66 protein-coding genes and 1 pseudogene (1 of these 67 only partly in view) are annotated in these 81496 nt (G+C 41.1%); 26 read left to right on the forward strand and 41 right to left on the reverse strand.

Annotation, left to right across the window (positions count from 1 at the left end):
• Window positions 1-699, forward strand: partial view of a nucleoside hydrolase gene (locus tag AC6UDE_RS06560; RefSeq protein WP_500696972.1) — the 3' portion only. It extends 261 nt beyond the left edge of the window; only the last 699 of its 960 coding nucleotides appear in the window; the start codon falls outside the window, past its left edge; the stop codon is at window positions 697-699.
• Between the two features lie 64 nt (window positions 700-763).
• On the opposite strand, the gene AC6UDE_RS06565 is transcribed toward AC6UDE_RS06560, so the two are convergent.
• Window positions 764-1573, reverse strand: a complete 810-nt coding sequence (locus AC6UDE_RS06565; RefSeq protein WP_500695828.1) for a Cof-type HAD-IIB family hydrolase — start codon at window positions 1571-1573, stop codon at window positions 764-766.
• Between the two features lie 61 nt (window positions 1574-1634).
• Entirely contained in the window at window positions 1635-2033 is a 399-nt protein-coding gene (gene spx, locus AC6UDE_RS06570; RefSeq protein WP_010022968.1) for a transcriptional regulator Spx, read from the reverse strand.
• 202 nt (window positions 2034-2235) lie between these two features.
• On the opposite strand from spx, the gene AC6UDE_RS06575 reads away from it, so the two are divergent.
• Window positions 2236-3780: a bifunctional metallophosphatase/5'-nucleotidase gene (locus AC6UDE_RS06575; RefSeq protein ID WP_500696973.1), complete on the forward strand. Its 1545-nt coding sequence runs from the start codon at window positions 2236-2238 to the stop codon at window positions 3778-3780.
• Between the two features lie 43 nt (window positions 3781-3823).
• Here the strand turns inward: AC6UDE_RS06575 and rny are convergent, their stop codons facing one another.
• Window positions 3824-5416 (reverse strand): ribonuclease Y, encoded by a 1593-nt coding sequence (rny, locus tag AC6UDE_RS06580; protein WP_500696974.1) that lies wholly within the window; start codon window positions 5414-5416, stop codon window positions 3824-3826.
• Window positions 5417-5546: 130 nt separating this feature from the next.
• Here rny and AC6UDE_RS06585 point away from each other — a divergent pair, with 130 nt between their 5' ends.
• Window positions 5547-5954, forward strand: a complete 408-nt coding sequence (locus AC6UDE_RS06585; protein ID WP_500694080.1) for a helix-turn-helix domain-containing protein — start codon at window positions 5547-5549, stop codon at window positions 5952-5954.
• A gap of 9 nt (window positions 5955-5963) precedes the next feature.
• Window positions 5964-6809, forward strand: coding sequence for an SAM-dependent methyltransferase (locus tag AC6UDE_RS06590; RefSeq protein WP_500696975.1), 846 nt, complete (start codon window positions 5964-5966; stop codon window positions 6807-6809).
• A 190-nt stretch (window positions 6810-6999) separates the two neighbouring features.
• Here AC6UDE_RS06590 and AC6UDE_RS06595 read toward each other — a convergent pair whose 3' ends face one another.
• Both AC6UDE_RS06595 and AC6UDE_RS06600 read right to left on the reverse strand, forming a co-directional pair.
• Complete coding sequence (locus AC6UDE_RS06595) at window positions 7000-7473, reverse strand: hypothetical protein (RefSeq protein ID WP_500696976.1); 474 nt, start codon at window positions 7471-7473, stop codon at window positions 7000-7002.
• A gap of 15 nt (window positions 7474-7488) precedes the next feature.
• Complete coding sequence (locus tag AC6UDE_RS06600; protein WP_500696977.1) at window positions 7489-7908, reverse strand: hypothetical protein; 420 nt, start codon at window positions 7906-7908, stop codon at window positions 7489-7491.
• A gap of 136 nt (window positions 7909-8044) precedes the next feature.
• Here AC6UDE_RS06600 and AC6UDE_RS06605 point away from each other — a divergent pair, with 136 nt between their 5' ends.
• Window positions 8045-8485, forward strand: coding sequence for a universal stress protein (locus tag AC6UDE_RS06605; protein WP_500694084.1), 441 nt, complete (start codon window positions 8045-8047; stop codon window positions 8483-8485).
• A 52-nt stretch (window positions 8486-8537) separates the two neighbouring features.
• Window positions 8538-9422: an RluA family pseudouridine synthase gene (locus tag AC6UDE_RS06610; RefSeq protein ID WP_500694085.1), complete on the forward strand. Its 885-nt coding sequence runs from the start codon at window positions 8538-8540 to the stop codon at window positions 9420-9422.
• A 56-nt stretch (window positions 9423-9478) separates the two neighbouring features.
• On the opposite strand, the gene AC6UDE_RS06615 is transcribed toward AC6UDE_RS06610, so the two are convergent.
• From AC6UDE_RS06615 to AC6UDE_RS06630, 4 genes are all read right to left on the reverse strand, one after another.
• Window positions 9479-11887 (reverse strand): phosphoketolase family protein, encoded by a 2409-nt coding sequence (locus AC6UDE_RS06615; RefSeq protein ID WP_500695833.1) that lies wholly within the window; start codon window positions 11885-11887, stop codon window positions 9479-9481.
• A 235-nt stretch (window positions 11888-12122) separates the two neighbouring features.
• Window positions 12123-13628 (reverse strand): glutamate--tRNA ligase, encoded by a 1506-nt coding sequence (gltX, locus tag AC6UDE_RS06620; protein ID WP_500696978.1) that lies wholly within the window; start codon window positions 13626-13628, stop codon window positions 12123-12125.
• A gap of 150 nt (window positions 13629-13778) precedes the next feature.
• A complete protein-coding gene (locus tag AC6UDE_RS06625) occupies window positions 13779-14504 on the reverse strand; it encodes a GntR family transcriptional regulator (RefSeq protein ID WP_500696979.1) in 726 nt (241 codons plus the stop codon).
• A 113-nt stretch (window positions 14505-14617) separates the two neighbouring features.
• A complete protein-coding gene (locus AC6UDE_RS06630) occupies window positions 14618-16222 on the reverse strand; it encodes an Nramp family divalent metal transporter (protein WP_500696980.1) in 1605 nt (534 codons plus the stop codon).
• Between the two features lie 112 nt (window positions 16223-16334).
• Here AC6UDE_RS06630 and AC6UDE_RS06635 point away from each other — a divergent pair, with 112 nt between their 5' ends.
• Complete coding sequence (locus AC6UDE_RS06635) at window positions 16335-16835, forward strand: aminoacyl-tRNA deacylase (RefSeq protein WP_500696981.1); 501 nt, start codon at window positions 16335-16337, stop codon at window positions 16833-16835.
• 34 nt (window positions 16836-16869) lie between these two features.
• Here the strand turns inward: AC6UDE_RS06635 and AC6UDE_RS06640 are convergent, their stop codons facing one another.
• From AC6UDE_RS06640 to AC6UDE_RS06655, 4 genes are all read right to left on the reverse strand, one after another.
• Entirely contained in the window at window positions 16870-17511 is a 642-nt protein-coding gene (locus tag AC6UDE_RS06640; RefSeq protein ID WP_500696982.1) for an HD domain-containing protein, read from the reverse strand.
• Window positions 17512-17590: 79 nt separating this feature from the next.
• On the reverse strand, window positions 17591-18562 hold the full coding sequence (locus AC6UDE_RS06645) for an AEC family transporter (RefSeq protein WP_500694092.1): 972 nt from the start codon (window positions 18560-18562) through the stop codon (window positions 17591-17593).
• 133 nt (window positions 18563-18695) lie between these two features.
• Window positions 18696-19667, reverse strand: a complete 972-nt coding sequence (locus AC6UDE_RS06650; protein WP_500696983.1) for an AEC family transporter — start codon at window positions 19665-19667, stop codon at window positions 18696-18698.
• A gap of 16 nt (window positions 19668-19683) precedes the next feature.
• Window positions 19684-21339 (reverse strand): malolactic enzyme, encoded by a 1656-nt coding sequence (locus AC6UDE_RS06655; protein ID WP_500696984.1) that lies wholly within the window; start codon window positions 21337-21339, stop codon window positions 19684-19686.
• A 119-nt stretch (window positions 21340-21458) separates the two neighbouring features.
• On the opposite strand from AC6UDE_RS06655, the gene AC6UDE_RS06660 reads away from it, so the two are divergent.
• Window positions 21459-22349: a LysR family transcriptional regulator gene (locus AC6UDE_RS06660; protein WP_500696985.1), complete on the forward strand. Its 891-nt coding sequence runs from the start codon at window positions 21459-21461 to the stop codon at window positions 22347-22349.
• A gap of 47 nt (window positions 22350-22396) precedes the next feature.
• On the opposite strand, the gene adhE is transcribed toward AC6UDE_RS06660, so the two are convergent.
• The 3 genes from adhE to AC6UDE_RS06675 form a co-directional block, all read right to left on the reverse strand.
• Window positions 22397-25015 carry a bifunctional acetaldehyde-CoA/alcohol dehydrogenase gene (adhE, locus tag AC6UDE_RS06665; protein ID WP_500694096.1) on the reverse strand — a complete coding sequence of 873 codons (2619 nt, stop codon included), beginning with the start codon at window positions 25013-25015 and terminating at the stop codon, window positions 22397-22399.
• A 227-nt stretch (window positions 25016-25242) separates the two neighbouring features.
• Entirely contained in the window at window positions 25243-27594 is a 2352-nt protein-coding gene (locus AC6UDE_RS06670; protein WP_500696986.1) for an HAD-IC family P-type ATPase, read from the reverse strand.
• A 159-nt stretch (window positions 27595-27753) separates the two neighbouring features.
• A complete protein-coding gene (locus tag AC6UDE_RS06675) occupies window positions 27754-28176 on the reverse strand; it encodes an Hsp20/alpha crystallin family protein (RefSeq protein WP_500694098.1) in 423 nt (140 codons plus the stop codon).
• Between the two features lie 335 nt (window positions 28177-28511).
• Between AC6UDE_RS06675 and AC6UDE_RS06680 the strand changes: the two genes are divergently transcribed.
• The 4 genes from AC6UDE_RS06680 (at window position 28512) to AC6UDE_RS06695 (ending at window position 35059) form a co-directional block, all read left to right on the forward strand.
• Entirely contained in the window at window positions 28512-29891 is a 1380-nt protein-coding gene (locus tag AC6UDE_RS06680; protein ID WP_500694099.1) for a hemolysin family protein, read from the forward strand.
• Between the two features lie 62 nt (window positions 29892-29953).
• Entirely contained in the window at window positions 29954-32989 is a 3036-nt protein-coding gene (locus AC6UDE_RS06685) for a YfhO family protein (protein ID WP_500696987.1), read from the forward strand.
• Between the two features lie 129 nt (window positions 32990-33118).
• Window positions 33119-33604, forward strand: a complete 486-nt coding sequence (gene nrdI, locus AC6UDE_RS06690) for a class Ib ribonucleoside-diphosphate reductase assembly flavoprotein NrdI (RefSeq protein ID WP_500697023.1) — start codon at window positions 33119-33121, stop codon at window positions 33602-33604.
• Between the two features lie 108 nt (window positions 33605-33712).
• Entirely contained in the window at window positions 33713-35059 is a 1347-nt protein-coding gene (locus AC6UDE_RS06695; RefSeq protein WP_500696988.1) for an FAD-dependent oxidoreductase, read from the forward strand.
• A gap of 108 nt (window positions 35060-35167) precedes the next feature.
• On the opposite strand, the gene AC6UDE_RS06700 is transcribed toward AC6UDE_RS06695, so the two are convergent.
• From AC6UDE_RS06700 to AC6UDE_RS06710, 3 genes are read right to left on the reverse strand one after another with little or no spacing between them, the layout of a single operon-like run.
• Window positions 35168-36400, reverse strand: a complete 1233-nt coding sequence (locus tag AC6UDE_RS06700; protein ID WP_500696989.1) for an ATP-grasp domain-containing protein — start codon at window positions 36398-36400, stop codon at window positions 35168-35170.
• Window positions 36393-37598: an MFS transporter gene (locus AC6UDE_RS06705; RefSeq protein ID WP_500696990.1), complete on the reverse strand. Its 1206-nt coding sequence runs from the start codon at window positions 37596-37598 to the stop codon at window positions 36393-36395. The genes AC6UDE_RS06700 and AC6UDE_RS06705 overlap by 8 nt, the downstream gene beginning before the upstream one ends.
• Before the next feature lie 3 nt (window positions 37599-37601).
• Window positions 37602-38159: a flavodoxin family protein gene (locus tag AC6UDE_RS06710; protein ID WP_500696991.1), complete on the reverse strand. Its 558-nt coding sequence runs from the start codon at window positions 38157-38159 to the stop codon at window positions 37602-37604.
• A 120-nt stretch (window positions 38160-38279) separates the two neighbouring features.
• Here AC6UDE_RS06710 and AC6UDE_RS06715 point away from each other — a divergent pair, with 120 nt between their 5' ends.
• Window positions 38280-39152 carry a helix-turn-helix domain-containing protein gene (locus AC6UDE_RS06715; RefSeq protein WP_500696992.1) on the forward strand — a complete coding sequence of 291 codons (873 nt, stop codon included), beginning with the start codon at window positions 38280-38282 and terminating at the stop codon, window positions 39150-39152.
• Between the two features lie 51 nt (window positions 39153-39203).
• On the opposite strand, the pseudogene AC6UDE_RS06720 reads toward AC6UDE_RS06715, so the two are convergent.
• From AC6UDE_RS06720 to AC6UDE_RS06730, 3 genes and pseudogenes are all read right to left on the reverse strand, one after another.
• Window positions 39204-39341 (reverse strand): annotated as a pseudogene (locus AC6UDE_RS06720) (IS3 family transposase); the annotation flags it as partial.
• Window positions 39342-39544: 203 nt separating this feature from the next.
• The gene (locus AC6UDE_RS06725) at window positions 39545-40741 is read right to left on the reverse strand and encodes an aminotransferase class I/II-fold pyridoxal phosphate-dependent enzyme (RefSeq protein WP_500696993.1); all 1197 of its coding nucleotides are present in this window, start codon (window positions 40739-40741) and stop codon (window positions 39545-39547) included.
• Window positions 40742-41101: 360 nt separating this feature from the next.
• On the reverse strand, window positions 41102-41518 hold the full coding sequence (locus AC6UDE_RS06730) for a hypothetical protein (RefSeq protein ID WP_500696994.1): 417 nt from the start codon (window positions 41516-41518) through the stop codon (window positions 41102-41104).
• A gap of 194 nt (window positions 41519-41712) precedes the next feature.
• On the opposite strand from AC6UDE_RS06730, the gene AC6UDE_RS06735 reads away from it, so the two are divergent.
• The gene (locus tag AC6UDE_RS06735; protein ID WP_500696995.1) at window positions 41713-42474 is read left to right on the forward strand and encodes a hypothetical protein; all 762 of its coding nucleotides are present in this window, start codon (window positions 41713-41715) and stop codon (window positions 42472-42474) included.
• 45 nt (window positions 42475-42519) lie between these two features.
• On the opposite strand, the gene AC6UDE_RS06740 is transcribed toward AC6UDE_RS06735, so the two are convergent.
• The 3 genes from AC6UDE_RS06740 to AC6UDE_RS06750 all read right to left on the reverse strand — a co-directional run bounded on the left by AC6UDE_RS06740 (window position 42520) and on the right by AC6UDE_RS06750 (window position 46241).
• Window positions 42520-44793: an ATP-binding cassette domain-containing protein gene (locus AC6UDE_RS06740; RefSeq protein ID WP_500696996.1), complete on the reverse strand. Its 2274-nt coding sequence runs from the start codon at window positions 44791-44793 to the stop codon at window positions 42520-42522.
• 11 nt (window positions 44794-44804) lie between these two features.
• Window positions 44805-45998 (reverse strand): MDR family MFS transporter, encoded by a 1194-nt coding sequence (locus AC6UDE_RS06745; protein ID WP_500696997.1) that lies wholly within the window; start codon window positions 45996-45998, stop codon window positions 44805-44807.
• 120 nt (window positions 45999-46118) lie between these two features.
• On the reverse strand, window positions 46119-46241 hold the full coding sequence (locus tag AC6UDE_RS06750; RefSeq protein WP_500694107.1) for a hypothetical protein: 123 nt from the start codon (window positions 46239-46241) through the stop codon (window positions 46119-46121).
• Between the two features lie 279 nt (window positions 46242-46520).
• Between AC6UDE_RS06750 and AC6UDE_RS06755 the strand changes: the two genes are divergently transcribed.
• The 4 genes from AC6UDE_RS06755 (at window position 46521) to AC6UDE_RS06770 (ending at window position 48724) form a co-directional block, all read left to right on the forward strand.
• Window positions 46521-47357: a DegV family protein gene (locus tag AC6UDE_RS06755; protein ID WP_500696998.1), complete on the forward strand. Its 837-nt coding sequence runs from the start codon at window positions 46521-46523 to the stop codon at window positions 47355-47357.
• A gap of 63 nt (window positions 47358-47420) precedes the next feature.
• Window positions 47421-47807: a fluoride efflux transporter FluC gene (locus AC6UDE_RS06760; protein WP_500696999.1), complete on the forward strand. Its 387-nt coding sequence runs from the start codon at window positions 47421-47423 to the stop codon at window positions 47805-47807.
• Entirely contained in the window at window positions 47800-48153 is a 354-nt protein-coding gene (locus tag AC6UDE_RS06765) for a fluoride efflux transporter FluC (protein WP_500697000.1), read from the forward strand. The genes AC6UDE_RS06760 and AC6UDE_RS06765 overlap by 8 nt, the downstream gene beginning before the upstream one ends.
• Window positions 48154-48220: 67 nt before the next feature.
• The gene (locus tag AC6UDE_RS06770; protein WP_500697001.1) at window positions 48221-48724 is read left to right on the forward strand and encodes a TetR/AcrR family transcriptional regulator; all 504 of its coding nucleotides are present in this window, start codon (window positions 48221-48223) and stop codon (window positions 48722-48724) included.
• Window positions 48725-48792: 68 nt separating this feature from the next.
• Here AC6UDE_RS06770 and AC6UDE_RS06775 read toward each other — a convergent pair whose 3' ends face one another.
• Complete coding sequence (locus AC6UDE_RS06775) at window positions 48793-49629, reverse strand: aldo/keto reductase (protein ID WP_500695847.1); 837 nt, start codon at window positions 49627-49629, stop codon at window positions 48793-48795.
• A 111-nt stretch (window positions 49630-49740) separates the two neighbouring features.
• Here AC6UDE_RS06775 and AC6UDE_RS06780 point away from each other — a divergent pair, with 111 nt between their 5' ends.
• The 3 genes from AC6UDE_RS06780 (at window position 49741) to AC6UDE_RS06790 (ending at window position 54791) form a co-directional block, all read left to right on the forward strand.
• On the forward strand, window positions 49741-51486 hold the full coding sequence (locus AC6UDE_RS06780) for an ABC transporter ATP-binding protein (RefSeq protein ID WP_500697002.1): 1746 nt from the start codon (window positions 49741-49743) through the stop codon (window positions 51484-51486).
• 92 nt (window positions 51487-51578) lie between these two features.
• Window positions 51579-53063 (forward strand): glutamate/gamma-aminobutyrate family transporter YjeM, encoded by a 1485-nt coding sequence (gene yjeM / locus AC6UDE_RS06785; protein WP_500697003.1) that lies wholly within the window; start codon window positions 51579-51581, stop codon window positions 53061-53063.
• Between the two features lie 141 nt (window positions 53064-53204).
• The gene (locus AC6UDE_RS06790; RefSeq protein WP_500697004.1) at window positions 53205-54791 is read left to right on the forward strand and encodes an L-lactate permease; all 1587 of its coding nucleotides are present in this window, start codon (window positions 53205-53207) and stop codon (window positions 54789-54791) included.
• Between the two features lie 71 nt (window positions 54792-54862).
• On the opposite strand, the gene AC6UDE_RS06795 is transcribed toward AC6UDE_RS06790, so the two are convergent.
• The 8 genes from AC6UDE_RS06795 to apf form a co-directional block, all read right to left on the reverse strand.
• Complete coding sequence (locus AC6UDE_RS06795; protein ID WP_500697005.1) at window positions 54863-55243, reverse strand: hypothetical protein; 381 nt, start codon at window positions 55241-55243, stop codon at window positions 54863-54865.
• Between the two features lie 133 nt (window positions 55244-55376).
• Window positions 55377-56162 (reverse strand): TMEM175 family protein, encoded by a 786-nt coding sequence (locus AC6UDE_RS06800; RefSeq protein ID WP_500697006.1) that lies wholly within the window; start codon window positions 56160-56162, stop codon window positions 55377-55379.
• Window positions 56163-56354: 192 nt separating this feature from the next.
• The gene (locus tag AC6UDE_RS06805) at window positions 56355-58739 is read right to left on the reverse strand and encodes a hypothetical protein (RefSeq protein WP_500697007.1); all 2385 of its coding nucleotides are present in this window, start codon (window positions 58737-58739) and stop codon (window positions 56355-56357) included.
• A 69-nt stretch (window positions 58740-58808) separates the two neighbouring features.
• Window positions 58809-59777, reverse strand: a complete 969-nt coding sequence (locus AC6UDE_RS06810; protein ID WP_500697008.1) for a WxL protein host-binding domain-containing protein — start codon at window positions 59775-59777, stop codon at window positions 58809-58811.
• 7 nt (window positions 59778-59784) lie between these two features.
• On the reverse strand, window positions 59785-60186 hold the full coding sequence (locus AC6UDE_RS06815; RefSeq protein ID WP_500697009.1) for an LPXTG cell wall anchor domain-containing protein: 402 nt from the start codon (window positions 60184-60186) through the stop codon (window positions 59785-59787).
• 20 nt (window positions 60187-60206) lie between these two features.
• The gene (locus AC6UDE_RS06820) at window positions 60207-61295 is read right to left on the reverse strand and encodes a DUF916 domain-containing protein (RefSeq protein ID WP_500697010.1); all 1089 of its coding nucleotides are present in this window, start codon (window positions 61293-61295) and stop codon (window positions 60207-60209) included.
• Window positions 61296-61391: 96 nt separating this feature from the next.
• Complete coding sequence (locus tag AC6UDE_RS06825) at window positions 61392-62072, reverse strand: WxL domain-containing protein (protein WP_500694122.1); 681 nt, start codon at window positions 62070-62072, stop codon at window positions 61392-61394.
• A 327-nt stretch (window positions 62073-62399) separates the two neighbouring features.
• On the reverse strand, window positions 62400-63230 hold the full coding sequence (gene apf, locus AC6UDE_RS06830; RefSeq protein WP_500697011.1) for an aggregation-promoting factor: 831 nt from the start codon (window positions 63228-63230) through the stop codon (window positions 62400-62402).
• A gap of 709 nt (window positions 63231-63939) precedes the next feature.
• Here apf and zwf point away from each other — a divergent pair.
• The 5 genes from zwf to AC6UDE_RS06855 all read left to right on the forward strand — a co-directional run bounded on the left by zwf (window position 63940) and on the right by AC6UDE_RS06855 (window position 71749).
• Window positions 63940-65415 carry a glucose-6-phosphate dehydrogenase gene (gene zwf / locus AC6UDE_RS06835; RefSeq protein ID WP_500697012.1) on the forward strand — a complete coding sequence of 492 codons (1476 nt, stop codon included), beginning with the start codon at window positions 63940-63942 and terminating at the stop codon, window positions 65413-65415.
• A 106-nt stretch (window positions 65416-65521) separates the two neighbouring features.
• A complete protein-coding gene (gene gnd / locus AC6UDE_RS06840) occupies window positions 65522-66952 on the forward strand; it encodes an NADP-dependent phosphogluconate dehydrogenase (RefSeq protein ID WP_500694125.1) in 1431 nt (476 codons plus the stop codon).
• A 136-nt stretch (window positions 66953-67088) separates the two neighbouring features.
• Window positions 67089-68636, forward strand: coding sequence for a multicopper oxidase family protein (locus AC6UDE_RS06845; RefSeq protein ID WP_500697013.1), 1548 nt, complete (start codon window positions 67089-67091; stop codon window positions 68634-68636).
• A gap of 310 nt (window positions 68637-68946) precedes the next feature.
• Window positions 68947-70194 carry an MFS transporter gene (locus AC6UDE_RS06850; RefSeq protein WP_500697014.1) on the forward strand — a complete coding sequence of 416 codons (1248 nt, stop codon included), beginning with the start codon at window positions 68947-68949 and terminating at the stop codon, window positions 70192-70194.
• Window positions 70195-70198: 4 nt separating this feature from the next.
• Window positions 70199-71749 (forward strand): bifunctional metallophosphatase/5'-nucleotidase, encoded by a 1551-nt coding sequence (locus AC6UDE_RS06855; RefSeq protein WP_500697015.1) that lies wholly within the window; start codon window positions 70199-70201, stop codon window positions 71747-71749.
• A gap of 30 nt (window positions 71750-71779) precedes the next feature.
• Here AC6UDE_RS06855 and AC6UDE_RS06860 read toward each other — a convergent pair whose 3' ends face one another.
• The 7 genes from AC6UDE_RS06860 to AC6UDE_RS06890 form a co-directional block, all read right to left on the reverse strand.
• Window positions 71780-72541, reverse strand: a complete 762-nt coding sequence (locus AC6UDE_RS06860; protein ID WP_500695869.1) for an amino acid ABC transporter ATP-binding protein — start codon at window positions 72539-72541, stop codon at window positions 71780-71782.
• Complete coding sequence (locus AC6UDE_RS06865; protein ID WP_500697016.1) at window positions 72534-74003, reverse strand: ABC transporter substrate-binding protein/permease; 1470 nt, start codon at window positions 74001-74003, stop codon at window positions 72534-72536. Before AC6UDE_RS06865 ends, AC6UDE_RS06860 begins: the two co-directional genes overlap by 8 nt.
• Before the next feature lie 145 nt (window positions 74004-74148).
• Complete coding sequence (gene argH, locus AC6UDE_RS06870; protein ID WP_500697017.1) at window positions 74149-75525, reverse strand: argininosuccinate lyase; 1377 nt, start codon at window positions 75523-75525, stop codon at window positions 74149-74151.
• Window positions 75522-76748, reverse strand: coding sequence for an argininosuccinate synthase (locus AC6UDE_RS06875; RefSeq protein ID WP_500697018.1), 1227 nt, complete (start codon window positions 76746-76748; stop codon window positions 75522-75524). Before AC6UDE_RS06875 ends, argH begins: the two co-directional genes overlap by 4 nt.
• A 96-nt stretch (window positions 76749-76844) precedes the next feature.
• Window positions 76845-78308 (reverse strand): APC family permease, encoded by a 1464-nt coding sequence (locus tag AC6UDE_RS06880; protein ID WP_500697019.1) that lies wholly within the window; start codon window positions 78306-78308, stop codon window positions 76845-76847.
• A gap of 18 nt (window positions 78309-78326) precedes the next feature.
• Window positions 78327-79658 carry an aspartate aminotransferase family protein gene (locus tag AC6UDE_RS06885; RefSeq protein ID WP_500697020.1) on the reverse strand — a complete coding sequence of 444 codons (1332 nt, stop codon included), beginning with the start codon at window positions 79656-79658 and terminating at the stop codon, window positions 78327-78329.
• Between the two features lie 377 nt (window positions 79659-80035).
• Window positions 80036-81322: a cation:dicarboxylate symporter family transporter gene (locus AC6UDE_RS06890; protein ID WP_500697021.1), complete on the reverse strand. Its 1287-nt coding sequence runs from the start codon at window positions 81320-81322 to the stop codon at window positions 80036-80038.
• Between the last annotated feature and the right edge of the window lie 174 nt (window positions 81323-81496).

The raw sequence follows: 81496 nt of genomic DNA on the forward strand, positions 1-81496 counted from the left end.
GAAAATGGGATTGGCGACGTTGACCTTCCCGAACCAAGCGGTGCGGTCCAAAGTAAAAACGGGGTCGATTTCATGATTGAATCCGCTAAAAAGTACGGCAATGATCTAACGATTGTGCCAACTGGTCCTCTTACTAACTTAGCCCAAGCAATCAAACAAGCTCCAAAAGCTATGGAGAAGGTTGGCAATGTGACTTTAATGGGTGGTGCTTTAACAGTTCCGGGTAATGTCACCCCCGTCGCCGAGGCCAACATCAACCAAGATGCCATTTCAGCAAACGAAGTTTTTACCAGTAACCTTCACATCAACATGGTCGGCCTTGACGTTACGTTACGAACGCTTTTGACCAAGCAAGAAACCCAAAAGTGGCGCGATTCTGGGACAATGGCTGGAAAGAAAATGGCTGACATCGTGGATTTCTACATCAACATCTATGCTGATATGTATCCTGAACTTGGCGGCTGTTCACTTCATGACCCACTCGCCGTTGGTGTAGCGGTCAACCCTAGTTTCGTAAAATTCATTGATATGAATATGATCGTTACCACCAAACCCGACGCATACTATGCTAGAACGATTGGTGATAAGAATCGATTAGATGATCCTAACACCAACGTTAAGGTGGCTGTAGCGGTTGACTCCAAACGCTACTTAAAAGAATTTATGAAAAATATGAATAATGCGTTTGAGACCATGTAAAAAACCAAATAAAAATGAGCTAAACATAATTGTTTAGCTCATTTTTATTTGGTTGTGTTTATATTTATTGATCAGCTTTAAAATATTGCTTTAAAAAAACTGCCACACCATCATCGTCATTCGATTTAGTCACATCCGTCGCAATTTTCTTGATTGGTTCCTGCGCATTCGCCATCGCAACTCCAACCTTGGCCTTCTTAATCATTCCGGCATCGTTTTCAGCATCACCAAATGCCATTAGATTAGAAAAATCATCACCATAGTGACTAAGCAATGCTCCTAATCCATAGGCTTTATCAACACTGGGTGCCAAGAATTCTAGGATTTGGGGTTGTGAACGAACAATGTGATACTGCTTTTTCACATCTTCGGGCATGTCACTAACAGCTTTATCAAGAACGTCTGGTTCGGCTGCGATAACCGCCTTAGAGTAGCTTTCGTCTGGCATCTCAGAAAACTTAGTTGGTACAAACTGCATGTCAGCATTCAACATTTGTTGATAAATCGATGGTTTTAAATCGGAGATTGGATAAACCTGGGTAAAATCAAGAATATCTAACGGGAGGCCGTTTCTTTGAGCGTATTCATAAAGTAATTTGAACGCATCTCGATTCATCCCACGCTTAAATAATTCATACTTATCGGCATTTCGAACCACGAGCCCACCATTAAATGTGATGGTATAATCATCTGGCTCATCAAGGTCTAGTTGCTTAATGTACTTCCAAATGGCATTGATTGGTCGTCCAGTACAGAGCACCACTTTGATACCCTGTCGGTGTAACTTTTTTAACTCGTCTTCGTTTACTTTACTGATCTTCTTATCACCTGTAAGCAGTGTGTTGTCAAGATCGAGTGCGATCATTTTAATCATATTAATTCCTCATCATTTAAATTATTCATAAAAAAACGCCCATACCGGGCGTTTTCATATCTTAAGAAGTTAACTTCGACTCTAATTGTCTCAATTCTGCTTCACGAACATCTCGCGGTAAGAACCGTCTAATTTCTTCTTCGTTGTAGCCAACTTCAAGACGTTTGTCATCAAAAATGATCGGACGCTTGATTAGGTCAGGGTACTTTACTAATAGGTCAACTAACTCGGTTAAAGATAAGTCATCTAAGTTCAAGTGCAGTTTCTTAAAAACATTTGATCTTGTTGAAATAATATCCTCACTGCCATTTTCGGTTAAACGAAGAATTTGTTTTACTTCGTCAGCGTTAAGTGGGTTTGAATTGATGTTTCGTTCCTTAAATGGAATATTATGGTCTTTCAACCAAGCACGGGCTTTACGACTTGATGCGCTGCTTGGTGCAACATATAAATTCAACATGTAATAACCTCCTCATGTCTAACATTTAACATGACTTGTTTAAATTAGTACGAATGTACTTATTAAACAACTAAATTGTATCATATATTATTACTTCGTCAACGTTATTTTAAACTTAAATAAAGCCTGATTTCTAGCTTTTATTTACACTTTCCTTAATAAATATTATAATTTGTACTATATAAGAGGGAGAGGCCAAACTATGAAACTCAAAATACTATGTACGAGCGATATTCACGGTTATTTAGCGCCAACAAATTACGTTAAACCAAATGAAAACATGCCCTTTGGTTTAGAAAAGGCAGCAACCACAATTAAGCACGAACAGGAAGGCTTCGACCACACCTTAATTTTAGATAATGGTGATTTTTTAGAGGGGTCTCCTCTCGCCTACTACACGGCCGAAGTTTTAAAACTTCCGAGTGCTCAGGCGATTAATAAAGCATATGATACGATTGACTATGACTTTGGCTCGCTTGGTAATCACGAATTTAACTACGGGCAAAGCTACTTAAAAAATACCATCAAAAACACCAAGCGCCAGTTTATCTGCGCCAACATCCTAAACGAAAAAGATGAGCCAGCCTTTGGGTCGGCCTATGCCATTAAAGACTTTGGGGATCTAAAGGTGGGAGTATTAGGTCTTACCACTCAGGCCATTAACCAGTGGGAGAATAAGGCCAACGTTAAGGGGCTTAAGTTTAAATCTGGCTTAGAAACGGCCAAAAAATATGTCCCAATTCTTCGCCAAAAAGCTGACGTGGTGGTTATTTTGTATCACGGGGGGTTTGAAAGAGACAAAGTAGGTAAACTTAGTGAAAAATTCACTGGTGAAAACGAAAGTTATCAAATTTTAAAAGAAGTTCCCGGAATTGACGCTTTAGTGACGGGTCACCAGCACCGAAAGCTCGCTAACCATCTCTTTGGCGTTCCGTACGTTCAACCCGGACATCGTGGTGATTACGTAGGCCAAATTACCCTTGATATTAATGATAACGATAAAACGGTGGTCAACAGTAACGCCAAACTAATCTCAACGGCTCAAAATAAGCCATTTCAACCGACCAAAAACATCGTTGATCCAGTCGACCAAGACGTTGAAAAATGGCTCTCAAAACCACTCTCAAAGATTAAAGGTAATCTCAAATATAAAGATCCCTTCGAAGTTCGAACCCATGGATCGGCCTTTATCAATTTTATTCAAAGGGTCCAAATGGAAACAATGGGGGTTGATATTTCGGCAACCGCGCTCTTTACCGACGAAGCCCATGGATTCGAAAATCCAATTACCATGAGAAATATCATCACCAACTACGTCTATCCAAATACGTTAGCAGTCTTAAACATTACTGGAGCGGACTTAAAAGCTGCTCTTGAAAAAACGGCTGATTATTTTGCCTTAAAGGATAATAAAATCATTGTCAACCCCGTATATACTTATCCGAAACACCGGGACTATAACTATGACATGTACGCGGGCATTGATTACACTATTGACGTCTCCCGGCCGATTGGTTCCAGAATCGTTAACTTAACCTATCACGGTCGCCCAGTTCTGGACCATCAGCCCTTGAAGATCGTCTTAAACGCATACCGCGCCGTTGGTGGCGGCCACTACCCCATGTACGATGAAAGTAAAATTATTTCCTATAACACCATTACCATGAGTAATTTGATTGCGAAGTACCTTCAAGATCATCCCGTAGTCGACGCTAACAACCAGCAAAACTTCAAAGTCATTAAATAAAAAAGTTCCTCACCACGTAAATACCAATGGTGAAGAACTTTTTTTATCCAGCTTTTTTCTTTTTATTGTTTTTCGGTTTACCGCCCACGTACTGAACGGCTTGCAACTGTCGAATTGTAGTAACCTTAATTTTACCAGGATAGGTCAATTCGTTTTCAATTTGGTCCTTTACTTCATTGGTTAACTCACTACTTTGCGTATCGTTAACCTTCTTTGGATCAACCATGATTCGAATCTCACGACCTGCCTGAATGGCGTAACTATCCTTAACACCGGGATGTTCATTCGCAATTTTTTCCAAACTCTTTAATCGATTGATGTACTCTTCGACCGATTCGCTTCTGGCACCTGGTCGAGCTCCTGACATTCCGTCTGCCACTGCGACCAAAATAGCGTATGGGTTATCTGGTTCAACGTCCCCATGATGAGACGCAATCGAGTTTATGACAATTGGATCTTCACCATAAGCCTCAGCTAACTTCACTCCCAGTTCAACGTGTGTTCCGGAAACTTCTCTGTCAATCGCCTTCCCGATATCATGGAATAATCCAGTCCGTTTAGCCATCCGAACATCTAAACCAAGTTCAGCAGCCATCACAGCTGATAGTTCGGCAACTTCAATGGAATGCTCTAAGACGTTTTGACCATACGACGTTCGAAACTTTAAGCGTCCCACCGTCTTCATTAGGTCCGGATGAACCCAACCAAGGTGCAAGTGACTAACGGTCATCTCACCAGTCTTTCTTAATTCATCCAAAACTTCCTGTTGGGTTTGATTGATTTCATTTTCAATTACACCATTATTAACCTGCTTAACGGCCAACAGATCGTTAATGGAATTGCGCGCAATCTCTCTTCTAACCGGATCACTGGTACTAATGATTAACGTTTCCGGGTGTTCTGGATCAAAAATTAAATCAACCCCGGTAAGGGTCTCAATCAATCGTAATCGTTGGTCATCTTTGCCAGCAATCTTGGCGCGCATTCCAGCATCCGGAATAATCACTGAGCGCTCAATGTGGTCACGAGGAACGTCAACTGGCCCCTCTTGAACTGCCTCAATCATAAGATTACGGGCCTGTTTGGCAGCATTAAATGCCATTAAGTCATTATTTTCCTTAACGGTAGTATCAAAGTCACGCTTTAAATCAGCTTCAAGAGTGGCCAAAACGAGCTGTTTGGCTTGACCTTCAGTTAATTCACCCCGATCGTGGATGATTTGTTTTCTTTGCTTCTCAAGTTCTAAGACGTCATTACGAGCCTTTTTGAGGTTTTCAACTAGAAGGTGATTACTGTTCCTTTTAATTGTCAGAGCGGCCTCTGACTTGTCCAAGCGGGCAACGGAAGTCTCTAAGCTTTTTTCTCTATGATCAATTCGCAGTTTGCGGCTCTCATTTTCTTGAACTTGGGCATCGAGTTCAGTTTCTTCTTCTTTACGATAATTTTCAGCTGCTGTTTTACTTTTATCTTCAAGTTTTCTTTTAGTATCATTAATCTTAACTTGATTATTATCTTTAATCTTACTAGCAGCAGTTCTGGCAGCTGTCAGTCCCTTGTAGACGTGTTTTTTTCGTGCGTAGTAGCCACATGCTGCTCCAAGTAAGAGTGCAATAATAATTGCAATGGAAGTTATCAATTTGACACTTCCTTTCTTTTCAATTCATTTTAATCTATTTAAATAATAACATTTAAATCTTTATTTTAAAATAAGTCACTCGTGCTTTTTGATGATATCATGAAGTATAATGGTATTAAGGAGTGATTCTATGTTTCCTGAAAGACTCAGAGCTTTACGAACCGGTCAGAAAATCACATTGACTGACCTTGCAAACGGATTAAACACAATGTTTCCCACTGACAAAGAGCATGAGAATACCGCCTCACAGATCGGCAATTGGGAACGTGGAATCCGTAATCCTTCTTACATTGAAGTCAAAAAATTAGCTGAATTTTTTGGGGTGTCAATGGACTATTTGAGTGGCCGAGTTGACCATGAAGAATCCGATCTTTCCAAGTTATTTATCTCTGGAAAGCAACTCTTCTTCAACGGCGAAGCCATTAATAACAACGATCGGTACGAGATTTTTCAACTTATCAACGGCTACCTTCACGGTAAACAAAACAGAGACGATGACCACAAAAATCACCAAGAATCGCTTGACTTACACTACTAAGGACATCAAATGGATAAACGTAAACTCAGAAAAAAACTCAAAAAACGTCATCAGTTGAAACAGGCGACTCCACCTTACATTCATCAAATGGAACAGTATCGTGACGAGTATCGGGAGTATCCTGAGATTAAATACTTAATTAACAACGTCTTAGCAGCCAATCAATTACTTACAGCTGGTAGACTTCCGCAGGATTTGCCCAAGCTGATTCTTCCTGATGACATTCAGGACCAGATTTATCAAAAAATCAATTCCAAGTACGCCATGAATGATCGTAGCGGTGATTCCGAATGGAACCGGCTTTCAGGCGATCTTTCTGACCTTGACAAGCATTTGCGTGACTTTCGTGATTATCTCGAAAATCAATACGGGATGTGGGCCTACATCTCCTCATCGTTTACCTACCATCTTGCAAAATACTTAGATGGTCATGCTGCCCTTGAAGTGATGGCAGGTAACGGCTACATCTCAAAAGGACTCCGTGATAACCACGCAAACGTCATCGCAACTGACAGTTTAGATTGGCAAAACGAGAACGAAACTGGCAGACATCCTGTCATTAACGTGGAAAAGTTATCAGCTCTCGACGCATTTCACAAGTATCAGGACCAGATTGACTATGTAATTATGTCGTGGTCTCCAGATGGCATTCCAATCGATAATGAACTTCTTGAAGCAATCAGAAAGTCAAATCGTGATATCAAATTAATCGTCATTGGTGAGAAAGACGGGGCCACCGACTCCAAAGAGTTCTGGCAAAACGCACAACTTTACGATGACGAGGGCATTAAGAACCTGAATCAACACTATTCAAACTTCGATTTAATCCAAGATCACGTTTATTTAGCAAAATAAAAAAGCTTCCAACAAAAGTTGGAAGCTCTTTTTGGCATCTGAACAAGTCAGACGGACTAACTAGGTGTTCACATCACCTGCTAATCAAACCATCTGCAATCCGGCAGATAAACATGGTTCCCACAATCAGACTAAAAAGTCTGCTCGGCTCTTCGCATGCTTGTATTGTATCATAATTTGCAATTAAAAGCTATTTGGAACTTGCATCATCCTGTTCATTAGCCGCAATCTGATCTAATTTATCCTGAGTCCAGTCAACGAACTGCGCCAAATAAGTCCCATCGGGCTCCTTTTCAAAACTAGTTGAATCCGCCAACTCATCAATTCGCATTTTAGAACGGTTGACGTTGGGAGAAGCAATGATCATGTACACATTGACTGATTTTATCCCGTCTCCCACCGTTATTTTAGCAATGTTTTTAGCGTAGTCTAGCGGTAAATTAATGACTGAGGTCTGCAGTTTCAGCTGAATGTCATGATCAGAAACGGTGATTTCCGCGCTGGCAATCTTGTCTTCTTTCAGATTACTTGCGATAAAATCAGTCATCTTCTTCAAGTTTCCCTTTAAGTCAGATTGCAACTTTTTAAGGGACATTTCCGACACCTGTTTCTGAAAATCATCATTTCCAGCCACTTCAACAAACTCTTTTTCATCAATTTTCATTTCAGTCACCTAACTTTATTTTCTAAACTTCATATAATGAGCCACACGTTCTTTCGTCGTTGCCTTTCGGACCTGATAAGCAATCATGAACCAGTAAATATTTACACCAATGGAACCAATTACCAGCACAATGACGGCAATTCGAAGTGGCCATGTTGCATGACTAATGGTAATCATCGCAATAATCGCTGCGATTAACCCAATCGTGTAAATAACCTGAACGGCTGCCAACAAATAATATCCTAAACGACTTTTAAACGCAACCATAATCATCGGAATCAAATACATAATGGCTGCAATGGCTGACGTGCGAACTAGGCCACTGACACTCGACTTGACCGTTAATTTCATGATTGGCATCGTCATAACAATGTTTACAATCCAGAACAATATCAGTGAAATAAACGCCCACGTTAACGTCTGTTTTCTTTTCATTTTACTCATCCTTTTAGCTTCAGTATAACGAACTTCTCAATTTGATACCAACAATTTTTGTTTTAGCTAAATTCGTTACGTAAATTCTTAAAACATGGTATAGTTAGTGTATAAGAAAACAAATGAGGTGAGCTAAATGGCCAAGAATTACAAGAGGATTTTAGCACCGGTGGATGGTGCTGAAGATACAATGCCTGTTATGAGTCGTGCAATCACAATGGCTAAACAAAATGACAGTCACTTAGATATTTTAAATGTAATTGAAGTTAACCAATTCAACCGTAGTTACGGGGATGCAATTACCGCCGACGCTGTTTACCAGTTAACTGACAAGACAAAGAAGATTCTTGAAACTTTGAAACAACAAGCAATTGACGCTGGGGTAACCGACGTATCAATTCATATGCGTTTTGGTAATCCCAAGAAAGTCATTGCCAAGGAATTTCCAAGCGATCACCATGATGACCTGATCATCATCGGTGCTACTGGTCTTTCAGCCGTTGAACGTTTGATGGTTGGCTCGGTCACTAGCTACGTCACACGTGCTGCTACTCAAGACGTCTTAGTAGTCAAATAGTCACAAAATCTCTACCCACTTATTGAGTGGGTTTTTTATTTTGAGGAATTTTATGAAGAAATGGAAATATGAATTAACCGTCCCAAAATCATTTGATCAACAAACCGTTCGGGAGTATCTGCACGAATATCTTTTAATTCCCAAGCATTTGATTTTCTCACTAAGAAAAAATCATCGCGTGTTAATTAACGGTCAGTACCTGCCCATGAACTTTCTGGTTAAGCAAAATGATCGAGTCACACTCGAGTTTATTGCTGCCGATTTTAAAGTCCCGTTCCCACACGTTCCATCAGATTCATCGAAACCACTAAACGTTGTCTACGAAAACTCTGACTTTTTAATTGTTAACAAGAATCGCGGCGACAAGACTCATGCCAATCAACCTCACGAAATGGGATCCACCCTTAATTTTGCTGCCAACTACCTTCAACCCCAAAACGACGCTTACATGGTTCATCGCTTAGATCAACAAACCAGTGGTGCACTTATCATCGGCAAGAATCCATCCGTGGTCCCCATCTTAGTCAAAATGATTGAAATTAAAGCAGTCAAGCGAACTTACTTGGCCTGGGTTCATGGTCATTTTAAAAATCAATTGGGAGTAATCAATCAGCCAATTGGTTTTGATCCTTACGATCAGCGTAAACGCAAAATTAACGGACCAAATTCTAAATCAGCGATCACAAATTACAAGGTCATAAAAACGGATCCAGACAAAACCCTCGTGGCCCTTCAACTTCAGACCGGTCGAACCCATCAAATCAGGGTGCACTTGGCTTCCACTGGTCATCCGATTATTGACGATCCCTTGTACGACCCGAACGGTTATCCTAATCATCCCATGCTGCTTCATTCTTGGCGGGTCCAAATGATGACACCGTTCTACCATCAACCACTTGAAGTTATTGCCCCACTACCGCCTGAATTCAATATGTAAACAAAAAGAGTGAACTCATATGAGTTCACTCTTTTCTAATTAATTAGTTACATTAATTATTTCTTAGCTGGTTTTTTAAGTGGTTCCCATTTCCAGTTTTCAACTTCTGGCAAGTCAGTACCGTACTCTCTAATGTAGTGGTCGTGCTTGTCGAGCATGTTGTTCATTTCTTGGATAAATCCAGTACCCTTAAGGGCGTATTCTGGAATATCAGAAACAACTTCCTTAGACAAATTGAATCGGTCTAATTGGTTCAAGACACGCATGTCAAATGGTGTAGTAATGTCACCATTTTCACGGTATCCATGAACGTGAACGTTCTTATTGTGACGATCAAAGAAGATGGTTCTGATAATATCTTCGAAACCGTGGAATGCGAATACAACCGGTTTGTCCTTAGTAAAGAGTTGATCGAATTCCTTGTCACTAATACCACGAGGGTCTAGTTCTGGGTTACGTAACTTAAGCAAATCAACAACGTTGATGTATCTAATCTTCATTTCAGGGAAACGCTTGTGCAAGATTGAAATTGCAGCAAGGGTTTCAAGAGTTGATTCAACACCAGCAGATGCCATAACAACGTCAGGTTCTTCACCATTGTCAGTTGAAGCCCAGTCAATGTAGCCAAGACCGTTCTTAACAAGGTTTGAAGCTTCGTCAATGTTAAACCATTGTGGACGTGGGTGCTTTGAAGTAGTAATCAAGTTAATTCTTTCGTAACTATCAAATGCTTCGTTACCTACAGCCAATAATGTGTTTGCATCAGCTGGGAAGTATTCACGGATAAACTCAGGTTTCTTTTCAGACAAGTGGGTAATCATACCTGGATCTTGGTGAGTGTAACCATTGTGATCTTGTTGGAATACAGTTGATGAATCGATGAAGTTCAATGCAGGATACTTGTTTCTCCATTCGAGTTCAGAAGCTTTTCTCAACCACTTGAAGTATTGAGTAAGCATTGAATCTACAACTCGACCGAAGGCTTCGTAAGTAGCGAAGAATCCATGACGACCAGTAAGGGTGTATCCTTCAAGCCAACCTTCGTCTTGGTGTTCTGATAGTTGTGAATCAATCAAACGACCATAGTGAGCCATGTACTCATCATATGGTGGGTTGATATTTGGCAACCATTGACGACGAGTAACATCGAATAGGTGCCATAATCTGTTAGACCATGTTTCATCAGGGCCGAATCCACGGAAGTTATTAGGATTTCTCTTAGTAACGTCACGTAGCCATTCGGACCAAACAACCATGTCTTCGTTTTCAGTAGCACCTGGAGTCTTGATATCAAGAGCGTAATCACGGTAGTCAGGTAAGTCTAATGGCTTAGGGTCGATACCACCGTTAGTGATTGGGTTCGTTGACATCCGTTTGTCACCCTTAGGAGCTAATTCTCTAAGGTATGGCTTTAAAGTACCATTTTCATCAAATGATTCTTCAGGTTTGTAACTCTTCATCCATTCTACGAATTCATCAGCAGTACCCATGTCATCTGCTGATAGTGGAATTGGAACTTGGTGAGCTCTAAATGATCCTTCAATTGGAAGACCTTCAGCGTTCTTCTTAGGGCCAGTCCAACCCTTAGGTGAACGGAAGATGATCATTGGCCATTTTGGTTCTGTAGCAGTTTCTGCAGTTTGGTTCTCACGAGCGTTCTTTTGAATGGCTTTAATTTCTTCAATTGAAGCATCCATAACTTTAGCAAGCTTTTCGTGAGTTTCCATTTGGTCGGTACCGTAAGGCATGTTAGTTTCAACGAAACGAGGCTTCCAGCCCATACCTTCAAAGTACTTAGTAATGTCTTCGTCAGTCATACGAGCTAAGACAGTTGGGTTAGCAATTTTGTATCCGTTTAAGTTAATGATTGGTAAAACAGCACCATCAGTAACAGGGTTGATGAACTTACTTGACATCCATGAACCAGCCAAAGGACCAGTTTCTGATTCACCGTCACCGATTTCAACGGCAGCGATAACATCAGGATTATCAAAGATTGCACCAACACCATGTGAAAGTGAATAACCTAATTCTCCACCTTCATGAATTGAACCTGGAGTTTCAGGTGCAGCATGTGATGCAATTCCACCAGGGAATGAAAATTGCTTGAACAGGCGAGCCATTCCGGCTTCATCTTGAGAAATCTTAGGATAGATTTCTGAGTAGCTTCCATCCATGTAAGAATTTGAAACCATAACTTGGCCACCGTGACCTGAACCTTCAATATAGAACATATTAAGGTCATACTTGTTGATGACACGGTTCAAATGGGTGTAAACAAAGTTTTGTGAGGCAATTGTTCCCCAATGTCCAATTGGCTTAACCTTTACATCTTCAGAAGTCAAAGGCTTCTTAAGCAAAGGATTAGCACGTAAAAATAGCTGACCTACTGACAAGTAATTCGCAGTATTCCAGTATTGTTGCATTTTTTCAAAATATGATTTGGAATCATAATCTACTGCCATGCTATAACACTCCTTTTAAATAATCGGCAGCTCGTTTTCGAGCTGGATCTAATCTGTTTTTGAAAGCGCCAAACTTATTGGCTTACCTACAACAACTATGATAAAGACTTTTGGTGAAATGTCAACCATTTCGACAATTGATACGAACCAATTTTAAGCCCTTAAAAACCCTAATTTCAAGCAATTTTAAGCACTAAAAAAGTCTCCAATTTTTCAATTGGAGACTTAAAATATTTTATTCAATTCCACGAAGTGCTTTATTAATTAATGCACTGATAACTGACGGTGAAAATAGTCCCATAATCTGCGCAACTTGGGGAGCAGATGTGTCACCAGTAAAGATGACGTTTAGTGGGAAGTAAAGCTGTTTACCCTTCATCCCCGTTTCTTTGCCAACCTCATTAACAATTGGACCATAATCAAGTCCCTTATTTTGACCGTTTTCACTGGCCTCATGAATCTTGTCTTCTAAAGCATTGAATAACTTTTCCAAATCATCGTGTGAAAAGTCGCTGAGTTTTGAGTAATCAATGTTTTGACCCAAAATATTGTAATAGAAATCCATGTATTCCATGATTTCAGTCAACTTAAACACACTGTGTTTGTAAATATCAATCACCTGTTCAGCGTAATCGTGCAGGTTGGGAATGTCATCTTCTTGAATCTTCTTGGCAATGTCAGTCTGCCCTTCGTCAACGAGTTCGACCACCCGATCGGCAAGTTCACTTGATGGCATGCTCTTTACGTATTGCGAGTTAATCCAGTCTAATTTGTGTTGGTCAAAGAAAGCTGGCGATTTTGACATTCGCTTTGGATCATACGCCTTAATCAGTTCGTCCTTTGAAAAGATTTCCTTTTCACCAACCGGTGACCACCCAAGAAAGGCAATGAAGTTAAAGATTGCTTCACGTAAGTATCCCTCACGCTTGTACTCACTGATGAACTGCAAAGTATCCTTGTCACGCTTACTTAATTTCTTACCGGTCTTCGGATTATAAATCAATGAGATGTGACCAAAGTTAGGGTGCTGCCACCCTAGTGCATCATAAACGGCCATTTGCTTAGGGGTGTTAGCGATGTGATCGTCACCCCTTAAAACATCAGTAATGTCCATTAAATGGTCATCGACCACCACAGCAAAGTTATAGGTTGGTAATCCATCACTCTTTTGAATGATAAAATCGCCACCTAAATTGTCAGAATTAAATTCAACCTTACCTCTCACAATGTCGTCCCATTCATAGGTATGATCCTTTGGTAAATGTAAACGAATTGTGTACGGTAATCCCTTATCTTCAGCGGCTTGAATATCAGCTTCAGAAGCACCATACCAACGTCCATCGTAATGTGGAGCCTCTTTATTTGCCCGTTGCTTTTCCCGCATCTCTTTTAGTTCGTCTTCAGTGGCAAAGTCCTTGTATGCCAGACCCTTGTTCATTAATTCACTGATGTATTTATCATACAAAGCTCTTCGCTCCGTTTGATGATAGGGAGCATACTTCGGATTAGGCTTATCAGGGCCTTCATCCCAGTCAATCCCTAACCAGCGTAAGTTGTCCATCTGGCTTTTTTCACCACTGTCAACGTTACGCTTTAAATCAGTATCTTCGATTCGAAGAACCATCGTTCCGCCGAAATGTTTTGCAAACAGATAATTAAATAAAGCAGACTGTGCATTTCCGATGTGTAAAAAACCAGTTGGGCTTGGTGCATATCTAACTCTAACGTTCTTTTTCGCCATCTTAATACTTCCTTCTTTGCCAGCATTGGCACTCTTTTAAATCTCTTCGTACATTCTTACATTACGTTAATTCCGAACCAATGTACGTGCTTACAACAATTCCATTATATCACTTTTAAACTAACTCAAAAAATTGAGTAAAAGTCGATTCTAGTTATTCAAATCAACAAAAGTGTTGTAATTAAAGTACTTATAATTAATGCGCATGTTGGAAATTTCAAACGGGGTTCCATCGTCTAAAAAGAAAATCCCACCCATGACCACGACTGGTTCATCAGGTTTTAAGTTCAATAGTCTTTGATCATCAATCGTGGACGGTTGGGCTTCAATCGACATGTAGGATTTGGTTCCCGTCTTGTTTAGCTTTTCCTCTAAGTAGTTAAAAATCGACCCCTTAACCACTCGCTTACTCATCTTGGGCGCCACTTTAACCGGAATATAACCAGACTCGATAATAATAGGTGTCGAATCAACCGAGCGGAGCCGTTTAATCTCATACACTTCATCACCTTGATTTAGAAACAGATCTTCTAAAATCTCAGGGGTGGGGGCAACAACTTTAAATTCCAATAAATCAATCTTTGGATCGTACCCCTCAACCTTCAGATTATTGGTAATTCCAAGGTTAGATCCCTCGTAACTAAAAATGGATTTATTCTTCAAATAAAGTGGATTAATAAAGGTCCCAGAGCCACGTTTCTTAAAAATAATTCCTTGTTCCGCTAGGATACCTAAAGCTTGCTTAACCGAGCTCCGACTGACGTGGTACTTTGAACTTAAAGTCCGTTCATCCGGTAAACGATTATTATTGAAATAGTTGGAATCAATCTTCTTTTTTAAATCATCCATTACCCGTTTATAAACTAGATCAGCCATTCAATACTCCTTATTAGACGTTTCTTACCCATTATTTTAACATATTAAAAATAATAAATTTTGGCTAAAAAAATAGAGCTCCGATCAAATCGAAGTTCTATTTTTCTAATTAATTATTCGTACTGATCGACTTCTTTTTTCGCGTTCTTATGTTCCTCCATGAACCGTTTATTACTCTTGTACAAGTCCCAAACGACCCAAGTCAAGAGGGCCAGAACTAAAACAATCAAGATGTAGGCAATCCAGTTCCCCATATCGGTTTGAGCTGGAGTTGGATTATCACCAAAGAAGCTGACAATCTGACTTGGCAAGCCATACAGATTCAAGAAAGTCAAAGCAATCACAGATGCCCAACCAGCAATTTTAACCCAGAGGGCATTAACGAACCGTTTTCCACGCATTTCAAACTTACTATCGGTAAAGATCAGAAGCGGCAACATGGAGAATGGTAAAGCAAACGCCAAGAAGACCTGTGAGTTGTTCATCAGAGTATTAAGCGCTTCATGCTCTTCAATGGCCGGTTTTCCACTACTCAAAAGTACACAAATAACAACTGGGATGATTGAAATGACACGGGTTACCAAACGACGAGCCCACAAAGGCATTCTCATATGGATGAAACCTTCCATAACAACCTGACCAGTCAAAGTACCAGTGATAGTGGAGTTTTGACCAGAAGCAAGCAAAGCCACGGCAAACAGGATTGAAAGGACTCCGGTTTTAGCAACACTTGCTAGTAATGGGTTGGTCATAAAATCAGGATTCTTTAAGGCAGCAAACAAACCAAAGAATGATGGGTCTTTAACGGCACCAGACTTGAAGACCGCAACCCCCATAATCAATAACAATGCGTTAACAAAGAACGCCATTGTCAATTGGATGTTGGAATCCCAAGCTGAAAATTTAACTGAGCGTGCCACTGAATCCTCGTCGTTATTATCAGTCTTACGGGTTTGCGAAATGGCAGAATGTAAGTATAGATTATGCGGCATAACGGTGGCTCCGATGATACCTAAGGCACCACTTAATGGAGTTTGACCACCTACAAATGGATGGGTTTGAACGGTTTTGATGTTTGGAACTAAGTTTAAGAAAACCTTTGACCACTGTGGGTTTGAAAGAGTTACTTCGTAGGCAAATACCAAGAAAATAACACAAATCAAACAAACAACAATGGCTTCAATCTTTCTAAATCCAATACTTGTAAGTAGTAACAGTACCAAAACATCAAGAACCGTAATTAAAACGGCAATCAACAATGGAATATGGAATAGCAAGTACAACGCAATCGCTGCCCCGATAACTTCCGCGATATCGGTCGCCATAATTGCTAACTCAGTTGTTATCCAAAGGATAACCCCTAATGTCTTACTACTTCTTGCACGAATCGCCTGCGCTAAATCCATTTGTGTCACGATACCAAGTTTAGCCGCCATGTATTGAAGTAACATCGCGATCAAACTTGAAATCAAGATAATTGACATCAGCAAGTATCCAAAGTTCTGACCACCGGTAATTGAAGTTGACCAATTTCCGGGATCCATGTACCCCACCGCAACTAACGCTCCTGGTCCTGAATACATGAATAATGTTTTCCAAAATCCTAATCCTTCAGGGACATCAACGCTTCCGTTAATTTCTTGGAGGGATTTACCATTCGCATACTCAATTAGGGCATGCTTTTTCTTTGGTGCTTTTTTTTCATCTTTCTCACTCATTTTCCTTTGCATCTCCTTCCACGTTGATTCTACATAAATAAGAATTAAAAGTAAATGAAATTTTTACTTATATTTTATTAATATGATAAAATACCTCCGAGAGGTGAGCCATTTGTCAAAGAAAAAAAAGAATCAAGTCCACAAAACCTTAGTCGAACAAATCCTTGAAAAACACAATATTCCTTTTCAACAGATGATTTTTGCCACCCATCAAGAGGGAGACGTTCAACAAATCACCACTAACGAAGCTGACGTTGATCAACATTTAATCTACAAAACGTTAGCACTGACTGGAAAAACAACTGGTCCCGTCATTGGAGTGGTTCCCTTAGATGAACGCTTAAGTTACAAAAAGTTAGCCAAGGCTTCTGGCAACAAAAAAGTGGGCATGGTTCCCCTAAAAGACTTAGTTAATACGACTGGATATGAGCACGGTGCAAATACCCCCATCGGAATTTATGAACAAAAGGGTTATCCCATCTATATTGATGAAGAAGCCCAAAAACAGGGTGACATCATTGTGTCATCCGGTCAGATTGGTCGTTCTGTTAAAGTAAATGCCGAAGACGTCAAACAATTAGTCAACGGAACCTTTGCTGATATTACCGAATAAACTAAAAACGTCGATCCCTTTGGATCGGCGTTTTTTATCCATCCCATTCGTTTTTAAATTCAGCAACAAATTCACGCATGTACTGAGTTCTCTTCTTTCCAATTTGTTTAGCAGCCTCGGTATTTAAATCGGAAGCAATCTTAAACAACTTTTCGTAAAAATGATTAATGGTGGTATCGTCAGTTGCGTTGCGATAATCTGCTTTAGTAGTTAAAGTCCGCGGCTTAATTTTCGGATCATAAATGGTCCGATGATGTACCCCACCATACTGAAAGGCTCGCGCAATTCCAATCGCACCAAGAGCATCTAATCGATCAGCATCTTGAACGATTTGACCCTCTTTTGATAACGGTTGTTTGTGTTCAATGTTGTCACTAAAAGACATGTGGTTGATGATGTCCATCACCTGCAAAATCTCATCAGGACTAAAGCCAAATTCAGCTAATTTATTTTTGACTTCCTCTCTTTTAGCGTCTGGATCATCCACCAATTTATCGTCAAAAACGTCATGTAAATAAGCAGCTGAAAGGACAATCTCACCGTTAGCTGGTTCGGTCCCCATCAATTGTAAGACCATGTTTGCGACCCGTTGGATGTGGTCAAATCCATGTCCACTCTTATCCTTACTCATGTTCTCTTTGGCGTACTCTTTTACCTTTGCAATTTTATCGTTCATGTCTCTCACTCCTACTAAAATAATTTCCCACATTATAAATATATAACTAAAAAAGAAGCCATCCAATAGCTTCTTTTACTTACATAATAAAATTAATAATTTCCATCAGGATCGGAACCACGATAACAAACAACACGGTGCTGGTTACCACTAAATTAGTGGCATAGTCCACGTCCCCATGGGATTGACTAACTAAAATCGGCAAAACCGCTAGTTCGGGCGTTGCCGACTGAATTACCAACGTCCCAAACTCTGGAAAGGCCATGTTCACGCCAAAATGCATAAACGCTAAGAGGGTTCCAATCATGATTGCTGGCGCAATCACAAATCTTCCTACCAGTCCGGCAATGGTATCCTTATCAAAATGAATTGAAGATAAGCCGGCATCGGCTAAAATGATTCCAATGTAGATCAATGCCAACGGTGTCACTAATCCACCAATCATGTTGCAGGTCTTATCAATCCAAGCTGGCAATTTGACGTTCACGATCAAAATCCACGCCAAACCTAAGATAAATCCAACCAGTGGCGGCGGTAAAATCTGTTTGAGGGTAACCTTCTTTTTCTTTTTTCCCCTTTGTTTCGTTGGGTCATCTCCTGAAATGAAGAAGATTCCGATCGCCCAGGTTGAGACGGTGTTCATCACATAGTAGACCAAGAAATATGTCATCCCGGCGTTTCCAAACAACGCAATGTTTAAGGGTAATCCCATAAAAATCGTGTTGGCGTTGACCGACATGTTGATAAAGGCCCCTCTTCGACCCCTTCTGATCCTTAAAACAAAAACCAATGCGATTGCGATTACATAACCCAGGGTAAAACTAATCAACGTGTATAGTAGTCCGCCAACTAGTCCAACTAATTTTCCCCGATTCAAATTATCCAAAACGGAAATAAAAATCGAAACTGGTAAGGCAATGTTCATAATTAAGAACGAAACATTTCCCTTAAAACCATCCGTCATTTTGTTGGAACGACGAAGAAAATACCCTAAAGCAATAATAATAACAATCTCAGCGACACTCTCTAGTGAGGCAATAAATGCGGTCACTGTTTAATCCCTCCAATTAATTAATAAATGAAATTATGCATACTTCTACGTTACCACTTTCAAACCGGGACCGTGGCATGGCACACAAAAAAGAAGCCAGATTGAACGTCTGACTTCTTTATTAATTACTTACTTATACAATGAAGTTGATAATGGCCATCAAGATTGGAACGACGATCACAAACAGAATCGTACTGGTTACAACCAGGTTAGTAGCGTAATCAACGTCACCATGGGACTGACTAACCAGAATTGGAAGCACAGCCAAACCAGGGGTGGCAGATTGAATTACTAAGGTGCCAAATTCGATGTTTGGAATCCCAGCACCGGTGTGCATGAAGACCAGTAAGGTTCCAATCATAATTGCCGGAGCAATCACGAAACGAGCAAGTAGTGCGGCAATGGAATCCTTATCAAAGTGAATTGATGAAAGACCGGCATCGGCCAAAATAATCCCAATGTAGATTAAGGATAATGGTGTTACAAGACCACCAATCATGTTACAAGTCTTGTCAATCCACATTGGCAACTTAACGTTAACAATCAGAATCCAAACTAACGCAACCAAGAAACCAATCAGTGGAGCTGGAAGCAACTTCTTCCAGTTAAAGTTCCCCTTGCTTTCACCCTTCTTCTTGGTGGGATCGTCTCCTGAGATGAAGAAGATTCCGATGGCCCAAGTTGAGATGGTGTTCATTACATAGTAAATCAGGAAGTAAGTCATCCCAGAAGTTCCAAATAGTGCCAAGTTCAAGGGCAGCCCAATGAAAATGGTGTTGGCGTTCACCGCCATGTTAATGAAAGTTCCCCTACGACCTTTTCTAATTTTTAGGATGTAGACTAGGGCAATTGCGACAATGTAACCTAACGCAAAACTAATTACGGTGTATAACAGTCCCCCAGCTAGCCCAACTAACTTTCCTCGGGTCAAATTATCTAATACTGATACGAAGATTGAAATAGGCAAAGCGACATTCATGATTAAGAATGAGATGTTTCCCTTGAAACTGTCGGCGAATTTTCCCGACTTTCTCAAGAAATATCCAAGTGCAATGACAATGACAATCTCAGCGACACTTTCTAGTGAAGTAATAAACGCTGCCAATGTAACATTCCTCCAATTATTTGTTTAAATTAGTTAAATCTGGGTATTTTGGATACCATTTTTCGTCATCAACGGCTGACTTAACGTCCGTAATCTTTTCTCTAGTAATGTTTTGATCAACTGCACTCTGAGCAACAGCAATCGCAACGGTCTCAGAGAATTCGGTTAACTGGTCAACTGGTGGCAAAATGGCAGCCCCAGGAACCGTTGAATCCACAATTCCACCAAGTGAGTGAGCAGCGGCACTAATCATGTCGTCGTTAAGTTTAGTGGCGGTAGCCGCAATGGCACCCAAACCAATTCCTGGGTAAACTAAGGCGTTGTTAGCCTGTCCAATCTCGTACTTAACTCCGTTATATTCAACGGGTGCACTTGGAACTCCAGTCGCAACTAAGGCACGACCATCAGTCCATTTAATCAAATGGGAAGCAGTTGCTTCAGCCAACTTAGTTGGGTTTGAGATTGGCATGATGATTGGACGATCAGTATGAGCGGCCATTTCCTTAATAACGTCTTCAGTGAAGGCGCCGTGTTGAGTAGAAGTTCCAACCATGATTGATGGATGAACAGCCTTCACAATTGAGAGTAAGTCGGTCAGGTTTTCTGAGTCAGAAAATTCAGAACGACTTCTCGCAAACTCTTTTTGTCCAGGAGTTAGGTCGGACATGTCGTCAAACAAGAGTCCTTGCTTATCAACCATGTAGAAATGTTTCTTAGCTTCTTCCTCGGATAAGCCAGCTTGCACCATCTCTTCACAAACCCGTTCGGCAATTCCGACGCCGGCAGTTCCGGCACCAAAGCACAGGTACTTTTGATCGGTCATCTTTTCACCAGAAATCTTAAGGCCACCTAAGACACCAGCAAGGACGATAATTCCAGTTCCCTGGATGTCATCATTAAAGACCAAGTAGTCATCCTTGTACTTATCAAGGATGTTTGAAGCGTTGGCACGCCCAAAGTCTTCAAAGTGCAAGTATAAATTAGGAAACAAGTCTTCTGCTTCTTTTACAAACTTGTCAACGAAGTCGTAGTACTTTTGACCGTAGTCGCGGTCCTGGTGATTACCAAGGTAGAGTGGATTGTCGAGTAAACTCTTGTTAGTAGTTCCAACGTCTAAGACCACTGGTAGGACTTCCGATGGGTCAATGCCAGCAGCGGCACTGTAAACCATCAACTTACCAACTGGGATGTCAATTCCTTGAGTTCCCCAGTCACCAATTCCGAGGATTCCCTCACCATCGGTTACAACAATTAACTTGATGTTGCGTCCACCGGCAGTGTTCTTCAAACTTTCACGGATCGTTTCAGGGTCATCGTGATTGATTGATAAAAACGCCGCATTTTGTGGGTTAACGTACAATCTGGAATAGTTTTCAATTGAGTCAGCGATCGTTGGGTCGTAAACGACCGGCATGAATTCGGTGACGTGTTTAGCGAAGGTAGCATAGAATAGAACCCGATTTTCGTTGAAAATACTCATCAGGTAGATACGTTTTTCAAGGTCACTACCCTTGTGTTGGTATTCGTCATAAACGTTTTCAACCTGTTCGCCCAAAGTTTGAACGTTCGGTGGAAGCATCCCCACCAGTCCTAATGTTTTTCGTTCATCATCAGTAAATGCAGTCCCCTTATTGATAAAGGGATTGTTCAATATTTCTTCACCTTTAGCCATATTTTAAGACTCCTTTTTGTAGTAAAATAGTCCGTAATTGATTCTTTTAAATACTAATTCACTATCAAAAAGATAGTCAAACGCGATTTATTCATAAATTTAATTTATATGAGGTCATCATGAAGCTAAAAGATTTAATGTACTTCAACAAGTTAACCGAGCTTAAAAATTACACCGACGTTTCCAAGTATTATCACGTTAAACAGCCCACGATTACCATGGCCATTAAACGCCTAGAGGATAATTTCCACGTCGAATTAATTAATCGAAACCAGTCCCACCACCAAATCAAGCTCACAAAGGCCGGAATCAAACTTGAAAAACACGTCCAAGTAATTGTGAAAGAAGTAGACAAAATTAACAACGAAATGGGCAGCATCAGTGACCATGTCATTCGCTTTGGTCTTCCACCAATCATTGGCAACTATTATTTTCCCAAGCTGGCGTCCGAGCTATTTTCACTTGGGATCCTAAATGATCTTGATAACTCAGAGAGTGGTTCCAAAAAGCTTTTAGGAGAATTAAAAGACGGTCGAATCGACTTAGCACTTTTAGGATCATCCAAACCGCTTGAAAGTAACGAGATTGACGCGACGGTTTTAACCAAAGACCACTTCATGCTGGTCGTGAATCGACAGTCACCACTGGCAGACGCTCACTCCGTTAAATTTGCTGACCTCAAAAACGAAGAGTTTGTGGGCCTCTCAAGTGACTTCGTTCACACTCAGGTCTTTTCGGATCTGTCTAAGCTTCACGCCATTCACCCCAAAATTAAGTATCAAACGTCTGACATTGAGCTAGCCAAACAATTAGTCTCTGAAGACGTGGGGATCACCTTTCTGGTTAGTAAGGCCATTAAACCTTCCGACAACCTTGTCCCCATCCCAATTGACGATGAAGATTTACCCCCGTTTTACGTTTCGGTGGCCTTTCGTAAAAGTCACGTTCTTTCACCCGAAGAGCAAGAATTAATCAACGTTTTAACCAAATCAATTGCACAAAAAAAGTAGGAATTCCAAACGGAATTCCTACTTTTAATTTTTTAATGACTTAGAAACTAAACTTCTTTGTCAGTTTGAGTCTCAACCCCAACACCTTCGTATTCGTCAAGAATCATCTTCTTGAGATCTGCGATTAGTGGTTCTTTCGGGTTAGCAGTTGTACATTGATCAGCATATGCCAGTTCGGCAAGATGATCGGCAGCTGCTTCTAACTCTTGTTTGCTTACACCTTGTGACTTCAGATCAAGTTCAACTCCAACCGAGTGAGCTAATTCGATGAAGCGGTGAACCAAGGCTTCCTTCAATTCTTCATTGGAGTTTCCAGGAAGACCAAGGTAGCGAGCGATGTTAGCGTAATCGTCGTCGGCTCTAAATGATTCGTACTTAGGCCATGTGGCAATCTTCTTTGGTTTCTTGAAGTTATATCTGATAACGTGTGGCAAAGTAATGGCGATGGCAAGCCCGTGGGTGATCCCGAATTGTCCACCAATCTTATGAGCAATTGAGTGGGTAATTCCAAGGAAAGCGTTCGCAAATGCCATTCCGGCGATCGTTGAGGCAGTATGCATCTTGTCTCGAGCTTCCATGTTACCGTTGTACGAGTCAGTCAGGTTATCAAAAATCATCTTGATGGCCTGAAGTGACATTGGACGAGTGTAATCTGAAGCCATGGTTGAGACGTATGACTCAATCGCGTGAGTTAAGGCATCAAGTCCTGAGGCAGCAATGGTGCCCTTTGGTACCGTCTTAACAAACTGTGGATCAACAATGGCAACGTCAGGTGTCAAAGCGTAGTCAGCTAATGGATACTTAACGTGAAGCTTTGAATCAGTAATAACTGAGAATGGCGTTACTTCTGAACCAGTTCCAGAAGTACTTGGAATGGCAACCATTTGTGATTTTTCTGGTTTGTTGTATCTGTAAGCACGTTTTCTGATATCCAAGAACTTCTGTTTTGCACCGAAGAAGTCAGTCTCAGGGTTTTCGTAAATTAACCACATCATCTTAGCGGCATCAAGTGGTGATCCTCCACCAAGAGCGATGATGGTGTCAGGCTTAAAGGCGTTCATTTGGGTAACCCCAGCATTCACCATGTCAGTTGTTGGTTCACCATGAATGTCATCGAAGATGTAGTACTGAACGTCATCTTCTCTTCGGTTCAATTCATCTAAGACTTTGTCAACGTAGTGATATTTAACCATAGAAGGACTAGTAACAATAAAGGCCTTCTTAATACCAGGCATGTCGTGGAGGTAGCGAACTGAGTTCTTTTCGAAGTAGATTCGAGGTAGTTTAATCCATTGCATATTATTTCTTCTCTTTGCGATAGTTTTAATGTTCAACAAGTCATAATCAGTAACGTTATGGGAGATTGAGTTTTTACCCCATGATCCAGTTCCAAGCGTAAGTGATGGGGTCATGTTGTTGTACAAGTTACCAACTCCAGCAAGACCAGATGGTGAGTTAACGATCACTCTCGAAGCCTTAACGGCCACCCCAAAGTCAACGGCCAATTGATCATCTGAGGTTTGAATTGCTGCGGTATGACCTAATCCACCGTAGTTTAGAAGTTCAGCACAAATTCTGAAAGCATCCTTGTGGTCTTTTGACTTGTAGACCGAAAGAACTGGTGATAACTTTTCCCCTGACATTGGGTACTTAGGACCAATTCCGGTCATCTCAACGGCAAGCACTTGAGTGTCTTCTGGGATCTTGATCTTAGCCATGTCAGCAATTTGTTGCGCAGTGGCACCAGCAATTGGACCCTTAACACTAAGACGCTTGCTGTCAAACATGGCGTCAGTTAATTTTTGTTTTTCTTTTTCTGGAACAAAGTAAACCCGGTTTAATTCGAGTTGTTCTTTTACATCTTTATAGATATCGGCATCGATTACCGCACTGTTTTCAGTGGCACAGATCATCCCGTTATCAAAGGTCTTTGATAAAACGATATCGTTAACGGCACGTGGGATGTTGGCGGTTTTTTCAACGTAAACGGGACCATTACCAGGACCAACTCCTAAAGCTGGTTTCCCAGCGGAGTATGCGGCCTTAACCAATCCAGGACCACCAGTTGCAAGGGTAATGTCAACGCCAGGGTTCTGAATCAAAGCGTTCGTAGCTTCTCGACTAGGCTTTTCAATCCATTGAATGGCGTCCTTAGGTGCACCAGCTTTAACCGCAGCATCACGCACGATTCGAGCAGCTTCAATTGACGATTGAAGGGCTTGTGGGTGCAAACTAAAGATGATGGCGTTTCTAGTCTTCATTGAAATAATTGCCTTGAATAAAGTAGTTGAGGTTGGGTTAGTAACTGGAGTGATTCCAGCAATAACACCGAGTGGTTCAGCAACTTTAATCAGGTCATTTTCAGAGTCTTCTGAGATGATCCCAACGGTTTTATCATTACGAATATCGTGCCAAATTTCTTCGGTGGCAAACAAGTTCTTAATGGCCTTGTCTTCTTCAACACCACGTCCGGTTTCTTCATAAGCCATTTTAGCTAATTTTTGGTGGGCGTTAACCCCAGCAAGTACCATGGCGTGGGTAATCTTATCAACCTTATCCTGGTCGAAATTACTCATCTCATCTACGGCAATGCGTGCTTTTTGAACTTTGGCATCAATATTCTTATCGATCTCTTCAACATTGGGTTGTTGCTTTGCATCTGTCATACTTCCAGCCTCCAATATTTTCTTGTTATTTTCTTCACAACTAATATCATATCATCATCTTTTTCAAAAAGCAATGGTTCATTGTTATTTTTATCACTTATTATTCTGACGGTTATTAAACTCTTAAAAAATAATTAATTAATTTGACGAATACTATTGTTAAATAATGCACTAACTGTTAATTAAAAAGACAAATAACGCCCTCATGACGCTATCTGTCTAAATCCTTATTTGTTAAAAAGTTTATGTCTAACTAATCTGACACACTTTTGCACCCCAACAAATGTGAAATCAGTTGTAAGAGCTAATAATAATCCAATTCCTCCGACTGACCACGTAAAGATCGTGACCAACGAGAAAATTTTACCAAGAAAGATGAACACCGCCAAAAAGAGTGTGATACTCAAAACGACGATGGTTAGTTTGTAGCGGTTAAATGGTCGACAAACCATTGTCAAAGCCAACCAACAGATGACCCCAGTAATCAAAACACTCAGTGATGAAGTAATTGAGGTGAATAGTCCAAAAATATCGCCAATCACACCAATCACTAAAATGTAGAAAACGACACTTAATGCGGCTGGAAGTGAAATTTCATAAATGTTAGAAGCAAAGCGGTCTTTTAAAGCTCGATAATTTGGTTCAAGCGCCAAGAGAAACGATGGGATTCCGACCATTAAGTCATTAATCGGCGTGAGTTGAATTGGTTGAAACGGATAGTTTCTGGCAAAAAACAGAAAGAGCACGCTGAGCATGACCGAGAACATGGTCTTAATCAGGTACAGGCAGGCGATGCTATCAATGTTGTTGATCACCCTCCGACCTTCGTTTAACACTTTAATGAGGGCGTCGAAGTTGGAATCAATAATCACGAAGTCGGCAATACTCTTGACACTCTCAGATCCTGATGCCATTGCGATTCCACAGTCTGACTGCTTTAAGGCCAGTAAGTCGTTGACCCCATCACCAGTCATGGCAACCGTCCGACCGTTTTCTTGTAGCGCCTTAATTAGCCGTTGTTTCTGGTCGGGTTTGACCCGTCCAAACACCACGTACTGCTTGACCAAATCACGGTAGTCGGCGTCGTCTTCAATCGTCGTCATGTCAACGTAATCATCGGAATTATGAATGCCGACCCGGTTGGCAATGCTTGAAACGGTGACCGGATCATCGCCAGAAATGACCTTTAAGTCGACCCCCTGGTTATAGAAAAACTGCAGGGTTTCAGAAGCATTTGGTCGAATGACATCCGTAATCAAGATTAAGGCAATCAGTTCACTACCCGCGATACTATCCTCGTTTAGTTGGTCCACTTTTGCGAGCGCAATGACCCGAAAACCCTGTTCGGCGTAATGCTTAACTTCTTGTTGTTGCTTGTCAGTTAGATCCAAAATGAACTGAGGTGCTCCGAAGACGTATTTTCCCTTGTCATCTAACTCGGCCCCACTCCACTTTCTCGCTGAAGAGAACGGCACGATCATACTAGCGGCGTCTGGGTGTTGCTTGAACTCATTTTTAAGCGCTGAAGCGGTCTCATTGTTGTCATCAATTTCATGGACCAAAGAGCCCATGATTTCAGCAATTTGTTGATCAGTGTAATTAGGGGCTTCTTTCACCATCTGTTTAAATTTCAATTTGCCACTGGTAATCGTCCCGGTTTTATCCAGACAGATCGTGTTCACCCGTGCCAGAGTTTCAATGGAAGAAAGGTCTCTGACTAAGACCCGTTTTTTGGCCAGGTGATAGGCAGAAATTGCGAGGGTCACTGACGTCAAAAGAACCAATCCTTCAGGAATCATCCCAATCATGGCCGCCACGGTTCCCAGAATGGCATTATTAACGCTCACCCCGTGCATCAAACGGGAAACAAAAAGTGCTACTCCAAGCGGAATGATAATAAACGTCAGAATTTTGATGATTTTTTTAATCAGTGAGATTAAGACACTGTTCTTACTCTTGTCGGTCTTAGCCTGGTTTGTAATCGTGTTAACAAAGGTCTCATCGCCAACTTTAGTTGCAAGCATGAAGGCTTTTCCACTAACCAGAAAACTACCAGACGTCAGTTCATCACCGGTGGTTTTCTCAATTGGATTGGATTCACCGGTGATTTGAGACTCATCAACCTCAATCCCCTTGGTTTGTTTTACGACTCCGTCAACCGGTACCTGGTCCCCACGATCCAGTTCAACGATGTCTCCTAAAACAATCTGGTCCGGTTGAATAAGTTCAATTTTTCTGTTCCGTCTAACTTTGATCTTGCTCTGAGACAACAACGCCATTTTGTCAACCTGGCGCTTAGAACGAATCTCCTGAAAGATTCCGATGGTAGTGTTCGCTATGGCAATCACCAAGAACAACATGTTGATATAGCTACCAGTATAGAATACTAGCGCACCAAGAACTACGTTGATTACGTTAAACAGCGTAAAGATGTTTTCCACCAAGATCTGTTTCACAGACTTCGTTAGTGGTTTAGGCGCCGTATTCTTATAACCGTCTGCCACCTGTTGTTTAACTTCCGTACTCGTTAGTCCCTCACTCGGATTCACGTTATTAATATCGATCTGGTCACTTGCCACAGTTACACCTCCTTATGTAATTAATTCATTTCTAATTAATATTGTATAAGAAGGAATTAAATTTTGCACCACTAATGAAAGAAAAGCGCAAAGCTTTAAAAATAGTTAAAAAAGAGATGGTCCAACCGGATCATCTCTTAACACTTAGTCTAAATTAAATTAGTCAATTTCAACGTGATGGTTTTGGGTTTCATCATCTTGTGATTTTGGCAAAGTAATGGTCAAAACACCGCCATCGTAATCAGCTGAAATCTTGGTCTCATCAACATCAGGGATGTAAAACGAACGGTTAACGTCACTTGATGAACGTTCTCTACTTAAGATCCGACCATTGTCACCCTTATTTTCCTTGTCAATGTCATGAACAGCATGAATTGATAGGGTATCGTTATCATAACTAATGTCAATATCATTTTTTCTAAAGCCAGGTAATTCTGCCTTTACGACGTAGTCATCGCCTTGGTCTAAAACATCAGTTTTCATTCTGTTGCTTCCAGCAACTGAGTTTAATAAACTCTTGCCAAAGTCGCCAAAAAAGTCATCCATTGGATCATAACTAGCTTTTCTTAAATCGTTTGCCATAACTAAAACCCCTTTTTATTATTTTATTTGCTAATCTCTTAGCACCCTCTATACTAGGATGGATCGTCCCTTTCACACAAGAAATTAGCTCATAATTGGGAGAAAAAGTGCTACTTACAAAATAACTTTCTTATTAACCGTTAATTTTTCCTCGAAACCGTAAAATCAAACATTTTTCGTAACATAATAAGGAATTTATTTTAATAAATTGCTTCCATTCAAACGGCTTTATGATAAAATCAATTAATTATGCCGCTCATCTTAAATACTTAAAAAAATGGATAAGTACGTTATAATATATTTATTGTTTAAAATTTTGAAATGAGGAATGAAATTTGAATACCGGTCAGATAATACTTGATCTAATAATTATTTTAATAACGTTCTTCTTTGCTGCATTCTTTGTCGCGTGTGAGTTCTCACTGGTCCAATCAAGGCCAAGTGCCCTCCAAGAAAAACTGGATGATGAAGATATCAGTGACAAAAAGAAGAAGAAAGTTAATCGTGAAATGAAAATGGTAACCAACCTTAATGAGTATCTTTCGACAACCCAAGTAGGTGTTTCACTTGCAGGAATCATTCTTGGTTGGATTGGTGAATCATTCGTGATTGAAATCCTGGTTTCCATCATGGAATTAAAGGATTTCAGTGTTAATCCTGCTACCGCTCACAGTGTTGGTGCGATTGTTGGGGTACTTTTACTTACCTATTTAGAAGTGGTATTTACCGAAATTGTACCTAAAAATATTAGTATTGACATGCCACTAAAAGTTTTAAGCGTGATTGCTGGTCCGCTTCACTTCTTTCACATTTTATTCTATCCATTTGTGTGGTTACTAAATGTGTCAGCAACTGGCGTAGTTAAGTTACTGGGAATCCCCGTGGCAAACGAAAACGACGAGGCCTTCTCACAATCAGAAATTTTGAGTCTTTCAAAGGATGCCGTTAAAAATGGTGATCTAGAGCGAAACGACTACTTGTACATGCAGCGTTCGTTTGAATTAAACGACAAAGTGGCCAGGGACATCATGATTGACCGAACCCAATTGGTAACGATTGACATCAACGATACGGTCCAAGATGCCATCAACGTCTACATTCAAAAGAAATTCAGTCGAATTCCCGTTGTCAAAGACAACGATAAGGATAACATCCTTGGCTATGTCTACAGTTACGATTTGGTCAGACAATCGCAGGTCGATTCAAACGTTAAGGTCGGAAAACTAATCCGAAAGATTAGTACGACTCCCGAAACCACTCCCATTACAATGGTGCTTCAACAAATGATTAAAATGCATCAACCAATTGTTGTCGTAATCGATGAATACGGTGGAACGTCTGGTTTAATTACCGATAAGGATATCTACGAAGAGTTGTTTGGAACCGTTCGAGACGAAATCGATCCGCAGGTTAACGAATACATCTTTAAACAGCCCAATGGCACCTTCCAGGTGAACGGAAAATTAAACACGTACGACTTTGAAAAGTACTTCGACGTTGAGATGCCTGCTTTTGACGACTCTGACATCGTTACGATTGCTGGTTTCATCATCGAACAGAACCCTCACATTAAAGTGGGTGACGTTGTTACAATTGATGGCTTTCAGTTTAAGGTTCTTGACTACAAGAACTCGTTCATTAACTGGCTAGAGGTCAATAAACTGGAACCAACTGATGATGAATCAGACGCAGATGACGATCAAAAAGACAAATAACTAATATCAATAAAGCCGAGGATCCTCCTCGGCTTTACTAATACATAGGGGTAATAGAAACAATGAAAACAGTTTTAAAAAAATGTCCGGATTGGCTTTTTTACAGTCTAATTTTTCTGATTATTATCATGGCCTACATCTGGACGTTTTACTTAACCGGTAACTCACTAATTTGGGGAATGGACGGAATTGCCCAACACTATCCCATTCTCGTAAACTTTAAACACATGCTAACTGAATTTCTTGCCCATCCCAGTCACGGCTTTACTAACTGGTCGTTTAACATTGGCCTCGGTGCTGATCAGTTAACCAGTTTTTCGTACTACGTAGTCGGTGATCTCTTCAACTACCTGATCGTTTTATTCCCAGACCACTTACTGGAACTGGGATATGGGCTCCTGGTAATCCTGCGCCTGTACGTTGCCGGATTGGCCTTTTTACTATTTATTAAACAATTTCATTTTAAAAAATACAGTATTGTACTCGGAACTTTAACTTACACGTTTGCGGGTTACGCTCTTTATTCGGGGATGCACCATCCCTTTTTTATTCTACCGATGATTTTCTTCCCACTGATTTGCTACGGCGTCGAACGCATCATTTCTAACCATTCCTTCATTCCACTGATGCTGGCCGTTTCCTTAACTTTTTTAAGTAACTTCTACTTTGCTTACATCATTGGGCTTGGCAGTATTATCTACGTCATCATTAGGTATTTCAGCCTTCGTAAAAAACCTGACTTTCATTTTGTGAGCGCACTGGTCAAAATGGTTGCGGCCATTCTAGCGGGAATCTTGATTAGTGCTGTTATTTTCGCCCCGACCCTCTTATTTGCCCTAAGTTCCACGAGGACCACTTCGACCTTTGCGAACGGCTATCTTTTCTATCCTCTCTACTATTACCTCTCTATTCCAAGTAAAATTCTCGGAAATGGTTACCTGACCATTAGCTTCTGGCTCATTGTTGGGATTAGTGGACTCGGATTTTTGGGCATTGTTTACACGATGACCCACTTCAAGAAATACCTTTACCTAAACATCGGCCTGTTGGTGGTTTTCATTGGTGCCCTGATTCCGGCTTTTGGAGCCGTCTTCAACGCCATATCGACCCCATCAAACCGGTGGATGTGTTTGGGCTTACTTCCAATTGGGATGGCTGCCACAATTCTTTCAGATCATCTCACCACGTTAACTAAACGTGACGTGGAAGTCATGATTGTCGCAATTATCACCCTCATTGTGCTTATTTGGGCTTCTCGCGGCTTCATCATGAAGCTAAGCGCGCATGACTACGGTGAAATTGTCCTCCTGCTGATTTTAATGGGAGTCATCCTATGTAGTCAGCTCTTTCATTTAAAGCCAGTGACAACCATCGGAAGTGTGACCGCCGTTTTGATAATAAACCTTATCTCACTTGGCATTGGCTACTACAGTCCCAACGTTGCCGGTTTTTCAAAGGGCATGCTTAATAAGCACGTTGCCACTAACTTTATCAATAATTTCTACGACGGAGCCGATCAGTACGTTGAACCGCGGTTGGGTGGATATCGGACCTCACTCGGTAATCGATACCACTATGCTGGTCGAAACGACGTCAACTTATCAAACTACTCTAACATCAATACCAACATTCCGATGTTATTTTCGACCCGTGACATTTCGTCATACCTGACGGTGGAAAATGGGGCAATTGGCCAACTTGAAAATTCCGTTCAAAATAACCAACGGACCTTTAACGCTCCGGTCGCTCAAAATGACTACCGCACCACCCTTGATAATCTAATGGGGGTCAAGTACCTCTTTATTCGCACGGGCCAACAAAACAAATCACAACCCTTTGGCTTCAAGATGGTCAAGGGTAAGGACAAAAAGCCGCTCCTGTTTGCGTCTGACAACCCACTCGTGAACCAAAAAGACCCCGACGGAACCTACGTTTTAAAAAACAAGAACGCACTTCCAATTGCTTACACCCAGGATCAAACGATCTCAAACCGACAGTACCAAAAATTATCCCCAACCGAGCGTGAACAAGCAATGATCAGTGGGGTCCATGTTGATTCGCCAATTAAGGGCATCAAATCAGCCAAGCTAAAACAGAACCAGAAACAACTTAGTTATGAGGTGAAACCGGACTACGAAAAGACCCTTGATAACTACGATAAATTAACGGCATTCACTAACAATTCGAAGAGCGTTGAGTACAACGAACCAACCATTAATCACACGTCTCAGAAGACCGCCTTAAAGATCCTTTCCGAAAACGTCCAACTGGAAAATGACACCAAGAAGCAAAATCAAGACGGTCTCCACGTGGTAACTAAGGATGCGCTTGGTAAATCAGTTCCATATTTCCTTAAGATTAAGCAACCTAACCGCACCAAAAACGCTGAAATTTACCTGCAACTTGAAGGCATCAAGAGTCATGACTACTCATCGGCTTCAAAGGAAAGCATGACCAAAAGACAGCACGCCATCAAAAATCAACCGTACACGAAGATGATGAAACTAAACGAGAAACGAAAGAACCTTCACACTCCGTTTGTCGGTCAGTACTCCCTTAATGCTGCAACGAAAGGAATGAAGAACGGTTACTCACAGTACGGACGCGACAATCTCTCAAACTACACGCAAAAGAAAAACGCTTTAATTAACCTAGGGTATTCCACCAAACGCCGCAATCAAATTAAATTGACGTTTGACGGTGTCCACCAGATTAATTTTAAACATGCCAAGATTATCGCCGTTCCGTTTGGCAATTCGTATGAACAACAGATTCAAAAACTTCAACGCAACCGTCTCCAAAACCTTCAGGTTAAAAAGAACGAAGTCAAAGGAATCAGTAATAACCCGAAGAAATCCGTCTTAACCACTTCCATTCCCTATTCAACAGGATGGAAATTCTTCGTCGACGGCAAACAGGTACCCACTAGTCGGGTCAACACTGGCTTTGTCGGAGCACCCATTCAGGCTGGTAAACACCAGATTAAACTGAAATACCAAACTCCCGGGCTGCTACTTGGATCAATCGCTAGCGCCTTCGGAATTTTAATCCTCGCTATCAGTGGAATCGTCATCTGGATCGTAAAGAAACGAAATTAAATTAAAAACGTACGGATAACTAATTCCGTGCGTTTTTTGGCTGCTTTGACTTCTAAGATTCTGTGCATTTAAACTTGTTAGAGGTTACACTAATAGTGACTATTTTTCATATTTAAGGAGGTAGTAATCATCAAATCCATTCGCATTTTATACATCTCAATTGCTGGCAACACTCGCAATTTCGTGCAAAATTTAGAGGACTACGCGGAAGCCCAGCATCAAAAAGATGCCAGTAACCCACTAATTGAACCAACCGAAATCTCAGATCAAAGTGACTTTGCTGACGAAACATCACCGTACTTTGTTTTCGTGCCGACCTATCTTGATGGTGGAAACGGAATCGATAACGGAGTTAAAGAACTCATGACCAACACCATGGGAGAATACGTTTCTTACGACCATAACGCTAACTACTGCATGGGAATCGTCGGCAGTGGTAATCGCAATTTTAACGTCCAATTTTGTCTCACAGCCAGAAGATATGCGGAACGTTTTAACGTCCCTGAAATTGCAGAATACGAATTAAGGGGCACCGATCGTGATGTCGTTCGCATTTATCAAACCATGTGTGAAAGAGCCAGAGAATATAGCAATGAAGTCGCTTTCAAAAAATAATAAATAAGAACCATTTTATGAGTGTATTGATTAGCATTTCACAATTTTATCTGGTAGGATAACCTATAACTCATGAATATTGTTTCACACTAGGAGGTAAGTTGCATCATGAAAATTATTGTTGTTGGTTGTACCCATGCGGGAACTTTTGCGGTTAAACAAATCTTAAAAGAGCATCCCGATTATGACTTAACTGTCTATGAAAAAAATGACAATATCTCATTTCTATCATGTGGAATCGCCCTTTATTTAGGTGGCGAAGTTAAGGATCCAAAAGGCCTGTTCTATTCCGATCCAAAGGAATTAAAGGGACTAGGCGCCGACGTGCAAATGAAGCACGAAGTCACTAACATCGACTCAAATAACAAGGAAATCACCGTTAAGGATTTAGAATCCGGTGAAAGTAAGACCGAACATTACGACAAGCTCGTAATGACCAGTGGTTCCCTTCCGGTTGTCCCTCCAATCGAGGGCGTTCATAGCGATCACGTCAAGCTTTGTAAGAACTGGACCGACGCTCAGGTGCTTTTCGATGACGCCAAGGACGCTAAACGGATCGCTGTTATTGGAGCTGGATACATTGGAGCTGAGTTAGCCGAAGCTTATTCTAAGACCGGCCACGAAGTTACCCTGATTGATGGGGTTGACCGGGTTTTAAGTAAATACTATGACCCTAAGTTTACTGACATCGTTGAAAAAGACTACAAGGACCACGGCGTTAAGTTTGAAGGAAACCAAATGGTGCAAAAGTTCACTGATAACGGTGATACAGTCTCAATTAAGACCAGCAGTGACGAATTTACGGCTGACCTAGCTATTTTGTGCATTGGTTTCAAACCCAACACGAGTCTACTCAAGGGTCAAGTTGACATGCTTGAAAACGGTGCAATCATCACCGATGATTACATGCATGCTTCTAACAAGGACATCTTCGCCGCTGGTGACAGTGCCGCCGTTCACTACAATCCAACCCACAAAAACGCCTACATTCCGCTGGCAACCAATGCGGTTCGTCAAGGAATCTTGGTTGGAAAGAACATCGAAAACGACACCGAAAAATACATGGGAACGCAATCCTCATCTGGTCTGAAGTTGTACGACAGAAACCTCGCCTCAACCGGCTTAACCATGAGTGCCGCTAAGGCTCAGGGCATTAACGCTCACCAAGTAATTGTCGAAGACAACTATCGTCCTGAATTCATGCCCACCACGACTCCTGTGCTAATGTCACTGGTTTACAGTCCTGACACCCGTAAAATCTTGGGTGGCGCATTGACCAGTCTTTACGACATTTCACAATCCGCTAACGTGCTTTCGGTTGCCATTCAAAACGAAAACACCATTGACGACCTGGCTATGGTTGACATGCTGTTTCAACCAAACTTTGACCGTCCGTTTAACTACCTCAACATCTTGGGTCAAGCGGCTCAGGAAAAAGAAGCCAAAAACAAGTAATTGTAAGTAAAATAAAATACACCACAAAAGAGCCCTTAACTATCGTAAGTAGTTAAGGGCTCTTTTAATTATTTATAACAAATAATGTAATTACCTATGATAATTACATTAAATCAATTCAACTGATATTTCATTATCGATTTTGTTTGCCATCTTCTTCAAAGAATCAGAATCATCACCCGCTAAAATATAATAACCTAGTCGATCATCTGAGTTTTGTGGGGCTTGAACTTTTGATCCTTTATCCACATTAATTTTAAACTTTTTAACATTTGGCGTGTTTTTTAAAACTTCAACATTTTTAATTCTCTTAAAAATACCACTGTGATCAGCAAAAATATATCTAATTAACGCAGCTCCATTCTTAGCCCTCTTGATATTAATATTTTCACCAAGATATAATTTCACTGTTTCTTCAAAAATATCAATCCCGTACGCGTCTTTAATCAAATCAGAGGTGATATTATCTCCCCCAGGTCGACCATTGACTTCAACAATTCTAGGACCGTTCTTAGTAAATTTAACTTCAACATGAGTAGGACCATCACTAAAACCTAAAGAAAGAGCTGCTTCAAATGCAGCATTTATAATTGAATCTTTTTTACCAACATCAACTGTAGTCGGAAATACATGCATTATTTCACTAAAATAAGGCGGTTTAGTGGTGTGTTTTTCTGTCACTTCAGCAAATGCAATTTTGTTCTTATACAAAAACAATTCAACACTAAATTCAGGACCACTTAGAAATTCTTCAATTAAAAATTCTGGTCTAACCTTAAATCCCATATAACTCTTTTTAAATTCCTGGATTTCTTTAAATCGTTGCTTTAACTCGTTAGCATTCTTAATATAAAAGACATCTAAACTGCTGGCAGCATTCGTTGGTTTTAAAATAATTGGATATCCAATTCGCTCACTTTCTCTAATAGCATTTTCCACATTATTTACAACGGCATACTTAGCCGAGGGAACCCCTTTTTGTCTAAACGCTTTTCTAGCTTTGTCTTTGTTCCTAGCATTTTTAGCTGTCTCAACACTGGTTCCAAATTTATTAAAATGCTTAGCAACTTCAGCAGTAACCGCTGTAACATAATCAGTTGCTGGAATGATAGTATCAAAATCTTTATAAGGACTGTTTTCAATAACTTTAATAATTGAATTTGCATCATGAATATCCGCTATTAATAAATCATCAAAATAATTTTCATAATCATATTTTTTAGGATCGTTTTCATCCTGAACAATACTAACAACTTTTAAGTCAAGTTTCTTAGCTGCCTTAGCGAAGCTAACCCCATAAAAACTTGGTTCAACTAATAAAACAGTTTTTCTTTTATCCATTATTAAGACCCCTATTTTTAAGTATCAAACTACAAAATAAACCAACCAGCATAATTAGAAACATACAAAAGAATCCATAGTTGGATCCGAAGCTATCATTTAATTTGCCAATGAATGTGGAAGAAAAAATTTCTATAAATTGTGCTCCACCTGTCCAAATAGAAGTGGTTCTTCCCATATATTTTTTATTAACTTTATTCATTAGGATAGTATTAATGACTACTCGCAATGCAGAATTAGAAAGTCCAATTAAGAAAGTAGCCACAAATGCTAACCCAATAAATTGGAAAATAAATAAGACAAACAATGCCACACTAGCAAGGGCAAAGAAATTTACTAACAAACTCTTTCTGCGAAATTTCTCTAATAGTTTCCCAGTAACTAGACCTGCAACTAAACCACCAATGCCATAGCACATATCAGTAAATCCATAGATGGTACTATTGGAATGCAATATCGTGCTGACATAACCTGGCATCGAAACGTTAAATAGTTGGGTAACTAATAGGGGTAAAATTGAAAGTAACCCAATTATTAAAATCATTTTATTTCTAAAAATATATTTAATGACTGAATTATCTTCTTTTTTACTATGATCATTTGAGATCTCAATGACATCATAATTATCCGCTGAAGCATTTAACATCAGTACGATCGCAATGGCAAATAAGAACACATTAATGATTAATATAGAAATAAAGCCAATATGACTAATCAGAATTCCAGAAACTCCACCCGCCATGAACATTCCTACTTGTAATGACACCTCAATAAATGAATTGGCACTTCCAAGAAGTTCTTTAGGAACAGTTGCTTGAATATATCCACGAGACGATGCCATATAAGTTACCCATCCGATTCCTGTTACGATCGCTAATAGGTACATAGATAGCAAATTAAATTTAAAAAGATATAACCAGATTGCAATAATTGCAATGGGAACCGCACGAAATAAAAATGTTGAGATGACCACGTTTCTTCGAATGAATTTATCCGTTATATATCCTGCAATGGGTGCAATCAGAAAACCAGCTAACACGTTAATAGCCAAAAATGTTCCCACGACACTATCTGATTTAGTTTGTTGTAAAACATACCAGTTAGCTCCAACGGTTGTCATTCCAACGCCAAACCCAGAAATGATGTCAGAAAGAAAAAAGTTTCTGAATTCTTTTCGCCTTAACAAAGTGAATTTCATTACTCAACCTCCATAACTATTCTTTTTGAGATTCATGTTGATTCTGTGAGCATTTTGAATGGCATTTGAATCATCAAATATTTCGCCATACTTATTCGCTTTACCAATGACAAAATCAATCAATTGCATATTTAGAAAATTACATATATATCTAAATTGCTGAATAATGATCTTTGCTTTTCGACGAGGTTTATCTCCACCAACCAAAACTAATATTATTTTTTTGTTTCTCATATTTTCTTTAAACAATGAATCAATTTCCAACATTTCCGACCATCGATCAATAAAAAGCTTTAATTGAGAAGAAATTGAGTACCAATAAATTGGTGAGGAAAAGATAACTAAATCACTAGTTTCAACTTGATCAATAACATCATAGAAATCATCACCAGAGTTTGGCCAATTACCTTTAAATCGATAGTCTTTAATTGGTTGAATGTTTTTATCTCTCAACCTTATACCTTGATATCCAATGTTCTTTAGTGCTAATTTGGCTAACATTTTCGAATTTGATGGATTCCTACTAGAAGAATCGATTAAAACTATTTTTTCCACGTTCATCACACTTCCCCTTAAATGAGTTGAACATAGTTTACAGCATGACCACATGGAGAGTACCATTATGTAAAGTGTTTCGTCATAATTCATTCTATGTACTGATATGAAAGGAAAGTGTTACTCATGACTAATGGAGAATTAATTCGGAAATTACGTAAGGAACGTGGGATGTCTCAAATACAACTTTCCTCAGGTATTTCTACAAGAACTACTCTTTCCTCTTTTGAAAACAACCGATCCCGAATTTCCAGTGACATTTTATTTTCCTATCTACAAAGAATGAATATCACAGTTCAAGAATACACATTCTATTTGAATAACAGCTCAAAAACTGAAAAGGAATATGCTCTTCAATATTTCAACGAAAATATTTATAAAGAAAAAGACCATGAGATCCAAAGTCGAATTGTAGATTATCAAACCAAGTATAAGGATTATCATGATTTTTTCTTCTGTTGTTTATCAATTGAACTAAAATTGTTTATGAATAAATCTCATAAAAGGGAGATTTTTGACGTAAATGAAGATACGGAATTAATCAAAAACTATTTAAATGGTATCCAACAATGGGGACATTTTGAGATATCATTATTTTCCAATTGCTTGTACATTTTTAATAGTGATTATATTCGTGCCACATTTAATACTTTATTTAAAAAGACTAAAATATTGAGTCAAATTGACACTTATAAAAATGATATTGCTATTTTTGTAAATAATTGCATTATCTTATCCTTTGAAAGAAAGGAATACAAAAATGTTAATTTCTACATTGGATATTTAAGCAGTATTTCGCAGGATTCACCAAGAAAAATGTATGATAAACTGATGTGTAATTACTATATCGAACTCCTGAAACAATTAGTAATGGGACATTCATCAGTAAATAATGCTATCTTAGAATTTGAAAAATTAGGCTTTGACGAACATGCCAATAGATTGTTAGATTTTAAAGAGAAAATGCAGTTTATGAATACAGGAAAAATATATAAATAAAAAAGTTGTTATTGTTGTCATTAATGAAGCACTATATGGAAGTTAGACATTTTATACTTTCAAGGATTCATATCGATATTCAATCGGTGTGAGTCCTTTTTTATTGCCAGAAATTCTTTTGATATTCAACCACTCAACATATTCATGAAGCGTTTGCTTTAATGTAGTTAAAAACAATGATTTAGTTCGGTTTAAAAATTCTCGGTTTTAGAAGATTAAAACAACTTTAGATTGGGCTTTATCGTAACAATTCACTGTTGATACTCACTAACTCATTGGACTTTAAAAATATGTGAATATTTAACCATAAAAATACAACATAATGAAAGGCTCCAAATCGGTTAGTTTTTACCTAACTTTTTTGGAGCCTATTAATGTCTAACAATTATGGTTCACTTCACTTTGGTGTCACAACTATTTTCCCTTTTTTCGATATACTGACTAATTCGGTCCATGGCTTCTTTTAAGTTTTCCATTGAAGTAGCATAACTAATGCGGACATAACCCTCCCCGCCTGGGCCAAACGCACTTCCGGCAATGACGGCTACCTTAGCTTTACGGGCTAAGTCATAACTAAAGTCCATACTATTTTGAATTAAGCCAGCCGGTATTTTAGCGAAAATGTAAAAAGCTCCATCAGGATTGGCCATCTTAAAGCCCATCGCATTCAATTTCTCGTAAACAAAATCACGTCGCTTTCGGTACTCCTTTTTCATGGCATCAGTATCATTCATTCCATTTCCAAGTGCTTCGGCGGCCGCAGCTTGTGCGTTTGTGGTGGTTGAAGTGATCGTAAATTGATCGATTTTTTCAAGTTGGCTGGTGATGTCTTTAGGCGCCGCCATGATTCCAATTCTCCAACCGGTCATCGCGTGTGACTTTGAAACTCCATTCAATAAAATGGTTTGTTTGGGAAGATATTTAGCGATTGAGGTATGTTTACCGTCATAAGTCAGTTCGCTGTAAATTTCGTCAGAAATCACAAAAATATCATGCTTTTTAATCACATCGGCCAGTTTTTGAAGTTCGTCAGGATGATAAGTTTTGCCAGTGGGATTAGTGGGAAAATTCAAGACAATCGCCTTGGTTTTGGGGTGATCCTTTAAATTTTGTTCTAACTGTTCTGGAGTGAGGACAAAGTCAGTTTTAGCGGTGTCCATAAAAATCGGGGTGGCTCCCCGCAGTTTAATAATCGGAAAGTAGAGTGGAAAAATCGGCGTTGGAATTAAAACCTCATCCCCGGGATTTAAAACCGATGTTAACGCCGTATAAATTCCGCCGGTAGCTCCAGCGGTCATAATGATATCCGTCTCCGGGTCGTAGTTTAAATCGTATTTACTTTGTAAAAAGTGCGCAGCTGCATCCCGAAGTCGCTTAGTTCCCTTCGTGGGAGCGTAGTGACTCTCATTTTGTTGAATGCTTTTAATTGCGGCATCCTTAACGTGTTCAGGGGTGTTAAAGTCTGGTTCACCTAACGTTAGAGGAATAATATCAGGAATCTGACTCACCTCATCATTAAATTTTAAAATCGACGATGGTGATAGCTGCAGCATTTCTTGATTCATTTTACTTATTAATGCTTTTGACATTCTAATTCTCCTTTCGATAGACAAAAATCCCAGTTAACATTCGATGCTAACTGGGATTAAAAACACATTCGTTATTAGGAATATCCAACGATAATCTGTAATTAGCCTAGTTAGTATCCTTACGGTATCTAATTAGGCCATCAAAACAACCTTACTTAGATACGCACTTGTACCAAGTAAAGTAAGTATAAAGGTCGGTTTGATGATCAATATGATTATTCATGGAATATTCCTCCTCTTCTTTAATTGCCACTAATTAAACAACTCAAATCACTTTCTGTCAATCATTTTAAAACATTTATTTAAAGAACGTAAAAAAGAGAGCTAACACCAAGGTGTCAACTCTCTTTACACTTAATCTTATTGTTCGTTAAATTGTAAGTCCAAGCTAATGTGCTTACCATCTTTACTATCAATAACACGTGAATCAACAAAGACACTGTTCTTCTTAGTCTTAGTGATGTTGTCCGTTGGGTCAACGTCAACTAAAGCTTGAAAAGCGGCATCAGTTAATTTTGATAGTGGAACGTAAGGGATGAATGGAACACCCAAGTATGAGTGTAATGTTTCATCGTATTGGTCACGCAAAACGTTCATTTGGTCCAAAACGTCTTGAAGGTCTTTCCCAAAATCAGTTACATCCAAGAAGTAAACGTTTCGAACTTCATCAGTTTGTTCCCAAGGTTGGTCGGTCAAGATTGCTGATACTAAATCAGCCATTTTGTCTTCGTAATCTTTAATGTCATCGAGTTTTTCAATAATTTTTTTTTCGCTCATGTCATTCTTCCTCTCAATATTCAGTCTGATAGTTAATGACTATCACTTACAGTAATCATGATATCACATTTGAGGCGACTAATCGACACCTGATCACCCATTAAGGTGCGGGAAATTGGGTTGGATTCTTTTTGTGAGATTGAGAAATAATGGTAAGATAATGCATATAAACTGATTAAAGGAGCACTCAATCAATGAACAATGAAACAGTTGGTAGTCGAATGGACCGCAATGTCGGAAACGTAGTTATTAACGTTGTTGATAAAAACGGTCAAAATTTGACTAACCCATTAAAATATTCGCAAACTCCCGGGGAAGCATTTTCAATCGAAGTCCCTGACCTAAAGGGATACGTCGTTCAGGGACTTAGTGGTGATCAGAATGCCGTCAGTTACCTCACTAACGTCACCTTTAAACGAAACGTTGATTATCCGGCAAACATGGGTCGGGTTGTGGCCGTCAATCCGAACGAGAATATCAACGGAACTTTTGCAAGAGGAACGCTCACTTACAACTTGGTGTACGCACCAAGTGCGCAGGTGGTTTCCCCTGGTGTTGATAGAACAGCACCCAATCAAACGCAGTACCAAAGTGCTCTAAAAAAGAAGAAACATCACTGGTTCCGCTGGATCGTAATTATTTTTCTAATTATCATTTTGTTGGGAATCTTTGGCTTATACCGTTCAGGAAAGAGTGCCCAGCAACAGGTTAAACAAAATCCGCCCGTGGTGGTTAAAAATTATAACAATAAACCTGAGAATAATGCTGATAATGGTGGCAACAATGGCAGTAATGCAGCTAACCAAAAAACTCAAGATGTCATTGAAAAAGCCAAACAAGAAATCGAACAAAATGCTAGTGAACGGGATAATAATGCTCTTCAACAAATTATCATGACCATCCAAGATGGTATCAATATGATAAAAGCCAACATTGAGTCTTTCATCGGATTCTAATTCAAAAAGAGATCATCACTGATATCAGTGATGATCTCTTTTTGTTTATCTTTCTTTATAAGGCAACATGTACTTTTTAAGGGCTTTTCCGGTAAATGATTGGGGAACTTTTTCCGATCCCTCAGGAATCCCACTGTACAGGACGTTTCCACCGTACGTTCCGGCTCCGGGTCCCATGTCAATCAACCAATCAGCCTGACTGATTACATCAAGGTTATGTTCGACGATAATTAAACTGTCACCCTCAGCAACCATTCGTTTAAATAGCTTCAGCAATCGTTGCGTATCATTCATGTGCAGACCGGCCGTGGGTTCATCAAGAAAGTAAATCTTGCCCTTCTCTTCTAGCATCTGGGCTAACCGTAGTCGTTGTAATTCACCACCGGATAATGTGGTCAAAGCCTGATTTAACGCTAAATAATCCAGTCCAACTTCGCTCATCTGTTTCAACGGATTGGCGATTTCAGGAACATCCTTGAAGAATTCAGCCGCGTGAGCAACCGACATTGACAAAACGTCGGCGATGTCTTGACCGTGATACTTATATCCCAAGGCTTCCTGACTGTAGCGTTTTCCGTGACACAACTCACAGGTCTGAACGACCGGATCCATAAAGGCCATGTTGGTAATTGTGACTCCTTTCCCCTTACAACGCGGACAAGCACCCTTGCCGTTGTAACTAAAGAGTTGAGTCGAAACGTTGTTGGCCTTCGCAAAAAGCCTTCGAATTGGGTTTAAAATGTTGAGATAGGTCACGGAAGTGGAACGAATGCTGATGCCGGCTTGTTTTTGTGTCAGATCAACGTAATCGCCATTTAGATGGTCCTTCATGGCCTCCGCTAGTGAACTCTTACCAGATCCAGCCACTCCTGACAAAACGGTCATAATCCCAGTTGGTACCTTGACACTCACATCATCAATGTTATGCATGTGAACATGCTCCAAGTCTACAAATCCCTTAGGTTGAAGTGGTTTGGCGAAGTGATGGGGTGCCCTTAACCATTTTCCGGTCAAGGTGTCAGATTCCAACACTTCTGGATAACTTCCAGTAAAGGTGATTTTACCACCGTCGGCACCAGATTTTGGTCCCACTTCGACCACGTGATCGGCAATCGACATGATCTCTGGGTTGTGGTCAACGATAAAGATGGTATTACCCTTTTTCTTTAGGTTAATCATGGCTTTTTTTATCAAAGCGATGTCGTGGGGATGAAGACCCACACTTGGTTCATCAAAAACGTACAGAATATCTGATAATGAATTAGTCAGGTGTTTAGCAATCTTAATACGTTGCACTTCACCACCTGATAAGGTGCTGGTGGTCCGATCGAGGGTCAAGTACCCTAATCCAATGTCGATTAAAGGTTTAATCTTAGACTCTAAACCCCGGATGATTTCATCTCCAAGGTTATCTTTAATGGACTCCAAAAAGTCCAAGAACTGAACCAGGTCCATCTTAGAAACGTCGTTAATGTTAAAATCATTAATCTTAACACTCAAAGATCTGGGGTTAAGTCGAGCTCCCTTACATACCGGGCAAACTTCCCGGGTCACAATCTCACTAATGGCTTCTTTGTGGTGCTTACCCTCACGACTGTTGATGATTGAACGTTTGATTCTGGGAACCACCCCCTCGTACTGGCTTGTTTTGTAGTAGGCAGGCGCATTGGACAGTTTTTGTTGCGGCGCGTGCATCAACAGGTCGTACTCTTCTGGGGTATAATCTTTAATTGGTTTGTCATTATCAAATAAACCACTGTAACCGTATCCCCGCCAACGCCAGGTTCCGGGTCCAAAACTAACGAAGGTAATCGCTCCTTCATTAAGTGACTTCTCTGGGTCAATTAACTTCGACTCATCAACTTCATCGACATAACCTAATCCCTGACAGTACGGACACATCCCCTGCGGCAGGTTAAACGAAAAGACCTCCGAGTACCCCACAAACGGCTTTCCAACTCGTGAGAATAAGAGTCGTAATAACGAGTAGATTCCCGTGTAGGTGGCAAGCGTTGACCGGGCGTTTCCAGTCAGTTGTTTCTGTTCAATTGCAATGGCAACTGGCAAATTTTTGATGTCACCAACGTGCGGCTGCCCGTACTTTGGGAGATACTGTTGTGAAAAACTAGGAAACGTTTCGTTTAGTTCACGACGTGACATGGCCGCAATCGTGTCGAATACTAACGACGATTTTCCCGATCCGGACTCACCGACAAAAACGGTGATTTCGTGTTTAGGGAGTTTGACGTTAACGTGCTTTAAATTATTTTGGTGTGCGTCAGACACATCAATTGAATCTTTATAATAAGTGTCGACCATGGTTTACCTCACTAATCTTGACGTGTTTTACTTAACTTTCTTGATTCGCTCATCACACAGAACAATGCGAATAAAATCAGTCCGCCGGATACGATAAATAAAGCGGGATAGTTGAAAAATTCAACCATTAATCCACCAAAGAGTGGTCCCACAGCCCTTCCAAGTGACATAAAGATGTTAAATAGTCCCTGAAACTTCCCCTTTTGTCTGGGGTCCGCTAACGTATCGATCCACGCCGGAATTCCCGGCAGTCCATTCATTTCACCAAAGGTCAAAATAACCATGATAATTACGAAAACGGCGTACTGTCTAGCAAATATTAACATAAAGAAGCTTAGCGCGAAAATGATTACCCCAAAGGCAATCTGACGACTCATCTTAAACCGAGCTCCGATTTTATTAATAATCGGTTGAATGAAAACAATCAATAACCCATTAATCGTCCACAAGAAACTGTAATTTTCAAATGAGATCCCTAGTTGAGTCATGTGGACTGACATGACACTTTCCCAGAGCGTATAACTCATATAAATACAAAAAACCATGATGCAGATTAGCCAAATCAGTTTTAAACCGCGACTCTTTTTCTCAGAAACATCGTCGTCATCTTGTGAACGCTTAACGGCCGTCGGTTCTGGTCGATGTAATTTAATGTTAAATTCAAAAATCGTCATCAACAACAACACAATGTAAAAACCCGTTGCCACGATGAAAACAATCGAAATTCCGTACTTCATCAAGAAACCAACCAACGCGGTTCCGACAACGACCCCAAGGTTAAGTCCCACGTACAACGAATTAAAAACGTATCGCGTACTTTTAGAGGTGATCATCGATGCGTACGAATTTAAGAGCGTCATGCTGGAGCCGTTACCCAGTCCGTACAGCAGTAACATAATGCCAAAGATGGGCCAGCCGTGAAAGAAAATCAAAGTCACAATCGAAGTCATCGTAATTAGGACACTGATGATGGCGGTCTTATATGGTGACCAGCGATCGAAAAGATAACCACCCAGATAGTTCCCAATAATCATGAACATTGACATGGCAAACAGCACGATGCCGGCCGTTGTCAGAGATTCATGAAGGTAATTATGCATGTAGACCGTGGTTAGCGGCCACATAAAGGATGACCCGGTATTTAATAGTAACGAATAGATTAAAACGGTACTCAACCTTAATTCTTTTTTTCTTCCTTTTACCATTTGCTTGCCTCACTTCATTATTCATTTTAATTTTTTCTTTAATTTCAATGCTTACACGATCGACCATAATAAAAGGGGAAACTCAACCGTAGTTGAAATCCCCCTAATAATCAGCAATGCTTACTTTTTTGTCGCATGCTTCTTTTCGTTATCACGCTTTTTGGCAACCAATCCGGCTACCATCGAACCCGCTACCAGCACCGAAACAACACTGGTTAACAGGATTTTCATTTTATTTTTCATGATGAAACTCCCTGCTTTTCTCCCTAATATAGTTATATCTTGTTTGCAACAAAAAAGCTACTTCTTTCTCTAATTTATAATTTTTATAATGTGATTGCCAACCGGTTACACCATTCACACTATGTAACCGCACTTTCAAAGATGAAGTTACCTGTCCCACGCTTAACCAAACTCTCTACTAAAATTAAATCCAATTTTAACTGGGAAAAAACCGATCCTTCTACTATAATTAAGGTCCATAAGGCAAATTAACGAAACGTTAATTGGAGGGAGAAACACATGATTCATATTGTTACTGATTCAACTGCTCAATTAACCCCAGATGAAATTCAAAAAAATAATCTCACGGTCGTACCACTTCAGGTTACCATTGATGGTAAAACTTATGAAGATGGTGTTGACATTACCAGAAAAGAATTCTCCGATCATCTTGCAAACGACAAAGAATTTCCGAAGACCAGTCAACCTTCTCTGGGTCAATTCATTCAAGCCTACGAAAAAATTCAAAAAGAAGATCCAGACGCTTCAATCATCTCCATTCATTTAACCAAGGTTTTAAGTGGAACGGTTGAGACGGCTAGGACCGCTGCCAAACAAGTGGGCGGAGACATCTCAGTCCTAGACAGTGATTCAACTGATAGTGGTCTTACTTTTGCCGTCATACGCGCTAAAAAATTGGCCGATCAAGGCAAGTCTGTTAACGAAATTATGGACAATTTAAAGGCTTTTGTACCAAACATTATGACCTACGTTTTCATCAACAGTTTTGATTACATGGTCAAGGGTGGGCGTGCTAGCCGGGCGGTTGGCTTTATTTCCTCACTAATTCAACTAAAGCCCGTAATTCAACTGACTGAGGGAACTTTAAAACTGAAGTACAAGTGCCGTGGCATCAAGAAAATGACCAAGATTGCCAATCAGGTCACCGATGAAATCATTAATAATAAGGATATTTCCGAAGTTGGTCTTTCATACGTTGACGACGGAACGGCCCCAAAGAAAATTGCCGCTAAGATCAAGGAAGCTAGACCTGACATCGACGTCACTTGCCGTCTGACAAGTCCCATCGTTATGACCCACGTTGGCCCTGGTGGATTTGGCTACATCTTCGCATAACTTAATCCTAACAATTAAGATCGGACATTTATGTTCGGTCTTTTATTATGAAAAGAGGAAATCATGGAATCTCTGTTAATTTTTATTTTTGGTGCTCTTGGGGGAATTAGCCGATTAGCAATTACCAACCTGATCAACTATCACACTTTCCCGGTTGCCACCCTTCTAATCAATCTAATTGGAACCTTTCTTCTACCAATTTGGACGGACTACGGTTTTAAAAAGTTACGTCTTCCCAAAATCTTCAATCGGGTCATCGGCACGGGCTTCATTGGCTCGTTTACCACCTTTTCTGGTATCATGGCCGACACCATCAAGTTAGCACTGATGTCTAAATGGCTCTTTTTAGTCATCTATCTCGTAATTTCCATTTTTCTTGGTTTCGCCTTAGCATTGTTTGGCGCTAATCTTGCCGCCAAATTAGTTGAAAGGAGTGAATTTAATGATTAGTTCATACCTTTTAGTCGCAGTTGGAACGGGGTTAGGCGCTGTTATGAGATTCACCATGACTCAATTATCCAAAAAACACAATCGTGGTGTGCTTGCCACACTAACTGTCAACACCGTGGGCAGTTTCATCTTGGGCATGTTAATTCCATTCGCGGGATCTGGACTAGCTTTCTTAATTGGGACAGGATTTTGTGGTGGTTTTACCACTTTTTCCACCTTCAACAGTGAGATTGTCAACTTTACGTTCGAGCATAAATTCAAAGCGGTCCTCACCTATCCCATGATCAGTTATTCGTTAGGAATCCTTGCATGTCTCTTCGGATTTTTCATCAATCGATTATTGTGAATTAGCGGTTAACACCGTGTCAACATGTGGGTATAATTAAATTATTACATAGAAGGAAGGATTTTTTATGCCATCGTCAACTTTTGTAAATCTCCCCCAGGCAAAAAAGGATCGTATCAACAGTGCCCTTTTAAATGAATTCTCCGCTCATCCCTTCGCTGACGCCCAAGTTGCCAGGATCATCAAGGATGCCAAAATCTCACGTGGAGCCTACTACAAATACTTCATTACCTTAAAGGGCGGCTATGATTACACACGCAGACTGGTTTTATCAACCATTCATCGACCTTTCACAAATAAAAAGCTTGATGAACTAAAACCGAGCGACTACGTTGATGCTGCCCGTTCCTTTCTAGAAGATAGTGCTGAAAGTGAATACTTTGAATTTATTCAGATGGACATCCTGCATAATCAGAAAAACATTGATGATTCGGCAATCATTAAGCTGCCAGCCAAACGGTGGGCCATCACCGTTCTGTGCCACCAGACGATTAAAGAAGCCATGGAATCTCCCAGTGATTCCGAAAAATTACTCCATCGGCTTCAAAGAGTCCTTGAAATTATTTATTAATTAATCCGTACAAAAAGGAGACCCAGAAGTGGGCCTCCTTTATTAATTGATTTCAAGCATTAATTAATCTAAAATTCTTCGTAAGTGGCTGGATCTTGATTATGAGTTCGACCATCTGGCTTGGTTAACGAATCAATCGTTTCCATATCTTCAGGAGTAATCTCAAAGTCAAAGACGTTCAGGTTACCACTCTGTCTACCAGGATGAGCTGACTTAGGAATTGGCAGCGTTCCCAACTGAATCTCCCAGCGTAAAATCAACTGACCAACGTTTTTATGGTACTTAGCGGCCATGTCAACCAGAACTGGGTTCTTTAACATCTCACTGGCACGACCAAGTGGGCTCCAGTCTTCGGTTAAAATCCCGTGTTCTTCATCATAGTGACGCATATCAGCCTGATTAAAGTAGGGATGAAGTTCAATCTGGTTGATTGACGGCATGACACCAGTTTCATCAACTAACTTGTCCAGGTAGTCTGGTAGAAAGTTGCAGACTCCGATCGTCCGAATCAAACCGTACTGTTGAGCATCAATCAGTGCTTGCCATGCTTCAACGTAGTTACCCTCTTTAGGATTAGGCCAGTGCAACAAGTAGATATCAAAGTAGTCTAGGCCAGCCCGATAAAGTGACTCCTGAATGGCATTAATGGCGCTCTTTCGGTCGTAGTAACGGCCTGGCAACTTTGAAGTTACCAGCAAATCAGAACGGCGCACGTTCGAATTTTCAATTCCACGACCAACGGCCCCTTCGTTTTCGTAGTTATAGGCAGTGTCGATTAACCGGTAACCCTTATGAATGGCAGAAGTGATCGCCATTGCACCTTCAAAGCCCTTTAAAAGATAGGTCCCAAATCCAATCTTTGGGACCTGCATTCCGTTATTTAACGTATAATACTCATATTCCATGATGAGAACTCCTCTCAATGTGTTTCTACGATTAGGATAAGCGGAATGAATATTCGTTTCAAGCAAGTCGATTTGTGATAGGATAGTAGTTACGATTTAAGGAGTGATAACGTGAAAAAGAAAAACCAAAAAAATAACGGATCCTTCAACTTTCGGGGATTCTTTCATTTAATTCGACAAACTAAACCACACTACTGGCAACTAATGGTTGGACTAATCCTGGGTCTAGTCGCTACTGGAGCCCAACTAACGGTCCCAAAGATTGCCCAGGTCATGGTAAACGATTTTGCCAAGGGCGTGAGTCTAGTCCTGATTTTTGCTATGGTTATTTTATTTGTCTTGAGTGCCCTAATTAACGCGGGCTCAGGAACGCTCCTGGGGTTCTTTGGTGAAGACGTAGTGGCTAACCTCCGAGAACTACTATGGGAGAAAATGGTGAAGTTAAACGTTCACTATTTTGATAGCGTGAAGACCGGAAAAATGACTTCACGGCTCGTGAGTGACACGGACCAGATCAAGGACTTACTGTCAGTTTCATTTCCCAACACGATTACGTCGATCTTTCAACTGATTGGGGCCCTAATCATCATGCTCATCATGGATTGGCGAATGGCCTTAATCATGTTCATTGCCATCCCCATCGTCATGACCGTGATGCGACCAATCATTCACAAGTCGAGTCAGATTGGGAAATCGCGTCAGGACCAAATGGCAGATTTCAGTGGAAAGGCTCAGGAAACTTTAAACGAAATTCGTTTAGTCAAATCATCAAATGCCGAGCCGTACGAAACCAAGGCTGGTTCTAACTTGATTCACAATCTGTATCGGATCGGCCTCAAAGAATCGGTCTACGATTCCATTGCGGGTCCCATCTTGAACACGGTCATGATGGCCATGATCGTCGGCATTTTAGCGTATGGTGCTCACCGGGTTGCCATTGGCGCCATGACCATTGGAACCATGTTTGCCTTTCTAATGTACCTGTTTCAAATCATTGGACCCGTTAGCATGCTGGGTCGTTTTGTCACCGACCTCTCTAAAGCCAATGGTTCTACTGAACACGTCCGAGAACTCCTCATTGAACCAGAAGAAGACTTTGCGTCGGGCTTCTCAGATGACATTGGCGGTAAAACGTTGCGCCTCAATGACGTTAGTTTTGCCTACGACCCCGACGAACCGGTCTTAAAAAAAGTCAACGTCGCCGCCAAGCCCAATCAAACCACGGCCTTCGTCGGACCTTCTGGAAGTGGAAAATCAACCATCTTCAGTTTGATTGAACGTTACTACCAACCAACGTCTGGCACCCTTACAATTGGCAAGGAAAACATCGAGGACATTAACCTCTCTAACTGGCGGCATCAAATCGGACTGGTTAGTCAGGATTCAGCCATCATGGCGGGGACGATTCGCCATAACTTGACCTATGGACTAGACGAGCAGTTTACCGATGACCAACTCTGGCACGTCCTAAGCCTAGCGTACGCGGAGGGCTTTGTGAAAGAGATGCCCGACGGACTTTCCACTCAAGTTGGTGAACGAGGAATCAAGGTCAGTGGTGGCCAAAGGCAACGACTCGCGATTGCTCGGGCCTTTTTGCGAGATCCAAAAATCTTGATGCTTGACGAAGCCACGGCCAGTCTTGATTCACAATCAGAGGCCATGGTTCAAAAAGCGCTTCATCAACTCATGAAGGGTCGTACTACCCTCATTATTGCTCATCGCTTAAGTACCATCGTTGATTCAGACGACATTTACTTTGTTGACCATGGTGAAATCAGTGGACACGGGACTCACGAAGAGTTAATCAAGACTTTGCCCAAGTATCGCGAATACGTTAAAATTCAATTCAAAAAATAAGGAATTCAGCAATGAATTCTTTTTTTGTGTCACAAATCAGGATTTTCCTGTTATACTTTAAGAATTATTTAAGAAATTGGAGGTTACATTTGATGGACAATAAAAAGTTATCATTATTTGCGTTAGTCTTAATGATCTTTACATCCGTCTTCGGATCAGCGAACATTTCCAGAGCGTTCTATCTAATGGGGTATGCCTCAATCATCTGGTACATCCTGGCAGCGCTCTGCTTCTTCATCCCGTTCGCGTTCATGATTGCGGAGTTTGGTGCGGCTTTTTCAGAAAAGCACGGTGGCATCTATACTTGGATGAGCGAATCAGTTAATCCTAAATTCGCCTTCACGGGAATCTCAATGTGGTATGCTTCCGCCATCATCTGGATGGTCAACACCAGTTCCGCCATCTGGGTCCCACTTTCAAATGCAATCTTCGGCGTTGATAAAACGTCAGATGCTCACCTCTTTGGGCTTTCAAGCGTTGAAACCATCGGCCTTTTAGCCGTCCTTTTGATGATCGTGATTACGTTCATTGCTACCCGTGGAATCAGTCAAATTCAGAAGGTCACTTCCATCGGTGGGTTCGCTGCCATGCTGACCAACGTGATCCTCATTGTTGGTGGAGCCATCATCCTTTTAATTAACGGACATACCTTTCAACCGCTCTCCTGGAAAGCCGTCTTAGTATCACCCAATCCGCAATACGATTCATTAATTAACGTCCTCGGATTTATCGTATACGCAATCTTTGCCTACGGTGGACTAGAAACCATTGGGGGCCTCGTTGATCAAACCAAGACTCCCGAAAAGACTTTTCCTAAGGGAATCACCATCTCGGCCATCACCATTTCCGTCGTCTATTCGATCGGGATTTTCATGGTCGGGGCTTTTACGAACTGGAACCAGGTTTTAGGTTCAAAACACAACATTAACCTAGTCAACATCCCCTTTATCATCATGAATAACTTTGGTTATCAACTGGGGACCGCCCTGAATTTTCCTCACGGCGTCTCCGTTCAAATCGGGATGTGGGTCAGCCGTTACGTTGGGGTTTCCATTTTTCTAGCACTGAGTGGGGCCTTCATCACACTCGTCATTTCGCCAATCAAGACGATTGTGGAGGGTACTCCCAAGGAAATTTGGCCGAAGTTCTTTACCAAAATCAACAGACACAACGTACCAGGCAATGCCATGGTGATTCAGGGACTCTTAGTCATCTTGTTCATCCTCGTAATCTCGTTTGGAGGACAAAGTGCCAAAGCTTTCTTCAACATTTTGGTTCAGATGACCAACGTGGCCATGGTAATTCCGTACCTGTTCATTGCCTTCTCGTTCATTGGTTTTAAAGCCAACCAGAAAATCAAGAAGCCCTTTGTCTTCTACAAGAATTCACTAGTCGCCAAATTAGCGGTCTGTGTCGTAATGCTAACGGTCGGTTTTGCCATTATTTTTACGATTATCGCTCCCGCTTTGAGTGGCAACTACGTAAGCAGTATCTGGATGGTCGTAGGACCAGTACTGTTTGGTATTGTGGGTTATCTTTTGTACCACCACTACGAAAAAAAATATCTAAGTAAATAAGTAAAAATGAGGCGTTCCCTTGGTGAGGGGCGTCTCATTTTACATTTTCACTACCCAATCCTCTTAGCTTGAAACCATTGACTCATGTATAATAGTTATAAGACATCTTTACCGCAAAGCACTAAGAGGAGAAAACATTATATGGAATTATTAGTTTCAATGTTTCCGATACTAGTCCCAATAATTCTGCTGGGTTTTTTAAACATACCAGCTTTAAAGGGAATGAGTGTAACGGCAATACTTGTTATTTTAGCTAGTTTATTGGTTTGGAAGATGCCAATGAAAGCTCTGGCAGCTTCAGCCATTCAGGGAGTCCACAAAAGTCTGACGATTGCCTGGATCCTCCTTGGGGCACTGTTATTACTAAGAGCACTGGAATACACCGGATCAGTTGACCGGATTAACGCTGGCTTCACCAATTTAACCACCGACATGCGCCTGCAAGCCATCCTGATTGTCTTTCTGTTTGGGTCCCTAATTGAGGGAGTCTCGGGCTTCGGTGCTCCAGCCATGGTCACCGCGCCACTGCTAATTGCTCTGGGATTTAAACCGCTCTCTTCAATCGTTTTAGCCCTTGTAGCCGACTCAACTGCCGCCTCGTTTGGAGCCGTTGGGACCCCACTAACGGTTGGTCTAAGTAACACCGTTAGTACAGCTGAGATGGGAAAAGTCGGGTTAAAGATTGCTAACCTCGAGTTAATTAGTGGGACCCTGGTTCCGCTGATCCTAATCGTGATGCTGGTTTTCCTACTTCCCAACCAATACACCAAAAACCGCTTCAAATCAGTTTTACAGGTCACACCATGGTGCATTGCCATTGGTTTAATCTACTCGACTTCAACCATTATCAGTCAATTATTACTGGGATACGAACTAACATCCGTTATCAGCCCCATCATTGCCCTGATTTTTGCCATCTTAAGTATTAAGTTCAACATCTTACTACCAAGGGATGTTAAGAAAAATCCATGGCAGCAGTCCGAAAAAGTAACCATCAAGGAGCCCCGAACCGATATTTCACTAATTAGAGCATGGTTACCATACGTCCTCGTAGTCGTTCTATTAGTGATCCCTAAACTCGTCAAACCGGTTCATAACTGGTTAAACAGCCACGTCAACCTATCATTAACCAACATTCTTGGCTTTAAGGCAATTGACTCAAGCTGGCTCCTTTTAGCTTCACCGGGAACCGTCCTCTTGATTGTTGCCCTACTAACGGTCCTGCTTCGTGAAGAATCATTTCGTTCGTTTTCACACGAAGCGTGGGACGTGGTGAAGTCAATGAAGACCACGCTTCTGACCTTAATTGTGACTTTAATCATGGTTCAGGTATTTACTAACACCAATTTTAACGGCGCCAAACTAGACAGCATGCCCGGTTACTTGGCATCGTTTATGGCTACTCACCTGCATGGCGTCTGGTTAGCAATCGCACCAATCTTAGGCGCAGTGGGATCATTTGTCACCGGAAGCACGACCGTCTCCACCTTGACTTTCTCATCAATTCAGGCTGATGTCGCCATGGACGCTGGCTTAGATAAATTTCTCATCCTCGCCGGTCAGGTCATCGGCGCCGCGGTTGGAAACATGATTTGTGTCTACAACATTGTTTCCGTGAGTGGCGTAGTTGGACTGAAGGGACAAGAGGGGACGGTAATGCGGAAGACTACCATTCCAGCAGCCGCTTATCTCTTTTTTCTCATTATCTCCATCTTCATATTCAAATAATTATAGGTAAACAAAAATCCATCCCAACTAATTTTGGAATGGATTTTTTTCAGATTTAATTATCAAAATTTTTAATCTTTAAACGTCCATACTTCGTTAAGTAAAAAGCCAATAAACCCTAGAATCAGGATTAAATCAGTCCACATGACGGAAAGATGAGAAATTCCAATTATTACCAAAAGAAACACAAGCAGGGTCACAATCCCACCCCAAATACGTTGCTTTGGAGTAATTTCACCCGCAATCTCCATTGCTGGATTCTTAATAAATAAAGTGACAGCCCAAATAATGATACAGAGGGCACTTAAAATAATTAAAATCCAGTCAATGAAACCAATGGGAAAACCATAGATAATCTCTTGGATGCCTTCAACCACACTAGTGCCAAATAAAATCATAGCCATGGCCGTCCACAGTAAACTGATACGACTAGTAAATGCGTTTTTCTTCATATTTAACACCTACCTTTAGATAAATTTTAACATATATTTAACTTTGAAAGAAAAATGTTGAAAAAAAAGGGACTAACATCATTTGTTCATTGACGTCAATCCCTAAAAATATTTTATAGCAATGCTTTAAGTTTTACCTCTGATCAGCGGCCCACTTGGCAAACTGGGTCCAAATCTCATGCTTTTCTTTCTCATCATCAGTACCCTTTGACGCCTTAATCGTCGAAGCTAACTTGGCTTTTAAGGATTTTTTCTGATCAGCTGTCAAATTTTTAACCGACTCGGTTAAATTAACCTGGCCCTCTTCCATTCCTTGATTAGCCAAGTTCAAGGTCCCGTGCTCGTGGCTGTTTTCAATAAACGACCAAATTGGGATAATGATAAATAAAGTCAAAGCAATTCTAGGAAAGAAAAACGCCAAAATAATCAAAATGACGTACGCCGCAATTGAATAGTTAAAGTTTCTGGCAAAAATATAGTTGAAAACTTCATGTTGCTTGGAATGCTTTCGGTACTTGACTTCAGCAATTTGCGACACAATGATGCGAAAGACCACCAATAAAATTAGTGAAAGAGCGCCATAAAGCATCACCGTGATTTGCGATGTATCGTCGGTCATAAGCTTAGTAAAAGTTGGAATTAACGACATGAAAAAGAGGAAAACCAGGTCCATGACAACCGTCTTGTTGGCGACTTTTTCGGTATCGTTGAATACTTGTGCATGCTGGTACCACAAGTTCCCAACAAAACAAAAACTAACGGCATAAATTCCAATGGCACGAAATAGAACCAGATACTCAACGTTTCCACCCATTTTCTCAATCGGCAGTTCCAACACCATCACGGTAATAATGATGGCAATGATGGCGTCACTGAAGGCATCAAGTCGATCTTTCATTTTTTTCTTGATTTCACCCATAACGTTTCCTCACTTTGATAGATTTACGCTAATTATAGCACGCCATTATGGAGATTTTAAGCACATCAGAAAAGCGGTTCACAATGACCAACGTCATGTTTAAATTTACATGCAACAAAAAAGGCTATCAAGTACTTGATAGCCTTTCATTTGGCAAAACATATCATAACCGCGATCACTGATTAACCGTCCTTATGGTGTTCCACTATCTTTTGAACCATACTTGATGCTCCAGTTAAGCGTAGCGTCATATCCTCCGGTACTACCGACGGCACTTCCACTCTGGTTCATCCTTAAATCAAGTCCTTGATTAGCACCCCATTTAATTGGAGTCGTAATCTTACCATCTTCCTTTTTTCCAGGATAATTGTAAACCTGGACGTTACCAGTTCCTGGGTTCAAAATGGTTGGTTGCTTGCTGTTTAAGGCAAAGTAAGCCAGTGAAAATGGTGACCCGGGCCTCCCAATCTCATGTGGATTTTCAGGAGTATTCTCCTGAGAAAGCCAGACACTGTACGGACTCTTAACCCGACGATCATCGGTTAAACTAGCAATCTCGTACCCCTTGTTGATGTCAATCGGAGTCTTTTTCTTGCCAAGGTTTCTTGGTTGCATGTACTGATCCTTAAAGAAGTAGTCATTTTGAAAGCCGTAGTCTAAATCCTGCGGTTGATTCAGAACAACCGATCCATTGTAGAAATTATAGGTCTCTTTTCGTCCTTGAAACTTAAGTGAATCCTGGTTACGATCGGTTCCCGTCAATTCAGGGATTGAACTCATATTATCAGGATTATTGTCCCCAAGTTGAAGGTCAGCGGTAATATTAGTTACCTCTCGACCATTCATGTCTGGAAGATTCTTAATTGTAATCTTCTTAGCATTCTTAAAGTTAGAGTTGGAGTCTTTCCCACTAATCTCATAATCGGTGGTGTCACTGACCGTATAATCACTATTACTAATTGGTTCTCCGTTAACATCAATGTTCTTGATGTCTTTAATACTTGGAACCACAAATGAATACGAACCATCTTTAAACTGCGTGCCTTCAATCATGTTATGAAGAGAAATCTTGTACTGAACCTCACTTCCGTCTTTGACGTCGGTCAGATTATTGGTCCAAGTATTGCCACCGTCATTTGACATCTGGTTTTGTAAAATAACCCGTGGTTTAACGTTGTCGTACGGGTTATTCGACATTTCGACGGTCGCCTGACTTGACTTAACCACTCCGTCATCCGGTGCCGTAAAGTTACTTCCCTTAGCGGTTACCGTATTCTGCTTAGTATTAGGATCTGGATCAGTAATAATCGTTCGAAATCCAACTGAGTCAGGTTTCCCATCATCGTCGATGGGTTCAATTCCGTTGGGGTATTCCGCCACGATTTGATCGTTATCGTCCAGACCACGCATCCCTAGATTGGTCATGTCATCCGTAACCTTAACGTTATCCCAGGTATTTCCTAAACCATTATCTTTGTAGTTGTAGGTATCGACCTTATAAAGCATCACGTCTCCAACCTTAGCGTTAGTGACAAGGTCCTTAAATTCACTTGGATCGATTTCCTTAATCATGTCATTTGCGGCACCGGTATCACTATCGTAGGGATTAATATCCTTATACTTCCCCTCACGTTGAAGTGCACTTAAATCACAAACTAATTTTTTAACCCCAGGAATCTGAGGAATTTCGGTATTGGCAATGGCACTGACCATGTTCAACGCACCAGTTGCACCAGTAAATCCCCACCATGCGTAGTCACCTTGAAATTGGCTCAAAGGAACATTTTCAGTAGTGGTATGCTGATCAATTCCGTCAATTGAGTGACCAGACTTGGGATCATTATAAGTAACCGTTGCGGTGGCGTGATCCGACCTGGCGTTACTATCTGGTTGCCAGTCATTAGGCATCCACTTATAAGTCACCGGGATCCATGTTCCCTGATTAGCCGTTAAAGATGGCGTCTGACTATAATCATGGTGATTGATTCCAATATGATCTTTATCATGCCAGTCAAATGGACCAGTGAATTCATTTGGGTAAATGAACGCCGTATGTGGAATCTTTCGCGGCAATTTATGGTCACTATAATCTCCGTTGTAGTATGGATCAAACTCAAACGATAAAGCATTGTGAATAAATTGGGTTCTCAAATATGCTTTTTTAGGATTAACATGATCATTGTCAATTGCCTTTGAAGCGGTTCGGACATTTCCGTATGAACCGAGTGATTCACCCGATGATCCGATGGCATTTGGATTGTCATTTTGCAGGGTAAAGGTCAGTCCATCAGCTAATGTTTTAACTTTTTTCGGGTTTTTCATATAAACGTAAAACTTAATTGTAAACGGTTTTTGTAAATCAACTTGGTTCTTCCACCACATGGTTTGAGCAGAATGATCATCACCAGTATTATCAGTTACCACCTGAACGTTGGGATATCTTTTTTGAACGCTTTCATTCGGTTGAACCCCAGCAAACATAAATTCATCCATTGACGGACCTGATTCTGGTGGTGCAGGAATGTTATACGGATTATCTGGATCCGCCCTAACACTCATCATTGCGCCACAAATCATAAATACAGCAGTACAAACCACTCCTATTAATAGCTTATAAAGTACTTCTCTTTTTATTCTCATTTTTTCTCAATTCTTTTTATTTTTCTTTTTGTGATAGAACATCCGACAAATCCAAAAAATAATCCAAATTTCGATGGTCAAAAATACCGCAATTAAAACCGGTACGTATGACTCTACTTGGTTTGATAACTTTAGTGGGGTAAACGTCTTGTGCAATCGAACCGTTTGCTTGTCAGAATGGATCATAACATCCATCCAATACCTACCAGGCTGCAATTTTTGATAGGGAATTGTCCACACCAAAGGAGTATTCGGGGCAATACTGACATCCGAATATTCCTTTATCGTATCCAACTTTTCGTTATGAAAAACTTTGACTCGCACCCTCGCATGTTGAATCAGCTGTGGGTAATTATTCTTAATCGTAACTTTAAACGCATTTAATCCATCATAATTTCCACTCTCAATGTTTGAAATTTTTAAACGATCTAATTTCAATCCATCCTGTCCACTTAACGAAACTCCAATAACGTAACTGGCTAAACTGTTAACCTTCTCGTTTGAAACGGAAGGAACCACTCCAGTAGCAGTGATGCCAGCAAGTTCTGTTCCCATAACTCGTGAATTTGTCCTGATTTGGTAATTGACTACCTTACTTGCATCCGGAGCCAAATTCACTTCTCTTTTAAGTTTTCCAACAACTTGTCTAGAAACCGAATTCTGATCATTTTTAAGCACGCTTGGATTAGCGTATGAAATACTGCCACTCGACGTGGTCGTTGCATTATTCAGCGTTAACCTAATTTTAATGGGACGGTCTCCGTGATTTTTCAAAAGAAGCGGAAGCTGGTATTCCCGATTCGGTTTAGCTTGAATCGCAAAATACTCTTTGCCCTTTTGAAGCGGGAGTCCACCCAAAACTGGCGTGGCAGAAAATGACGGATAATCATCCGAATTGGCCTGGGAAGTCATTGGCACAAACAGTTCAATCAACAAAACTCCAACTAAAATTATAATTTTAATTAGTTTTCGCATTTGAATTTTATTTCGAATTCTTCAATTCTAATTTTTTAATGAAATGACGGTTTAATATAATCAGAAAAGCGATAAAGAGAAAAATCACTCCGGCTACCATTGTGCCCCATTGGAGCATTTGTCCTGTTTGAGGTAACGTACCTTGTTGCTCCCCACTAACAGCAATGGTTGGCGGAATTTTAGTGCCTTCTGATTCAGAGGAACCTGGGGTTTTATTAGACATATCTTCAGGTTGACCACCCTGTCCATTGGGTGCCGGAGTTACGTTTCTACCAATTCGAATTGTGGTATTTGAATTAGATTCACTCTTCGCAAACGAAGCAGCGTTTGCTCCTAACCCAACGGCTATTAAAATAGTTAATCCAGTTAACAGTACCATCCTTAAAAACTTAGAACATTGTATTCGCATTTGTACATCTCCCAACCTAGTTATTTAGATTGATCGTTTCTTTTATCAAGTTCTGCTTGCTGTGCGGCAATCAAATCCTTTTGTTTTTTGTGTTGACGGTACAAAACGTAGCATAAGATCAAGATTAAGATTAACAAGATAATCAATAGGATGATCCACCACCAGTTTTTATTAGCATTATTAATTGCTGCCTGAGCAATTGAAATATGGAAATCTTTTTCAATATCCCACTTGTTGCCGTTAATGTCTGAAGCCTGCAAACTCAAATGATAATTACCGGGTAACAACGCGTTTTTGCCAAAATTATTCATAAAATTAAAGTTGGAATTAGGCGCCATACTTAAGCCACTCTGGTTGGCCTTACTCAAGACTTTCTTTGGATTACTCTTTCGGTAAATCTTGTCTTTTAAATGCATTTGACTAACCGTCGTGGGCTTTTCGTTTGCCAACTTGGTATAAATCACCGGTTCACTAGCTACTTTCCCCGGTTTAATGCCTTGAGCCGTAAGCTTTGGTTTAATGGTTTGATTAGTGTTGTCACGAAGATAGACGGGCATTGCTAAAGCAAACTTATTATTAACGCTGACCCCCCTTAATTTAGCTGCAGAAGGTGGTAATTGTGGACTAACGTACAGTCCACCCATGATGACACCTTGATAGGTCTTGTCAGGAGCTTTTACGTTAAAGTTAACGTTGGTTCCCTTATTAGGAGCTAAGTTAATCGTCTGCTTCTTGTCTCCTTGGACTAAATCCTTGAATTTATACTTCAAAGTTTTATCAGTCGGAAACTTATTAGTCGGATTGAGCGCAATGGCACCACCACCGGAAGTAAAAGCAGTTGTTGGTTCAATGCTAAAGGACTGGGGTGATTTGGATAAATTAACGATGCTCAAACTAATTTGTTGGGTTTGACCCGGCTTGGTTTGAACAAAGATCACTCCATCTTGCTTAATTTGATTCTTAGTGTAATTCGGTTTAACCGCAATTGATGGACCTTGGGCTGCATTTGTTTTTAAGGTTCCAAGTATCGGAATCATCAAAAGAATGGTTGCAACGGCAAGTAAAAACGGTAACCAGAATTTCTTCAACCTTGATAAAATTACAATCACGTCCTACTTAATTAATTTTCTAATTTACTAAAAAGAAGACAAACCGTACGTGGTCTGTCTTCTTGGTTATACAATACACACCCGTAAAGAGAACTATTAGTTAGTTGGGTTTTGTGGGCCTTGTGCGTTAAGAGTCCAAATAATTGGTGCGTTGTAATCAGCTGGAGTAACGTTAGCTGGCATGTTCAAACTAGCGTCAGTACTCTTTGAGTAGTCAACTGAAGTCGTTCCTAAACCTTGACCAGCATTAGCTGAAAGAACTTGGGAAGAATTGTCAGCTCCAGCATTCAACAATGGAGTATTTACTTGAGCGGCACTTCCAATGCTGTTTTTAACAGCGGTTTGGTTCAATTGAACACCCCAACCATTACCTGGTTGATCATTGAATTGACCTAAAGCAGCTGAAACAGTCCAACCAGCACCATTTGGTTGATCTTTGACGGTACGACCATCAACAACAACTAATTGTGGTTTACCATTACCTGTTTGGTTATCATGCAACGGAATCCCAAATTGTGGGTTACTGTTGTTGGCTGCTTCACCGAAGTTTAAATCTGGAACTTCTTGTAAAGTTAAGTATCCGGTTCTTACTTGAACGTGAGCTTTTGATTGTCCTTGTACTGAACCAGTAGTGTCATTAGGAGTTGCACTAGTGTCTGCTGGAAGATGAACAGGAGCAGCGTTTACATTAATGTTCTCAATGGCCATTGACAAACCTAAAACGGCTGCTAATGATGCCACACCTAAAACTAATTTCTTACCAATATTTGCTTCCATAAAAAACTACCTCCAAAAAATATATTATTTTATTGCTAATAAATTGTATGTTTGTAATGGTGATAAAGCACCACAGACACGCAATCTAATAACATCTTTCACAAAGACATTATACCATAGAATAAAATCCTTGTGCAATAAAAATAGGAAAAATTTCACAACACCCACTTCTTTTCACAATATCCTAATAGAATCCTGACTTCATGCAAAAGTCTACTATTAGTATAACTTATAAATTGATTATTTTTCGAGCTAAAAAAATCACGGTGACCTTTCGATCACCGTGACTTCAATTAATTCTTATTAATTAGTTAGTATAAATTTATCTTAGTACCAACCGTGTGATTGCCAGAATGATTGGGCACCTGACCATGAACCATAACGTGAAGTTACGTATTGGTTAGCAACTCGATCTTGGTTAGCAGCTGAGTAGTCACCATTTAAGTATGACTTAGATAATTGGTACTTACCGTAGTAGTTACCATTTGAAGCAGTGTATGAACCGCCTGATTCACGTGCCGTGATCCAAGCTTTGGCTGCATCATCACCACCGTTACTTGAGTAGTTAACGTTAGCTGGTTTAACAGTGTTAGTTTGTACAGCGTAAGTTCTTTGGTTAGTTCGTGGTGCTGCTGGAGCTGGAGTACTCTTTTGAGCTGATGCTTGTACATTAGCCTTTGGTGATTGGGTTGGTTGAGTATTAGCTTGTTGCTGTGGAGCTGGGGCTTGTTGTACGGGAGCTTGAGCTTTTGGTGCTGCTGGGGCTAGGGCTTGTACTTGAGCCTTTGGTGCTGGTTGAGCAGCAACTGGTTGTTGTACAGGTTGTGCAACCTTAGCAACTGGAGCTTTAACAGCTGGAGTAGTCTTTGGTGCTTGGTAACCAGTAGTTTGTGCTGGTTGTGATACAGCATTTGGAACAGTAACACCAGTTGGGATTACTAATCTTTGTCCAACTGAGATTTGGTCAACATTTTGTAAATGGTTAGCTTTGGCGATTTGGTTAGTAGAAACTTTGTATTGTTGAGCAATTTCTGAAACAGTGTCACCTGATTTAACTGTAACGTTTGTTGAAGCATGGGTGGTGTTAGCACCTACTGCTAATAAACCTAATGCTGCGGCACTTGATAAAACTACGGCCTTGATACTTTTTGACTTCATAATAATAATCACTCCTAATCTAAATTTCTTAACTAATTTTCGTTTTCCGGTTTTCTGTTTTTTAAATTCGTTGATCTCCTGTATCAATCAACAATGTATATACTAAACGGAAAACATTACACACAAATAACACAGTGTTTAAAAAAATCGCCGATTTTTGTTATTTTGTAACATAAGTAACATGTTTTGCAACATAACCCTAAAAATCACCGGATTATTGAGTGTTTTCTGTGTCATTTTGTAATTTTTGCTCTTTTTTTGCCATATACCCCCTTCAATTTCTGCAAAATTACTCCAAAAAAAGTTTGACAACCATGTTTTTAGGTTAATTCAACCTAATTTTTCCGTTTTTGACCAGTTTCTACTATATTAATGTATCGATTGTCAGATTCATCCTCAGTTTTGAATTTCTCACTACCATCTTATTTTTAATTACTAAAACCATATTAATATGGTAGAAAACTTTTTTATGTCATTTAAATTATCAGCCCTTTTTTACGGCCAGCCACTTTATGACCTGTACCAATTTGGCAATCAAAAAATTATTTTGAACTATTTATAATGAAGAAATGCGTCAAGTTAGGGATACTTTAGATAGCGCTTTCATATGTGGAACAATAAGGAATAAACCACTTTTTTTGGTAGCAGTAGTGTTATATAATTGGTCTTGTATACGAATAACTATAATTATTAAAAGGAGTGAGTATTAATGGCAACTGCTAACCGTGCATTATTCATGCTTTTCGGTGGCACTGGTGACCTTGCTTTGCGAAAGTTATATCCAGCCTTATTTGAACTTTACAAAAAGGGCAGTATTGACAATCATTTTGCACTGCTTGGGTTAGCTAGACGACCCCACACCGATGAGGAATTTCAAAAAATGGTTTTGGATTCCATCTCGTCAGAAGCAGATAATCAAGAACAAGCTGAAGAGTTTGCTAGTCATTTTTACTTCAGATCTCATGATGTTACCAACGTGGAACATTATCAGGCCTTAAGTAAATTAGCCGACGAACTTGACAAGAAATACGAACTTAATGGTAATCGGATCTTTTATGTTTCAATGGCCCCAAGATTCTTTGGAATCGTTGCTAAAAATCTGAAGGAACAACACGTTCTTTCAGACAATGGTGGCTTTAACCGCTTGGTAATTGAAAAACCATTCGGTCGAGACTATGAATCTGCTGAAAAATTAAATGATGAATTAACCGCTGCGTTTAAGGAAGACCAAATCTTTCGCATCGATCATTATTTAGGCAAAGAAATGGTTCAAAGTATCCCAGTTATTCGATTCGGTAACCCCATCATCGATGCCGTTTGGAACCACAACTACATCGATAACGTCCAGATCACCCTATCCGAAAAACTTGGCGTAGAAGACCGTGCCGGATATTACGACACAGCTGGTGCTTTACGTGATATGATTCAAAACCATACCATGCAAATCATGACCCTCCTTGCAATGGATAAGCCAGAATCATTTGTTGATACTGACGTTCGTGCTACCAAGGTCAAAACCCTTGAAAGTATGAACTTCTATGATACTGAGGGTGTCAAAAAGAACTTTGTTCGTGGTCAATATGGAGCTGGTAGTGGTTCAGCCGCCTACCGTGACGAGCCAGACGTTCCACACGATTCTAATAATGATACCTTTGTTGCTGGAAAAGTAACTTACAATCTTTCTAGATGGGAGGGCACTCCTTTCTACGTTCGAACTGGTAAGAAGTTAAAAACCAAAGCCACTAGAGTTGATATTATCTTCAAAAAAGACATTAACAACATCTTCAGTAAAGCCGGTTTGCCAGATACTCTTAAAACCAACGTCCTCTCAATTTTAATTGACCCTCGTGGTGGAATTACACTGAGAGTCAACGTCAAGGACTCCAAACAAGGTTTCCATACCGAAACCATCGACCTTAGTTACCTACAAAATGATGCTCGGGCTTCAGAAGTTCCTCAACCATACGAGCGTCTTTTCCATGACATCTTAAATGGTGATCACACCAACTTTGCAAGCTGGCCAGAAGTTGCCGCCGCTTGGAAGTACGTTGACCCCATTCAGAAGTACTGGGACGAAACCAAACCTGATTTTCCTAACTACGAACCGGACTCAATGGGACCAAAGGCAGCAAACGAGTTATTAGCTCGAGATGGTCACAGTTGGTACTTCCCTGCTGAAAAGTAAAGAAAGTGCTTACAAAATTTGAAGTTTCTATTTCACAATTCTAATGTGAAATGGTAAACTACTAGTGTAATGAATTAACATATATATTCGAAAAGGAAGGTATATTATGGCTGATAAAAAAGCAAACATTGGTGTTGTTGGTATGGCTGTTATGGGTAAGAACCTTGCCCTCAACATTGAAAGTCGCGGTTACACAGTTGCAATTTATAACCGTACTGCAAGTAAGACTGAACAAGTAATGAAGGATCACGGTGACAAACACTTGATTCCAAGTTACAACGTTAAGGATTTCGTTGAATCAATTCAAAAACCTCGTACGATCTTATTGATGGTTAAAGCTGGAAAGCCAACTGATGCCGTTATTGCTGAACTATTACCATTACTTGATAAGGGTGACACTCTTATTGACGGTGGTAACACTAACTTCCACGATACTATGGCTCGAAGTGAAAAACTTGCTAAGTCAGGTATTAACTTTATCGGAATGGGTGTTTCTGGTGGTGAACTGGGAGCCCTTAAAGGCCCTTCACTAATGCCCGGTGGTCAAAAAGAAGCCTACGACCGTGTTGCTCCAATCCTTGAAAAGATTGCTGCTAAGGCCGAAGATGGCGAACCATGTGTTGCTTACATTGGCCCTAACGGTGCTGGTCACTATGTAAAGATGGTCCACAACGGTATCGAATACGGTGACGAAGAATTAATCGATGAAACCTTCAACCTTTTGAGAAATGCTGCTGGTTACTCAGTTGATGACCTTGCTAAAATCTTCAAAGATTGGAACAAGGGTGAGTTAAACTCATACTTGATCGAAATCACCGCTGACATCTTGACTAGAAAAGATGACTTAGGAGACGACAAGAACAAGCCAATTGTTGACGCAATCTTAGACCGTGGTGCTAACAAGGGTACTGGTAAGTGGAGTTCAATCGATGCTTTAGACATTGGTGCTCCTCAATCAGTTATCACCGAATCAGTTTACGCTCGTTTCATCTCAATGATGAAAAAAGAACGAATGGCCGCTTCAAAGGTTCTTCATGGTCCTGCCAAAGAACCTAAGTTTAACAGCGACGAAATCGTTGAAAAGGCTCGCCAAGCATTATACTTCGGTAAAATCATGAGTTATGCTCAAGGTTTCGAACAAATGCGGATGGCCTCAGAACACTATGGTTGGGACTTGAAGTACGACCAATTAGCTAAGATTTGGCGTGCTGGATGCATTATCCGTGCCCAATTCCTTCAAAACATCACTGATGCCTTTGATAAGGATCCTAAGTTAACTAACTTGTTAATGGACCCATACTTCTCAGACATCGCTAACAAGTACCAAGACTCAGCTAGAGAAATCGTTTCGTTAGCTACTGAAGCAGGTATTCCTGTTCCATCATTGTCAGCTGCCGTTTCATACTTCGACTCATACAGAGCTCAAGTACTTCCAGCTAACTTGCTTCAAGCACAACGTGATTACTTCGGTGCTCACACTTACGAACGTACTGACCGTCCAGGTAACTTCCATTACCCATGGTACAAAGAACAATAAAACAAACGTTTTAAAAAGATCGACTTTAATAGTCGATCTTTTTCTATGTTTTTAGCTAACAAACAAGCATTATAGTCTAAAAAGCTGTATTATGATGGTGTAGTAGATAGTTAAACAATTAGGGAGGAACAAGACAATGTCCGAACGAAAAGTATACAATGATTATTTCTATGATGAACCAGCTTTTAACACCCATGACGGTGGATACATTCCACTCAAGGTGCCTGATGTTCCAGAACACAAATTAAACATCCCCGAAATTTTAAAGCCCGATAAAGAAACCGATACCGACATGTGGTACACGGTGGATGCCCAACCAGGTGAAACTCAGATTTTACCCGGTGAAAAAACAAAGACTTGGGGTTACAACGCTAGTATTTTAGGTAAGACCATCATTTTAAAAGAGGGTAAACACATGCATGTGACCTTAAAAAATGACTTACCAGTTTTAACCACCTTTCATTGGCACGGACTAAATGTTTCCGGTCCATACGTTGACGGTGGTTGTCACGCACCAGTTTACCCTGGTGAAAGCAGTGAAATTGAGTTTACGGTGAATCAGCCTGCTGCCACATTGTGGTTGCATGCTCATCCATGTCCAGAAACTTCTGAACAAGTCTACAAGGGTCTTGCTACCCCAGTGGTTGTTCAAGACGACATTGAATCCAAGTTACCCTTCCCAAGAAATTACGGGGTCGATGACATTCCCGTTGTCCTACAAGACCGTCATTTCCACAAGGGTAACCAACTAAACTACAAAGAAGACTACGATCCAGATGGTGTTCAAGGTCCAACTGCCATGATTAATGGTACCGTGAACCCCTACTTTGACGTTACTACCCAACGAGTACGACTCAGATTCCTTGATGGCTCCAACCGTCGTGAATGGCGCCTTCACTTCGACGACGACTTGAAGTTCACTCAAATTGGTTCTGATGGTGGAATTCTTCCTGAACCAGTCGAGTTTACACACCTCATGATGGTTTGTGCCGAACGTGATGAAGTCATCGTTGATTTCAGTGGTTATAAACCCGGTGATGAAGTTCAACTCTACTCCGACGACGTTCCCATCATGACGTTTAAGATTCATGAGTTTGCACCAGACAACACCAAGCTCCCAGATCACCTCGTTGACATGCCACCATTTGCCAAAATTGACAAGGACGCTCCCGTTCATAAGGCAGCTATGTCTGGAATGGACGAATCCGTTGAAATCAACGGTAAGAAGTTCGACATGCAACGAATCGACGATCGCCAAGAAGTTGGCAAAGAACGAATTTGGGAAGTATCTAACTCAAATGAAATGGATGGTGGGATGGTTCATCCTTACCACATGCACGGAACTCAATTCCGAGTACTTTCCAGAAACGGTGGTGACCCTTATCCAAACGAACACGGTTGGAAGGACACCATTGGGGTTAACCCCGGCGAAGTCGTTCGTTTGCAAGTTAAGTTCGACTTTCCTGGCGTTTACATGTATCACTGTCACATTACGGAACACGAAGACGGTGGCATGATGCTTCAGATCCAGGCTTATGACAAAAATGATCCACACAAGAAGTACAAGTTAATGAACATGGATACCCTACTAAACGCTCTTTCAAAAGAAGAGGGCATCCCAGTGAAGGACTTAGATATCCCAGCTATGAATTCATACAAAAAGATGGGAATCCACATGTGTTAATTAAAGATTGGAAAACAGCTGCAGTAATGCGGCTGTTTTTTTGTGGGTAAAATTATTTATGTAATTTATTAATGTTAAAAACAAGCATCATGATGCAAATTCATCCAATTATCATCTAATAATTACAAACTGGGTCCGTTGCATTTTATCAACTTTATGATAATATTAATTACAATATAAAGCTTTAAATGGTTCAGAGAAGCCACAAGCATAACATGTTATACATATAATGATTGAACGATTGTGTTCTCATGCTATTCTGTGCGCTGAATCTGGACCTTGCAGAATTAAATGGGAGGACAATTTTTTTATGCCAAAATTGACAAAGTATCAAAAGCGCATCACGTGGTCAACTGGGATTGGGTTCATCCTGGAACGAATGGACGCCATGTTTATGTCACTGGCACTGGCTTCAATCATCATTAGCTTAAACATCTCAAAGGCTCAGGGTGGCTTACTACCAGCCATTACCGCCATCGGATCCATTTTCGGTGGGATTGGCTTTGGCGCAATCGCCGACCGTTATGGAAGGGTCAAAACCCTCTGCTGGACCATCATTATCTATGCCATTGGAACCGCCGGAATGGGACTTACCAACTCGTTCTGGATGCTATGTCTCTTTCGCATCATCATCGGGGTCGGTAATTCTGGTGAGTACGGGATTGCGATTACCATGCTAAGTGAGGCCTTCTCAAAGAAATATCTCGGTCGCTTGTCGGCCGCTGCTGGAATCTGCGGTCAGATTGGTTCAATTATTGCCTCCCTCCTATCTGCCTTTATTCTTCCCCACTTTGGTTGGCACGTCCTCTTCTTCATTGGGATCGTTCCCGTTATCTTAGCTTGGTTTATCAGATTTCACTTACCCGAGAGTAAAGAATTTACCGAGAACCGAAACGCCATTGAAAAAGATCCTAACCGTGATTTCAGCCACTGGACCGAATTATTCGCCACCCCGAAAGAATGCTTTCTAACGGTCAGAATCATGATTATGTTCATGATCCACATCGCCGGCTATAACGGTCTCATTAGTTGGCTTCCCTCAATTGCTCAAGAAAGAATGCACATCTCAGTGGCCGGTTCATCCCTCTGGATGATTGCGACCATCGTCGGCATGTCACTTGGGATCATGTGTTTTGGGATCGTTCAAGATCACCTCGGCAGTCGCCTAGCATACGGCATCTGGCTACTAGCCGCCGCTGCCTCGGTCTTTTTGCTGATTATCGCTTCAAATAAGTTGGAATTTTTAATCGGTGGTGGAATCGTTGGTTTCTGTTCCGACGGGATGTATAGTGGTTATGGAACCATCGTCAGCAAGCTCTATCCCACCGAGATTCGGGCAACGGCCAACAACACCATCATGAGTATTGCCAAAAGTGTCGGCAGCTTTTCCACCGTCCTGATTGGATTCTTGATGGATCGCTTTAACCTCATGGCGGTGATCCTCTTTTTGAGCGGGATTTACCTCGTTAGCTTCGTAATCATGCTGTCAATCAAGGAATTAAAACACGAAAACAAGGCGCAAATCACTACATCAGAAAACACGGAAAAGGTGGCATAATAATTTGAAAGTCCGAATTTTATCAACCAGTGACGTGCATGGATACGTGTACCCCACTAACTATACAACCCGCAATAACCACGCTTCACTTGGCATGCTTCAGGCGGGTGCCATCATCAAGAAGGCTCAACAGGACGAAAAAGACGACGAAATTGTCGTAGCAATTGAAAATGGTGACTGGATTCAGGGATCACCATTTTCAACCTTTTTGTCAGAACAGGGCGCAGACAAACGTCGTCTTCTCAGTCAAATAACGGCTGACGTTGGATATGATGCCGCTACCCTGGGAAATCACGAGTTCAACTACGGCCAACAGTACATTAGGGACACTGAGAGTAAACGGAACTACCCCATTTTGAACGCCAACATTGAGGGTGCCATTTCTAACAAGATTGCCGATCAACCGTACGTAATTATTGAGAAAAAAGGCGTCAAGTTTGCCATTCTAGGACTAACGACCGCCTTTATTCCCAATTGGGAGCGTCCCAATAATATTCAAGGATTAAAATTTAATTCAGCACTAGCAACGGCTAAGCAGTATGTTCCTGAATTACGTCAAAGGGCTGACGTGGTCATTGTCGCCTACCATGGTGGGATTGAAGCCGATCCCAAAACTGGTCAGCCAACCGAAAAGGACACATCAGAAAACGAAGGCTACCGCATTGCGACGGAAGTCCCTGGAATTGATGCCCTCATTACGGGTCATCAGCACCGTCAGTTGGCGGGAAAAATTAATGGCGTTCCCTTCACTCAACCTGGAGTTCACGGCAGTGATGTCGGTGAAATTGACCTGGATTTAACTTCTAACAAACAGCTTGTTGGAAGTTCCAGTCATCTCATTTCAACGGCTCACACCCAACCAGACTATGACCTAATTCCCGATCATCAAATCGAAAGCGAGGTGGAAGACTGGCTGGATCAACCAGTCGGCCAAACAACGGGAGCAAGCATGCTGATTGACGATCCCATGAAGGTCCGAATGAACAATCATCCCTACATCGACTTTATCAATCGGGTGGAGATGGATGCAATGAACGTTGATATCGCCGGAACCGCCCTCTTCAACGATGATATTAAGGGTTTTCATCATGACATTTCAATGCGTGAAATCATCAACGGTTACAGTTACCCCAACACCATTATGGCCGAAAAAATTACCGGAGCGGATTTAAAGCGGGCCCTCGAAAAATGTGCCGAATTTTTCGCCATTCAAAACGGTAAGATTGTCATTGACCCCAAATTCATCACCCCCAAAATGCAACTATTCAACTACGACATCTACAGTGGAATTGACTACGAATTTGACATCTCCCAACCGGTTGGCAAACGGGTGGTTAAACTCAACTATCACGATCAGCCCGTTGCTTATAATCAGGAATTAAAGGTTGCGTTAAATAACTATCGGGCCATTGGTGGTGGCGACTATGACATGTTTAACGCCCAGAAGGTAATCAACGAAAGTCCAGACAGTGCCTCCGACTTAATTGTGCAATACCTAAAAAGACACGACCCCTATGTCGCCACCATCCCGAACAATTTAACGGTCAGAAAATAAAAAGAGCTTCCATTTGGAAGCTCTTTTAGTCTACTCATCTTCATTAATAATTTTATCGATAAATTCTTTGGTTCGCTGATTTTGGGGATGGTCAAAGAGCTGATCCGGCGTATTCTTTTCCTGGATGTAACCGTTCGCCATAAACCAGACTTCATCGGCTACCTTTTTCGCAAAACCCATCTCATGAGTCACAACCACCATCGTCATGCCCTCATTAGCCAGTCCTTGCATGACATGAAGCACTTCACCGACCATTTCAGGATCAAGTGCACTCGTGGGTTCATCAAACAACATGACCTGCGGATTCATGGCAAGTGCTCTGGCCATGGCAACTCTTTGGGCCTGGCCACCAGAGAGACTGGACGGATAAACATTGGCCTTCCCCTTTAATCCCACTCGGTCTAGTAATCTCAGTCCAATTGAAGCGGCCTCCTGATCTTTGACGTGTTTCACTTTTTTAGGAGCCAGCTTTAAATTTTCTAAGACGGTCATGTTAGGAAAAAGATTAAAGCTTTGAAACACCATCCCAATCCGTTCACCCAAAGTAGCAACCTCTTTGTGGTTGAACCTGGTAAGATCCTTTCCATCAAAGATAATTTGTCCACTGGTGGGTTCTTCCAACATGTTCAGACACCGCAAAAAGGTACTCTTACCAGAACCAGAGGGACCAATCACACAGATGACCTGGCCCGTTTTAATGGTTCCGTCAATGCCCTTTAAGACCTCATTTTCCCCAAAATCTTTTTTCAAATCGTTGACTTGAATCAACGTTTCATTATCAGTTTTAGTCATGGTTCATCCTTCTTTCAAAGTAGTTCAGCACCCTTGACAACGAGAACGAGAGGATAAAGTAGAGAATCATTGCAACGGCAATTGGTGCCACTCCTCTGTAAGTGTCAGCCCGAACGATGTTTAGTTCGTACACAATTTCTGTTACTCCAATGATTGAAACGATGGAACTGTCCTTGATAATGGTGATAAATTCATTTCCAAGGGCGGGCCAAATGTTCTTAAAGGCCTGGGGCAAAATAACCGATGCCATCATGTCTTTTTTAGAAAGTCCCAAACTTCTCGATGCTTCTGACTGCCCCTTGTCAACGGCGTTAATCCCACCTCTGATGATCTCACTGACATAAGCACCACTGTTTAAGGAAACGGCAATAATGCCGGCAGTCAAAGCGGGAATATTGACCAAAACGCCTAGTCCGAAGTAGACGAACAGGACCTGTACCATCATGGGGGTTCCTCTGACAAATTCCGTGTAGGCAATTGACGGCCAGCTCAAGAACTTGTATTTCGAGAGTCTCATCAGTACCAAGATGATGCCAAGAATGATGCCGAAGAAGACGGAAACGACTGAAATAATTAAAGTATACTCAACCCCAGTGGCGAAGTATTTCCAGTAGTGCCACATTGACGTGTTGTGGGTGTTAACCTTCATGTGCTTCCCAGCGTCCTTTAGGTATTGTGGAATCAGGTTCTTTTGGTGAATCTGATCAATACTTTGATTGACGGCGCCTACAAGGGACGTGTTACCCTTCTTAAACGCAATGGCAGTCCCAACGTCGTTTTTATTTAATTTGTAACCCGAATCAACGGCCTTTAGGGAATGATCGTTTGCGACATAGGCTTGGGCCACCGGCTTTTCAACCCCGACGGCAGCAACCTTGTGGGTCTTAAGTGCCAGAACTAAATCTGGTGTCTTGTCCATCCCAACTACGTGCGCGTTGGGAATATACTTTTTAGCTAAACTTTGTTGCAGGGTCCCGGTCTGGGTTCCAACCTTTTGCCCCTTTAAACTATTTTTATTTTTAATCTTACCAGTATCATTTTTGTTGATGAGAAAATCCTGCCCACCGCTATAGTAAATCTTGGAGAAATCAGCATTCTGCTTCCGTTCGGGAGTCGGATTAATTCCGCCAATTGCCATGTCAATCTTGCCCGACTGAACGGCTACCAGCAGAGAATCAAAACTCATATTTTTAATCTTTAACTTAACGTGTAAATTTTTCGCAATCTGTTTGGCAATGTCAATATCAAGGCCGACATCGTCCTGTTTCCCATTCCTATTAACCTGAAACTCAAACGGAGGATAATCCGGAGCGGTTCCGACCGTCAGTGTTCCTGATTGCTTGACTCGGTTCAACGATTGGTCATCCGCGTGTGCTGGTCGTCGTGTTAACAAGGTACCCATTCCAACAATGACAACGACCAACAACAACTGCATGACAGTCTTTAACTTCGACTTACTCATTGAACTTCATCTCCTTAACAATTTCTTAATTAATTTTTCAAAGTGTACCACCTGTGAAATGAAAAGCAAATCTAATTTAAGAAAATTTGCTATCAAAGAACGCAAAAAGACTGAAGCCATGCGGCTTCAGTCTTTTTTGCTTTTTTTATTTTAATTCAGCTTTAGCCTTGTCAATCTGCGCTCTGACCTGCTTAAACCCGGTTCCACCTTCGGAGTTACGGCGCTTTACGGCCACTTCTGGATCAAGTTCATGATAGACATCGTCCTGGATTACAGATGAGGCTTTCTGTAACTCTTTTAAACTCATGTCCTGTAAGTCACGGTGCGTCTGAATGCAGTTTAAGACTAATTTACCAACAATTCCGTGGGCCTCACGAAACGGAACCCCCTTGGCCGCCAAGTAGTCGGCCAGCTCGGTTGCGTTTGATAAATCATGCTTGGTACTATCACGCATCTTGTCCTTATTGATCTTTAGGGTGGAGAGCATCCCGTTGAACACCTTGAGTGCCGGCAAGACGGTCTTAACCGCATCAAAGACCCCTTCTTTGTCTTCCTGTAAGTCTTTATTATAGGCCAATGGCAGTGATTTCATGGTTGACAGAAGTCCCATCAAGTCACCATACACGCGCCCGGTCTTTCCCCGAATCAGTTCGGCCATGTCTGGATTTTTCTTCTGCGGCATGATTGAACTACCAGTCGAATACTCGTCACTGATTTCTAAGTACTGAAACTCATAACTAACCCACATACTAATCTCTTCACAGAAACGGGACAGATGCATCATCAAGATGGAACAGTTACTCAGAAATTCCAGGGCAAAGTCACGGTCAGAAACAGCGTCTAACGAATTGGCATAGACCTCATCAAAGCCAAGTTCTTGGGCAGTAAACTGCCGGTCAATGGGAAACGTGGTCCCAGCAAGAGCCGCCGCTCCCAGTGGCAGCATGTCCGTGTGCTTCTCATTAAACTCAAAACGTTCCTTGTCCCGCTTCAGCATCTGGTAGTACGCCATCAAGTAGTGGCCGTACGAGATGGGCTGGGCATGCTGAAGGTGCGTATAACCCGGCATGATGGTTTCCACGTTTTCATCCGCCATCTTCACCAACGTCTTCTGTAAAGTCGTAATCTCGTCAATGATTTTGGGAAGCCGCTTTTTTAGGTATAAATGAAAATCCGTTGCCACCTGATCGTTTCTGGAACGCGCCATGTGAAGTTTTCCGGCTACCGGACCAATTCGATCGGTGAGGATCTTTTCAATATTCATATGAATATCTTCATTTGCTTTGGAGAACTTAATTTTACCAGCGTGCAAATCGGTTTGAATGCCCTCTAAACCACTGACAATCTGTTTAACGTCGCCAGCGGGAAGAATGCCAGTCTTTTCTAGCATTTTTACGTGAGCCAGCGATCCCTCAATATCCTCGTCAGCCATTAATTGGTCAAAAGAGATTGACGAACCAAAATTATCAACCGATTCATCAGGTTGCTCGGTAAAGCGGCCACCCCATAGTTTATCGCTCATTTACTTTTGTCCTTTTGCTTTTGATTTTTAATCTGAACCTGGGAGTTCACCTTCGTTGGAAGACCCCACAATTTGATAAAGCCCTTGGAAGCTACCTGGTCGAATGAATCCGATGAGGTATAGGTAGCAAGATCCTTATCATACAGCGAGTTCTCTGACTTTCTGCCAAGGACGGTGACGTTACCCTTAAATAACTTAACTCTAACCACCCCACTGACGTGTTTCTGCGAATCCTTCAAAAAGGCCTGAAGTGACTCCATTAGTGGTGAGAACCAGAGTCCGTCGTAGATGACCTCACTGATTTCGTTTTCAACAATGGGCTTGAAGTGTGCCAATCCTCTTTCAAAGGTCAAATCTTCGAGTTCCTTGTGAGCTTTAAGGAGCACCGTTGCTCCAGGAGTCTCATAGACTTCTCTGGATTTGATTCCAACTAACCGATTCTCAATGTGGTCAATTCGACCGATTCCATTTTCACCAGCAATCGTATTTAACTCTTTGATGATATCAGCGAATTTCATGGGCTTGCCGTTCAACGCAACTGGAAGACCTTTTTTAAACGTAATTTCTAGTTCGGTTGGTTCATCGGGCGTTTCTTCAACCGGTTTGGTCATATCAAAGGCATCCTCTGGAGCGCTAACCCATGGATCTTCTAAGACCCCGGCTTCGTTAGCACGACCCCAGATATTACTGTCAATTGAATATGGTGAATCTAAATCAATTGGGATATCAATATTGTGATCCTTAGCGTACTCAATCTCGTCTTCTCTAGACCAGTGCCAGTCACGAACTGGACTTAACACGTCTATGTCGGGAGCAAGGGCATGAATAGCAACTTCAAATCGGACCTGATCGTTTCCTTTTCCAGTACAACCATGAGCGATCGCATCGGCGCCTTCGTTCTTTGCGACCTCAACCAATTTCTTTACAATCAAAGGTCTTGATAAAGCAGAAACAAGCGGATACGATCCTTCGTACATGGCGTTGGCCTGTAAGTCGACTGAAGCATACTCATCAGCGAATTCATCTTGAGCGTCAATTACGTATGAGCGGACGGCACCCACCTTTAGCGCTTTATTTTTAATGAATTCTTGGTCCTTGTTTTCGCCAACGTTGATGCAGGTTGCAATGACGTCATAACCTTTATCAGTCAACCAAGCGATCGCAACTGAAGTATCAAGACCACCAGAATATGCTAGAACAACTTTCTTCCTTTTATCTGACATTACTAATTCACCCTTTTCTTTTAAGATTGTTCTAAGAGTACTACGCGAATATTGATTTTTCAACCACCTTTGGGATAAAAGTCACATATTCAACACTTAAAGGTTCTCGTCAATCTCTTGATCATCACTGTCGGGAATCTTGGAGTCGGCGTGACGCATGCCGTAAACGAAGTAAATAATGACACCCAACAGGAACCAAACGACCGCATAAATTTTAGCCTGAATATCGAGTCCCATAAAGACAGCGAGGGAACCCAAAAAGCCTAATGCGGGTAAGATTGGATAAAAGGGAATCCGGTAAGCCGCCTTGGGGAGGGTTTTCCCTTCGCGTCTTCTGAGTGGATACATGGCCAGTGAGACCGCCATGAAGGCAATTAACGTCCCAGCTGAAATCAATTGGGCGAGGAAGGTAAACGGAAAAATGGCCCCCAGAATGATTCCAATGATGGTGATGATCCAGAGGGCGTTACTTGGAATCTTTTTTTGATTCAGTTTGCCAACGGCCTTGGGCAACATTTTGTCACGGCCAAAGGAATAGATTAAACGGGAACCAGCCATCATCATTCCAATTAAAGCCACTAACATCCCGGCAACCGCCACGGCCTGCACGACGGTGGCAACGATGGTGTGACCACTTTGTCGAAGCGCCCACCCCACTGGTTCGGCGTTGTTAGTATACATGGTGTACTTAAACATCCCTACCAACACTAGTGAAACACAAATAAAGAAAATCGTAGCGATTACTAACGAACCAATGATGCCACGTGGCATGGTTTTTTGGGGATTCTTAGCTTCACCAGAGTTAGAGGCGATGGAATCAAACCCAATGTAGGAGAGAAAAATCGTTGAAATCCCAGCGTAGATCCCTTGCCAGCCACCGAAGACCGTTCCATCAGGATTCGGATGACTTTTCGGGAAGAACGGAACGTAGTTTTGGGCTTTGATAGCGGTCGCACCAACCACAATAAAGGCCACGATTGCCAGTAGTTTCAACACTACCAACACGTTTGAAATTCGAGTTGTTTGTCGGTCACCACGCATCAAGATGTAGGTGACAAGTGCCAACACTAAAACGGCAATAATATCAATTACCCCTCCGTTAGTACCAAGTGGGGAAGAAATTGCCTTTGGTAGCGTAATTCCAAGCGGCGAGATTAGTCCTTGGACGTTTGATGAGAGTCCAGCGGCAACAAAGGCCACGGCGATGAGGTATTCCGCTAGTAGCGCCCAGCCAACGATCCAGCCCCAAAATTTACCAAACAGGACTGAGATCCAAGAATAAGCAGAGCCGGCAAAGGGCAAGACGGACGCCATTTCAGCGTAATTCATTGCTACGAGGCCAGCTACTAGTGCTGCTAGGATGAACGAAATGACAACGGCCGGTCCGGTGTACTTGGCTGCTACAATCCCAGGTAAGGTGAAAATTGACGTTGAAAGGATGGTTCCAAGGCCGAGCGCGAGGAAGTCCTTAACGGTCATGGTTTTTTCCAAGTGTTTATCTTTAGATATATAGAAATGAAAATCAACTTTTTCATTCATCTTGTGCCAAATATTTTTCATGCTTCAAACTCCTTTTGATTACCAACCCATGTTTGCGGGTGATTTAGTTAATTTTCCGTCGTTTAATTCTTGCATTGCCTGCTCAATCATTGAAAAGGCTTTTTGTAAATCGGTTTCTTTAATTACCAACGGTGGTTGGAAACGTAAAACATTGCCACGGACGGTAATCATGATCGCGCCCAACTCAAATATCCGATAAATTAGTTTGTTAGCGGCATCACCGTCTGGTTTCTTGGTCTGCGGGTCAACAATGTCAATTCCACCGTTTAATCCATACATTCGAACGTCACCAATAAATGGAAATCGGTCTTCCATTTGCTTAAAGAATTGATTGGCCTGTTTGCCTAATCTTGCACTTCGTTCTACCAAGTGTTCGTTTTTAATGACGTCTAGAGTAGCGTTAGCAGCGGCCGCCGACACTGGATTACCAGCCGTCGTAAAGGTATTCCCAGGTGCATCCATGGCATCCATAATTTCTTTTCGACCCGCAACAGCACTGAGCGGCAATCCGGATGCAATTGACTTTCCAATCGCAACTAAATCTGGATGAACATCCTTAAAATAATCAATTGACCACATCTTCCCACTTCGTCCGAGTCCTTGATTAACCTCATCTACGGCAAATAGGATGCCGTGATCCTTGGCGAATCGATACACCCGATTTAAAAAACGTTCTGGTGCTTTAATAAAACCACCATCACCTTGAATGGCTTCGATCTCAATGACCGCCGTCTCTTCAGCTGGTAAATAAGTCTCAAATGGCAACTTAAAAGCCTCAAACATCCGATCACTGAATTCATCATCATTTTCACCCTTTAGACGATTCCATGGACTTGGATAGGGAACCTTAACTACACCAGGTAAGAGTGGCCCAATTTTGCGTGACATGTTGAGACTAACTGCCGAAGTACTAATCGATCCATACGTGGAACCATGATAAGCACCGGTAAAACTCACAATGTATTGCCGTCCCGTGAATGCTCTCGCAAATTTAATGATCGCATCGTTCGCGTCAGATCCAGAATTACCAAAAGCCACTTTAGTTGGTCCATCAATTGGGGCTAATTTAGCTAATCGTGGGGCTAACTTAGCTTCCTCAGAAGTCGCAAAATAGGCTGGAGTGTATTGAATCAACCGGCTAGCTTGATCTGAAATGGCTTTGACAACTTTCTGATGACAGTGTCCGGTATTAGTTGAAGACGCACTGGATAAGAGGTCAATGTAACTGCGGTCATCTTCGTCCGTTAAAATGGCTCCGGCCCCTGATTTAATTACAATATCAAAATATTTAATTCGTGCCGCCTTTGAATAGGCCCGCTGTTCGTGATCCAGCGTTTCTTTATTTGTCATTTCAAACCCTCCTTGAACTATTTATTAAAGTTAACTTCTTGAAAATAAAAAAGTCCCCCAGTTCACGTAACTGGAGGACATTACCTACTTCCCCCCGCAGTTACCAACAAAACTGTGAGGACTTAAAGAAGAAGTTAGCTCTGACTTAAAAGCATCTTATTATCCACACAATTTTTAATCATCACTGTGACTAAAATGAATAATAAAATGCTAATCATGGAAACTACGGGTGCCGTCATCGCTAAAACTTCCTTTCATTAGTTTCACTGATTGTAAATTGAAACGACCAATCCTGTCAATGCTTTTTTATCAATTTCTTAACAAACAACAAAAGAAAAGCTGAGGTCAGATTAAATTTCCAACTTCAGCTTTTATCATTATGCTTTTTTTGATTTAACTTGTTTGACGTAACTATTCGCTTGCTTCCGATTAAATTCATGTTCAGAACTTCCAATTACCACCGTCGCAAGTGAATTGCCGACCACGTTGACTGCCGTCCGACCCATATCAATGAACCGATCGATGCCGGCGATGAAGGTCAAACCAGACATGGGAACGCCAATCGTTGAAATAGTGGCAAGCAGCACAACAAAGGAGGCCCCTGGAACTCCAGCCATTCCCTTTGAGGTGATCATCAATACAATCAGTAAGGTGACCTGCTGTCCAATTGATAAGTGAATGTTATAAGCCTGAGCAAGAAAAAGAGCCGCCAGTGACTGATAGATTGCCGAACCGTCAAGATTAAAGGTGTACCCAGTTGGGATAACGAACGAAACGATTGATGGACTAACGCCAAAGTGATCCATTTTTTGAATCATCTTAGGTAGAACCGCCTCAGAGCTGGCAGTCGAAAAGGCTAAAACAATTTCATTCTTGATAACCGCCAAAAGGTCCGAGAGTTTGAAATGACAGAGGCGAGCCACCACTCCCATTACTACCAGAACGAAAACAAGCATGGTGAGATAAACTAAGAAAACAAAGTAACCTAATGGTAACAGTGCCTTAATTCCTAGTTCGGCCAAGGTGACCCCAATTAGGGCACAAACTCCAATTGGAGCTAAGTGCATAACCCAATTTGTAATTTTAAACATAACTTCTGAGACCGCACTCATGAAGTTAATAATAATTTGCCCCTTTTCACCGATGGCTGCGGTTCCTAAACCAAAGAAGACCGAAAAGACGATAATTGGCATCATATCACCCTTGCTTAATGACGCAAAGATGTTAGTAGGAATTAAGTTCATAATCATGGACCAGATTCCTGTATTTTTGGACTGCTTGGCAGTCGCTATGTATTGACTAATGTCCGTCGATCCATGCATTTGATGAACGTTAATGTAAGTTCCGGGATGAGCGATGTTAGCGACTAAGAGACCCAAAATAATAGCAACCGTGGTCATTAATTCGAAGTAAACCAGCGTCTTTACCCCAATCCGTCCGACCTTTTTGATGTCACCCATTCCGGCAATTCCAACCGTTAAACAAGAAACCACAATTGGTAAAACAATCATTTGAATTAGGCTAATAAACATAGTCCCAATGTTTTGCATTACATTAATGGCATCTTTATTCTGATAAAAAATAACGCCTAAGATAATCCCTAAGAACAAGCCAAATACAATTTGCCAACCAAGTGAAAAACGGTACCAGCGTTGTTTTTTCATAAAATCACTACCCTTATGACTTAATTGTTGGTAATTATACACCTAATTTACGACACAAAAAAAGAGTTCCTAACCAAATGGTTAAAAACTCTGGGTTGCGTGGCAACGTCCTACCCTTGCAGGGGGCGATCCCCCAACTACTCTTGGCGTGCTGAAGCTTAACTTCTGTGTTCG

The sequence above is a fragment of the Fructilactobacillus sp. X2R5C3 genome (assembly GCF_059901325.1).

Excerpts from the sequence above, each read along its gene's own strand:
- AC6UDE_RS06705 (WP_500696990.1), bottom strand. The coding sequence starts at position 37,598 with ATGAAATTCACTTTGTTAAGGCGAAAAGAATTCAGAAACTTTTTTCTT.
- AC6UDE_RS06805 (WP_500697007.1), bottom strand. The coding sequence starts at position 58,739 with ATGATTTGTGGCGCAATGATGAGTGTTAGGGCGGATCCAGATAATCCG.
- AC6UDE_RS06885 (WP_500697020.1), bottom strand. The coding sequence starts at position 79,658 with ATGACAAATAAAGAAACGCTGGATCACGAACAGCGGGCCTATTCAAAG.
- AC6UDE_RS06615 (WP_500695833.1), bottom strand. The coding sequence starts at position 11,887 with ATGGCAGTAGATTATGATTCCAAATCATATTTTGAAAAAATGCAACAA.
- AC6UDE_RS06875 (WP_500697018.1), bottom strand. The coding sequence starts at position 76,748 with ATGTCAGATAAAAGGAAGAAAGTTGTTCTAGCATATTCTGGTGGTCTT.
- AC6UDE_RS06760 (WP_500696999.1), top strand. The coding sequence starts at position 47,421 with ATGGAATCTCTGTTAATTTTTATTTTTGGTGCTCTTGGGGGAATTAGC.
- AC6UDE_RS06640 (WP_500696982.1), bottom strand. The coding sequence starts at position 17,511 with ATGAACGATAAAATTGCAAAGGTAAAAGAGTACGCCAAAGAGAACATG.
- AC6UDE_RS06815 (WP_500697009.1), bottom strand. The coding sequence starts at position 60,186 with ATGCGAATACAATGTTCTAAGTTTTTAAGGATGGTACTGTTAACTGGA.
- AC6UDE_RS06590 (WP_500696975.1), top strand. The coding sequence starts at position 5,964 with ATGGATAAACGTAAACTCAGAAAAAAACTCAAAAAACGTCATCAGTTG.
- AC6UDE_RS06565 (WP_500695828.1), bottom strand. The coding sequence starts at position 1,573 with ATGATTAAAATGATCGCACTCGATCTTGACAACACACTGCTTACAGGT.
- AC6UDE_RS06700 (WP_500696989.1), bottom strand. The coding sequence starts at position 36,400 with ATGGATAAAAGAAAAACTGTTTTATTAGTTGAACCAAGTTTTTATGGG.
- AC6UDE_RS06810 (WP_500697008.1), bottom strand. The coding sequence starts at position 59,777 with ATGCGAAAACTAATTAAAATTATAATTTTAGTTGGAGTTTTGTTGATT.
- zwf (WP_500697012.1), top strand. The coding sequence starts at position 63,940 with ATGGCAACTGCTAACCGTGCATTATTCATGCTTTTCGGTGGCACTGGT.
- AC6UDE_RS06715 (WP_500696992.1), top strand. The coding sequence starts at position 38,280 with ATGACTAATGGAGAATTAATTCGGAAATTACGTAAGGAACGTGGGATG.
- AC6UDE_RS06750 (WP_500694107.1), bottom strand. The coding sequence starts at position 46,241 with ATGAAAAATAAAATGAAAATCCTGTTAACCAGTGTTGTTTCGGTGCTG.
- AC6UDE_RS06755 (WP_500696998.1), top strand. The coding sequence starts at position 46,521 with ATGATTCATATTGTTACTGATTCAACTGCTCAATTAACCCCAGATGAA.
- yjeM (WP_500697003.1), top strand. The coding sequence starts at position 51,579 with ATGGACAATAAAAAGTTATCATTATTTGCGTTAGTCTTAATGATCTTT.
- AC6UDE_RS06880 (WP_500697019.1), bottom strand. The coding sequence starts at position 78,308 with ATGAAAAATATTTGGCACAAGATGAATGAAAAAGTTGATTTTCATTTC.
- AC6UDE_RS06795 (WP_500697005.1), bottom strand. The coding sequence starts at position 55,243 with ATGAAGAAAAACGCATTTACTAGTCGTATCAGTTTACTGTGGACGGCC.
- adhE (WP_500694096.1), bottom strand. The coding sequence starts at position 25,015 with ATGACAGATGCAAAGCAACAACCCAATGTTGAAGAGATCGATAAGAAT.
- AC6UDE_RS06825 (WP_500694122.1), bottom strand. The coding sequence starts at position 62,072 with ATGGAAGCAAATATTGGTAAGAAATTAGTTTTAGGTGTGGCATCATTA.
- AC6UDE_RS06600 (WP_500696977.1), bottom strand. The coding sequence starts at position 7,908 with ATGAAAAGAAAACAGACGTTAACGTGGGCGTTTATTTCACTGATATTG.
- AC6UDE_RS06865 (WP_500697016.1), bottom strand. The coding sequence starts at position 74,003 with ATGAGTAAGTCGAAGTTAAAGACTGTCATGCAGTTGTTGTTGGTCGTT.
- AC6UDE_RS06730 (WP_500696994.1), bottom strand. The coding sequence starts at position 41,518 with ATGAGCGAAAAAAAAATTATTGAAAAACTCGATGACATTAAAGATTAC.
- AC6UDE_RS06710 (WP_500696991.1), bottom strand. The coding sequence starts at position 38,159 with ATGAACGTGGAAAAAATAGTTTTAATCGATTCTTCTAGTAGGAATCCA.
- AC6UDE_RS06775 (WP_500695847.1), bottom strand. The coding sequence starts at position 49,629 with ATGGAATATGAGTATTATACGTTAAATAACGGAATGCAGGTCCCAAAG.
- AC6UDE_RS06610 (WP_500694085.1), top strand. The coding sequence starts at position 8,538 with ATGAAGAAATGGAAATATGAATTAACCGTCCCAAAATCATTTGATCAA.
- AC6UDE_RS06740 (WP_500696996.1), bottom strand. The coding sequence starts at position 44,793 with ATGGTCGACACTTATTATAAAGATTCAATTGATGTGTCTGACGCACAC.
- AC6UDE_RS06685 (WP_500696987.1), top strand. The coding sequence starts at position 29,954 with ATGAAAACAGTTTTAAAAAAATGTCCGGATTGGCTTTTTTACAGTCTA.
- gltX (WP_500696978.1), bottom strand. The coding sequence starts at position 13,628 with ATGGCGAAAAAGAACGTTAGAGTTAGATATGCACCAAGCCCAACTGGT.
- AC6UDE_RS06655 (WP_500696984.1), bottom strand. The coding sequence starts at position 21,339 with ATGGCTAAAGGTGAAGAAATATTGAACAATCCCTTTATCAATAAGGGG.
- spx (WP_010022968.1), bottom strand. The coding sequence starts at position 2,033 with ATGTTGAATTTATATGTTGCACCAAGCAGCGCATCAAGTCGTAAAGCC.
- AC6UDE_RS06695 (WP_500696988.1), top strand. The coding sequence starts at position 33,713 with ATGAAAATTATTGTTGTTGGTTGTACCCATGCGGGAACTTTTGCGGTT.
- gnd (WP_500694125.1), top strand. The coding sequence starts at position 65,522 with ATGGCTGATAAAAAAGCAAACATTGGTGTTGTTGGTATGGCTGTTATG.
- AC6UDE_RS06790 (WP_500697004.1), top strand. The coding sequence starts at position 53,205 with ATGGAATTATTAGTTTCAATGTTTCCGATACTAGTCCCAATAATTCTG.
- AC6UDE_RS06735 (WP_500696995.1), top strand. The coding sequence starts at position 41,713 with ATGAACAATGAAACAGTTGGTAGTCGAATGGACCGCAATGTCGGAAAC.
- argH (WP_500697017.1), bottom strand. The coding sequence starts at position 75,525 with ATGAGCGATAAACTATGGGGTGGCCGCTTTACCGAGCAACCTGATGAA.
- AC6UDE_RS06725 (WP_500696993.1), bottom strand. The coding sequence starts at position 40,741 with ATGTCAAAAGCATTAATAAGTAAAATGAATCAAGAAATGCTGCAGCTA.
- AC6UDE_RS06630 (WP_500696980.1), bottom strand. The coding sequence starts at position 16,222 with ATGAGTGAGAAAGATGAAAAAAAAGCACCAAAGAAAAAGCATGCCCTA.
- AC6UDE_RS06660 (WP_500696985.1), top strand. The coding sequence starts at position 21,459 with ATGAAGCTAAAAGATTTAATGTACTTCAACAAGTTAACCGAGCTTAAA.
- AC6UDE_RS06800 (WP_500697006.1), bottom strand. The coding sequence starts at position 56,162 with ATGGGTGAAATCAAGAAAAAAATGAAAGATCGACTTGATGCCTTCAGT.
- AC6UDE_RS06845 (WP_500697013.1), top strand. The coding sequence starts at position 67,089 with ATGTCCGAACGAAAAGTATACAATGATTATTTCTATGATGAACCAGCT.
- AC6UDE_RS06625 (WP_500696979.1), bottom strand. The coding sequence starts at position 14,504 with ATGGCTGATCTAGTTTATAAACGGGTAATGGATGATTTAAAAAAGAAG.
- AC6UDE_RS06575 (WP_500696973.1), top strand. The coding sequence starts at position 2,236 with ATGAAACTCAAAATACTATGTACGAGCGATATTCACGGTTATTTAGCG.
- AC6UDE_RS06595 (WP_500696976.1), bottom strand. The coding sequence starts at position 7,473 with ATGAAAATTGATGAAAAAGAGTTTGTTGAAGTGGCTGGAAATGATGAT.
- AC6UDE_RS06585 (WP_500694080.1), top strand. The coding sequence starts at position 5,547 with ATGTTTCCTGAAAGACTCAGAGCTTTACGAACCGGTCAGAAAATCACA.
- AC6UDE_RS06850 (WP_500697014.1), top strand. The coding sequence starts at position 68,947 with ATGCCAAAATTGACAAAGTATCAAAAGCGCATCACGTGGTCAACTGGG.
- AC6UDE_RS06860 (WP_500695869.1), bottom strand. The coding sequence starts at position 72,541 with ATGACTAAAACTGATAATGAAACGTTGATTCAAGTCAACGATTTGAAA.
- AC6UDE_RS06605 (WP_500694084.1), top strand. The coding sequence starts at position 8,045 with ATGGCCAAGAATTACAAGAGGATTTTAGCACCGGTGGATGGTGCTGAA.
- AC6UDE_RS06890 (WP_500697021.1), bottom strand. The coding sequence starts at position 81,322 with ATGAAAAAACAACGCTGGTACCGTTTTTCACTTGGTTGGCAAATTGTA.
- apf (WP_500697011.1), bottom strand. The coding sequence starts at position 63,230 with ATGAAGTCAAAAAGTATCAAGGCCGTAGTTTTATCAAGTGCCGCAGCA.
- AC6UDE_RS06745 (WP_500696997.1), bottom strand. The coding sequence starts at position 45,998 with ATGGTAAAAGGAAGAAAAAAAGAATTAAGGTTGAGTACCGTTTTAATC.
- AC6UDE_RS06765 (WP_500697000.1), top strand. The coding sequence starts at position 47,800 with ATGATTAGTTCATACCTTTTAGTCGCAGTTGGAACGGGGTTAGGCGCT.
- AC6UDE_RS06675 (WP_500694098.1), bottom strand. The coding sequence starts at position 28,176 with ATGGCAAACGATTTAAGAAAAGCTAGTTATGATCCAATGGATGACTTT.
- AC6UDE_RS06770 (WP_500697001.1), top strand. The coding sequence starts at position 48,221 with ATGCCATCGTCAACTTTTGTAAATCTCCCCCAGGCAAAAAAGGATCGT.